This is a genomic window from Paracoccus pantotrophus (assembly GCF_008824185.1).
GTDB lineage: Bacteria > Pseudomonadota > Alphaproteobacteria > Rhodobacterales > Rhodobacteraceae > Paracoccus > Paracoccus pantotrophus.
In genome coordinates, this window is the sequence record NZ_CP044426.1 from 752,501 (window position 1) to 864,017 (window position 111,517).

At 66.0% G+C, this 111,517-nt stretch carries 102 protein-coding genes, 2 tRNA genes, 2 rRNA genes and 6 pseudogenes (2 of these 112 cut by a window edge); 64 read left to right on the top strand and 48 right to left on the bottom strand.

The window, feature by feature from the left end; genetic code table 11:
- From ESD82_RS14135 to ESD82_RS14145, 3 genes are all read left to right on the top strand, one after another.
- Nucleotides 1–1,756: ribosomal RNA gene (locus tag ESD82_RS14135) — 23S ribosomal RNA — on the top strand (it extends 1,081 nt beyond the left edge of the window).
- 99 nt (nt 1,757–1,855) lie between these two features.
- Nucleotides 1,856–1,970, top strand: a 5S ribosomal RNA gene (rrf, locus tag ESD82_RS14140).
- A 59-nt stretch (nt 1,971–2,029) separates the two neighbouring features.
- Nucleotides 2,030–2,106, top strand: a tRNA-Met gene (locus tag ESD82_RS14145).
- A 169-nt stretch (nt 2,107–2,275) separates the two neighbouring features.
- Here the strand turns inward: ESD82_RS14145 and ESD82_RS14150 are convergent.
- Entirely contained in the window at nt 2,276–5,914 is a 3,639-nt protein-coding gene (locus tag ESD82_RS14150) for an AAA family ATPase (protein WP_167521769.1), read from the bottom strand.
- Nucleotides 5,915–6,254: 340 nt separating this feature from the next.
- A complete protein-coding gene (locus tag ESD82_RS14155) occupies nt 6,255–6,932 on the bottom strand; it encodes a LexA family transcriptional regulator (RefSeq protein ID WP_147428081.1) in 678 nt (225 codons plus the stop codon).
- 108 nt (nt 6,933–7,040) lie between these two features.
- On the opposite strand from ESD82_RS14155, the gene ESD82_RS21835 reads away from it, so the two are divergent.
- The 4 genes and pseudogenes from ESD82_RS21835 to ESD82_RS14170 all read left to right on the top strand — a co-directional run bounded on the left by ESD82_RS21835 (nt 7,041) and on the right by ESD82_RS14170 (nt 9,743).
- A complete protein-coding gene (locus tag ESD82_RS21835) occupies nt 7,041–7,724 on the top strand; it encodes a hypothetical protein (protein WP_167521753.1) in 684 nt (227 codons plus the stop codon).
- A 201-nt stretch (nt 7,725–7,925) separates the two neighbouring features.
- The gene (locus tag ESD82_RS14160) at nt 7,926–8,105 is read left to right on the top strand and encodes a helix-turn-helix transcriptional regulator (RefSeq protein WP_147428080.1); all 180 of its coding nucleotides are present in this window, start codon (nt 7,926–7,928) and stop codon (nt 8,103–8,105) included.
- Between the two features lie 201 nt (nt 8,106–8,306).
- Nucleotides 8,307–9,067, top strand: a pseudogene (locus ESD82_RS14165) (IS5 family transposase).
- Between the two features lie 190 nt (nt 9,068–9,257).
- Entirely contained in the window at nt 9,258–9,743 is a 486-nt protein-coding gene (locus ESD82_RS14170) for a fasciclin domain-containing protein (protein ID WP_090617789.1), read from the top strand.
- Nucleotides 9,744–9,818: 75 nt separating this feature from the next.
- Here ESD82_RS14170 and ESD82_RS14175 read toward each other — a convergent pair whose 3' ends face one another.
- From ESD82_RS14175 to ESD82_RS14195, 5 genes are read right to left on the bottom strand one after another with little or no spacing between them, the layout of a single operon-like run.
- Nucleotides 9,819–10,529, bottom strand: a complete 711-nt coding sequence (locus ESD82_RS14175; protein ID WP_147428079.1) for a hypothetical protein — start codon at nt 10,527–10,529, stop codon at nt 9,819–9,821.
- 1 nt (nt 10,530) lies between these two features.
- Entirely contained in the window at nt 10,531–11,964 is a 1,434-nt protein-coding gene (locus ESD82_RS14180) for a cryptochrome/photolyase family protein (RefSeq protein WP_119898626.1), read from the bottom strand.
- Nucleotides 11,965–13,131 (bottom strand): SAM-dependent methyltransferase, encoded by a 1,167-nt coding sequence (locus tag ESD82_RS14185; protein ID WP_062563576.1) that lies wholly within the window; start codon nt 13,129–13,131, stop codon nt 11,965–11,967. It lies immediately after the preceding gene.
- The gene (locus ESD82_RS14190; RefSeq protein ID WP_147428078.1) at nt 13,128–13,913 is read right to left on the bottom strand and encodes a DUF1365 domain-containing protein; all 786 of its coding nucleotides are present in this window, start codon (nt 13,911–13,913) and stop codon (nt 13,128–13,130) included. Before ESD82_RS14190 ends, ESD82_RS14185 begins: the two co-directional genes overlap by 4 nt.
- The gene (locus tag ESD82_RS14195) at nt 13,910–15,193 is read right to left on the bottom strand and encodes an NAD(P)/FAD-dependent oxidoreductase (protein ID WP_147428077.1); all 1,284 of its coding nucleotides are present in this window, start codon (nt 15,191–15,193) and stop codon (nt 13,910–13,912) included. The genes ESD82_RS14190 and ESD82_RS14195 overlap by 4 nt, the downstream gene beginning before the upstream one ends.
- 169 nt (nt 15,194–15,362) lie before the next feature.
- Between ESD82_RS14195 and ESD82_RS14200 the strand changes: the two genes are divergently transcribed.
- Genes ESD82_RS14200 through ESD82_RS14210 form a run of 3 tightly spaced genes read left to right on the top strand, consistent with a single transcriptional unit; the run spans nt 15,363 to nt 17,338 of the window.
- Entirely contained in the window at nt 15,363–15,971 is a 609-nt protein-coding gene (locus ESD82_RS14200; protein WP_240643575.1) for a sigma-70 family RNA polymerase sigma factor, read from the top strand.
- The gene (locus ESD82_RS14205; RefSeq protein ID WP_119898624.1) at nt 15,968–16,600 is read left to right on the top strand and encodes a ChrR family anti-sigma-E factor; all 633 of its coding nucleotides are present in this window, start codon (nt 15,968–15,970) and stop codon (nt 16,598–16,600) included. The genes ESD82_RS14200 and ESD82_RS14205 overlap by 4 nt, the downstream gene beginning before the upstream one ends.
- A 3-nt stretch (nt 16,601–16,603) precedes the next feature.
- Entirely contained in the window at nt 16,604–17,338 is a 735-nt protein-coding gene (locus ESD82_RS14210) for an SDR family NAD(P)-dependent oxidoreductase (protein ID WP_147428076.1), read from the top strand.
- 4 nt (nt 17,339–17,342) lie between these two features.
- On the opposite strand, the gene ESD82_RS14215 is transcribed toward ESD82_RS14210, so the two are convergent.
- Nucleotides 17,343–17,927 carry a DUF2177 family protein gene (locus ESD82_RS14215; protein WP_322789440.1) on the bottom strand — a complete coding sequence of 195 codons (585 nt, stop codon included), beginning with the start codon at nt 17,925–17,927 and terminating at the stop codon, nt 17,343–17,345.
- A gap of 276 nt (nt 17,928–18,203) precedes the next feature.
- On the opposite strand from ESD82_RS14215, the gene ESD82_RS14220 reads away from it, so the two are divergent.
- A complete protein-coding gene (locus ESD82_RS14220) occupies nt 18,204–18,455 on the top strand; it encodes a hypothetical protein (protein ID WP_208852072.1) in 252 nt (83 codons plus the stop codon).
- Nucleotides 18,456–18,845: 390 nt separating this feature from the next.
- Here ESD82_RS14220 and ESD82_RS14225 read toward each other — a convergent pair whose 3' ends face one another.
- Complete coding sequence (locus tag ESD82_RS14225; RefSeq protein WP_147428075.1) at nt 18,846–19,733, bottom strand: LysR family transcriptional regulator; 888 nt, start codon at nt 19,731–19,733, stop codon at nt 18,846–18,848.
- A gap of 111 nt (nt 19,734–19,844) precedes the next feature.
- Here ESD82_RS14225 and ESD82_RS14230 point away from each other — a divergent pair, with 111 nt between their 5' ends.
- The 6 genes from ESD82_RS14230 (at nt 19,845) to ESD82_RS14255 (ending at nt 25,516) form a co-directional block, all read left to right on the top strand.
- A complete protein-coding gene (locus ESD82_RS14230; protein WP_147428074.1) occupies nt 19,845–20,831 on the top strand; it encodes a hydroxyacid dehydrogenase in 987 nt (328 codons plus the stop codon).
- Between the two features lie 12 nt (nt 20,832–20,843).
- Complete coding sequence (locus tag ESD82_RS14235; RefSeq protein ID WP_167521770.1) at nt 20,844–21,527, top strand: RraA family protein; 684 nt, start codon at nt 20,844–20,846, stop codon at nt 21,525–21,527.
- Nucleotides 21,528–21,559: 32 nt separating this feature from the next.
- Nucleotides 21,560–22,516, top strand: coding sequence for a tripartite tricarboxylate transporter substrate binding protein (locus tag ESD82_RS14240; RefSeq protein ID WP_147428072.1), 957 nt, complete (start codon nt 21,560–21,562; stop codon nt 22,514–22,516).
- Between the two features lie 32 nt (nt 22,517–22,548).
- Nucleotides 22,549–22,977, top strand: coding sequence for a tripartite tricarboxylate transporter TctB family protein (locus ESD82_RS14245; RefSeq protein WP_208852073.1), 429 nt, complete (start codon nt 22,549–22,551; stop codon nt 22,975–22,977).
- A 15-nt stretch (nt 22,978–22,992) separates the two neighbouring features.
- Nucleotides 22,993–24,501, top strand: coding sequence for a tripartite tricarboxylate transporter permease (locus ESD82_RS14250; protein ID WP_147428070.1), 1,509 nt, complete (start codon nt 22,993–22,995; stop codon nt 24,499–24,501).
- 61 nt (nt 24,502–24,562) lie between these two features.
- Nucleotides 24,563–25,516 carry an amidohydrolase family protein gene (locus tag ESD82_RS14255; protein ID WP_147428069.1) on the top strand — a complete coding sequence of 318 codons (954 nt, stop codon included), beginning with the start codon at nt 24,563–24,565 and terminating at the stop codon, nt 25,514–25,516.
- A gap of 89 nt (nt 25,517–25,605) precedes the next feature.
- On the opposite strand, the gene ESD82_RS14260 is transcribed toward ESD82_RS14255, so the two are convergent.
- Nucleotides 25,606–26,523, bottom strand: coding sequence for a LysR family transcriptional regulator (locus tag ESD82_RS14260; protein WP_147428068.1), 918 nt, complete (start codon nt 26,521–26,523; stop codon nt 25,606–25,608).
- A gap of 60 nt (nt 26,524–26,583) precedes the next feature.
- Between ESD82_RS14260 and ESD82_RS14265 the strand changes: the two genes are divergently transcribed.
- The gene (locus ESD82_RS14265; RefSeq protein WP_244314581.1) at nt 26,584–29,418 is read left to right on the top strand and encodes an FAD-binding and (Fe-S)-binding domain-containing protein; all 2,835 of its coding nucleotides are present in this window, start codon (nt 26,584–26,586) and stop codon (nt 29,416–29,418) included.
- A 64-nt stretch (nt 29,419–29,482) separates the two neighbouring features.
- Nucleotides 29,483–30,643, top strand: a complete 1,161-nt coding sequence (locus tag ESD82_RS14270; protein ID WP_147428067.1) for a LysR family transcriptional regulator — start codon at nt 29,483–29,485, stop codon at nt 30,641–30,643.
- Here ESD82_RS14270 and ESD82_RS14275 read toward each other — a convergent pair.
- From ESD82_RS14275 to ESD82_RS14290, 4 genes are all read right to left on the bottom strand, one after another.
- Complete coding sequence (locus tag ESD82_RS14275; protein WP_208852074.1) at nt 30,610–31,539, bottom strand: NAD(P)-dependent oxidoreductase; 930 nt, start codon at nt 31,537–31,539, stop codon at nt 30,610–30,612. The two genes, ESD82_RS14270 and ESD82_RS14275, sit on opposite strands and share 34 nt — an antisense overlap.
- Nucleotides 31,540–31,643: 104 nt before the next feature.
- Nucleotides 31,644–32,948, bottom strand: a complete 1,305-nt coding sequence (locus ESD82_RS14280) for a TRAP transporter large permease (RefSeq protein WP_147428319.1) — start codon at nt 32,946–32,948, stop codon at nt 31,644–31,646.
- On the bottom strand, nt 32,948–33,448 hold the full coding sequence (locus tag ESD82_RS14285; protein ID WP_147428066.1) for a TRAP transporter small permease: 501 nt from the start codon (nt 33,446–33,448) through the stop codon (nt 32,948–32,950). Before ESD82_RS14285 ends, ESD82_RS14280 begins: the two co-directional genes overlap by 1 nt.
- 3 nt (nt 33,449–33,451) lie before the next feature.
- A complete protein-coding gene (locus ESD82_RS14290; protein ID WP_147428065.1) occupies nt 33,452–34,423 on the bottom strand; it encodes a TRAP transporter substrate-binding protein in 972 nt (323 codons plus the stop codon).
- Nucleotides 34,424–34,703: 280 nt separating this feature from the next.
- Here ESD82_RS14290 and ESD82_RS14295 point away from each other — a divergent pair, with 280 nt between their 5' ends.
- The 6 genes from ESD82_RS14295 (at nt 34,704) to ESD82_RS14320 (ending at nt 40,240) form a co-directional block, all read left to right on the top strand.
- Nucleotides 34,704–35,432, top strand: coding sequence for a PIG-L deacetylase family protein (locus tag ESD82_RS14295; RefSeq protein WP_147428064.1), 729 nt, complete (start codon nt 34,704–34,706; stop codon nt 35,430–35,432).
- A gap of 47 nt (nt 35,433–35,479) precedes the next feature.
- Nucleotides 35,480–36,442, top strand: a complete 963-nt coding sequence (locus ESD82_RS14300) for a VOC family protein (protein ID WP_147428063.1) — start codon at nt 35,480–35,482, stop codon at nt 36,440–36,442.
- A gap of 3 nt (nt 36,443–36,445) precedes the next feature.
- Entirely contained in the window at nt 36,446–37,117 is a 672-nt protein-coding gene (locus ESD82_RS14305) for a 4-carboxy-4-hydroxy-2-oxoadipate aldolase/oxaloacetate decarboxylase (protein WP_147428062.1), read from the top strand.
- Nucleotides 37,110–38,807 (top strand): tannase/feruloyl esterase family alpha/beta hydrolase, encoded by a 1,698-nt coding sequence (locus tag ESD82_RS14310; RefSeq protein WP_147428061.1) that lies wholly within the window; start codon nt 37,110–37,112, stop codon nt 38,805–38,807. Before ESD82_RS14305 ends, ESD82_RS14310 begins: the two co-directional genes overlap by 8 nt.
- A 2-nt stretch (nt 38,808–38,809) precedes the next feature.
- The gene (locus ESD82_RS14315) at nt 38,810–39,865 is read left to right on the top strand and encodes a 4-oxalomesaconate tautomerase (protein WP_208852075.1); all 1,056 of its coding nucleotides are present in this window, start codon (nt 38,810–38,812) and stop codon (nt 39,863–39,865) included.
- Nucleotides 39,866–40,045: 180 nt separating this feature from the next.
- Entirely contained in the window at nt 40,046–40,240 is a 195-nt protein-coding gene (locus ESD82_RS14320; protein WP_147428060.1) for a hypothetical protein, read from the top strand.
- 232 nt (nt 40,241–40,472) lie between these two features.
- Here the strand turns inward: ESD82_RS14320 and ESD82_RS14325 are convergent, their stop codons facing one another.
- From ESD82_RS14325 to ESD82_RS14345, 5 genes are all read right to left on the bottom strand, one after another.
- Entirely contained in the window at nt 40,473–41,543 is a 1,071-nt protein-coding gene (locus tag ESD82_RS14325; RefSeq protein WP_147428059.1) for an AbrB family transcriptional regulator, read from the bottom strand.
- Nucleotides 41,540–42,010 (bottom strand): tripartite tricarboxylate transporter TctB family protein, encoded by a 471-nt coding sequence (locus ESD82_RS14330; RefSeq protein ID WP_147428058.1) that lies wholly within the window; start codon nt 42,008–42,010, stop codon nt 41,540–41,542. The genes ESD82_RS14325 and ESD82_RS14330 overlap by 4 nt, the downstream gene beginning before the upstream one ends.
- Entirely contained in the window at nt 42,007–43,011 is a 1,005-nt protein-coding gene (locus ESD82_RS14335) for a tripartite tricarboxylate transporter substrate binding protein (protein WP_208852076.1), read from the bottom strand. Before ESD82_RS14335 ends, ESD82_RS14330 begins: the two co-directional genes overlap by 4 nt.
- A 46-nt stretch (nt 43,012–43,057) precedes the next feature.
- A complete protein-coding gene (locus ESD82_RS14340; RefSeq protein ID WP_147428057.1) occupies nt 43,058–44,557 on the bottom strand; it encodes a tripartite tricarboxylate transporter permease in 1,500 nt (499 codons plus the stop codon).
- Between the two features lie 326 nt (nt 44,558–44,883).
- Nucleotides 44,884–45,402: a LabA-like NYN domain-containing protein gene (locus ESD82_RS14345; RefSeq protein ID WP_244314582.1), complete on the bottom strand. Its 519-nt coding sequence runs from the start codon at nt 45,400–45,402 to the stop codon at nt 44,884–44,886.
- Nucleotides 45,403–45,657: 255 nt separating this feature from the next.
- Between ESD82_RS14345 and ESD82_RS22235 the strand changes: the two are divergent.
- Nucleotides 45,658–45,807: pseudogene (locus ESD82_RS22235) on the top strand (IS5-like element IS711 family transposase); the annotation flags it as partial.
- A 36-nt stretch (nt 45,808–45,843) separates the two neighbouring features.
- Here the strand turns inward: ESD82_RS22235 and ESD82_RS14355 are convergent.
- Entirely contained in the window at nt 45,844–46,638 is a 795-nt protein-coding gene (locus ESD82_RS14355; RefSeq protein WP_147428056.1) for an IclR family transcriptional regulator, read from the bottom strand.
- A 147-nt stretch (nt 46,639–46,785) separates the two neighbouring features.
- Here ESD82_RS14355 and ESD82_RS14360 point away from each other — a divergent pair, with 147 nt between their 5' ends.
- From ESD82_RS14360 to ESD82_RS14385, 6 genes are all read left to right on the top strand, one after another.
- The gene (locus ESD82_RS14360) at nt 46,786–47,523 is read left to right on the top strand and encodes an SDR family oxidoreductase (protein WP_147428055.1); all 738 of its coding nucleotides are present in this window, start codon (nt 46,786–46,788) and stop codon (nt 47,521–47,523) included.
- 94 nt (nt 47,524–47,617) lie between these two features.
- On the top strand, nt 47,618–48,460 hold the full coding sequence (locus ESD82_RS14365) for an ureidoglycolate lyase (RefSeq protein ID WP_147428054.1): 843 nt from the start codon (nt 47,618–47,620) through the stop codon (nt 48,458–48,460).
- Nucleotides 48,457–49,731, top strand: coding sequence for an L-fuconate dehydratase (locus tag ESD82_RS14370; RefSeq protein WP_147428053.1), 1,275 nt, complete (start codon nt 48,457–48,459; stop codon nt 49,729–49,731). The genes ESD82_RS14365 and ESD82_RS14370 overlap by 4 nt, the downstream gene beginning before the upstream one ends.
- 21 nt (nt 49,732–49,752) lie before the next feature.
- Nucleotides 49,753–50,730, top strand: a complete 978-nt coding sequence (locus ESD82_RS14375; RefSeq protein WP_147428052.1) for a C4-dicarboxylate TRAP transporter substrate-binding protein — start codon at nt 49,753–49,755, stop codon at nt 50,728–50,730.
- 52 nt (nt 50,731–50,782) lie between these two features.
- Nucleotides 50,783–51,256, top strand: a complete 474-nt coding sequence (locus tag ESD82_RS14380; RefSeq protein WP_167521771.1) for a TRAP transporter small permease — start codon at nt 50,783–50,785, stop codon at nt 51,254–51,256.
- Nucleotides 51,253–52,524, top strand: a complete 1,272-nt coding sequence (locus ESD82_RS14385; protein ID WP_147428050.1) for a TRAP transporter large permease — start codon at nt 51,253–51,255, stop codon at nt 52,522–52,524. Before ESD82_RS14380 ends, ESD82_RS14385 begins: the two co-directional genes overlap by 4 nt.
- A 55-nt stretch (nt 52,525–52,579) precedes the next feature.
- Here ESD82_RS14385 and ESD82_RS14390 read toward each other — a convergent pair whose 3' ends face one another.
- Both ESD82_RS14390 and ESD82_RS14395 read right to left on the bottom strand, forming a co-directional pair.
- Nucleotides 52,580–53,527 (bottom strand): sugar kinase, encoded by a 948-nt coding sequence (locus ESD82_RS14390; protein WP_147428049.1) that lies wholly within the window; start codon nt 53,525–53,527, stop codon nt 52,580–52,582.
- A 23-nt stretch (nt 53,528–53,550) separates the two neighbouring features.
- Complete coding sequence (locus ESD82_RS14395) at nt 53,551–54,453, bottom strand: GntR family transcriptional regulator (RefSeq protein WP_147428048.1); 903 nt, start codon at nt 54,451–54,453, stop codon at nt 53,551–53,553.
- 123 nt (nt 54,454–54,576) lie between these two features.
- Here ESD82_RS14395 and ESD82_RS14400 point away from each other — a divergent pair, with 123 nt between their 5' ends.
- The 12 genes and pseudogenes from ESD82_RS14400 to ESD82_RS14455 all read left to right on the top strand — a co-directional run bounded on the left by ESD82_RS14400 (nt 54,577) and on the right by ESD82_RS14455 (nt 68,733).
- Nucleotides 54,577–55,569, top strand: coding sequence for a zinc-binding alcohol dehydrogenase family protein (locus tag ESD82_RS14400; protein ID WP_147428047.1), 993 nt, complete (start codon nt 54,577–54,579; stop codon nt 55,567–55,569).
- Nucleotides 55,562–56,644, top strand: coding sequence for a mannitol dehydrogenase family protein (locus ESD82_RS14405; RefSeq protein WP_147428046.1), 1,083 nt, complete (start codon nt 55,562–55,564; stop codon nt 56,642–56,644). The genes ESD82_RS14400 and ESD82_RS14405 overlap by 8 nt, the downstream gene beginning before the upstream one ends.
- Entirely contained in the window at nt 56,641–58,143 is a 1,503-nt protein-coding gene (locus tag ESD82_RS14410) for a UxaA family hydrolase (RefSeq protein ID WP_147428045.1), read from the top strand. The genes ESD82_RS14405 and ESD82_RS14410 overlap by 4 nt, the downstream gene beginning before the upstream one ends.
- A 248-nt stretch (nt 58,144–58,391) precedes the next feature.
- A pseudogene (locus tag ESD82_RS14415) lies at nt 58,392–58,894 on the top strand (IS5 family transposase); the annotation flags it as partial.
- Nucleotides 58,895–59,028: 134 nt separating this feature from the next.
- Nucleotides 59,029–59,934: a LysR family transcriptional regulator gene (locus ESD82_RS14420; RefSeq protein WP_147428044.1), complete on the top strand. Its 906-nt coding sequence runs from the start codon at nt 59,029–59,031 to the stop codon at nt 59,932–59,934.
- Between the two features lie 90 nt (nt 59,935–60,024).
- Complete coding sequence (locus tag ESD82_RS14425; RefSeq protein WP_147428043.1) at nt 60,025–62,148, top strand: hydantoinase/oxoprolinase family protein; 2,124 nt, start codon at nt 60,025–60,027, stop codon at nt 62,146–62,148.
- A complete protein-coding gene (locus ESD82_RS14430; RefSeq protein WP_147428042.1) occupies nt 62,141–63,847 on the top strand; it encodes a hydantoinase B/oxoprolinase family protein in 1,707 nt (568 codons plus the stop codon). Before ESD82_RS14425 ends, ESD82_RS14430 begins: the two co-directional genes overlap by 8 nt.
- Nucleotides 63,847–64,617, top strand: a complete 771-nt coding sequence (locus ESD82_RS14435; protein ID WP_322789442.1) for an HpcH/HpaI aldolase family protein — start codon at nt 63,847–63,849, stop codon at nt 64,615–64,617. Before ESD82_RS14430 ends, ESD82_RS14435 begins: the two co-directional genes overlap by 1 nt.
- A 4-nt stretch (nt 64,618–64,621) precedes the next feature.
- Nucleotides 64,622–65,824 (top strand): pyridoxal phosphate-dependent aminotransferase, encoded by a 1,203-nt coding sequence (locus tag ESD82_RS14440; RefSeq protein ID WP_147428041.1) that lies wholly within the window; start codon nt 64,622–64,624, stop codon nt 65,822–65,824.
- 46 nt (nt 65,825–65,870) lie between these two features.
- The gene (locus ESD82_RS14445; protein ID WP_147428040.1) at nt 65,871–66,851 is read left to right on the top strand and encodes a TRAP transporter substrate-binding protein; all 981 of its coding nucleotides are present in this window, start codon (nt 65,871–65,873) and stop codon (nt 66,849–66,851) included.
- Nucleotides 66,852–66,913: 62 nt separating this feature from the next.
- Entirely contained in the window at nt 66,914–67,423 is a 510-nt protein-coding gene (locus ESD82_RS14450; RefSeq protein WP_147428039.1) for a TRAP transporter small permease, read from the top strand.
- A 5-nt stretch (nt 67,424–67,428) separates the two neighbouring features.
- Entirely contained in the window at nt 67,429–68,733 is a 1,305-nt protein-coding gene (locus ESD82_RS14455; RefSeq protein WP_028710931.1) for a TRAP transporter large permease, read from the top strand.
- A gap of 268 nt (nt 68,734–69,001) precedes the next feature.
- Here ESD82_RS14455 and ESD82_RS14460 read toward each other — a convergent pair whose 3' ends face one another.
- The 6 genes from ESD82_RS14460 to ESD82_RS22625 all read right to left on the bottom strand — a co-directional run bounded on the left by ESD82_RS14460 (nt 69,002) and on the right by ESD82_RS22625 (nt 75,751).
- Nucleotides 69,002–70,771: a recombinase family protein gene (locus ESD82_RS14460; RefSeq protein ID WP_244314583.1), complete on the bottom strand. Its 1,770-nt coding sequence runs from the start codon at nt 70,769–70,771 to the stop codon at nt 69,002–69,004.
- Between the two features lie 420 nt (nt 70,772–71,191).
- Complete coding sequence (locus tag ESD82_RS14465; RefSeq protein WP_147428038.1) at nt 71,192–71,653, bottom strand: NAD(P)/FAD-dependent oxidoreductase; 462 nt, start codon at nt 71,651–71,653, stop codon at nt 71,192–71,194.
- Between the two features lie 327 nt (nt 71,654–71,980).
- Nucleotides 71,981–72,055: transfer RNA gene (locus ESD82_RS14470), tRNA-Val, on the bottom strand.
- A gap of 56 nt (nt 72,056–72,111) precedes the next feature.
- Nucleotides 72,112–72,369 carry an HU family DNA-binding protein gene (locus tag ESD82_RS14475; protein WP_231486843.1) on the bottom strand — a complete coding sequence of 86 codons (258 nt, stop codon included), beginning with the start codon at nt 72,367–72,369 and terminating at the stop codon, nt 72,112–72,114.
- Between the two features lie 106 nt (nt 72,370–72,475).
- A complete protein-coding gene (gene lon, locus ESD82_RS14480; protein ID WP_024845058.1) occupies nt 72,476–74,893 on the bottom strand; it encodes an endopeptidase La in 2,418 nt (805 codons plus the stop codon).
- Between the two features lie 216 nt (nt 74,894–75,109).
- Nucleotides 75,110–75,751 (bottom strand): CsbD family protein, encoded by a 642-nt coding sequence (locus tag ESD82_RS22625; RefSeq protein ID WP_407672829.1) that lies wholly within the window; start codon nt 75,749–75,751, stop codon nt 75,110–75,112.
- A 331-nt stretch (nt 75,752–76,082) separates the two neighbouring features.
- Between ESD82_RS22625 and ESD82_RS14490 the strand changes: the two genes are divergently transcribed.
- Nucleotides 76,083–77,270, top strand: a complete 1,188-nt coding sequence (locus ESD82_RS14490) for a hypothetical protein (RefSeq protein WP_147428037.1) — start codon at nt 76,083–76,085, stop codon at nt 77,268–77,270.
- A 64-nt stretch (nt 77,271–77,334) separates the two neighbouring features.
- Here the strand turns inward: ESD82_RS14490 and ileS are convergent, their stop codons facing one another.
- Nucleotides 77,335–80,265 (bottom strand): isoleucine--tRNA ligase, encoded by a 2,931-nt coding sequence (gene ileS / locus ESD82_RS14495; RefSeq protein ID WP_147428036.1) that lies wholly within the window; start codon nt 80,263–80,265, stop codon nt 77,335–77,337.
- A gap of 270 nt (nt 80,266–80,535) precedes the next feature.
- On the opposite strand from ileS, the gene ESD82_RS14500 reads away from it, so the two are divergent.
- Both ESD82_RS14500 and ESD82_RS14505 read left to right on the top strand, forming a co-directional pair.
- Nucleotides 80,536–80,937 carry a group III truncated hemoglobin gene (locus ESD82_RS14500; RefSeq protein ID WP_024845062.1) on the top strand — a complete coding sequence of 134 codons (402 nt, stop codon included), beginning with the start codon at nt 80,536–80,538 and terminating at the stop codon, nt 80,935–80,937.
- Nucleotides 80,938–80,985: 48 nt separating this feature from the next.
- On the top strand, nt 80,986–81,309 hold the full coding sequence (locus ESD82_RS14505; RefSeq protein ID WP_147428035.1) for a VOC family protein: 324 nt from the start codon (nt 80,986–80,988) through the stop codon (nt 81,307–81,309).
- 6 nt (nt 81,310–81,315) lie between these two features.
- On the opposite strand, the gene ESD82_RS14510 is transcribed toward ESD82_RS14505, so the two are convergent.
- The 6 genes from ESD82_RS14510 to ESD82_RS14535 all read right to left on the bottom strand — a co-directional run bounded on the left by ESD82_RS14510 (nt 81,316) and on the right by ESD82_RS14535 (nt 85,241).
- Nucleotides 81,316–81,948: a trimeric intracellular cation channel family protein gene (locus ESD82_RS14510; RefSeq protein ID WP_147428034.1), complete on the bottom strand. Its 633-nt coding sequence runs from the start codon at nt 81,946–81,948 to the stop codon at nt 81,316–81,318.
- The gene (gene rnhA, locus ESD82_RS14515; RefSeq protein ID WP_024845065.1) at nt 81,945–82,412 is read right to left on the bottom strand and encodes a ribonuclease HI; all 468 of its coding nucleotides are present in this window, start codon (nt 82,410–82,412) and stop codon (nt 81,945–81,947) included. Before rnhA ends, ESD82_RS14510 begins: the two co-directional genes overlap by 4 nt.
- Nucleotides 82,409–83,014, bottom strand: coding sequence for a glutathione S-transferase family protein (locus ESD82_RS14520; RefSeq protein ID WP_024845066.1), 606 nt, complete (start codon nt 83,012–83,014; stop codon nt 82,409–82,411). Before ESD82_RS14520 ends, rnhA begins: the two co-directional genes overlap by 4 nt.
- A gap of 77 nt (nt 83,015–83,091) precedes the next feature.
- On the bottom strand, nt 83,092–84,042 hold the full coding sequence (gene ispH, locus ESD82_RS14525) for a 4-hydroxy-3-methylbut-2-enyl diphosphate reductase (protein WP_024845067.1): 951 nt from the start codon (nt 84,040–84,042) through the stop codon (nt 83,092–83,094).
- Between the two features lie 39 nt (nt 84,043–84,081).
- Nucleotides 84,082–84,645, bottom strand: a complete 564-nt coding sequence (locus tag ESD82_RS14530) for an adenine phosphoribosyltransferase (protein ID WP_024845068.1) — start codon at nt 84,643–84,645, stop codon at nt 84,082–84,084.
- On the bottom strand, nt 84,645–85,241 hold the full coding sequence (locus tag ESD82_RS14535; RefSeq protein ID WP_024845069.1) for a flavin reductase family protein: 597 nt from the start codon (nt 85,239–85,241) through the stop codon (nt 84,645–84,647). The genes ESD82_RS14530 and ESD82_RS14535 overlap by 1 nt, the downstream gene beginning before the upstream one ends.
- A 220-nt stretch (nt 85,242–85,461) precedes the next feature.
- Between ESD82_RS14535 and ESD82_RS14540 the strand changes: the two genes are divergently transcribed.
- Nucleotides 85,462–86,022, top strand: a complete 561-nt coding sequence (locus ESD82_RS14540; protein ID WP_147428033.1) for a GNAT family N-acetyltransferase — start codon at nt 85,462–85,464, stop codon at nt 86,020–86,022.
- Here the strand turns inward: ESD82_RS14540 and ESD82_RS14545 are convergent.
- Nucleotides 86,010–86,576: an Ivy family c-type lysozyme inhibitor gene (locus tag ESD82_RS14545; protein ID WP_024845071.1), complete on the bottom strand. Its 567-nt coding sequence runs from the start codon at nt 86,574–86,576 to the stop codon at nt 86,010–86,012. The genes ESD82_RS14540 and ESD82_RS14545 overlap by 13 nt on opposite strands.
- 152 nt (nt 86,577–86,728) lie before the next feature.
- On the opposite strand from ESD82_RS14545, the gene ESD82_RS14550 reads away from it, so the two are divergent.
- Nucleotides 86,729–87,550 carry an EcsC family protein gene (locus ESD82_RS14550; RefSeq protein WP_147428032.1) on the top strand — a complete coding sequence of 274 codons (822 nt, stop codon included), beginning with the start codon at nt 86,729–86,731 and terminating at the stop codon, nt 87,548–87,550.
- 14 nt (nt 87,551–87,564) lie between these two features.
- On the opposite strand, the gene ESD82_RS14555 is transcribed toward ESD82_RS14550, so the two are convergent.
- The 3 genes from ESD82_RS14555 to hemE all read right to left on the bottom strand — a co-directional run bounded on the left by ESD82_RS14555 (nt 87,565) and on the right by hemE (nt 91,209).
- Nucleotides 87,565–89,100 (bottom strand): ATP-dependent DNA helicase, encoded by a 1,536-nt coding sequence (locus tag ESD82_RS14555; protein WP_147428031.1) that lies wholly within the window; start codon nt 89,098–89,100, stop codon nt 87,565–87,567.
- Nucleotides 89,101–89,285: 185 nt separating this feature from the next.
- Nucleotides 89,286–90,164 (bottom strand): EamA family transporter, encoded by an 879-nt coding sequence (locus tag ESD82_RS14560; protein WP_147428030.1) that lies wholly within the window; start codon nt 90,162–90,164, stop codon nt 89,286–89,288.
- Between the two features lie 16 nt (nt 90,165–90,180).
- Entirely contained in the window at nt 90,181–91,209 is a 1,029-nt protein-coding gene (gene hemE, locus ESD82_RS14565) for a uroporphyrinogen decarboxylase (protein WP_147428029.1), read from the bottom strand.
- Between the two features lie 75 nt (nt 91,210–91,284).
- On the opposite strand from hemE, the gene hemC reads away from it, so the two are divergent.
- Complete coding sequence (gene hemC / locus ESD82_RS14570; RefSeq protein WP_024845076.1) at nt 91,285–92,226, top strand: hydroxymethylbilane synthase; 942 nt, start codon at nt 91,285–91,287, stop codon at nt 92,224–92,226.
- Here hemC and cbiB read toward each other — a convergent pair.
- Nucleotides 92,223–93,164: an adenosylcobinamide-phosphate synthase CbiB gene (gene cbiB / locus ESD82_RS14575; RefSeq protein WP_028710550.1), complete on the bottom strand. Its 942-nt coding sequence runs from the start codon at nt 93,162–93,164 to the stop codon at nt 92,223–92,225. The genes hemC and cbiB overlap by 4 nt on opposite strands.
- A complete protein-coding gene (locus ESD82_RS14580) occupies nt 93,161–93,727 on the bottom strand; it encodes a histidine phosphatase family protein (protein WP_147428028.1) in 567 nt (188 codons plus the stop codon). Before ESD82_RS14580 ends, cbiB begins: the two co-directional genes overlap by 4 nt.
- Before the next feature lie 183 nt (nt 93,728–93,910).
- On the opposite strand from ESD82_RS14580, the gene ESD82_RS14585 reads away from it, so the two are divergent.
- From ESD82_RS14585 to ESD82_RS14595, 3 genes are read left to right on the top strand one after another with little or no spacing between them, the layout of a single operon-like run.
- Nucleotides 93,911–95,071, top strand: coding sequence for an isovaleryl-CoA dehydrogenase (locus ESD82_RS14585; RefSeq protein WP_147428027.1), 1,161 nt, complete (start codon nt 93,911–93,913; stop codon nt 95,069–95,071).
- Nucleotides 95,071–95,583 (top strand): lysozyme inhibitor LprI family protein, encoded by a 513-nt coding sequence (locus tag ESD82_RS14590; RefSeq protein ID WP_147428026.1) that lies wholly within the window; start codon nt 95,071–95,073, stop codon nt 95,581–95,583. Before ESD82_RS14585 ends, ESD82_RS14590 begins: the two co-directional genes overlap by 1 nt.
- Nucleotides 95,580–96,065 (top strand): lysozyme inhibitor LprI family protein, encoded by a 486-nt coding sequence (locus ESD82_RS14595; RefSeq protein WP_024845081.1) that lies wholly within the window; start codon nt 95,580–95,582, stop codon nt 96,063–96,065. The genes ESD82_RS14590 and ESD82_RS14595 overlap by 4 nt, the downstream gene beginning before the upstream one ends.
- 77 nt (nt 96,066–96,142) lie before the next feature.
- On the opposite strand, the gene ESD82_RS14600 is transcribed toward ESD82_RS14595, so the two are convergent.
- Nucleotides 96,143–96,751 (bottom strand): OmpW/AlkL family protein, encoded by a 609-nt coding sequence (locus tag ESD82_RS14600; protein ID WP_147428025.1) that lies wholly within the window; start codon nt 96,749–96,751, stop codon nt 96,143–96,145.
- A gap of 143 nt (nt 96,752–96,894) precedes the next feature.
- Here ESD82_RS14600 and ESD82_RS14605 point away from each other — a divergent pair, with 143 nt between their 5' ends.
- From ESD82_RS14605 to ESD82_RS14635, 7 genes are all read left to right on the top strand, one after another.
- On the top strand, nt 96,895–98,499 hold the full coding sequence (locus tag ESD82_RS14605; protein WP_024845083.1) for a carboxyl transferase domain-containing protein: 1,605 nt from the start codon (nt 96,895–96,897) through the stop codon (nt 98,497–98,499).
- Between the two features lie 5 nt (nt 98,500–98,504).
- Nucleotides 98,505–99,014: an O-acetyl-ADP-ribose deacetylase gene (locus ESD82_RS14610; protein WP_024845084.1), complete on the top strand. Its 510-nt coding sequence runs from the start codon at nt 98,505–98,507 to the stop codon at nt 99,012–99,014.
- A 79-nt stretch (nt 99,015–99,093) separates the two neighbouring features.
- Complete coding sequence (locus ESD82_RS14615; RefSeq protein ID WP_147428024.1) at nt 99,094–101,022, top strand: acetyl-CoA carboxylase biotin carboxylase subunit; 1,929 nt, start codon at nt 99,094–99,096, stop codon at nt 101,020–101,022.
- Nucleotides 101,019–101,672 carry a glutathione S-transferase family protein gene (locus ESD82_RS14620; RefSeq protein WP_147428023.1) on the top strand — a complete coding sequence of 218 codons (654 nt, stop codon included), beginning with the start codon at nt 101,019–101,021 and terminating at the stop codon, nt 101,670–101,672. The genes ESD82_RS14615 and ESD82_RS14620 overlap by 4 nt, the downstream gene beginning before the upstream one ends.
- Nucleotides 101,659–102,513 (top strand): hydroxymethylglutaryl-CoA lyase, encoded by an 855-nt coding sequence (locus ESD82_RS14625; protein WP_147428022.1) that lies wholly within the window; start codon nt 101,659–101,661, stop codon nt 102,511–102,513. The genes ESD82_RS14620 and ESD82_RS14625 overlap by 14 nt, the downstream gene beginning before the upstream one ends.
- Complete coding sequence (locus ESD82_RS14630; protein WP_024845088.1) at nt 102,510–103,295, top strand: crotonase/enoyl-CoA hydratase family protein; 786 nt, start codon at nt 102,510–102,512, stop codon at nt 103,293–103,295. The genes ESD82_RS14625 and ESD82_RS14630 overlap by 4 nt, the downstream gene beginning before the upstream one ends.
- 279 nt (nt 103,296–103,574) lie before the next feature.
- Entirely contained in the window at nt 103,575–104,771 is a 1,197-nt protein-coding gene (locus ESD82_RS14635) for an MFS transporter (protein ID WP_147428021.1), read from the top strand.
- On the opposite strand, the gene ESD82_RS14640 is transcribed toward ESD82_RS14635, so the two are convergent.
- Nucleotides 104,682–105,449: a DUF599 domain-containing protein gene (locus tag ESD82_RS14640; protein WP_028710548.1), complete on the bottom strand. Its 768-nt coding sequence runs from the start codon at nt 105,447–105,449 to the stop codon at nt 104,682–104,684. The genes ESD82_RS14635 and ESD82_RS14640 overlap by 90 nt on opposite strands.
- A gap of 93 nt (nt 105,450–105,542) precedes the next feature.
- Here ESD82_RS14640 and ESD82_RS14645 point away from each other — a divergent pair, with 93 nt between their 5' ends.
- Nucleotides 105,543–105,785 (top strand): YdcH family protein, encoded by a 243-nt coding sequence (locus ESD82_RS14645; RefSeq protein WP_024845091.1) that lies wholly within the window; start codon nt 105,543–105,545, stop codon nt 105,783–105,785.
- A 228-nt stretch (nt 105,786–106,013) separates the two neighbouring features.
- A complete protein-coding gene (locus tag ESD82_RS14650; RefSeq protein WP_024845092.1) occupies nt 106,014–106,460 on the top strand; it encodes an Hsp20 family protein in 447 nt (148 codons plus the stop codon).
- Between the two features lie 147 nt (nt 106,461–106,607).
- Here the strand turns inward: ESD82_RS14650 and ESD82_RS14655 are convergent, their stop codons facing one another.
- Nucleotides 106,608–107,081: a phage virion morphogenesis protein gene (locus tag ESD82_RS14655; protein WP_024845093.1), complete on the bottom strand. Its 474-nt coding sequence runs from the start codon at nt 107,079–107,081 to the stop codon at nt 106,608–106,610.
- Between the two features lie 193 nt (nt 107,082–107,274).
- Here ESD82_RS14655 and ESD82_RS22240 point away from each other — a divergent pair.
- Together ESD82_RS22240 and ESD82_RS22245 are read left to right on the top strand one after the other, a co-directional pair.
- Nucleotides 107,275–107,355: pseudogene (locus tag ESD82_RS22240) on the top strand (hypothetical protein); the annotation flags it as partial.
- A gap of 71 nt (nt 107,356–107,426) precedes the next feature.
- Nucleotides 107,427–107,885, top strand: a pseudogene (locus ESD82_RS22245) (ISL3 family transposase); the annotation flags it as partial.
- A gap of 321 nt (nt 107,886–108,206) precedes the next feature.
- Here the strand turns inward: ESD82_RS22245 and ESD82_RS14665 are convergent.
- The 4 genes and pseudogenes from ESD82_RS14665 to ESD82_RS14680 form a co-directional block, all read right to left on the bottom strand.
- A pseudogene (locus tag ESD82_RS14665) lies at nt 108,207–108,949 on the bottom strand (IS5 family transposase); the annotation flags it as partial.
- 189 nt (nt 108,950–109,138) lie between these two features.
- Nucleotides 109,139–109,741, bottom strand: coding sequence for a recombination mediator RecR (gene recR / locus ESD82_RS14670; protein ID WP_024846167.1), 603 nt, complete (start codon nt 109,739–109,741; stop codon nt 109,139–109,141).
- A gap of 3 nt (nt 109,742–109,744) precedes the next feature.
- Nucleotides 109,745–110,089, bottom strand: a complete 345-nt coding sequence (locus ESD82_RS14675) for a YbaB/EbfC family nucleoid-associated protein (RefSeq protein ID WP_147428019.1) — start codon at nt 110,087–110,089, stop codon at nt 109,745–109,747.
- A gap of 3 nt (nt 110,090–110,092) precedes the next feature.
- Nucleotides 110,093–111,517, bottom strand: the 3' portion of a protein-coding gene (locus ESD82_RS14680) for a DNA polymerase III subunit gamma/tau (RefSeq protein ID WP_147428018.1). 360 nt of this gene lie beyond the right edge of the window; 1,425 of the gene's 1,785 nt are visible here — the last part of the coding sequence; its start codon lies off the right edge, out of view; its stop codon occupies nt 110,093–110,095.

Sequence of the window (111,517 nt, forward strand, 5' to 3'; positions counted from 1 at the left end):
TGGCTTAGAAGCAGCCATCCTTTAAAGATAGCGTAACAGCTCACTGGTCTAGTCAAGAGGTCTTGCGGCGAAGATGTAACGGGGCTCAAGCCACGAGCCGAAGCTTTGGGTGTGCATTTATGCACGCGGTAGCGGAGCGTTCCGTGATATAACGCCATCCGACTTCAGCTTTCCCTTGGGAAAGCCTTGGTCGGACAGGCGTTTACTGTGAAGCCGGGCCGTAAGGCATCCGGTGGAGTGATCGGAAGCGAGAATGTTGACATGAGTAGCGACAAACAGGGTGAGAGACCCTGTCGCCGAAAGTCCAAGGGTTCCTGCTTAAAGCTAATCTGAGCAGGGTAAGCCGGCCCCTAAGGCGAGGCCGAAAGGCGTAGTCGATGGGAACCAGGTTAATATTCCTGGGCCAGGAGATGGTGACGGATCGCAGGTGTAGTTCCTCCTTATCGGATTGGAGGGGCTGCTGAGCGGTTCCTGGAAATAGCCCTCCACAAGACCGTACCCTAAACCGACACAGGTGGACTGGTAGAGAATACCAAGGCGCTTGAGAGAACCACATTTAAGGAACTCGGCAAAATACCTCCGTAAGTTCGCGAGAAGGAGGCCCCGTTGGCAGGCAACTGTCGGCGGGGGGCACAAACCAGGGGGTGGCGACTGTTTACTAAAAACACAGGGCTCTGCGAAGCCGTAAGGCGACGTATAGGGTCTGACGCCTGCCCGGTGCCGGAAGGTTAAAAGGAGAGGTGCAAGCCTTGAATTGAAGCCCCGGTAAACGGCGGCCGTAACTATAACGGTCCTAAGGTAGCGAAATTCCTTGTCGGGTAAGTTCCGACCTGCACGAATGGCGTAACGACTTCCCCGCTGTCTCAAATGTGGACTCAGCGAAATTGAATTGTCTGTGAAGATGCAGACTTCCCGCGGTTAGACGGAAAGACCCCATGCACCTTTACTATAGCTTCGCACTGGCATCAGGATTGCGATGTGCAGGATAGGTGGTAGGCATCGAAGCGGGGACGCCAGTTCCCGTGGAGCCATCCTTGAGATACCACCCTTCGCACTCTTGATGTCTAACCGCGGCCCGTTATCCGGGTCCGGGACCCTGCGTGGTGGGTAGTTTGACTGGGGCGGTCGCCTCCCAAAGAGTAACGGAGGCGCGCGAAGGTTGGCTCAGAGCGGTCGGAAATCGCTCGTCGAGTGCAATGGCAGAAGCCAGCCTGACTGCAAGACTGACAAGTCGAGCAGAGACGAAAGTCGGCCATAGTGATCCGGTGGTCCCGAGTGGAAGGGCCATCGCTCAACGGATAAAAGGTACGCTGGGGATAACAGGCTGATGATGCCCAAGAGTCCATATCGACGGCATCGTTTGGCACCTCGATGTCGGCTCATCTCATCCTGGGGCTGGAGCAGGTCCCAAGGGTATGGCTGTTCGCCATTTAAAGAGGTACGTGAGCTGGGTTTAGAACGTCGTGAGACAGTTCGGTCCCTATCTGCCGTGGGTGTAGGATACTTGAGAGGAGTTGCCCCTAGTACGAGAGGACCGGGGTGAACGTTCCACTGGTGGACCAGTTATCGTGCCAACGGTAGTGCTGGGTAGCTATGAACGGACAGGATAAACGCTGAAGGCATCTAAGCGTGAAGCCCCCCTCAAAACAAGGTATCCCTTGAGAGCCGTGGAAGACCACCACGTCGATAGGCCGGAGATGTAAGCGCAGCAATGCGTTCAGTTGACCGGTACTAATCGCTCGATAGGCTTGATTTGATCCGGAAGAAGACAGACCTTCTTCCAAAAGCATCCTTGGACAATGTCTTTCCAGGTTCCCAAAAGAACCGGAAAACGCCGATCTCGCTCCTTTTCCGGTCTGGTGGCCAAAGCACGAGCAAAACACCCGATCCCATCCCGAACTCGGCCGTTAAGTGCCGTCGCGCCAATGGTACTGCGTCAAAAGACGTGGGAGAGTAGGTCACCGCCAGACCTGAAAAGAAGCGAGCATCTCTCAGAACGAGAAGCACCGCAAAACCGCGATGCAAATGGCGCGGGGTAGAGCAGCCCGGTAGCTCGTCAGGCTCATAACCTGAAGGTCACAGGTTCAAATCCTGTCCCCGCAACCAAAAAATAACGCGTTATCAAACGCTTGAGCGCCGCCCTCAGGGGCGGCGTTTGCGTTTGCACCCACCGTGGAAGCACTGTGGAAGCAAGAGGGCGCGAAGTCCCTCATATCGCTTCGAAAAGCGGTTCCGCCGATCAAACGCGGCTCCTGGTGCCCTTGCTTCCCAATATTCACAGATCAAACACCTCGCGCACCTGCTGTCTGATCTTCGCCGAGTCGATCGCGCCGTCGAGGCGGTTCTCTGAAGTCACGAGGCGTTCGCCTTTCTTGTTCTCAGGCCCGTCAGGCTCGAGATCCATGACGTCTTTGTACCATTCGAGCTTCTTCTTCCACCGGTTTGCGTATGTGGGATCAGAGAGCATACCTAGATGCTCCCAGTAGACGGTCACACCAGTTGCTGGGTCTTCAGCCGTGAAGTCGGGATAGCGCTCGACACCGTCCGCCCCGCGAAGCCCTTTTTCGTAATGATAGTCGATGCCCTCAGCATGAAGTGCGTCAGCAACGACGACCTCCGAAATCGAACGGACGAGTTCGCCTCTTGCCGTACGGTGAATGAGTCGACGCTCCAAGAAAGTCCCACTCGGATCGGCAAGCATGTCCGGGGCCGCGAAGAGATTGGTGAAGCGCCGAGCCACCTCCGAATACTTGGACGATGTATAAGCTCTAATGTCCGACGGTTGACCCTGTACGAACAAAACAACACGATCTACCTGGCGCGTCAGAGCTGTGTAGATCAACTCTCTGCCCAGAATGAAGCATGGTTGCGGGATCACAACGAAAACTCGGCCAAACTGGCTCCCTTGGCTCTTGTGCACGGTGAGCGCGTAAGCGAGTTCAAGAACCACCGTACCGTCGTCGCCGAAGTCGCCAGGCCAATAGACGAACGTGTTGCCGGGTTGCGTACGGAACTCAACGTCAAGGCGTTCAGGTGTCTTGCCATCCCATGCTTTGCCGAATTTCGTTTGACCGACGACGACTCCTATCTCGCCATTTGAAACCAGCTCTTTCCTTCCACCTAGCACGCCGCGCTTCTTGTTGGTGGTCGAAATGACCTTGTCGCCATAGATGATGCGTTCTGCGCCGTTCGGACGCGGCGTGCGGGGCCGACGTCCTGCCGCAAATCCGAGCGCCTGTTTCCGAAAGCGTTCGTGCAGGAAGCGATTAAGCTCTTCTACGCCGTGTCCCTTGCTACGAACGGGCGTAAGGAGCTGCCAGTTTTCGCACCGAGAAGCGGAGCCTATCCTGTTCCGTTCCGCCCATGTCGCGTTGAAAAACACGCCCTGATCCGTTCCCTCGCCTCCCAGCGAGATACCAAAGCCCCGCTCATCATTAGGACCCTGGATTTCGGGGACATGCTGGACGAGAACTTCCACAAGCTGGTTTTTGAGTTCCTCATCCGTTTGCCAGCAGCGTACTTCAACGTGGCCATCAGTTTGTCCAAGCGCCATGCGTGCCCAGATTTCGTCGGCTCCCGGATCTGGCGCTTCGTCAGTGAACCAAGAAGCCAAGAGCAGATCGTCGCGCCCAGCCTTTCCCTTGCCAGTCTGTCGGCGATGGACTGTCAGTTCTGTGTAACCCGGCCCGACACGGGGAAAAGGGGGCTCCCGCTGTTCGTCCCAAGGCCTTAGTTCCCGTGCCAGATCCACTAGCGGTCTACCGGCACCGATCGGTGGTAACTGTCGGTGGTCCCCAACAAGGATGATCCGCTTCGGGCCCTTGAGTGCGTCGAAGACAGCAGCAAGCATGTCCTCTGTGACCATCGAGGCTTCGTCGATGATTACGGTTCCAGCGCTCTCGACCTTTGGGGCGCTCGAAAGCTGATACTGCTGCGTCTCGGGATTGAAACGATCGGGAAGCAGGAACTGCGCGATGGTAAGAGCCTTCAGCCCCTCGATGTTCCTTTGCATCTGCACTCGCGCCTTGCCGGTCGGCGCCAAGAGCAGGATGCCGTCACCGCGCACCTCTGGTAGATCACAGAGCATCTGAAGCAGCCGCGTCTTGCCTGTTCCTGCAGGCCCAAGGAGTAGCGAGAAGCGTGCTGAATAAAGCTCGGCCAGCGCAGCTGCCTTTTCTGTCCGCGCCAACTCCTCGACCGCGCGCTCATTGTGGTCCTCGGGCATAGCGCCGAGCGACTGGTCAACAAGCTCACGCCACGCGTAAGTCACCTCATGTCGCCGACCTTGCCTGCGCCGGATCACTTGCTGGCGCAGTAAGTCGTTGATCCTGCGTCTTTGCCCGAATTGCCAAGCTCGCATTCCGTCTGAGAGTGAGGCGTCGACGATCTCGGGCGCCATAGTCGGGTCCAACAGCGGCAATAGATCCTTGCTGGGCCTGCAAGGCGGGTCGAGCTCGAGTTCGCAGATCCCCTGTAGAACTTGATCCACTGGAAGCAGGGTATGGCCACTCGTCTCAGCATTTGCGAGCACGTGAACAGCCAAGGCTCGGATTCTTCTGGGGTCTTGGTCGCCTTCTAGGCGGCTGATCTCCGGCAAGGGGAACGCCTCGCGCACCGAATTGTCGGGAAACATGCCTCGATCGATAGTTCCGATCGTCACCGCTTCAAGGCGATGTCTGTCGGTCTCGAAAAGTCGGTAAGGGTTATGGAGGATTTCCTTATCGGTCAGATTCTCGCGGCTTTGGGTGTTGAAGAAGCGAGATGCCTGTTCGATCGTCAGGTTGAATCGGGACAAGAGCTTCAAAAGCTCCAACCGCTCGCCTGGCAGAGCAGAAAGCCGTTTCCCGTCGAACGGCTGTACTTGGGAGACGACCTGAGGAGACAGAACTCGCGTTGGGTCCTCGAGGGCGCGCGATACGAGCGCCCAAGGATCTTCTTCCCATCGGCCGTCGACGCAGTATCGCTGCGCGAGGTCCATCGCGAGCAGAGTCCCGTAACGGATCTCAAACGCGTGCAGCGCGCTACCGAGCCCCGGAAAAGCGCCACGTAGCTGCCAAAGCTCCGAAAGGCGTTCGGAGATCCATTCAAGGTGACGATCCCATGCGCCCGAGATGTGTTTCGCAATGACGCGCACCTTGTCAGCCAACGATAGAAGGCTCGCAATGGCGAGGTCATGGTTAACGTGCTCAGCAACGTTGCTGAACGCCTCGAACCCTTCGTCGGGCGCGAAGGCAACGAATTCCGACGGGTCGATGGTCCCGTCGCGCTCCGCCAAGGCCAGAAGTTCTTGGTAGGGAAGAATGAAGCCGTTAAAGCCGTCAGGGCGGATCGAATGAGAAACTGCCCGTTCCCACATGAGGCCACGCAGCTTTCCAGCGGCGTCGTCGTTGTAAGCATGCTCTTGAGCGGGCATGACAGAAATGATGCGTCCGACTCCCACCAGAACGCGCCGGGGATCATCGGTCAATGGGGTGCGCTTTGCGTATAGAAAGACGAGAGATTTCTCGGGTGCCAGCGCACTAAAGAACGTGTCCAACATGATCTGTTGATTGACGAAGTCATTGACCCAGACTGTCTCGAACGCCAGCTGCGGTTCGCGCGCAAGATCAAAGGGTAGTGCCAACTCATCAGCGATGGCTTGTGCGTCCTCCTTGCGGGTCCAGCGAAAGGGGATGGTCTGCAAGCTGTATGGAGGCAGGCGGAACTCGTTCTCTGCGAAGTGTCCGTGCGTCTCAGCAGAAGAGTCGGCGAACGGGTGGCGGCTGCGAAGGGAGTAAGCCTTGGCGTTCAGAGCTGCCCCACGCTCTGTCAAACATGCCGGAAGTTCCGTTTCGCCCACTTCAGACCAGGTGCGGCCGGCCATGGCTTCCTCTGCTGCATCTTGCCTTTCCTCGCGAATCCGCTTGAGGACCATGCACCAGCTGTTCTTCGAAGGCGCCTTGCACACCGCTCCTGTCCAGCCGGTGTCATGCCAAGGGAGCCGAACCGAGAGATGTTGAACTGGAAGTTGCCGCGCGCTCCTATGCATTTATCCCTCAATCGCCCATAAGTTCCAATGGCTTGGCCGACTTTGGCCAAATTTCCTAACATTCCCAAGAGGTATAGTTAAAGCAGTCCTGCCTCTGCCTTGCGCAGATATTGACAACTGAGCCTACCTTGACGCAAGTTCAAATCTTCGCAGAGGTGCGCCCGGAGAGAAATCTCGCGGGCGCTTTTTCGTTTCTGGCTCCGGGAGGGAGCGACACCACACATCCTCATATCTCCCGCGCGAACCAGCGGATGCGGCCGATGATGCGGATCTCGTCAGCCGTGCGCTCGTAGGCGGGGTAGAGCGGGTTGTCCGAGATCACCCGTACGGCGGGCGGATCGCTGATGGGGATGTGCTCGAGGCGCTTGGCGACCAGGCCCATGCCGTCGTCGAGGACGAAAATGCCAGGGGGGCTGGGGAACTGGCGGGTCATGTCGACCAGCACAGCATCACCGTCCTGCAGCGTGGGGACCATGCTGTCGCCTTCGACATGCATGATCCGGAGTTGTGACGGGCTGGCCTTCAGCTTGTGGCGGATCCACGACTGGCGGAAGTGGTAGGCGCGTCCCGGCGTGTCGCCATCCTCGGTTACAACTGCGCCGCCACCCATCGCAGGGCGCGGCGTCGCATGCGCGATCGCCACGAAGGTATCTTCGGGGGTCTCGCTGAAAGGGGAGGGGCCCTCGATCTCGCCGATCCCGTGGATCAGCCATTCGCGGTCGACCTTAAGCACGCGGGCGACGTCGGCCAGACGGTCGATACTGGGGCGCGAGGAGCGGCCGCGCAGGATGTCATAGACGAAGGAGCGGTTGACCCCGGCCATCTCCGCGACATGGGCCGGTGCCAGGCCGAGTTGGTCGGAGCGGGCCCGCAGACGGTCGGCTAGGGTGTGAGTTTCGGTCATCTTTTCCCCAAGGGGCTGTGGATATAGTGGGATATGACAGGATTGAATTGGGATCGTCAAGCGGCTAGAACAAAAGCCAAACAGATTGCATGGGAATCGGGGGCCCGGATGGAGATCGAGAAGGCGTATTTTACCCTGCCGGAAGTCCTCGCCCGCTGGTCGATGCCCGAGGTCGATCTGGTCTATCTGGCCGAGAACGACCAGCTGCGTCTGTCCGTCCGCATCCTGAACCTGCCTATCGAGTTCGGCGACTTCGAGGAAACCGACGATGGCCGCTGCTTCTCGATCCCCACCGAGCGGTCCTTATTCAATGGGCTGCTGGACCTGCACGTTCAAGACGTCTTCCAGCTCTTCCGCCTTGGCGAGGTCAGCATCACAAGGTTCCGGACAGCGAAGGCGGACTATGCCTGCTTCTACGGTACGCGCGAAAGCTTGCGAATCTGCAAGCCAGATCTGGTGCTAAGGCGCGAAGAACGCGACCGTTTCGAGGCGGCGACAGGGTTCGGCGGTGCCTCGGGACTGAAGTCCGCTGGCGGGTTTCACGCCTCTGCCGACTATCAGAGCGTCCGCTGCAATGACCGGGAGTTCCGGCTGGGTCCGATCCAGGCGCAGGTCGTGCGGATCCTCCATACGGCGGCCCTGCGGGGCGATCCGTGGCAGAGCGGCAAGGCGGTGCTCTCGCAGGCTGGGTCGCGCAGCCTCAAGATGGCTGACGTCTTCAAGTCCAAGAAGGACTGGCCGCTGCTGATCGAGTCGAACGGTCGCGGGGCGTATCGCCTCTTTGGCCTCTGAGTCGGTCGCTCCGCGGCCGCTACCAGATCCCCCCTGTGGGATGCACCGGGGGATGGAGGGGGATGGCGATCCCACCGACACACGATTCACCCCATGATTGAAACGGTCCGGCTGATCCCCCGCCGTATCCCACTCTGATCCCGACGACATCCCCGCGTCGCGCCGTGCATCTTCCTCCCAACGACACACCGGGAGAGGACGATGCAGACCAGAACCTGCCTGAACCAGACCGAACTTGCCGCACGCTGGAGCATTTCGGCGCGCACCCTTGAACGCTGGCGCTGGACCGGCGAGGGCCCGGCCTTCCTGAAGATCGGCGGCCGCGTGGTCTACCGGCTCGAGGATGTGCTGGCCTATGAGCACGGCGCCATGGTGCCATAGATCGCGATGAATTCAGGTCGAATCGACCTGAATTCATAAGCGCGATCGATTCCAAAGAGATAGAGCAGGATGCGGGCGGAAAACCGCTTCACACTTTTCCTCATCCCGCTCTAGGGCGTGTTGACAAAAGGGATTCACCGGGCGCGGTGATCGTGATTCAAGCTGGTATCTGCAATGGAGACCAGCGTGGCACGAAACCTGATGTCGAACGACGAGTGGGCGTTCTTTGAACGCTTCATCCTGGCTGTCCGTTCTCCGAACGGCCGCAAGCCCACGAACCATCGGCTTGTTCTGGATGGGATTTTCTGGATCGCCCGAACGGGGTCGCCCTGGCGCGACCTGCCGGAAGAGTTCGGCAAATGGTCGTCTGTCTATCGGCAGTTCCGGCGCTGGACGTTGGCGGGGCTGTGGGAACAGATCCTGGAGGCGCTGAACGAGAGCCGGATCGTGCCGGATGCGCTGCAGATGATCGACAGCACCGTGGTTCGCGCTCATCATCAGGCAGCGGGCGCAAAAGGGGGACTCCGCGCCAAGGTTTCGGCCGCTCGCGAGGTGGCTTCACGACCAAGATCCATCTGCGGGTCAATGCGGCAGGCCTGCCCATGAGAACCGAGATCACGGCCGGGCAGACATCGGACTACCTCGGCTTCGATCTGGTCATGGCTGACAACCTGCCCGAGCCAAGCGTTCTGCTCGCAGACCGCGGCTACGACTCCGACAACATCCGCAAGACCATGGAGGTGCGCGACGTGGTGCCGGTCATCCCCATGCGCAAAACCCGGAAGCTACGGGTCGCCGTTGACCGCAGGCTCTACCGCCTGCGCAATCTCGTTGAGCGGTGCTTCAACAAGCTCAAGAATGCCCGTCGCGTCGCCACCCGCTACGACAAGACCGCCGAAAGCTTCCTGGGCTTCATCGACATCACGTCGATCCGCCTCTGGCTCCGCCATTTGTCAACATGACCTAGTGCCAGGGAATGTCTGACACACCTGCTGCTTCCGGCATGATCTGGTCGATTTGGACATCCGCGCACGCAAATCGAATTTTTCCTGTCCGCAAGTTTGATCCGTCCGGGGGCGACCTGCGTAATGACGATGGAGGGTACGGATATTGTCCTCTGCGAAACACTACTTGACACAATGGAGAAACGGAATGCTACGCAAGTTTCTGATGGGGGCTGCGGCAACGACCATGCTGGCAGGTGCCGCCATGGCGCAAGATGCGACCTCGGACATTGTTGATACGGCAGTTGCCGCGGGCGATTTCACGACGCTGGTTGCTGCGGTTCAGGCGGCCGGGCTGGTGGACACGCTGAAAGGTGAAGGTCCCTTCACTGTCTTCGCGCCGACGGACGCGGCCTTTGCGGCCCTTCCCGAAGGGACCGTGGACACGCTGCTGAAGCCGGAAAACAAGGATCAACTGGTCTCGATCCTGACCTATCACGTGGTTCCGGGTGCGGTCATGTCTTCGGATCTGACCGAGGGGATGTCGGCAGCCACGGTTCAGGGCGGCGAGGTGACCTTCACGCTTGATGGCGGCGCGAAAGTCAATGACGCCAACATCACCACGGCCGATATCGCGGCCTCGAACGGAGTGATTCATGTCATCGACGCGGTGATCATGCCTCCTGCCAACTGAGGCGAATGGCACAGTTGATCATATGTAAACCAGATAGACCCCGGCTGTATCAGCCGGGGTAGCGTTTTATAGCGATCAGCCGCGGCTGGATTTGGGGATGAACCGGTCGAACATTGCGAGCATGATGATTCCCGCGCCGCAGATCATGGCGATCAGCCAGTCGCCGGCGCCCGCATTGGCCACAATGACGCCGAACAATGCCCAGATGACACCGGCGCGATAGGACCAGACGTGCGGACGGACGAAGGCGACCGCAACAGCCGCAATCAGGACGCAAATGATCAGCGCAATGGCGGCTGTTCGCGGCGGCAATATGCCATATCCCGTCGCCACCACCGACAGGGCGACCCCTGATGCAGCCGTCAGCCAGCCGGTGTATAGCCCGATGGGTGCCCATTCGCGCCAGCCGGGCCCGACCCGCAGCATCGCCATGATCGCAGCCGCCGCCATCACCAGGATCATCGCCGTGGCGATCGATGGGGAACGGAGGGCAGCCTCGATCCAGAACACGCCGATGAACAGGCTGATGCCAAGGGGCCAGGCAGCGCGCCCCCAGCCCGGCATGGTTTCAGGGCGCCAAAGAGCCCATACCGAGGCAAGAATCAGCCCCAAATAGATCAGCCCCCAGATTGAAAAGGCCCATCCAACGGGTTGGGCGGGCCAGCGGTCCACCTGCACGGGAAAGCTTTCCGTGTAAAAGCCGCCAAAGCCATTCGACAGGACGGGCGAAACGGCGAAACCCACAGCCAACAGCAGTATGATGATCCTTGCGTTGCGGTCATTCATTTCAGGTCTCCGATATGGTGGCGCGAAACTGTGCCAAGGCCGCCAGCGCGGCATTGCGCCCCTTGGCCAGCATGGATGGGGGACCGGGGAGCCAAGGTCCGCGGTTCCACGCCGGTGGAATGCTTTGCAGCCAGACCTCAGCCTCTGGGCAAGAGGCACCGTCAAATCCAGCAAGCCAGCGCCGGCGATAATCGCCCTGAGGGTCGTATTGTTCCGCCTGCCTCTCGGGGTTGAAGATGCGGAAATAGGGCGCCGCATCGGGGCCGCAGCCCGCCACCCATTGCCAGTTCATCGCATTGGCGGCCGGGTCCCAATCGGTCAGGCAATCGGCGAAATGCGCCAGCCCCGCGCGCCAGTCGATCAGCAGATGCTTGGTCAGCCAGCTTGCAACCACCATGCGCACGCGGTTGTGCATCCGGCCCGTCAACCACATCTGGCGCAATCCGGCATCGACCAGCGCCACCCCGGTTTCCGCCCGCTGCCAGCCGATCAGCTCGGGGGCGTCTTTGCGCCAGGGAAAGCCCTCCCATTCGGGACGGCAGCAGGCAACCGGCATCTGCGGGAACTCGATCAGCAGATGCCAGGAAAAGTCGCGCCAGATCACTTCGGACAGGAACTTGCCGATGCCGGCTGCGTGTTCGGGCGACACCTCGGCCCTCAGCATGGCTCTGGCCCAGACCACGCGTGGACTGATTTCTCCCACCGCAAGATGATCGGAGAGGCCGGAAGTCGCGTCGAGATCGGGGCGATCACGCCCGCCGGGATAGGCAGAGGCTCGGTCGAGAAAGTCGTCCAGCCGGGCAAGCGCGGCGCCTTCGCCCGCAGGCGGGGCAAACTGCTCCAAGGCGGCGCGGCCACGGTGCAGGTCCGGAGCGAGATCCAGTTTCAGTGGATCAAGCCCCTGAAGCGGCTCGGTGCAAGCTGTGATCCGCCGCGGCGCGTCAGCGGCGGGCCGATCGGGGCCGAGCTGCCGCACTGCCCGCGCAAAGGGGGAATAGACCCGATAGGCGCCCCCATTGCCTGTTCGGATCGCCCGGGGGTGCACCAGAAGATGGCCCGGATGCAGGACCAGCTCGGCACCCGCAGGCCGCAGGGCCGCCCGCATGCGGCCTTGCAGCGTCCGCATTTCGGATGTGGGCCAGTCGGACTGGTGCAGCCTGCGCACTCCCAGCCGCTTCATCAACGGTGGCAGGATCTCATCCGCCTCGCCGCGCAGGATCGTGATGCCCTTGCCGCCGGTGCGTTGCCGAAGGGTGGCATCCAGCGATTGCAGCGCGCGCATCAGCCGCCAGCGGCTGGCCGCGCCCTGCGTCATGGTCAGCCGGTCGATGATGAAAACCGGCAGCAGTGGACCATCGGCAATGGCGGCCTGAAGCGCGGGGTTGTCATGCAGACGAAAATCACGGGTCAGCCAGAGGATGCCGGGCGCCGCCATTCAAGCCGCCGCATCCGCGTGGTCAAGCGTCACCTGCACCACATCGCAGCGCCCTGTGGCAAAGGCAGCGGCGCAGCCCTCCAGATAGAACTGCCAGCCGCGCAGGAACGCGTCACCATAGCCAAGCCGCTCGATGCGCGGGCGCTGTTGCATCATCCTCTCGCACCAGATCCGGCAGGTGCGGGCATAATCCGGGCCGAAAGCGTGGCTGTCTTGGACGCGCAGCCCGGCCTTTGCGGCCTCATGGATGATGATCGCAGAACAGGGCAGCATGCCGCCGGGAAAGACATGCTGACGGATGAAATCCGAGCGGCGGCGATATACCGAAAACTCGGCATCAGGCACGGTGATCGCCTGCAAGACCGCCCGCCCACCCGGTGCCAGCCGCGCCTTGAGGGTGGCGAAATAGGTCGGCCAATAGCGTTCTCCCACCGCCTCGATCATCTCGATCGACACGATGTTGTCAAAGCTGCCCGTCACCTGACGGTAATCCTGAAGCCGCACCTCGGCGCGGCCATCCAGCCGGGCATCGGCATAGCCCTTTTGCGAGGGCGACAGCGTGATCGCGGTCACGTCATGGCCGTGATCCGCAGCAGCTTCGGCGAACCCGCCCCAGCCGCAGCCGATTTCCAGCAGGCTTTCGCCCGGTGTCAGTTGCGCCAGGATGCGCGCGTTCTTGCGGGCCTGCGCGCGCGGCAGATCATCGCCTTCACCAAACAGTGCCGAGGAATAGGTCATGCCGGGATCAAGCCACAACTGGTAGAACTCGTTCCCCACATCGTAATGCGCGCGGATATTGCGCCGCGATCCACGCAGACTGTTTGGCCGCATCAGTCGGTCGACCAGCCGCATTCGCATGGCCTGAAGCCGCCCCGGCTCTCCCCAACCGGCCCGAAGGCCAAGGTTGCGCAGGGCCAGCGACAGCGTCGCCTCCAGCGTCTCGCTGTGCCACTCGCCGGCGATCCAGCCTTCGCCCAAGCCCACATCGCCGCGCAGCGCCAGACGCGGAAGCAGCCGCCAGTCGCGGATCTGCAAGTCCGCCTCGGGGCCGGCGCTGCCAAAGCGGTGGCGAGTGCCCTCGGGCGTGGTAAGGGTCAGGATTCCATCGCCGATCCCTTCAAGGGCGGAAAGAAAGCGGGACTTGAGGGAGCGTGTCGCAAGGCTCATCGACTGATTTCCTGATCGGGTGGGGTGGGAACGCGGCGATAGGCAGCGCCTTTGAGTTTCAGGCGCAGCGCGTGCCAATAGATCTGGGCAATCACCCGCAGCGCACCGCCCGGCCGGCGAAAACTTGTTGCAAGAACCCCGAGGGTGGTCAGCGGCACCAGGCGCCCTGTCATGGCGGTGTCGATGCCGCCCGCGCCGTCCTGTTGTGCGATGCGGATGGCGATGCGGTCGGGGTGCAGGGCAAAGCGGAAATGATACTCCCCCGCCACGTCCTGAAAGGGCGAGACGTGAAACACCTTGCGCGCGGTCAGTTCCGTTTCAGCGGTAATCGGCGCAAGGTCGGGGCGGGCCAGCAGATAACTGTGGCGTTGGCCGAAGGTGTTGTTGACCTCGGCAATCGCGGCGATCAGCGCGTCGCCCTGGATCAGCATCCAGAAGCTGACTGGGTTGAACCAGTAGCCCAAGAAACGTGGCTGCGTCACCAGCACCAGCACCAGCACCAGCCCCGGACGGCGGGCGATCCCGGCCGCGCCGAACTGCGCCCAGGCCCAGTGGGCGCCGGTGCCCGCGCCACGCGGGCCGCCGTGGTCGGAGTCGTAAAAGGCGATCAGGCCAAACCTGTTATGCCCCATCAGCCGGGGCGGGTGAAAATGTTCAGGCGCCAGCAGCAGATGATCGGCATGGGTACGGAATGTGTGGCGCAGGGCACCGCGCCGGGCATGGGTCACCAGCGCGGGCATCGCCAGCACCTCACCCGCCTCAAGCCGCGCGGCGAGGGTCATGGCAGCACCGCCACAGGCAGCAACCGCCGCGCGATGCGCATGGCGCTGGCAAAGCCGTCTTCGTGAAAGCCGTTGCGCAGCCATGCTCCAGCAAACCAGGTGTTGCGATTGCCCTGCATCGCGGCAATCCGCGCCTGTGCGTCCAACGCCGTAAGATCAAAGACCGGATGACGGAAGGTTACCTGATCGTAGATCAAACGCGGGTCGATCCCGTCACCCGCGTTCAGCGTGACAAACAGCGGATCGTCGTCCGGGATATTCTGCAGCCTGTTCATCCAATAGGTGACGGCCACACCCGCTCGCCCGGTATCGCCCCGGCTGACCCATGAACTCCAACATCTGCGGCGGCGCGGCATCACGGATGGGTCTGCGTGAAGGACAGCCTGGTTGGGCTGGAACCGGATTGCCGAAAGGGCGGCCTGTTCGGTCCCGTCAGCATCACTCAGCATCGCGAGCGCCTGATCGGCATGGGTTGCAAGGATGACATGATCGAAACTTTCGGCCTCTGCCCCTTTGGCGCGCAGGGTTACGGTTTCGCCGCTGCGCGTGACCGCCCCCACGGAAGTGCCGGGGCGCAGATCGACTCCGGCCTGCACCAGCGCCGCCAACAGGCGCTCGACATAGGAGATCGAGCCGCCGTCCACCGTCCACCACCGGTGATGCTGGCCGCGGGACAATAGCCCGTGGTTGCGCATGAACCGCACCATCGCACGGGCCGGGAAGGCCCCGATGTCGTGATCGGGCGTGGACCAGATCGCCCCGCAGAACGGATAAAGGTAATGGTCGCGAAATCGTGCACCCAGACGCATCCGCGCGATCAGGGCGGCGATGGTCATCTCGGGCGCTGCCGCCACTTCGGCCTCGGCCCCGGCATTGAAGCGCAGGATGTCGCGGATCATCAGGTGAAAGCGCGGGTCCACGATGTTGCGGCGCTGGCCGAACAGCGCATTGCCGGACCGCAGCGCATATTCCACCCCGCCAGCGTCCAGCGAGACGCCAAAGCTCATGTCGCTTTTGACGATTGGCACGTCAAGGTCGCGAAACATCGCCGTCAGATGCGGGTAATTGACATGGTTGAACACGATGAACCCGGTATCGACCGGCTGATCGCCCCGCTTGCCGGCAAGAACCGTGCGCGCATGGCCGCCAAGCCGGATCGCTTCTTCGTATAACGTAACATGATGGTGGCGCGACAGAACCCATGCGCAAGCCAGGCCCGATATGCCCCCGCCGACGATGGCAATTCGCTGCGGCGCGCCGTTGGTGATGTCAAAAGGCATCTGGACTCCACTAACTCTTTGACAAGCTTACGCGTGGAACCTGGCCTTGGATCAATCAAACCGAAAAATTGCCGTAAGAATGATCTGCTACGCCTTGTCACCCGTATTGCATGGCATGAACACTGCATTTGCACCTGTCGAGCCTTGCACTTATAGAACGCTCAGTCCGATGGCACCGCCACTGGTCGATAGCGGTGCCGTGGGTGCCACAGTGGTGAGTCAGCAGCCGATGAGTGATCTTTCCGAGTTGAGTCGAGATTTGATCGCTGTCCGCGACAGCCGTGACCGCGCGGCGTTCGGACGGCTCTTTGACCATTTTGCCCCAAGGATCAAGGCGATGATGCTGCGCGGCGGGCTGCGCGACGGCACTGCCGAGGATGTGGTGCAGGATGTGATGCTTGCGGTCTGGCACAAGGCAGGGCAGTTTGACCCGCATCGCGCCGACGCGGCCGGTTGGATCTATGGCATTGCCCGGAACCGGCGCATCGACATGGCGCGCCGCCGCCCGCTGGCACAACCCGACGAGATGCCCGAGCTTGAGAGCCTGGAACCCGACGCAGACCAGATCATCGCTCTGCAGCAGGAGGCGCGCCACCTGGCCGAGGCACTTGCGCGACTCGCTCCCGAACAGGTCGAGGCGCTGCGCGCCGCCTATTTCGATGACGTTCCCCATAGCGGTATCAGTGAAATGACGGGCTTGCCGCTTGGCACCATCAAGTCCCGCATCCGCCTTGGCCTTGAACGCCTCCGGCACGAGCTGAAGAAGATAGCACCATGACCGCCATCCGCCACCACATCCCCGACGACATGCTTGACGCGTATCGCGCTGGAACCTTGCCACATGCCTTCGGCGTGGTCGTGGCTGCGCATCTGTCACTTTGCGACCAATGCCGCGCCCGCCACGAGGCGGCAGACATGATCGGCGGCGCGTTTTTGCTGGGTGCAGAGGGTGCAAACCTGCGCGCCGATGCACGCGACCGTATGATGGCGGCACTGGACGCACCGGCGCCGAAACCGCCCCCGCGCGCCTCTGGCCCGTTTCCCTCGGCTGTGATGCACGAATTGGGCGGAAGGCCGCCGCACTGGCGCATGTTGGGCGGTGGCATCCGCCAGCAGATCCTGACCACCGATCGTGAAGGCTCGCTGCGGTTGTTGTATATCCCGCCGGGCAAGGCCGTGCCCGAACACGGGCATAGCGGGCAGGAATTGACGCTGGTGCTGCAGGGCAGCTTTTCCGACAGTGCGGGCGCATTTCATCGCGGCGACGTAGAAGTGGCGCATGACGAGATCGACCACCAACCCGTGGCCGGCCCAGGCGAGCCTTGCATCTGCCTGGCGGCAACAGATGCGCCCCTGCGCTTTCGCGCGCTGATCCCGCGGCTGTTGCAGCCGATCTTCCGGATTTGAAGGATGGGCCATGCAGGCCGCCGCATCTGGATCATTGGTGCCAGCGCCGGGATCGGCGCTGCACTTGCCCGGGCGCTGGCCGGGCAAGGTGCGCAGCTGATCCTTTCCGCCCGCGATGATGACGCGCTGGAGGTGCTGGCCACGGAATGCGGCGGTGCGCAGGCCCTGCCGCTGGATCTGGGACAACCCGAAACGCTGGCAGCGGTGGTGAAGCGGCTTGCGCTTGAGGCGCCGCTCGATGCGATCATCTGCACCGCCGCGCTTTATGATCCCGGTCGCGTCGCCGACATCGACCCCGCCCAAGCCGAGGCGATGGTGCGGGTCAACATCCTGGGCATGATCGAGGTCGCCCGCCAATGCCCCCCGCTGCTGCGCGACGGTGGACAGTTGGTGCTGTTCGGCTCGGTTGCGGGCTATATCGGTCTGCCGGGGGGGCAGCCTTATTCAGCGACCAAGGCTGCGGTGAACAACCTGGCCGAAACGCTTGCGGTCGAACTGGCACCGCGCGTGGACGTGCGGCTGGTCTGTCCTGGCTTCGTCCAGACCAGATTGACAGCAAGAAACGACTTTGCCATGCCCGCAATCATCACTCCCGAGCAGGCGGCAGAGGCGGTGCTGCGCGGGATGCAGCGGCGGGGATTCGAGATCCATTTCCCGCGCCGCTTCACCTGGGTGATGAAGCTGGTGCGGGCCTTGCCTTATGCGCTCTCGCTGCGCCTGTTGCGACGCTTGGGCTGATCGTTCAGTTAAATCGCCCCGAAAGTGCCAGAACGCCAATCCAGGCTGAAAATCCGGTCAGCAGCATGCCCCACAATCCATCGATGATGACCTGCTCCCACGACCAGTCGGCGAGCGTGGCGTAATTAGTCATCTCATAGGTACCATAACACATCAGCCCGATGACCATGCCTCCGATCAACGCCTGCAGGGGATCGTTGCCCTTCAGCGCGGGCCAGGAAACCAGCCACACAAGCCCGGCGATATATCCCAGATAGAACAGCGCTGCCGGACCAAGCCGCAGCGGATCGGCAAGAAGATGGCCGACATTGCGCTCGAACACCGGCCGGATGAGAAACCGGATCCCTATCGCATCCAGAGCGAGAAACACCGCGGCGGTTGCAGTATAGAGAAGCGCGACTTGAAGCATGGGGAGTCCCTCGAAATTCTTGAGCTGCCAGTTGTCGTCCAGCCGCCGCAGATAGGGCGAACCTTCTGCTATTCGGGCCATTTTCTTTGCTTTACGCACATAACCTCGCAGCAGATCAATTTTTGCGTGCAGAACGGCAGACTGATCGTCCCTCATTATAGACGACAGCGCCGAGCGCATTCGGGCCCCAGGGACGGTGTGGACGTCAACCTCCGCTGACACCTGACTGTTGAGTTATCGTCTCGCCAACAGCACTGCCCGAAAGCAGCAACAAAAGTCCTGAAATCAGATGGTGCTGTTTTGGCCCAAGGGGCCAATGCGCCATGGCACGCGCCAGCTATCTGGTAAGCGCGCGCGCCATGGCGCCGGTCACCGCCGCGTGGCCGGATTTTACTCCGCCGCGTGGCCGGATATTGCACCGCCGTTGACAGCGTTCTGCTCGGTGCCGGCACGGCGATGGTCTATCCGAGCCTGATCGCTGCCGTCTCGGACGCCTCGCATCCGACATGGCGTGCCCGGTCGCTCAGCGTCTACCGCTTCTGGAGGGATCTCGGCTATGCCATCGGGGCACTGTCTGCCGGGCTGATTGCGGACCGCTTCGGCTTCGGCGCGGCCATCACGGCCATCGCCGCCGTGAGCTTGCTGTCGGGCACGATCGTTGCGCTCGTCATGCGTGAACAGAAGGGCGCCTTGCCTGACCGGACCTGACTGCCCGGCGTCGAGCGATGTAAAACAGGAACTTGCGGGAGGAGCGACATCGGGATCCACGACGTTTCCCTCGATCATTTCTGTAATCCTCTGTCTGAAGCTTCGACCCTTGCACCAACCACCTATCGGGGTGGTGACGAAGGCCTTGCAGGGTTTGGCCGCACCGGCGCGCACGCGACGCTCGGTCTGGTCGATGCACCGGACGTGCACGGCTTTCCGCCGTACTGCCGCGTCGGTCGGCAGGAAGGAGGCCATCCAGTCCGCGCGATTAGGACAAAGGCCGATTGCGCTGGCGGAACGGGCAGCGAGCGCCTTCATGATCGCCGTTTCAAGATAGACCGCCGAGAAATCCAACGCGCGATGCAAGCGATCGGTGGCCTGGCAAGCGGATCAGACAAGCCTTCGCACCCCATACTCGCCGCTGACCAGTGCCAGTTGCTCGTGCAATTCGGCGATCAGCCCGGCCCGAGGCCCTTTCGGGCGTTGTAGCAGCCCGATCTGGCGAAAGACCGGCGGATCGCCGAAGGGCAGCATGACCAGGTCCACCCCGCGCTCGATCGCGGCGATCCGCGGCACGATCGACACCCCGAGCCCGTTTTCGACACAGGCGGTCACCGCCGAAATCGTGTCCATCTCGGCGATGTCGTTCAGCGGCAGGTTCATCCGGCCCAGCTCGGTTTCGATCAGCCGCGCCAGGGGCACGTTGCTGCGGAACCGCACGTAGGGAAGCGCCGACAACGCCTGCCGGACATCAACGACCGGGGTTCCCGGAGGCGCGATCAGAAACAGCGGCTCGCGGATAAAGGGCGACCAGTCGAGATCGCGCGAGGACAGGCTGTTCTCGGCGATGATCGCGGCGTCCAGCCTGCCGGCATAGACATCCTGGACCAGATTTTCCGAGTTCCCGACCAGAAGCCGGATCTTGAGGCCGGGATGATTCGCCACGACGCGCGATACCGCTTGCGGCAGCAACCCTATCGCGCTGGTGCGGACCGAGCCGATGACGAATTTTCCCACGATCCGGCGGCCTGAAATCGCATCGATGGCGTTTTCCGCCGCCCTGACAAGCTCTGCCGCCGCCTCGACCATCTGCTGTCCCGCCGCGGTCAGCGTCGGCGGGCGGTTCTCGCGGTTGAAAAGCGAAACTCCGACTTCGTTTTCAAGGGCCTGGATCTGCTGGCTGACCGCCGAGGGCGTCAGCGCAACGCGGTTCGCGGCACGGGCGAAGCTGCCGGTTTCCACAATGGCGAGAAGTGTCTTTAGCTGGCGCGTATCCATTTGATGCAGTTTTTCTGAATATATCAAACAGTTTTATCCGCTTTCATTCAGATATCCAACTGATAAATTCCAGGCCGAGGAGCTGCCACGGGGTGTGGCACACGGAGGATCATGTCACAGAATATCCTGATCACGGGGCCAAGCCTGGCACCTGCCGCCGCAGATGTGCTGACGCGAGCGGGTTATGTTCCGGTCTACGTTCCGCCCTATACCAACGGCGAGGGTCTGATCGAGGTCGTGCGCATGGCCGATCCGGTCGGCATCCTGGCGCGCATGGGTCGGATCGATGAAACCGTGTTCGCGGCGGCGCCCCGGCTTCGCGTGATTTCGAAGCACGGTGCGGGCGTGGACAATATCGACGTCGAGGCCGCCACGGCCCGGGGAATCCCGGTGCTGAACGCGGCGGGCGCCAATGCGGTCTCGGTGGCGGAGCAGGCCATGGCGCTGCTCTTTGCCGTGGCAAAGCGGATCATCCCGCTCGATCGCGGCATCCGCGAGGGCCGCTGGGAGAAGCCGGGCTTCCAGGGCCGCGAACTGGCGGGCTCGGTCATGGGGCTGGTGGCATTCGGCGCCATCTCTCGCCAAACCGCGCGCTTTGCCAAGGGGCTCGGCATCAGCGTCCGCGCCCACGATCCGTTCTCGCCCACGGAGGCCTTTGCGGCCGAGGGGGTCGAGCGGGTCGAGGATCTGGACGAACTGTTCGCCAGTTGCGACATCATCAGCCTGCATTGCCCGCTGACGCCCGCGACGAAGAACATGGTCAACGCCCAGCGCCTGTCGCGGATGAAACCGGGCGCCATCATCATCAACACCGCGCGGGGCGGGCTGATCGACGAGCCCGCGCTGGCCGAAGCACTGGCAAGCGGCCGGATCTCCGGCGCCGGGCTTGATACCTTCGCACAAGAGCCACCCCCCGCCGAACATCCGTTCTGGACAGAGCCGCGCCTTGTCCTCAGCCCGCATATCGGCGGCGTCACCAAGGCCGCAAACATCCGCGTCGGGGTCGAGGCCGCGCAGGGCATCGTGGATATGCTGGAGGGCCGTCCCGTGCCCGAAGCGCGCATCGTCAACCGCGCAGAACTGAAGATCAGCGTCTAAGGAGACATTTTCATGGCAACCGGATTTCGTGTCCTGAAACGCGAACGCGCCGTTTCCGCCGACGTGGTGCGGCGTTTTCTGAAACTGCCCGTCGCCAATGTCAGCGACAGCATGCACCGCATGACCGCCGCCGGGCCGCGTCTGGCCAAGATGCACCGCGACGGCCAGCTTGCCGGCCCGGCCATCACCGTCAAGGCCCGCCCGGGAGACAACCTGATGCTGCACAAGGCCATCGACATGGCCCAGCCCGGCGACGTCATCGTCGTCGATGCGGGCGGCGACCTGACCAACTCGCTGATGGGCGAGCTGATGCTGGCCCATGCGGTCAAGCGCGGCGTGGCGGGCTTCGTGCTGAACGGCGCGATCCGCGATGCGGACGCGTTCCTTTCCACCAACCTGCCGGTCTTTGCCGCAGGCGTGACCCATCGCGGTCCCTACAAGGACGGCCCGGGCGAGATCAACGTGCCCATCGCCATCGACGGCATGGTGATCGAGCCGGGCGACCTGGTCCTGGGCGACAGCGACGGCGTGCTGGCGGTCCCCTTCGACATCGTGGAAGAGGTCTATGCCAGGACCAGTGCCAAGCAGGACGCCGAAACCAAGCAGATGGCGGCGATCGAGGCCGGGACGAACGACCGTTCCTGGGTTGATGCCGCACTGAAGAAACTGGGCTGCGAGATCCCTGAAGGGATCTAAGTCCAACAGCCAGGACCAAAGGGAGGAAACCTATGTCCGCTAAAACGAGTCTGCCGCTTGCTGCGGCGCTGTTCGCATCGGCCGCGACCATGGCCCATGCCGACTGGCCGACCGATCGACCAATCGAGATGATCGTCGCCTTCGCTCCCGGGGGCGGCACCGACATCATGCTGCGCACCCTTGCTCCCTATCTTGAGGCGGAACTGGGCACGCAGTTTCCGGTGCTGAACCGTCCCGGGGCGGCAGGCGAGATCACCTATACCGCGCTGGCGCAGGCGCGGCCGGATGGCTACACCGTCTCGTCGCTGAATACGCCCGGCTTCCTGACCATGCAGATCGACCGCAAGCCGCGCTTCGACCCCGAGGAGATCTGCCCGATCGCGCGCATCGTCGAGGACCCCGGCACCTTCATCGTTCCCGCGGGCTCGGACTTCCAGACGCTGGAGGATCTCGTCGCCCATGCCAGGGAAAACCCGGGTGCCGTGTCCATCGGCACCACCGGCGTCGGCACCGACGAGCATCTGGCGATGCTGCAACTGGAGCGTTCGGCGGGCGTGGACCTGACGGCAGTTCCCTTTGCCGGCGCCAACGAGGCCAAGACCGCGCTTCTGGGCGGCCACATCACCGCCATCGGACTGAATGTCGGCGAATACGCCACCGCCGACAAGGGCGCGATGCGCGCGCTGGCCCAGTTCGCCGAGGAACGCTCGGTCCTAGCCGAGGATCTGCCGACCGCCAAGGAACAGGGCTTCGACGTCATCATGTCCTCCGAGCGTGGCCTTGCCGCGCGCTGCGAAGTGCCCGAGGAAATCCGCGCCCGCCTGGCCGAGGCCGTCGACGCGGCCTTGGCCAACCCCGAATTCCAGGCCCAGGCCAAGCAACAATCCCTGCCCCTGGCGTTCCAGTCGGGTGCCGAGTGGAAGGAAGCCATGCCTGCACGGCTCGAGCGCTACCGCGATATCTTCGCGCTGATCAAAGAGGGACAGTGATGACCGGGCCGGGCACGACGAAAAGAGGGGACATGCCCGATCTTCTGACGGCGGCGCTATTCATCGGATTCGGCGTGCTCGGCCTGTGGCTTTCGCGGCCGCTGGATCAGGGAACGCTGGCGCAGATGGGGCCGGGCTTTCTGCCCCGCGTTGTCTGCGGGGGGCTGATCGTCCTGGGCGCCGTCATCGGCTTTTCGGCCCTGCATCGCCAGGGTGAGCCCTTGGAGGCGATGAAGCTGCGGCCGCTGGCGGTGATCGTGCTGTCGATCGTCGGCTTTGCCTATCTTGCCGAACATGCCGGTTTCGTCGTCGCGTCGCTGTGGCTGATCATCGCCGGATCGCTGGCCGATCCCGGTGGGCGGTGGCGCACGACATTGCTGCTGGCAGGCGGCCTGACCCTGTTTGGCGCATTGGTCTTCATCTACGGCCTTGGCGTCCAGATGAAGATCTGGCCGTTCTGAGCCGAGGAAAACATCATGGAAATCTTTGATCTTCTGTTGCTGGGGTTTTCCGAGGCGATGAGCCCCGCAAACCTCGGGTTCTGCCTGATCGGTGCGCTTCTTGGCACGCTGATCGGGGTGCTGCCGGGGATCGGCCCGACCGCAACCATCGCGGTCCTGTTGCCGATCACCTTCTTCCTGCCGCCGCTTGCCGGGATCATCATGCTGGCGGGCATCTATTACGGCGCGCAATACGGCGGCTCGACCACGGCCATCCTGGTGAACCTACCGGGCGAGGCCTCGGCCGTGGTCACGACGCTGGACGGCTACCAGATGGCGCGACAGGGCCGGGCGGGGTCGGCGCTGGCGGTCGCGGCGCTGGGATCGTTCTTTGCCGGCACGGTCGCGACCTTCGGCATCGCCATCGCCGGTCCCATGCTGGCGGGCTTTGCGCTGAATTTCGGGCCGGCCGAGTATGTCTCGCTGATGATCTTCGGCCTGCTGGCCGCGACGATCCTGGCCAGCGGCCCGGTGCTGAAGGCCATCGGCATGATCCTGATCGGCCTGCTGTTCGGCATGGTCGGCACCGATCAGGCCACCGGGGCCGAGCGCCTGACCTTCGGATCGCTGGAGTTGTTCGACGGGGTCGAGTTCACCGTCATCGCCATCGGCCTGTTCGGCTTTTCCGAGATCATCGCGAACCTGGAACGCAGCGGCTCGGCCGGCGTGACGGTTGCCCGCCTGACCCGGCTGTGGCCGACGCGCGAGGATTTCCGCCGCGCCTGGCCCGCGGTGCTGCGCGGCACCGGCATCGGCACCTTCCTCGGCATCCTGCCGGGCGGCGGCGCCACGCTGGCGTCCTTCAGCGCCTATTCGCTGGAAAAGAAGGTGTCGAGAACGCCGGAAAAGTTCGGCACCGGCGTGGTCGAGGGCGTCGCCTCGCCCGAGGCTGCCAACAACGCAGCCGCGCAATCGTCCTTCATCCCGCTGCTGACGCTGGGCATCCCGTCCAACAACATGATGGCGATGATGCTGTCGGCCTTCATGATCCACGGCATCACGCCGGGACCCAGCGTGCTGACCAACCAGCCCGAAATCTTCTGGGGCCTGGTCGCCAGCATGTGGATCGGCAACGCGCTGCTGGTCATCATCAACATGCCGCTGATCGGACTGTGGGTAAAGCTGCTGACCGTGCCTTACCGCCTGCTTTATCCGGCAATCCTGCTGTTCTGCTGCGTCGGCGTCTATTCGATGAACAATCGCATCTTCGACGTGCTGCTGGCTGCCGGCTTCGGGTTGCTGGGCTATGCCTTCCGCAAGGCGAAATGCGAGCCGGGTCCGCTGCTGCTGGGCTTCGTGCTTGGTCCATTGCTGGAATCGAACCTGCGCCGCACCATGCTGATCACCCAGGGCGATGCGAGCATCTTCGTCGAGCGTCCGATCAGCCTGGTGATGCTGATCGCGACCGTGATCCTGCTGGCGCTGATGATCCTGCCCAGCTTCCGCAAGAAGCGCGAGGAGGCCTTCCAGGAGGAAGAGGCGTGAAATCGCAACGGCCGGAGACGCCTCCGGCCGTTTTCATTCCAATCGCTCGGAAGGAACTTACATGACCATGAATGCAATAAGCCGTCGGGCGATGCTTCAGGCCGCCGGCGCGGCCGCGGCCCTTCTTGCACTGGGTAACAGGGCAAGCGCACAGGCGGCGCCATTTTCCTCGGGTGACGCAGCACCGCGGCTGCGTGTTCCGCAAAATGCATGCGACTCTCATATCCATATTTTCGACACCCGGTTTCCTGCCTCGCCGCATTGGAAGGGGCAGCCGGTCGAGGACGCGACGGTAGCCGCATATCGCAAGCTTCAGGCCAGGATTGGCACCGGCCGCACGGTGATCGTGAACCCCTCGACCTATGGCACGGATAACCGCTGCACGCTTGAGGCGGTGCAAGAGATGGGCACAGATGCGCGGGCCGTCGTTGTCATCGATCTCGACATTGCCGAAAACGAGTTGCGCGAGATGGCGGATCGGGGCGCTGTCGGCGCACGCGTCAACTTCGTTTCGGCGCAGTCTTGGGGTGAAACCACCGTCGAGCGTCTGCAGGAAACCTGCCGTCTGATCGCGCCGCTGGGCTGGCATGTCCAGATCTATGCGACAGGCGACCAGATCGTCGCAATGGGCGCGATCTTGGCCAGTCTTCCGGTCCCGCTGGTCATCGACCATCTGGGGCGCCTGCCAGCCGAACTAGGCACGGATCATCCAGGCTTCGATACCATCAAACGACTTCTGGACGGCGGCAACACCTGGCTCAAGCTGTCTGGCGCCTATCTGAACACGGAAACGGGCGCGCCTGCCTATGCCGATGCGACGCGGGTCGCCAAGGCCTTTGCCGCTGTCGCGCCCGAGCGCATGGTCTGGGGCAGCGACTGGCCACATCGCGGTCAGGCAGCCTATCCCGACGATGCCACCCTGATCGACCTCCTGTCCGAATGGGTGCCGGATGAAACCCTGCGTGAACGCATCCTGGTCGAGAACCCGGCGACGCTTTACCGCTTCGACACCTGATCCGGATTGCCGCGCTGATGCCGTGGCTATCCAGATCATCAAGGACGGGTTCGTCCGGCCGGCCGGATGCCCACTGCCCCGGCCACGCCTCATTCCGGATGCCGCGACGCGATATGCGCCCGGAACAGGCGGATGAACGCGGCGGCGATTGGCGACAGCGGGCGGCGTGCCGGTTCGATCAGGTAAAGCACGCGCTGCAACTCGAAATCCTCGATGCGAAGGAAGCCGATCTGCGGATCGCGAAACAGGTGCACTGCATTGCGCGGCAGCAGCGCCACCCCCATTCCGGCTCGGATCATGCAAAGCTGCGCGACCGTGGAATGGGCGATGAGGCGAGTATCCAGCAGGGCCTGGGGCAAGCCGCTTTGCGCCAGCAGCCGATGGGTGCCGGTCTGGGTCGAAAGCCCGATCAGCACGCGATCGCGCAGATCGCGCAATCGCACCGGCCCCCCGGCCAGGTCGTCGTCGCGGCGGCAGGCCAGGCCGAATTCGTCGCGAAGAACCTCGCTTTGGCGCAGGTCCGGGGAATACAGCGCGCGCCCGGCGATGGCCATGTCCAGCTGGCCGTCGGCCACCATTCCGGCCAGGTTCTCGGCGATGTCGTCATGCAGCAGGCATCGCACCTGCGGCTTGTCGGCCAGGAAGTCCGCCAGCAGCGGCGCCAGCAATTCTGAAATGGCAGAGGGTGAAGCACCGATGGCAAGCGATCCGGTCTCCAGCCCGGCATTTTGCCGCAGTCGCGTGACCGCGCGATCCATGCCTTCGAGCAGCGGCGCCGTGTCATCGAGAAAGGCGTGCGCCAAGGGCGTCATCGCCGCGGGCCGGATGCTGCGGTCGAAAAGCGCCGCGCCGATGCTCTCCTCGAGATGGCGGATCAGGGCCGAGAGGGCGGACGGCACGATGCCCAGCCGCGCTGCCGCCGCGCTGAAGCTGCCCTCCTGCGCAATGGCGTGAAGGGCGCGCAGATGGCGCAGGTTTATGTTCAGATTATCTGCATTCAGTTTCATTTATTTGCATTTTTATGAATTTATGATCCGTGGTCAACTGTCCGGGACACGGATTTGGGGATGGCCATGCTGGACGGCGCAATCGCATCGGGAACTTTCGACCAACTCGCTTCCGCGCTGCGGCGGGCCGGCTTTGCCGGCGAGATCGAGGTCGACAGCGCATTGCGCGCCGCCATGTCCACCGACAATTCGGTCTACCAGATTTTCCCGGACCTGATCGTCGCGCCTCGCGATGCCGACGATCTGGTGCGACTGCTTCGGGTCGTTGAGCAGCCCGCATTCGCCGGCATCGCCGTCACGGCGCGGGGCGGCGGCACCGGGACCAACGGGCAAAGCCTGAACCGGGGTGTGATCGTCGATATGCGCCGCCACATGAACCGGCTGATCGCCATCGACGAAAAGGCGGGTTGGGCCGATGTTCAGCCGGGCATGGTGCTGGACGACCTGAACGAGCAGATCCGTGAAACCGGCTGGTTCTTTGCGCCCGAGACCTCGACTGCCAGCCGCTGCACCATCGGCGGGATGGTTGGCACCGATGCCTCGGGCAAGGGATCGCGCATCTATGGCAAGACCTCGGACAATATCCTGGGATTGCAGATCGCCCGGCCGCAGGGGCTGCTGGATAGCCTGGCCGCCCCGCCGGACTGGGCGCGCGGCATGCTGGCCCGCGCCGAGGCCGCTGCAAGGGCCGGCCGCGCGGCCTTCGTCGCCAATACGCCCCGCCTGAACCGCCGTTTCACCGGCTATGACCTGGAACGCGCCTGCCCTGACCAGGGCGGCTTTCAGTGGTGGCGGCTGTTTCTTGGGGCCGAGGGCACATTGGGCCTGCTGAGCCGCATCCGCGTCCGGCTACGCCGGATCCCGCGCGAAAAGCGCCTGATCGTCGTCGGCTTCGACAGTTTTCGCGGGGCGCTGGCCGCGGCCTCGCCATTGCTGGCGGCCGATCCGACGGCCATCGAGGTGATGGACGAGACCGTGCAGGCCATCGCCGAACAGGCCGGCATCCTGCGGCGGTTGCCGTCCGGCCTGCGGGCCGGAAGGGAACGTCGCGTCGCCTATCTCTTCATCGAGCTGAATGGCGATGATGCCGCGCTGCTTGACCGAAAACTAGACCATTGCCGCCGGATCCTGCGGGGATTGCCCGATGCCGGCGCCCTGCATGTGGCCGCCGACCCGGCCGAGATCCGCGAACTCTGGGCGATCCGCTCGGCGGGTGTCGGGCTGCTGGGCAAGGTGGACGGTGCCGCGCGGCCCATCGCCTTCGTCGAGGATGCGGTAGTGCCGCCCGAGAACCTGCCCGCCTTCATCGACGGTTTCCTGGACATCCTGTCGCGCAACGGGTTGGGGTTCGGCATCCATGGCCATGTCGATGTGGGCTGCCTGCATATCCGCCCGGCGCTGAACATCGACAGCCCGCGGGACCGGGCGCGGCTGGTCGCCGTATCGGACGCGGTATTCGCCCTGACGCGGCAGCATGGCGGCATCTTCTGGGGCGAACATGGCAAGGGGCTGCGCGGCGCCTATCTGCGCGAATGGATCGGGCCCGAAGCCTATGCGGCGCTGCAAGGCGTCAAGGCCGCCTTCGACCCGTCGGGACGCTTTAACCCCGGCAAGCTGGTCAGCAATGGCGGTGCGATCATGGGGATCGCCACGACGCCCTTTCGCGATTTCAACGCGCCCGAGGGCGACCCGCTGGAGCGCGCCTTTCGCTGCAATGGCAATGCGCAATGCCTGAGCTATGCGGCCGCGACGCCGATGTGTCCCAGTTTCAAGGCCACCGCCGACCTGCGCCACAGCCCCAAGGGGCGTGCCGATGCGCTGCGCGCCTGGCACAAGGCCCGGCAAGAGGAAGGCCCCGACCTGCCGCGCCGCGAGGCCGACCTGCGCGCCGTTCTCGACACCTGCCTGGGCTGCAAGGCCTGTGCCTCCGCCTGTCCGGTCCAGGTGGACATCCCGACCATGCGCGCGGCCTTCCTGGCGGATTATTTCGCCCGTCATGCCCGGCCGATGGCCGACCGGCTGATCCTGGCGGCCGAGCGGTTCAGCCCGCTGGCCCTGCGCTTTGCCCCAGTGCTGGCGCCCCTCTGGCCCCTGGCCGCGCGGCTTGCCGAATGGCTGACCGGCAGCCGCGACCTGCCCCGGCGGATCGCGCGCCTGCCGCGGGATCTCTGGCTGGACGAGGCCGATCTGGCGGACGCCTTGCCCGAGGGCAGCGTGATTCTGGTCCAGGACTGGTTCACCGCGCTTTTCGACGGCCGGGTTCAGCACCAGGTGATCGCCGGGCTGCGGGTGCTGGGCTATCGGCCCAGGCTGCTGCGGATGCGCCCGGCCGGCAAGGCGGCGCAGGGGGCGGGCGACCGGGCCGGGTTCGAGGCGATGGCGCGTACCCTGGTCCGGCGGCTTGACCGCGCGGCAGCGACCGGCGCGCCGCTGGTCGCCTTCGAGCCCGCCTTTGCGATGATGCTGCGCCAGGATTATCCTAGGGCGGGCTTTGCCCCGCCGCCGGTCCTGCTGCCGCAGGAATTCCTGTCTGCCGAGGCCAGGCGCCGCCGCTTTCCGCAGGCCCGCGCCGGGCAGACGGCGCGGCTTCTGTCCCATTGCACCGAGGCGACCGGACTGCCCGAGGCAGGGGCGCTTTGGGCGCGCGTCTTTCAGGCCCTGGGCATGCAGGTCCAGACCCCGGCGACCGGATGCTGCGGCATGGCCGGGCTGTTCGGCCACCAGAACCGGCACCAGGCCATGTCGCGCAAGCTGTTCGACCTGTCATGGCGCGAGCACCTGGAATCGGGCGAGACGGTGCTTGCCGCCGGGTTCTCCTGCCGGTGCCAGGCCGAACGGCTGGCGGGGCGGGTTCCGGCGCATCCGCTGGGCCTGATCGCCGAGGCCCTGAGATAAGCAAGGGCCGGCGACTTGCCGGCCGCGCCCACCGCCCATAACCTGAGCGGGAAGGAGAACGACCATGGCCGCCAGTATCCGCCATCTCAGGATGTTCCTGGTTCTGGGGCGCACGAATTCCGTCACCCGCGCGGCCGAGTCGAACCATGTCTCGCAACCGGCGGTCACGCAGGCCATGGCCAAGCTGGCGCGGGACAGCGGCCATGCGCTGTTCCAGCGCAGCCCGCAGGGCCTGTTCCTGACCGAGGCCGGCGAGATCCTGCACCATCGCGCCGACCGGGCGCTGCGGATGCTGGACAGGGCCATGGCCGACATGGACCGCGCCATCCGCATCCAGGCGACCTGGCAGCAGTTGGTCGCCCTGATCGCCGTGACCGAGACCGAGAACTTTACCCTGGCCGCGCGCCGGCTGGGTCTGGCGCAGCCGACCGTCCACCGCTCGACCACCATGCTGGAGGACGCGGCCGGGACGGTCTTTTTCCAGCGCACCGCGCATGGCCTGATCGCGACCCGCGCGGCATTGCAACTGGCGCAGGCCGCAAGGCTGGCCCTGGCCGAACTGGAACAGGCGGAATCCGACCTCGCCGCGCTCGACGGCCGCGAGGTCGGGCGCATCGTGATCGGGGCATTGCCATTGTCGCGCTCAGGCTGGCTGCCACGGGCGATCCTGGCCTTTCGCAAGGCCCGGCCGAGCTTTCCCTTTCAGGTCATCGACGGGCGCTACGACGAATTGCTTCTGGGGCTGCGCCGGGGCGAGATCGACATGATGCTGGGTGCGCTGCGCCTGCCCAGCCCGATCGAGGATATCGAGCAGAGGCGGCTTTTCGACGATGAGGTGGTGGTCGTGGCGCGGCGGGACCATCCCCTGATCTGGAAGGCTGATCCGGGCATCCAGGACCTTGCGGCCTATCCCTGGGTAATGCCGCGCCGCTCGACGCCGCTCCGGCGGATCCTCGACACCTATTTCGCGGCACGCGCGCCGGTGGACATCGTCGAGACCTCCTCCGTCATCATGATGCGCGAGATCCTGCGCGAGAGCGATCATCTGGGCGGGGTGTCGCGGATGCAGGCCGAGGTGGAATCCGAGGCGCTGTCGATCCTGCCGGTGCGGCTGCCCAACGCCATGCGGCCAATCGGCATCACCACCCGCGCCGGCTGGGAGCCGACGCGGACGCAGCGGGATTTCATGGATCAGCTTTGCCGCACGGCCGCGCTGCTGTCCTGATCCCGGTCCTGCCCGGCGAACCGGCCCAGGATGGCATCGGCGCGCTCGGGATAGCTGTCGGTGCCCGCCGGCAGGCCCAGGTCGCCGATGCGCTGCTGCCAATCGGCGGTGGCGTTGGCCAACCCGTTCGGCAGGCCAAGCTCGGACAGCGTGGCGGCGACCTCGCGCATCTCGGCGGCGCGACGGCGGCCATGGACCATCATTCGCTCAAGGTTGTAGGCGGCCTGGCGTGGCCAGTCGATATCGGGATTCGATGCCTGGAGTGAGCCCAGTACCCGGTCCTCGATCCCGGCCCGGCGCGCGGCCAGGAGGCATTCGGCGGTCAGCGCCTCCATCCCCTTGATCATCACCGAGCGGATCATCTTGATCGCCGAGGCCTGCCCCACCTCGGCCCCCGAGACCTGCGCCGTCATGCCAAGCGCCTCCAGCATCGCCAGCGCCTGCCCGGCATGGGGGCCGGCGATCAGCAGCGGCGTGCGGTGCAGCCGGGGATAGACCGGCGCCATGATCGCGACATCGACATAGCGCCCGCCGGCCGTCTCGACGATGCCGGCGGCGCGGCGCTTTGCGCCGGGCGAGCAACTGTTGCCGTCCAGCCAGAGCGCCCCCGGCGCCAAGTGCGGCGCCGCCTGTTCGGCTGCCAGCACTGCGCGATCCGCCGTCACCAGGCAGAAGACGGCGCCGGCATCCCGCAAGGCCCCGGCGCGGTCGGCGGCAAGGGTGACGCCCGTCGCCTCGGCCCGCCCGGCGGGCAGGGCCCGCGCCTGGGCATCGTCGCATTTCTCGTCATAGGCGTGCAGCCCGGCGGACAGGTCGCGGCCCCAGCCCTTTGCAAAGGCTTCGGCCGCCTCGCCGAAACCGATGAAGGCGATCCTTGGCAATCGCTCGTCGCTCATGGTCTTCTCCTCGCATTTCAGTTGAATTCCGGAAGGTGCGACGCGGCCAAGGGCAGACCGGAAATAGCCTGCGCTTATGCCGCGCCCATGTGCCTTGGGCCGCCTCAGCCGAACATCGTATTCGGGATCAGCAAGGCAATCTGCGGCATCAGGATGATCAGCACCAGGCCCAGGATCATCGCCAGCAGAAAGGGCATCACGCCGCGGAACACCGTGGTCAGCGGCACGTCCTGCGCCACGCCACGGACGACGAAGACGTTCAGGCCGACCGGCGGGGTGATCATCCCCATCTCGATCACGATCACGGCGATCACGCCGAACCAGATCGGATCGAAACCCAGCGAGGTGACGACCGGAAAGACGATCGGGATCGAGATCACCAACATGGACAACCCGTCCATGAACATGCCCATCACGACATAGACCAGGATGATGACGACCAGCGTGCCATAGGGGCCAAGGCCCGACCCCTGCAATCCCTCGCCCAGCAGCGCCGGGATCTGGGTGACGGCGAAGAACGGGTTCAGCACATTGGCGCCGATGACGATCATGTAGAGCATGGCCGAGGTCTTGAGCGTATCCATGACCGCATCGGCGAAGCCCGCCCAGCTGAGCCGGCGCGATGCGAGCGCCAGCAGGATCACCAGCGCCGCGCCGATGCCCGAGGCCTCGACCGGGGTGAAGGCGCCGACATAGATGCCGCCGATGGTCAGCACCATCACCGCGAGCAGCGGCCCGGCCTGCCCGAGGCTGCGCAGTCGCCCGGAGATGGGGACGTTCGGCCCAGCCGGTGCCTGGGCAGGGTCGCGCAGGGCCACCAGCCAGACCGTCGCCATGAACAGCACCATCAGCAGGAGGCCCGGCAGGATGCCCGCCATGAACAACCGGCCGATGGATTGCTCGGTCAGGATCGCGTAAAGCACGAAGCCGGTCGAGGGCGGGATCAGGAAGCCCAGCGTGCCGCCCGCCGCGACCGAGCCTGTGGCCAGCCCGTCGGCATAGCCCAGCCGCTTCATCTCGGGCAGGGCGACCTTGCCGATGGTCACCGCCGTCGCGACCGACGAGCCCGACACGGCCGAGAAGGCCGCGCAGCCCAGGACCGAGGCCGAGGCGAGCCCGCCCCGGAAATGCCCGACCCAGGCGAAGGCCGCGTCGTAAAGCCCGCGCGAGAAGCCGGCGGCCGAGGCGATGTTGCCCAGAAGCACGAACATCGGGACCACGATCAGGGTTTCGCTGGCGACGGCGGAATAGCTTTCGGTCAGGATCAGCGCGCCTGCCGTACGTAACCCCTCCAGCGCCCACATGCCGAAAAAGCCCGACAGCAGCATCGCGAAGGCGACCGGCGTGCGAAAGATCATCAGGAAGAACAGCAGGAGGATGCCGAGCAGGCCGACAGTGGTCGGTTCCATCATTCACCCCCGCTGCGCAGGATCGCGACGAATTGCGCCAGAAGGACCAGGACGCACAGCGCCATGCCAAGGGCCAGGATGCCGTAGAAGGGCCAGATCGGCAGGGCCAGCATGTTGGTGGTGTCGCCGAATTCACGGGCGTCCAGCGCCTTCAGCACGGCGCGCTGGACCAGCACCGACAGCACGAAGCCCGAAAGCAGGCGCGAGCCCAGGTCGCCCGCCAGCCGGCCCCAACGGCCGAGGGCGTTGTCGAAGACGTCGACGCCGACATGGCCGCGCTGTTCCGTGCAATAGGGTAGCGCGGCCATGACCAATGCCACGGCGGTCATCTGGTTGATTTCGTTCAGGCCAAGGACGGGCGTGCCGAAGGCATAGCGCAGCACGACCCCGGCCGAGATCACGACCACCAGAAAGATCAGGGCGACGGCCGCGATCACGGCCAGCCATCTCGTCGCCCGGTCGAGCCAGCCCAGGCCGGGCAGGGGGCGTTGCGCCTGCATAGCCTATTGCGCCTTCAATGCATCGGCGACGGCCTGGCCGCCCTCGGTTGCGGCGATCGCATCCGCCGTCACCTTTTCGGCTGCCGCGTCGAAGGGCGCGGCCTCGGTCTCGGTCAGGGTGATGACCTCCTTGCCGGCGGCGGCGGCGAAATCGGCAAAGCCCTTTTCGGCCACGGTCAGCTGGACCTTCTGGCCGTCCAGCGAGACCTGCTTGCCGGCCTCGTCGATGACCTGTTGCTGTTCCGGCGACAGATCGGCATAGGCATCGCGGTTCATCAGGATGAAAAAGGGCGAATTCGTCGTTTTCATCCCTTTGGTGATGTAATTGGCGACCTCGCCCAGCTTGAAGGCGTTGACCGCGGTGCCGTCGATCATGGCGCCGTCGATGACGCCGGTCTGCAAGGCGTTGTAGATCTCCGATACCGGCATCGAGACCGGGGTCGCGCCCCAGGCCTCGACCAGCAGGCCGGTATTGCGCGAGGGCACGCGGATCTTCATGCCCTTGACGTCGTCGAGGCTGCGCACCGGCTTGGCACGGGTAAAGAGCACGTTTTCGGCGCTGGACCACAGGCCCACCAACTTGACCCTACGGTAGTCCGGGGCAAGCACGTCCAGGTGCTGCCACAGAGTCCGGGTGCCGTCGGCCTCGTCCAGGAGGCCGGGCAGTTCGGCGGTCAGGGTCAGCGGGAATTGCGAGGCGGTATAACCGGGCAGCGAAACCGCCAGTTCGGCCACGCCGTCCACGACCCGGGAATATTGCTCGACCGGACCGGCACCCAGCTCGCCGCCATTATAAAGCTTGACGGTCAGCGCGCCCTCGGTGCCCTGCTGGACGGCCTGGGCGAAGGGTTCGAAGGCGCCCTCTACATAGGGATGTGTTGACGCCATGTAATTGGCGAATTTGAGCGTTTCGGCCATCGCTGCCGGAGGCAGCAGCGACAGCGACAGCGTTGCAAGTGTCAGCATATGCTTCATGTGATCCTCCCGGATTGCGGGGCATGTCTGCCCATCTGACCCGGGGATAAGGCCGAAAGGTGGCGAGGCGCCAATTCAAAGGCCGGGCTCTGGCATAAATTTATGCTATAGAGACGAGGCGCTGACTCAGCCGCACCGTCCTTGCGGCCGGCGGGGGTTGTGGCGGTCGCGGCCGGAGCAAGGACCGCAATAGCAAAAACTTATCAAGCCGGCCGTGCTTCCAATTTGAACCGGGGGCCGCGGGGACCGAAACTGGCGGCAACCGGAACGGAGGAACATCATGCCCAAGACTGCCCTTGTCATATCCGCCCATGCTGCCGATTTCGTCTGGCGCTGCGGTGGGGCCATCGCGCTGCATGCGGCCAAGGGTTATGAGGTCACCGTGCTGTGCCTGTCCTTCGGCGAACGCGGCGAAAGCGCCAAGCTGTGGAAAGAGCCGGGCATGACGCTGGACCGCGTCAAGGACGCCCGCCGGGCCGAGGCCGAAAAGGCAGCCGAGGCCCTTGGCGTGCATGACCTGGTCTGTCTCGACCTGGGCGACTACCCGCTGGAACTGACCCGCGCCGACAAGGACCGCGTGGTGGATGTGATCCGCAACGTCCAGCCTTCCTTCATGCTGAGCCACAGCCAGTTTGACCCCTACAATACCGACCACATGTATACGACGCAGGTGGCGCTGGAATGCCGGATGATCGCGCAGGCCTGGGGCCACAATCCGGGCCAGAAGGTGCTGGGTGCGCCGCAGCTCTACCTGTTCGAGCCGCACCAGACCGAGCAGATGGGCTGGAAGCCCGACACCTTCCTCGACATCACCCCGGTCTGGGACAAGAAGCGCGCCGCCATCGAATGCATGGCGGGGCAGGAACACCTGTGGGACTATTACACCCGCGTCGCCCAGAACCGCGCCAATCACTTCAAGCGCAACTCGGGCGGCCAGTCCGGCGGGCGCGACTGCAAATATGCCGAGGGATTCCAGTCGATCTTCCCGCGCACGGTTGACGAACTCTGACCCTGCAGGGGCGGCCGGATAGCCCGCATGGGCAAGGAGGAGACGAGATGACCCCCACCAATCCCAGCCAGGACATCGCCCATCTGGCGCATGTCGAGATGCTGACCGACAGGTTCGAGGACAGCCTGGATTTCTTTACCCGCGTCTACGGGCTGAAACTGTCGGGGCAGGACGAGAACAGCGCCTATCTGCGGGCCTGGGACGATTACGAATATGCCTCGCTCAAGCTGACCCGCGCCGGGACCACCGGCGTCGGCCATATCGCCTATCGCGCCGCGAGCCCTGAGGCGCTGGAGCGCCGCGTGGCCGCCATCGAGGCCTCGGGCTACAAGACCCACGGCTGGATTGATGGCGACCAGAGCCACGGCCGCGCCTTCCGCTTCGAGGATCCCTTCGGCCATGTCTTCGAGATCTATCACGATACCGTCTGGTACCAGCCGCAGGCCGAGGCCGAGCGCGCGGCGCTGAAGAACACCGCCAGCGCCTTCACCGGCGCGGCGCCGCGCCGGCTCGATCACCTGAACCTGCTGGCCGAGGACGTGACCGAATTCCGCCGTTTCATGGAAACCTGCCTGGGCAGCCGGGTCACGGAACTGATCCAGCTCGACAACGGCCGCATCGGCGGCTGCTGGTTCACCGTCAACAACAAGACCTATGACCTGGCCTGCACCGAGGAACATGGCGGCGGCCAAGGACGGCTGCACCACGTCACCTATGCCACCGACCAGCGCGAGGACATCCTGCGCGCCGCCGACATCTTCCTGCAGAACGGCGTCCATATCGAGACCGGGCCGCACAAGCACGCCATCCAGGGCACCTTCTTCCTCTATGTCTGGGAGCCCGCCGGCAACCGGGTCGAACTGGCCAATGCCGGGGCGCGGCTGATCTTGGCGCCCGACTGGCAGCCGGTGATCTGGACCGAGGCCGACCGCCGGAAGGGCCAGGCCTGGGGGCTGAAGACCATCGAGACATTCCACACCCACGGCACCCCTCCGGTGCGGAAAGGCTGAGCCATGGCAAAAGTCGTCCAGAACATCCAGCGCACCGATGCCGCGACCATCGCCGGCCTGGCCGAGGCGGGCGTCGCCACCGTGCACGAGGCGCAGGGCCGCATCGGCTGCCTTGCCAGCCACATGCGGCCGATCTGGGCCGGTGCGCGAATCGCCGGATCGGCGGTGACGATCAGCGCGCCGCCCGGCGACAACTGGATGCTGCATGTTGCCATCGAGCAGCTGCGCGCGGGCGACGTGCTGGTCCTCGCTCCGACCAGCCCTTGCGACAACGGCTATTTCGGCGACCTGCTGGCGACCAGCGCCATGGCGCGGGGCTGCCGCGGGCTGGTGATCGACGCCGGCGTGCGCGATGTGCGCGACCTGACGGCGATGGGTTTCCCGGTCTGGTCCAGGGCCGTCAGCGCCCAGGGCACGGTCAAGGAGACGCTCGGCTCGGTCAACGTGCCCATCGTCTGCGCCGGCCAGAGAATCGAGGCGGGCGACGTGATCGTCGCAGATGACGACGGCGTCTGCGTGGTGCGCCGCGCCGATGCCGAGGCGGTGCTGGCCGCCGCCCGCAAGCGCATGGCAGCCGAGGAGGCCAAGCGCCAGCGGTTGGCTGCGGGCGAGCTCGGCCTCGACATCTACGACATGCGGCCCAGGCTGGAGGCAAAGGGGCTGAAATATGTCTAGGCCCAAGATCCGGTCTGCCTCGCTTCTAGTCGCGGCGCTGCTGGCGTCGCTGCCGGTGGGCGGCCGGGCGGCGCCTGCCGATCTGGCGGTTGTCGCCCCTGTCGCCTCATGCGCCAGTCTGGCCGGAACGGACATGACCGGCATCGGCGGACCGGGCAGCGCCGTGACCGAAGCCGTCGAAACCACCAGCGACGGCGTTCCTGTCTGCTCGATCATCGGCACGCTGGCGCCCAAGGTGAATTTCCAGATCCTGCTGCCGCTGGAGAGCTGGACGCAGCGTTACCTCCAGGTCGGCTGTGGCGGGCTTTGCGGGCGGATCACGCTGCAATCGGGCGCCTCGGCGGGCTGCAAGGTGCTGAGCGATGGCGGCTTCGTCATGGCCGCGACCGACATGGGCCATACCGGCCAAGACGGCAAATGGGGGCTGGATGATCAGCAGCGCCGGGACTTCGCCTATCGCGCTCAGCATGTCACGGCACAGGCCGCAAAGACGCTGATCCGCGCCTTCTATGGCCAGGACGCGCGCTACAGCTATTTCAACGGTTGCTCGGACGGTGGACGCGAGGGGCTGATGGAGGCCATGCGCTTCCCCGAGGATTTCGACGGCATCATTGCAGGCGCCCCCGCCATGCTGTTCCAGGTCCAGAATACGCTGCATCACGGCTGGCTGGCGCGCGCCAATACCGGCGCGGATGGCAAGCCCATCCTGCTGTCGGACAAGCTGCCCCTGCTGCATCGCGCCGTCGTCGCCGCTTGCGACACGGCTGACGGGGTCCGGGACGGGCTGATCAGTCAGCCTGCGGCCTGCAGCTTCGATCCGGCGGTGCTGGTCTGCAAGGACGGGCCGGCAGGCGATTGCCTGACCGCTGCCGAGGCCGAGGTCGCGGCCAAGGTCTATGACGGTCCCCGCGACGCGGTCACCAGCGCCCCCCTGACGCCGGGCCAGCAGCTGCCGGGGTCCGAGCTGAACTGGCAGGGCGTCTTCGTGCCCGACAGCCATGACCAGCAGCCCTTCAGCGCGATGATCGTGGACCCGGTGCTGCGCTATCTGGCCTTCGAGCCAGCCCGGCCGCAGATGACCCTGGACGATCTGCACTTCACCATCGCCACGCTGGACGCCCTGCGCCCGCGCCATCCGCTTTTCGACGCGACCAATCCCGACCTGTCGGCCTTTCAGCAGGCCGGCGGCAAGCTGATCCTATGGCACGGGCTGGCCGATCCCCATATCGCCCCCGCCAACACGCTGGCCCTGCACAAGGCGATGCTGGAGGTGATGGGCGCGGACACCCTTGCCGGGTTCGAGCGGCTGTACCTGCTGCCCGGCGTCAGCCATTGCAGCGGCGGCGAGGGGCCGTCGAACCTGGACCTGCTGACGCCGATGATGGCTTGGGTCGAGGGCGACGAGGCCCCGGAAGCCATCCTGACCTCCAGCACCGCCGCGGTGTCGAGCTTCGGCCAGCCTGAAGGGGATGAAGGGCGCGGCGGCGGGATGGCGATCAAGGATCTGGGGATCCCGCCGTTGCCGGCGATGACGCGCCCGGTCTGGCCCTGGCCCGCGACCGCCGCGCTGAGGCCCGGCGCCGACTACACCAAGGCGGACAGCTGGACCCGTGGCCCGGATGCCGCCATCGTCAGCACGCGCGATTGGCCCGGTTCCGACCTGTTCGCACCCTATACCTCTACGGAGTGATCATGAGCGACGGCATTCCCTGCCTGTGGATGCGGGGCGGAACCTCGAAGGGGGCCTATTTCCTGGCCCGCGACCTGCCCGCCGATCCCGCCAGCCGTGACGCGCTGCTGCTGCGCATAATGGGCAGCCCCGATCCGCGCCAGATCGACGGGATCGGCGGCGCGGATCCCCTTACCTCGAAGGTGGCGATCCTGTCGCCATCCTCGCGGGCGGATGCCGATGTGGATTATCTGTTCCTGCAGGTCTTTGTCGATCAGGCCCTGGTGTCGGATGCCCAGGGCTGCGGCAATATCCTGGCCGGGGTCGGCCCCGCCGCCATCGAGCGCGGCCTGCTGCCCGCCATCGGCGACGAGACTCCGGTCCGTATCCACATGCTGAACACCGGCGAGGTGGCGCTGGCCCGGATCCGCACCCCGCAGGGCCGCGTCAGCTACAAGGGGACTGCGATGATCGACGGCGTGCCCTTTGCCTCGGCACCAATCCCGCTGATGTTCCAGGACATCGCCGGGTCGATGTGCGGGGCGCTGCTGCCTTCGGGGCGTGCGGTGGACGTCATCGACGGGTTCGAATGCACGCTGATCGACAACGGCATGCCTTGCGTCATCCTGCGCGCCGGCGATTTCGGCTTGAGCGGGCAGGAAAGCCGCGAGGCGCTGGACGGCGACGCCGCGCTCAAGGCGCGGATCGAGGCGATCCGCCTGAAGGCGGGGCCGCTGATGAAGCTGGGCGATGTGGCGGAAAAATCCGTGCCCAAGATGACGCTGGTCTCGGCCCCCACCCAGGGCGGCACCATCGGCACGCGCAGCTTCATCCCGCATCGCTGCCATGCTTCGATCGGGGTTTTTGCCGCGGTCAGCGTCGCCACCGCCTGCACGCTCGAGGGAACGCCGGCCGCCGCGCTGGCCAGCCTGCCCGCGGATGGCCGATTTCTGATCGAGCATCCGACCGGCGCGGCCGAGGTGCTGATCGAGCGGGACGGGCAGGGCCGGGTCACCGCCGCCGGCACCTTGCGCACCGCCCGCAAGCTGATGGATGGTCTGGTCTGGCCGCGGGATTGATCCTGCCACGGCAAGAGGCTGGATGGCCGGGGATCGGGACAATACCTGAAAATCTCGGGGAACCGCGACCGCGCGGCAAGCGGTCTGCTGGCCTGTGCAGTGGTCTGCCGAGGCGGTTAATCTGGGCGGCCGCCCCGCTATCCCGACCTCGGTATCCCCGGGTCGGATTCCGATCCGCATATGATCGACCGGTTCGGGCGAGCCTACCCGGCGCCGGGTGGCGTGCTGGCGGTCCGGATGTCCGGCGATCTGGATCAGCCCGTGCATCGGATGCTGGAGCGGCTGGATCGCGATCCATCTTTGATCGACCGGTTGGCTGGCGCGCGGGCTGTGCGTTCGATGCTGACGGTGCCAGGGCGGATGCATGTCTGCTGAGGCGCTTGTGCCGGGCGGACCATCTTGCGCACCGCGTATTACCACGAACTGCCCGGCGCGGGTGTCGTCGAATGGTTTCACGGCTCGGCCCTGTGGCCCGGACTCGCGGCCTTCATCACGCCCGGGCTGCAGGTCTTCCCGGGCGAATACCACCATCGCCCGCTTCCATCCCGAGGCGAAGGGCCGAGGCGCTGCCGCGCTTTTCGCGCCTGTTCCTGGTGGTGCTGAGATCCTAGCCGAGGCGTTCGGTCAGGCGGATCAGCGGCCGCGCCAGCGGCATCAGCAGGAAGATCCGCACCAAATGCGCGGCGGTGACGAGCGAGACGTCCTGATTCAGGAACTGGGCGGTCAGCGCCATCTCGGTCACGCCGCCCGGCGCGATTCCCAGGACGACGCTGCGCCAGTCCAGTGGCGTGAAACGCGCCAGCGCCGCCGCAGAGCCGCAGGTGAGGGCCAGCAGGCCCAATGTTCCCAGCATCGAGATGGCAAGCTCGCGCCGGGCGGCCCGCAGCATTTGCGCCTGAAAAGTCGAGCCCAGCCAGGCCCCAAGGACCAGCTGCGCTGCGGCCAGCACCACATGCGGATATTGCGGCAGCGTCACGCCGGCCGCGGTCAGCGCCGCTGCAAGGCCGAGGGGGCCGAGGAAATAGGGATTGGCCCAGCCCAGCCGGCGGAACAGCGCGCCGCCCGCCAGGCCGATCAGCGGCAGCACCAGCAGGCGCGGATCGTCGAACGCCTCGGCCCCCGCAACGGTGGCGGTGTCGGGCCGGACAAAGCCGTCGAAGGCATAGAGCAGCGCAGGCACCAGCACCACGATGGCGGCGATCCGCAGCGACTGGGCTACGACGACGGGGGCGGGCGGCAGGCCGCAGCTTTCGGCGATGACCGCGGCCTCGACCGGCGCAAGGGGAAAGGTCGCCAGCACCATGCGCGACAGCCTGACGCCGGCCAGCCGTGCCTGCACGACCGAGACGGCCAGTGCCAATACCGTCGTCATCGCCGCCATGCCGGCCAGCAGCGGCAGCATCTTCAGGACGACGGCCAGGGCTTCGTCCGTGAAGGCCAGTCCGACCGTGGTGGCCACCACCGCCTGTCCGAATGGCCGGCTGCGCACCGGCAGCGGGCGATCGACTAGCCCCGACAGGGACAGGGCCGCCGTCGTCAGCAGTGGACCGATCATCCAGGGCAGCGGCAGGTGCAGCCGCGCGGATATCCAGCCGGCCAGCATGGCCAGAGAATAGGCGAGCGCCAGCCGCAAGGGGCGGTTCCCTTCGGCGGGGCGGCGGGCGTCGGCCGGGATCATGGCATGGGCAATCCCAGCAGTTTCCCGAACAGCAGGACCGCGATCAGCCAGATCCCTGCCCCGGTGGCCGCAGCCCGGATCAGCGGGCGCTCGCCCGCGAAAAGCAGCGTGACCAGAGCCGAGGCCAAGGCGAGCGCAAGGGGCAATCCGATCCAGCCCGCGCCCGACATGCAGACGAGGAAGATCGCATATGCCGCCAGCGCCCGCCCGCTTGCCGAGAAATCCGGTCGCTCGTGGGCAAAGGCCCGGCGCAGGGCCAGTACCAGATAGGCGGCGGAACAAACCGTGCCGAAGACCGCCACCTGCTCGGGCAGGGCGCCCGGCCCGGTGTCGCCGGTCGAATGCCCGGCGGGCAGGGCCAGCGCCATGAACAGGAAGGTGATGCAGCCCGCAAGGCAGATCACGCCGGCGATGACGTCGCCGACGGGAAAGCCCTGGCCTGCCCCGAGGACGCTGCGGCCGGTCATTGCACGAAGCCCGCCGATTTCAGGAACTCTGCCTGCTGCTCGAGATCCTTCTGCACCCGCTGGGTGAACTCGGCCTCGGCCCAGTCGGGGCTGTCCTGGAACTGCTCTTCCTGGAACGTCCGCCATTCCGCCGAGGCGGTCACCTTGTCGATCGCAACCTGGATGGCATCGACCACGTCATCGGGGGTGCCAGCCTTGACGGCGATGCCGCGCCAGATCGCGCCTTCCAGTTCATAGCCCTGTTCCCTGAAGGTCGGTGCGTCGGGCAGGAAGGCGGAGCGTTCGGCGGTGGTGACGCCCAGCAGGCGGATCTCGCCGTTCTTGACCTGCGCGAGCCCGGTGGATGGCGTCATCATCGCGGCGTCGATATGCTTGCCCAGCAGGCCCAGCGTGACCTTGCCCGAGGCGTCATGCGGGATCCAGCCGCTTTCGAAGCCGCCCTGCTTCATCAGCTGATAAAGCATGTATTGGTGGAAGCCGCCTGACGAGTGACCGCCGACCTTCAACTCGTTCGGATGCTCCTTCTTGTAAGCCACGAAGTCCTCGACGGTCTTGAAGGGACTGTCGGCCCGCACCGCCAGCGACGAGGGCTCGGATTGCATGGCGCGCAGCAGGCGCAGATCGTCCAGCTTGAAGGGGATCAGCCCCTGGGCGATGCCGAAGGTCAGTGTACCGGTCAGCACCAGGATATTGTAGCCGTCGGCGGGCTGGGTCGCGATCTGCGACAGGCCGACCGCGCCGCTGCCGCCGGGACGGTTGTCGACCTTGACGGTCCAGCCGGCCTCTTTCTCCAGCAGCTCGGCCAGCTTGCGGCCATAGGTGTCCAGCGCGCCGCCGGCCCCGGACCAGACGACCAGCGTCACCGGCTTGTCGGGGAAATCGGCGGCCGCGCTCTGCGGCAGGGCCAGCACCGTGCCGGCGGCCATGCAGAGTGCGGTGACGGTCCCGCGGACCAGCCGCGCGAAACGACCCGGCCGGGCGGTGAAGGTGGTGTGTCGCATCGATTCTCTCTCCCTGGATTGATGGCTTGCGGTCGTGGCGGGCGGTCTAGACCGCCGCGCCCCGGTGTGGGCACCGCCGCGCGCGCCAGACGCGGCGCAGGGGCACCAGGATGCTGATCAGGCTGAGGATCAGGAACAGCACGCTGATCGGATCGGTCAGAAACACCATGTAGCTGCCCTGCGACGACACCATCGCTGTGCGGTAGTTCGATTCGATCAGGTAGCCCAGAACCATGGCGAGGATGACGGGCGCGACCGGGAAGCTGAGCTTCTTCATCAGGTATCCGACCAGGCCAAAGGCCAGCGTCATCCAGACGTCGAACATCAGGTTGCGGATGGCGAAGGCGCCGAGGACAGCGAAGGCCAGGATTCCCGCAGCGATGACCCCGTCGGGCAGCAGCACGGTCCGCGCCATGAGCGGCAGGAACAGCGAGCCGACCAGATATTGCACCAGCGACGCGATGATGACGCCAAACAGGATCGCATAGACCAGCGTCGGCTGCTCGTCGAAAAGCTGCGGGCCGGGATGCAGGCCGTGCATGATCAGCGCCCCCATCATGATCGCCGTGGTGGGCGAGCCGGGAACGCCCAGCGACAGCAGCGGTACCAGCGCCCCGCCGACCGTGGCGTTGTTCGAGGCTTCGGGTGCGGCGATACCGTTGGCCGCGCCCTTGCCGTATTCCTCGGGATGCTTGTCGCGAGCGCGGGCATAATCGCGTGCCACCCAGCAGGCGATATTCCCGCCGACGCCCGGCAGGATGCCCAGGAGCGTGCCGATGACCGAGCCCGACAGCATCGAGCGCCAGGTTTCCTTCAGCAGGGCACGGGACATGAACACATGGCCCACGCGGTCCTTGCCCGGCTTGGGGCCGCGGGCGTGCTTCTCGGCCAGGGCGATTGCCTCGGATACGGCGAAGAGGCCGATCAGCGCGGCTAGGAACGGCACGCCCTCGTACAGCTCGAAATGGCCGAAGGTGAAGCGCGGCGTCCCCGAGATCGGGTCGATTCCCACCGTCGCCAGCGCCAGCCCCAGCACCGCGCCCAGCAGGCCCTTGACCAGCGATCCGCCCGACAGGGCCGCGACCGAGGTCAGGCCGAACAGACCGACCGCGAAATAGCCCGCCGGCCCGAATTGCAGCGCCAGCTTGGCCAGCGGCATCGCCAGCAGCAACAGGGCGAGCCCGCCGATCACACCGCCCACCGTCGACGCGGTCAGCGAGATCGAGATCGCTTCATTGGCCCGGCCTTTCTGCGCCATGGCATAGCCGTCGATGGCCGTTGCCGCCGCCGCCGCTGTGCCCGGTGTCGACAGCAGGATCGCGCTGATCGAGCCGCCATATTCGGCCGAGGTGTATAACGAGATCATCAGCAGCATGCTGAGTTCGGGCGACATCGTATAGGTGAAGGGGATCAGCAGGCTCAGCCCGATTGACGGCCCGAGTCCGGGCAGCGCCCCGATCACGACCCCCAGCAGCGCGCCGACCAGCAGCACCGCTAGGCCAGAAAGGCTGAAGATGACCCCCAAAGACTGGATGATCCCGTCCATCGTTTCCTCCCTTTGGACATCGGGCGGGGCGCCGCTCTTCCGCCGCGGCCCGGCCGTCTTGCCCGTTGTGTCCTCCAGGGCCGCGCGGGACAATTCAGAAGAAGCGGCCTCGCGATAAGCAGATGCTATAGGGAATCGCCTTGACCGGAGGTTTCCCGAGTTGGTCGGAGCCCTGCAACAATGTGTCTGGATCGCCGTGTCGCTCGAACAGTCGAGTGACTGCGCGGTGAAGTGCATGCGCTTTTGGGACGACTGGACGGTCCGCTCGACCCGCTTCCCATTCGTCGACCAACGGCATCACGCAGGAGTGCGGTCATGCGCTGACATCAACATTCATGATTGCCTTCTTCCCGATCCCGCTGGAGCCGGCCTATCATCCCCCGTAATCCGTCCAGCTCGATGAAGTTGTCGGCCTGGCGGTGCAATTCGTCGGCAATCATTGGCGGTCGCGAACGTATAGTCGAGACCATTGAGACCCGCACGCCTTGGCGCTGCAGCGCCTCGACCAATGGACAAAAGTCGCCGTCGCCGGAAAACAGCACCTCATGGTCCAGCCGCGGCGCCAGTTCCATGGCGTTGATCACCAGCTCGACATCCATGTTGCCCTTGACCTTGCGGCGCCCCAGCGCGTCGGTATATTCGCGGGCGGGCTTCGTTACCATGGAATAGCCATTGTAATGCAGCCAGTCGACCAGCGGGCGGATCGGCGAATAATCCTCGTTTTCCAGCAGCGCCGTATAGTAATAGGCGCGGATCAGCTTGCCGCGCCGCTCGAATTCCAGACAAGATAAATGTCGCGGATCCGCCGCAGTGCTTCTTCGGCGATCCGGAGGACTGGAATACATCGTAGAACTTGCGCCGCGTATGTGCCCAGCAGGCGGCGAGCCTGATGTTTCCCGCCATCGTCAAGGTCTCGAAGCCGGTATAACCGTCGACATGAAGAATGCCGACGTAGCGGTTGCAAGAAGATTAAGGCCTGGGGCCGTCTTCCGGGGATTTGCCAGGAGGATCTCGGTGCGGCGCTTGGCGTAACCTTCCAGCAGGTGCAGAAATACGAGAAGGAATTGTCCGCGGGCAGCCGCGCCGGAAGTAGTCCTCTGGATCGGACGCTCTATCAGGAACACCATCTCGTCAAGTGTTTCTTTAACAAGATAAAACGCTTCCGTCGCATCGCGCTCCGATGCGAAAAGACCCCCGCTGCGTTCAAGGCGTTGATCGACCTCGCCTGCGCTATGGCTTGGATCGCCTAGATGAAGACGCCCTCTAGCTGCTGATCTGGCGCTGATCTACCGGCCGGGCGCGATCGGCAGGGAAAGCGCGTCCGTGAGGCGTTTCAGCCTCTCCAGGATTTCGCCGTGCAGATCCTGCCTGGGGGCATCCGGGTGTTCCAGATGCGCGCATGTCACGACCGCCACGGCATCCTGATCCGGTCCTCGGACGGGCACGCTGATATCGGTAACGCCAACAATCTGCATTGAGGGTGCCATGCGATAGCCGGCGGCGCGGATCGCGCGAAGTTCGGGGGCGACCTGCCTTAACCTGTCCTCGGCGCTGGCGATCCCCCACTGACCCAAGGTCTCGACGCTGCGGTCGGGATGCTGGCATGCCAGCAGGGTCAGCCCCGAGCCGGTCGAAAACAGATCCATCTGTGCGCCCACCCGCGCACGGTATTCCCAATGCGAAACCGGGCTGGCCTGCGCGATGATCAGGCCCGTCCCGTGATCGGGCACGACCAGATGGCAGGACTGGTTCATTTCGGCGGCGAATTCGTCCAGCATCGGCTGTGCCTGCGCCGTCAGCCGCCGGAAGGGCGGGTGGCGTGTGGCAAGCACGAACATCTTCATCGATAGGGTATAGCGGTCGCCGCCTCCGACCCGCGCGACATAGCCGCGCGCGACCAGCCGTTCCAGCATCCGGTAAAGCTGCGAGGCGCTGAGGCCCAGTTCGCGGCCGATCTCGGCCCGCGTCAGCCCGCCGACATGGCTGGCCAGGACCTCGAGGATATCAAGCCCCTTGTCCAGCGCCGGCGCGCGATAGCGATCCGCTGCCGATATATCCGCCCCTGCATCCCCGCCGCTCATCCGATCACCATCTTGCCCCGCGCATCGGGGATTTAGCCGCGCGACCGCCCCCAGGCAAGAACGGTCGCGAATCGGCTTGATTCAATCATTCAGATATGAATAATAATTTTATATACAAACTTCACTTCAGGTGAGGAGGGGGATTTGATGAGGTTGAGGGGGAAGACCGTCCTGATAACCGCGGCGGGCCAGGGCATTGGTCGAGCCAGCGCCATTGCCTGCGCGGCCGAGGGCGCGCGGGTTATCGCCACCGACCGCGACGCGGCGTTGCTGGAGGGGCTGGAGGGGATCGAGACGCGGGTGCTGGACGTCACCGACGCCGCGGCCATCCAGGCCATCGCCGCCGAGACCGGGCCGCTGGACGGGTTGTTCAACTGCGCCGGCATCGTCCATGACGGGACCGTGCTGGACGTGACCGATGCGGACTGGGCTTTTGCGCTGGACCTGAACGTGACGGGGATGATGCGGATGACCCGTGCCTTCCTGCCCGGAATGCTGGACCGCGCGGCCGAGACCGGCAGCGCCTCGATCCTGAACATGGCCTCGATGGCGTCCTCGATCAAAGGCTTCGCGAACCGCACCGCCTATGGCACGACCAAGGCTGCGGTGATCGGTCTGACCAAGGCGGTCGCCGCCGATTTCGTCAAGCAGGGCATCCGCTGCAACGCGATCTGCCCCGGCACGGTGGACACGCCCTCGCTGCGTGGGCGCATCGCCTCGGCGGTGGACCCGGTGCAAGCGGAAAAGAACTTCATCGCCCGTCAGCCGATGGGCCGACTTGCCACCGTGGACGACATCACCCCGATGATTGTCTATCTGCTTTCGGATGAAAGCCGCTTCGTCAGCGGGCAGGCCCTACTGGTCGATGGCGGCGTGACGATATGAACCGAACCCCCTGACACCGGCAATCGAACCTGGACGGGCGCGCGGCGAAACCTGCGCGTGCCGCCGGTCTAGCCGAACCCATGACGAGGTCAACATGAAACTGCTACGCTACGGCCCCTCGGGGCAGGAACGTCCGGCCGTCCTGGACGCAGCCGGCGCCATCCGCGACCTGTCGGCCCATGTCGACGACATCGCCGGAGAGGCGCTGACCCCCGAGGGGCTGGCCCGCCTTGCGACCATCGATCCCGCCAGCCTGCCGCTGGTCCAGGGCAGCCCCCGCATCGGCCCCTGCGTGGGCCGCGTGGGCAAGTTCATCTGCATCGGCCTGAACTATGCCGACCACGCCGCCGAGACCGGGGCCGATATCCCGTCCGAGCCGGTGGTCTTCAACAAATGGACCAGTGCCATCTGCGGTCCCGACGACGATATCGAGATCCCGCGCGGCTCGGTCAAGACCGACTGGGAGGTGGAACTGGGCGTTGTGATCGGCAAGGGCGGCAAATATATCGAGGAAGCCGACGCCCTGTCCCATGTCGCGGGCTATTGCGTCGTCAACGACGTGTCCGAGCGCGAATGGCAGATTGAGCGTGGCGGCACTTGGGACAAGGGCAAGGGTTGCGACACCTTCGGTCCCATCGGTCCCTGGCTGGTTACCCCGGATGAGGCGGGCGACATCGGCGACCTGAAGATGTGGCTGGAGGTGGACGGGCACCGCTATCAGGACGGCTCGACCTCGACCATGATCTTCGGCGTGGCGCAGATCATTTCCTATCTCAGCCGCTTCCTGTCGCTGCAACCGGGCGACGTGATCTCGACCGGGACGCCTCCGGGCGTGGGGCTGGGGCAGAAGCCGCCGGTCTATCTGAGGGGCGGCGAAGTGATGCGCCTCGGCATCGAAGGGCTGGGCGAGCAGACCCAGAAGGTCGTGAAGGCATGAAGATCACCGGCCTGCGCACTGTTGATGTGCGCTTCCCCACCAGCAAGGGGCTGGACGGTTCGGATGCGATGAACCCGGACCCGGACTATTCCGCCGCCTATGTGGTTCTGGAAACCGACGGCCCCCATGAGGGCCACGGCTTGACCTTCACCATCGGGCGCGGCAACGAGATCTGCACCGCCGCCATCGAGGCGCTGCGCCCCTTGGTCGTGGGGCTGGAACTGGACTGGATCGCCGCCGACATGGGCCGCTTCTGGCGCCATGTCACCAGCGACAGCCAGTTGCGCTGGATCGGCCCGGACAAGGGCGCGATCCATCTGGCCACCGGCGCGGTGGTCAATGCGGCATGGGACCTGTGGGCCAAGGCCGAGGGCAAGCCGGTTTGGAAGCTGGTCGCCGACATGACGCCCGAGGAGCTGGTGCGCTGTGTCGATTTCCGCTACCTGACCGACTGCATCACCCCGGAATGGGCGCTGGACTTCCTGACGAAGCAGGCCGAGACCAAACCCGGACGGGTGGAAACCCTGCTGCGCGAGGGCTATCCTTGCTATACCACCAGCGCGGGCTGGCTGGGCTATGACGACGCCAAGCTGCGCCGCCTCTGTCGCGAGGCCGTGGATGCGGGTTTCAGATATGTCAAGATGAAGGTCGGCCGCGATCTGGAGGACGACATCCGCCGCCTGACCATCGCCCGCGACGAGGTCGGCCCGGACGTCAGGCTGATGATCGACGCCAACCAGGTCTGGGAAGTCGATCAGGCCATCGAATGGGTGAAGAAGCTGGCCTTCGTGAACCCTTGGTTTATCGAGGAGCCGACCAGCCCCGACGACGTGGCCGGCCACCGCAAGATCCGCGCGGGCGTCGCCCCGGTGCAGGTCGCCACCGGCGAGATGTGCCAGAACCGCATCATGTTCAAGCAGTTCATCATGGAAGGCGCCATCGACGTCGTCCAGATCGACAGCTGCCGCATGGGCGGGCTGAACGAGGTGCTGGCGGTGATGCTGATGGCCGCGAAATATGGGCTGAAGGTCTGCCCCCATGCCGGGGGCGTCGGCCTGTGCGAATATGTCCAGCACATGTCGATGATCGATTACCTCTGCATCGCGGGCACCCGCGAAGGCCGGGTGATCGAATATGTGGACCATTTGCACGAGCATTTCCTTGACCCCGTGCGGATCCAGAACGCGGCTTACATGCCGCCGGAAATGCCTGGATTTTCCATCGAAATGAAGCCGCAAAGCTTGGAGGAATACCGCTTTCGCGGCGCCTGACACCCAACGGGAGGAGACCCAATGTCGCTTATGAAGAAACTCGGGCTGGGGGCCGCGATGGCCGTCGCCCTTGCGCTGCCCGGCCTGGCGGCGGATGTCACCGTCAAGGTGGCCTATGAGAACAACCCCGGCGAGCCGGTGGACGTGCTGATGAACAAATGGGCCGAACTGGTCGCCGAACGCTCGGAAGGGGCGGTTGCGCTTGAGCTTTATCCGTCCTCGCAGCTCGGCTCGAAAGAGGACATCATCGAGCAGGCGAAGATGGGGGTGAACGTCATCACCATCGCCGATGCGGGCTTCCTGATCGATTACGACGCCGATCTGGGTATCCTCTACGGCCCCTATCTGACCGAGGACGCCCAGGACCTGTTCCGCCTCTATGAAGGCGATTGGTTCCAGGAAAAGCACGAGGTGCTGAAGTCGCACGGCATCCGCATCGTGATCCCGAACTACATGTACGGGACGCGCCACATTCTCGCCAAAAAGAAGATCGAGACTCCCGCCGACATGGCGGGCCTGAAGATCCGCACGCCCAACAACAACATGCAGATCAAGGCGATCGAGCTGATGGGCGGCACGCCGACGCCGATGCCCCTGGGCGACGTCTATCCGGCGCTGACCCAAGGCGTGATCGACGGGGTGGAAAACCCGCTGACCGTGCTGCACGGCCAGAAGCTGGACGAGCAGGCCAAGCAGCTTTCGCTGGTGGGCTACCTGACCAATACCGCCTTCTGGCTGGGCGGCGAAGCCTACCTGTCCTCGCTGGATCCCGAGGTTCTGACGGTGCTTGAGGAAACCGGCTACGAGATCGGGCTGGAAAGCCAGAAGGCCGCCGCCGCCGACGAGGCCAGGGCGCTTGAGGGCATGAAGGCGCAGGGCGTCGAGGTCATCAGCCCCGATGTCGAGGCATTCCGCGAGATTACCAAGCCTTTCTACACCCAGTTTCCGGAATGGAGCGAGGGGCTCTACGACCGCATCCAGGCCGAGATCGCAGGCTGAACGGGGACAAGGCCGGCGCATCACGCGCCGGCCGTTTCAATCGGGGGGAAACATGCGTTGGATTGAAAGGGCCGCCACGCTTGTCGGCGGCGCTTGTCTCGCGATACTGGTCGCCATCGTGGCGGGCTCGGTCTTCGCGCGCTACGCGATGGGGCAGCCCATCGCCTGGACCGAGGAGGCCGCGGGCCTTCTGATGGTCTGGATCGTCATGATTGCGGCCATCGCCTGCGAGGCGCGGGACGGGCATCTGACCATCGACATCATCGAACACTATCTCCCGCCCGCCATGCGGCGGGTGCTGGCCGCCGTGGTCGGGCTGGCCTCGATCGGGCTTTTGCTGGTGATCGGCTGGTATGGCTGGGTGCTGGCGGATGCCTCGGCGATGCGGCGGACCAGTATCCTGAAGGTCTCGTGGTTCTGGATCTATCTGCCAGTGGCATTGGGCGGGCTGCTGATCGCGGTCGTGACCCTGATGAGGATCTTCAACGCCGGTGTCGGGGACGCGGAACAGGAGTCCAGGCAATGAGCTGGCTTGTCGCAATCCTTTTGATGTTCGTGCTGTTCGCGCTGAACATGCGGATCTACCTGGCGATGTTCGCCGGCATCCTGACCTATTTCCTGTTCTTCTCGGACCTGCCGCTGGCCATCGCGGTGCAGCGCATCGTGGCGCCAACGCAGAACGTCTCGCTGCTGGCGATCCCGTTCTTCATCCTGCTTGGCACGCTTCTGGGCGCGACCGCCGTGGCCAAGAGGCTGCTGGCGCTGGCCGATCTGCTGGTCGGGCGGCTGACCGGGGGGCTGGGCCATACCAACGTGATGCTGTCCACGCTGATGGGCGGGATCTCGGCCTCGAATCTGGCCGACGCGGCGATGGCGACGCGGATGATCGTGCCGCAGATGATCCGGCAGGGCTATTCGCGTGGATCGGCGACGGCCATCACCGCCTGCGCCTCGCTGATCACGCCGATCATTCCGCCGGGGATCGCGCTGATCATCTACGGGCTGGTCGCCGATGTCTCGATCGGGTCGATGTTCATGGCCGGGATCATTCCGGGGTTGCTCTGCTGCGCGCTGCTGCTGGTCGCGGTCTATATCTACGCCAGGCGCCGGGGCATCCCGCCGTCGCGCACCACCTGGCCCACCGCCTCGGAAACCAGAAGCGTGCTCTTCGAGGCATGGCCGGCGCTGGCACTGGTCGTGGTGATCGTGGGCGGTATCCGCATGGGCGTGTTCACGCCCACTGAGGCGGGCGCGGTCGCGATCGTTCTTACGCTGCTGATCGGCTTCTTCCTCTATCGCGACATGAAGATCGGCGACGTGGGCCGCGCCTTGGGCGAGACCGCGCGCCAGACCGCCTCGATCATGCTGGTGATCATGACCAGCACCGGCCTTGCCTGGATATTCTCGAATGAGAGGGCAGGAATCGCGATGGCGGAATGGATCACCGGGCTGACCTCGAACAAATACATCTTCCTGCTGGCGGTGAACCTGCTGCTTCTAGGCTTGGGCATGTTCGTCGAGGGGACCGCGCTGATGATCGTGCTGGTGCCTTTGCTGAAGCCCGTTCTGGCGCAATTCGGCATCGACCCGGTGCATTTCGGCATCGTCATCATCGTGAACCTGTCCATCGGCACGCTGACGCCGCCGGTCGGCACGGTGCTGCTGCTGGTCTGCAACCTGACACGGGCCTCGATCGGCGAGTTTTTCCGCGAGGGCTGGTTGTTCGTCGCCGCGCTGGTGATCGCACTGCTGCTGGTGACATATGTGCCGATCCTGTCGCTGGCGCTGATCTAGGGCAGGGGGTCTGGACGATGCCGCGCGCCCTTCACCGGGGTGCGCGGCTTTTTCCTTAACGCAGCGTGTCCAACCGGTCATGCGGCATCAGCGCGCCGAAATGGCGCACGACGCGGGCGGCCAGTGCGTGCCCCCGCAGCATCGCCTGATGCGGATCGCAGCCGGTCAGCCGGGCGGCCAGGTAGCCCGCATTGAAGCTGTCGCCCGCCCCGGTCGTGTCGAGCGGCGTCACCATGCCGGGGGCGGGCAGAATCACGGGCGCGGCACCTGCCAGCGACAGAGCCATCGCCCCGCCGCCATTCTTGACCAGCACCTCGCCCGCGCCGAGGGCGGCATAGCGGCGCGCGGTTTCCCCTAGGGAGGCATCCCCGAAATGGGCGGCCTCGTCGTCATGGCTGGGCAGGACGATATCGGCGCGGGCAGCGGCTTCCTCGATCACGCGGCACATGCTGGCCGCGTCTTTCCACAGCTTTGGCCGCAGGTTCGGGTCGAAGGCCACCCGCGTCCCTTCGGCGCGGGATTTCGCCATCCGATCCAGCAGGGTCGTGCGTCCGTCGTCGTTCAGAATCGCCATCGTGATGCCGCTGACATAGAGCAGGTCTGCGCCTTCGACTGCCGCTTGCAGCTGCGTCGTGTCGTCGGCCAGCGTCCGCGCGGCCGAGCGATCACGCCAATAGGTGAAGGATCGCTCACCATCCTTCAGGCTGATCATGTAGAGCCCCGCCACGCGGTCGGGATGGCGGGGGATGCAGCCGGTGCCGATGCCCGCGTCCCGCATGAAGCGGACCATCGCCTCGGACAGCGGATCGGTGCCCAGCACGGTGAAGTAATCCACCGCCCAATCCTCGGGCAGAAGCGCGCGCAGATACCAGGCGGTATTCAGCGTGTCACCCGCGAAGCCCTGCCGCCAGAGCCCGTCGCCCGCATGGGACATTTCGACCATGCATTCGCCGACTGACAGGATGCGCTTCGGGGGCCGGGCCGCGCCGGGGGGCTGGGGCATTCTTTCTTCCTCAAAGGGGGGCATCATGCATCGGCCCAGATGACGGAATCCATCAATGTCTGGCGGGCGGTCGCCAGATGCGCGTCCAGCGCGGCGGCGGCGCGGGTGGCGTCGCCCGCCAGCGCGGCGTCGATGATCACCAGATGCTCGGCCACGGCGGCGCGGTTGCGGCGCAGTTCGTCGCGCTTGTTCCAGCTGTAGTGGAAATGCACGATGATCGAGATCATCCGGCTGAAGTCCAGGATGAAGCGGTTCCTTGCCGCCGCGCAGAGCAGCCGGTGAAACCGCGCGTCCAGTGCCGGAAATTCGGCCAGCGCCGCCTCGGGGGCTTCCATCAGGGCGCGATGCTCGACCTCCAACGCTTGAAGTTCGGTCCGGATCGGGCCGCCGGCGACGCAGGTGGCGACCAGCCCGGTCAAGGCATGGCGTTCGAACATCTCGCGGATGGCGAACATTTCCTGCGCGAATTCGCGGGTAAAGCCTTTCATCACCCAATGCCGGTTGGGGCTTTTCTCGATTAGGCCCAGGGGTTCGAACCGGATCAGGAATTCGCGCACCGTGGCCAACGGCACGTCGAAACGGCGGGCAAGCTCGGCCTCGCTGAAGGTGGTGCCGGGGGGCAGGTCGCCATGCAGCACCCATTCCAGGAACGGTCCCTCGACCAGTTCCTGTCGGGGGCGGGTTTCTTCCTCGTCGAAGCGGTCCGAGCGGCGCGGGGCGCGCAACAGCGTCTTGCGGCGCCCGTCCCATGACAGCACTCCGGCCTCGGTCAGATGCGCCAGCACCGCGCGAATCGTCGTGCGGCTGGCGCCCAGTTCCGCGGCCAGCTCGCCCTCCGAGCCCAGCTCGCGGCCGGTCTCCATGCCGTCAAGACGGTCCAGAAGCCGGTTCACCAGCATCTTGAACAGGTTCTTGTCGCGGGCCATTCACGCCCCCCCCTGCAAAAAAATCGCGCCCGCCAGATTTCATTTGACGAGTGTAGCTTTTATTAAATAAAAAACCGTCTTAAGATACAAGCCCAATCCGACATTCTCAGCGAAAGCCCCGCCATGAGCCTGATGAAAGCCCTTGTCTGTGTTGAGCCCGGCCGCCTCGAGCGCACCGAGCGGCCTCGCCCGGACGCGAAACCCGGCCATATCCGCATCCGCATCGGGCATATCGGCATCTGCGGCACGGATTATCACATCTATGGCGGCCAGCAGCCTTTCCTGAACTATCCCCGCGTGATGGGGCACGAGCTTTCGGGCCGCGCGGTCGAGGCTTCGTCCGACGGGCGGATCGCAGCGGGCGACCTGGTGGTGGTGAACCCCTACATGACCTGTGGCGCCTGTCATGCCTGCGCCATAGGCAAACCCAATTGCTGCGAGAACATCGCCGTGCTGGGCGTCCATGCCGATGGCGGCATGTGCGAGGAAATCGTCGTCCCCGAGGCGAATGCCTATCCCGCCGAGGGGCTGAGCGAGAAGGCCGCCGCCATGGTCGAGTTCCTTGCCATCGGCGCGCATGGCGTGCGGCGCGGGCGGGTGCGGGCGGGTTCGCGCGTGCTGGTCGTGGGGGCGGGGCCGATCGGCCTTGGCGCCGCGATCTTCGCCGCCATCGAGGGGGCCGAGGTCACGCTGCGCGACACCTCCGCCCCGCGGCTGGAACTGGCGGCGACGGCGCTGCCGCAGGCGCGTTACGAACTGGTCGGGCAAGAGGCCGCGGGCGCCTATGACACGGTTTTCGACGCGACCGGCAATATCAAGGCGATGAATGCGGGCCTGCAATGGGTCGCGCATGGCGGGGCTTATGTGCTGCTGTCGGTGGTCAAGGGCGACCTGACCTTCGCCGATCCCGAATTCCACAAGCGCGAGACGACGCTGCTGGCCAGCCGCAACGCGCTGAAAGAGGATTTCGAGCATGTCATGGCGAGTATCCGCAATGGCAATGTGCCGATCGATGTCCTGGCCACGCATGAAACCGGCATCGACGAGGCGGTGACGAACCTGCCCTTGTGGGCCGAGGATCGCGGCACCCTGATCAAGGCGATCATCCGTGTCTGAGATCCGCACGCCCATCCTGCAATTCGGCACTTCGCGCTTTCTGCAAGCCCATGCCGACCTGTTCTTTTCCGAAGCCGCGCAGCCGCGCGCGGTGACGGTGGTGCAAAGCTCGGGCGATTCGGTGCGGGCCGGGCGGCTGGCGGCTCTGGCCGCGCCCCAGGGCTATCCGGTGGTGATCCGGGGCCTTGTGGACGGCAAGCCCCATGAGGCCGAGACCCGCGTCACCTCGATCCGCCGCACGCTGTCCACCGCGACGGACTGGGCCGAACTGGTGCGGGTCTTCTGCGACGAGGCCGAGGTGGTGATCTCGAACACGGGCGATGCCGGCTATCAGCCGCAGCCCGCCGATCTGGACCCGCAGCCCTCGCAGGCGATGAGCTTTCCCGCCAAGCTGGCGCATCTGCTGGCGGCGCGTTTCCATGCGGGGGCGCGGGCTTTGCAGGTGATGCCGATGGAACTGCTGCCCGAGAATGGCCGGGTGCTGAAGGCGCGCGTGCTGGAAATCCTGCGCGATAGCCCGGAGGTGGCGCGTTGGGTCGAGGGCCTTCCCTTCGCCAATAGCCTGGTGGACCGGATCGTGTCCGAGCCGCTGGAACCCGCGGGCGCGGTGGCCGAGCCCTATGCGCTGTGGGCCGTCGAGATGGCCGAGGGGGTCGGCGCCCCCTGCATCCACTCGGCGGTGCGGATGGTGCCCGATCTCGAGGAAATCGAGCGGCTGAAGCTGCATATCCTGAATCTCGGTCATACCGCGCTGGCGGATTTCTGGCGCGAAGGCGGCGCGCGCGAGGGCGCGCTGGTGCGGGAATTGATGGATGGTCCCGAAGGCGCCGCGCTGCTGGCACTCTATGAGGCCGAGGTGATACCCGGCTTCGCCCGCAAGGGCCGCGAGGCCGAGGCGCGCGCCTATCTGGCTGCCACCCTGGACCGTTTCCGCAACCCATTCCTGGACCACTGCATCGCCGATATCGCCCAGAACCACGCGCAAAAGGCCGATCGCCGCATCAGGGCCTTCCTGGACTGGGCCGGCGGCCCCGCCCCGCAACTGCAAGCCATCGTCGAAAGAGCAAGCGCATGACTGCCAGCCGGCCTTCCTTCCTGCATCTCAACCCCGCCGACAATGTGGGTGTCGCCCTGCGCGCGCTGACCGCCGGAGAGGAGGGGCTTGGCGTCACCCTGCGTGCCGATATTCCGCTGGGACACAAATTCGCGCTGAAGCCTGTGGCGAAAGGGCGGCCGGTGGTGAAATACGGGCAGGTCATGGCAACAGCGATGCAGGACATCGCGCCGGGCGATCACGTCCACAGTCACAATGCAGCCATGTCGGACAGCCATTCCGACCGTGCCACCAATACCGGTGTGATGCACACGCCGCCCGCGCGGCGCAGCTTCATGGGCTATGCGCGGCCCGACGGCCGTGCCGGGACGCGGAACTTTATCGGCATCCTCGCCTCGGTCAACTGCTCCTCGACCGTGTGCCATGCCATCGCGGCGGCGGCGAATCGCGACCTGCTGCCGCGCTTTCCGGGCATCGACGGCTTCGCGCCCATCGTCCACGACCAGGGCTGCGGCATGGCTAATGCGGGCGAGGGCTTCGATGCACTGATCCGCGTGCTGAAGGGCTATCGCGACCACCCGAATTTCGGCGGCGTGCTGATCGTGGGCCTGGGCTGCGAGGTCAACCAGTTGACGCTTTACAAGCGCGATGACTGGACGACGGAACGCTTCGGCACCTTCAATATTCAGGAGGTCGGCGGCTCGGCCTCGGCCGTGCGCAGGGCACTGGAACTGCTGGAACCGATCTGCGCGGCGGCCAGCCGCGACAGCCGCAGCGAGCAGCCGGTCTCGAAGCTGGTGCTAGGGATGCAATGCGGCGGCTCGGACGGGTTTTCGGGCATCACCGCCAACCCGGCGCTTGGGGTGGCCTCGGACATGCTGGTGGCGGCGGGCGGCACCTCGATCCTGTCGGAAACGCCCGAGATCTATGGCGCCGAGCATCTGCTGATCGCCCGCGCCGATCCCGAAACGGGCGCGAAGATCCGCGCCATGATCGACTGGTGGCGCAACTATGCCGCGAAGAATGGCGCCAGCCTCGACAACAATCCCAGTCCTGGCAACAAGAAGGGTGGGCTGACGACGATCCTGGAAAAGTCGCTCGGCGCGGTCGCCAAGGGCGGGTTGTCGCCGCTGGCCGGGGCCTTCGCCTATGCCGAGCCGATCCGCATCCCCGGCTTTGTCTTCATGGACAGCCCCGGCTACGACCCGGTGGCGGCGACGGGGCAGGTGGCGGCGGGGGCGAACCTGATCGCCTTCACCACCGGGCGGGGGTCGTGCTTCGGGGCGAAGCCCACGCCCTCGATCAAGCTGGCTTCGAACAGCGAGCTGTTTCGCCGGATGCCCGAGGATATGGATATCGACTGCGGCGTAGTGGTGACCGAAGGCGTCGGGCTGGAGCGGATGGGCCAGCGCATCTACGAGCTGCTGCTGGACACGGCCTCGGGCAAGCGCAGCAAGTCCGAGGAGTTCGGCTATGGCGACAATGAATTCGTGCCATGGAAGATCGGAGCCACGCTGTAGCGCCCTGCCCTATGATGCGGGGGACCGCCCCATTGGCAAGGATGGACATTGCTGAATAGCGCGGCCCAGCCCTGCGGCGGAGGTGAACGCGCCGCGGATCTGACATGTAAGAGGGTTTCGGTGAAGAATAACAGGTAAATCAAGCTGCGAGCTTTGGGATCTGCCCTTCGACCAATCGCAAGGGCGTTGCTGAAAAGCTTCGTTCCATCCGGATTCCGATCAGGAATCCACGCGGTTAGTCTTCTGTCATGACGAAGCCTGATCCTGCCCGCTACCGCACGACGAACAGGAAGAGCTACAACGCTGCGCTGAGGCGACGAGGCTCTTTTCTGGCCTGGCTGGACAAGGACAGGACGTGGCTTGCCCCGAAGGCTGGTCGCAATGGCCGTCCTCCGGTGTTCAGCGATGCTGCTATCCAGTTTTGCCTGACGATGAAGGTTCTGTTCGGGCTGCTGCTTCGGAAAACGACAGGATGGTGGAGAGCATCCTGTCGATGGCGGGGCTGGATTGGCCCGCGCCTGACTCCTCTACCCTGAGCCGTCGGCAGCAGACCATGGAGGTGCAGATCACGACCCGCCGTGTGTCAGGGCCGCTGAACCTGTTGGTGGACAGCACGGGGATCAAGTTTCTCGGCGATGGAGAATGGCTGGCACGCAAGCATGGTACACACCGTCGGCGCCAGTATTGCAAGGCGCATCTGGCGATGGACACGGCCAGCGGTGACATCTGCGCGGTGGAGTTCACCTCGAGCGACAAGGTAGCATAGATGACCCGGGGCGAAGCTACCGACAGAGAAAATCTTTGATTTCTTTTGACGACTGCCACAATTTGTCTCAGTCGTGACGATCAGCTGCACGGATAGCGTGGTATATCGGAGAACAGAATATGTCCCGCTACAGGTTCAATCTGAAACACATCGAAGCTTTCCTGGAGGTTGCCGATCAGGGCACATTTCGCCGTGCCGCTGAACGTCTGGCGACGACGCAGCCAAACATTTCAAACAGGATCGCGCAGCTTGAGGACCAGATTGGTCATCGACTGATGGAGCGTGATGCCGGATCGGTGCAGCTGACGCCCCGCGGGCAGGCGCTTCTGGAACCGGCGCGGGCGCTCATCGCGGCCGCAGATACCTTCGTGGTTGCGACTGGTGACGAGACGAAGTTTCAGGGTATTCTGCGGCTTGGCATCAGTGAGATGGTTGCGCATTCTTGGCTGCGGCAGTTCCTGCGTGAGATGAAGGTACGTTTCCCGCAGATCGATGTGGACCTGACCATCGACATGAGCGCGAATCTCAGCCGGGCGCTGTTCGATCGCGATCTGGACCTGACCTTGCAGAACGCGCCGTTCGATCGTGTGGCACGCCAGTCCGTGGAACTGGGACAGACCACGCATTATTGGGTGGCCTCGCCGGATCTTGGGTTTCGAAAAGGTACCGTCGGGGCAAAGGAACTTGCCAGCCACGCGATTCTCACACATTCGCGAAATTCGCGCGCCTATCAGCAGATCGCGGCACATTTTCAAAGCATCAACCAGCCGGTGCGGCTGGTTTCTTCCTCCTATATGGGCAGTTGCCTGCAAATGGCGCTGGACGGTCTTGGTGTCGCTTGTCTGCCCGCCGCCATGCTGGACGAGGCGCTTTCCGAACAGCGGCTGATCTGCGTCGATTACGCTTGGCGTCCTGAAAATCTTGCGTTTTTCGCGCGCTATCTCGTAGATCCCGCGCCGCCCTATCTGAGCGAGGCGGTGGCCATCGCGCATCGGCTGTTTCCACCCAGGGCGAGCATAGAATAAGAAAATTGCATACTATAAATAAAAACAAACAATTTTTTAATATCCTGCGCCGCCCCTAGCCTCGGTTCAAAGCTGACATGCGAGGAAGCGATGGCGAACAGCAAGACACGACTCGGCGTCGATATCGGCGGGACCTTCACCGATGTGGTGCTGGAAACGGGCGGCGCGCGACACTCCACCAAGGTCTTGACGACCTATGCTGCACCCGAGGATGCGATCATCGAAGGGATGCACCGGGTCTGTGCCAAGGCCAGCATCGCGCCGCAAGAGATTAGACAGATTATCCACGGCACGACCCTGGCCACCAATGCCCTGATCGAGCGGCGCGGGGCCAAAACGGCGCTGATCACGACCCAAGGCTTTCGCGATGTCATCGAGATGCGTACCGAAAGCCGGTTCGAACAATATGACCTGAACCTTGTCCTGCCCGAGCCGCTGCTGCCGCGAAACCGCCGCTATACCGTAGCCGAGCGCATGGATGCCGATGGCAATGTGCTGATCCCTCTGGACGAGGCTGAGGTCGAGGCGCTGGCGGCGACGCTCGCCGAAGGCGACTATGACAGCGTGGCCATCGGCCTGCTGCATGCCTATGTCAACGACGCGCATGAACGCCGGATCGCCGGGATCCTGTCGCGGAAACTGCCCGATGTGATGATCTCGCTGTCCTGCGAGGTCTCGCCGCAGATGCGCGAATACGAGCGTTTCAACACCACCATTGCCAACGCCTATATCAAGCCGCTGATGAAATCCTATCTAGGTCGGCTGGCGCAGCGCCTGCGCGACGAGGGCGCCGATTGCCCGGTCTTTCTGATGCACTCCGGCGGCGGCGTCATCGACATCGACACGGCCGCTGAATTCCCGGTGCGGCTGGTCGAATCTGGCCCGGCGGGCGGCGCCGTCTTTGCCGCCGACATCGCTGCGCGGCACGGTTTGGACAAGGTGCTGAGCTTTGACATGGGCGGGACCACAGCCAAGATCTGCTTGATCAAAAATAGCATGCCCAAGACCGCCCGTGTCTTCGAAGTGGCGCGCAGTTATCGCTTCAAGAAAGGGTCGGGAATGCCGATCTCGATTCCGGTCATCGACATGGTCGAGATCGGTGCCGGCGGCGGCAGTCTGGCGCATGTCGACTCGATGAACCAGATCCGGGTCGGACCGGAAAGCGCCGGCTCCGAGCCGGGGCCCGCCTGTTACGGGCGCGGCGGCCAGCGCCCGGCGGTGACCGATGCCGATCTGGTGCTGGGCAAGCTGGACCCCGAGAATTTCGCCGCCGGTACGATCAAGCTGTATCCCGCGAATTCCGAGGCCGCGCTGGACCGCGATCTGGGTCAGCGGCTGTCAATGCCGGTGATCGAAGCCGCCTGGGGTCTGGCCGAGGTGGTTGACGAAAACATGGCGAATGCCGCCCGCGTCCATGCCGTCGAGAATGGTGAGGACCTCAGCGAATACACGATGATCGCTTTTGGCGGTGCGGCGCCCCTGCATGCCGGTCGCCTGTGCGAAAAGCTGGGGATCGCGCGCTGCCTGATCCCGCAAGGCGCGGGCGTCGGCTCGGCCATCGGATTTCTGCGCGCGCCCTTCAGCTTTGAGGCGACGCGCTCATCCTTCATGAAGATCGATGATTTCGATGTGGCTGCGGTCAAGGCACTGTTTGCGGACATGGAGCAAGAGGCGATCAGTTTCGTCCGGGGCTGCGATGGCTCGGCCGATATCCTGACCGAATACAAGGCCTATATGCGCTATTCCGGGCAGGGTTGGGAAATTCCTGTCGTCCTGACACCCGAACAGGCTGCCGCGCCCGACGCGCAGACCCTTCTTGGTCTGTTCGAGGCGGAATATGGCAAGCTGTTCGGCCGCCCGGTCGAGGGGCTGCAAGTCGAGATCGTCGTCTGGTCGGTCAATGCCTTCACGCCCCCAGCCCCGGTTCATCCGGTCGTGCCCCCCGCGCCGGCCGGCCCGGCCAAGGTCAGCGGTCGCCGCCAGCTTTTTGACGCAGCGCTTGGGCGGATGACAGATGCCGCCGCGGTCCTGCGCGACGCGCTTGCAGATGGCCAGCGCGTCGATGGCCCGGCCGTCGTCATCGAAGAGGAAACGACGCTGGTCCTGCCCGCCAGCCGCAGCCTGATCGCGCAGTCTGACGGCTGTCTGGATATCACCATCAACGCCAGCGCCGCCGCTGCGCCAGCCGCCCGAAAGGAAACCGCCAATGTCTGAGATCGGAAAAGTCGCCTATCAAGTGATGTGGAACCGCCTGATCTCGGTTGTCGAGGAGCAAGCGCAGGCACTGGTGCGCACCGCCTTCTCGACCAGCGTCCGCGAGGCAGGTGATCTGTCGGCCGGCGTCTATAACGAGACGGGCGAGATGCTGGCGCAGGCCGTTACCGGTACGCCGGGCCATGTGAACGCCATGGCCGATGCGGTGCCGCATTTCATCCGCCGGATCGGCCGCGAGAACATCTTGGAAGGCGATGTCTACATCACCAACGACCCATGGGAGGGCACCGGCCACCTGCATGACATCACCGTGGTATCGCCGTCGTTTCATCAGGGTCGTCTGGTTGGCTTCTTTGCCTGCACCGCCCATATCGTGGACATCGGCGGGCGCGGCTTTGGCGCGGATGGCAACTCGGTCTATGAAGAGGGGTTGTATCTGCCGATCATGAAGCTGGCCGAACGCGGGGCGATCGACCACACTCTGATCCGCATCATTCGCAGCAATGTCCGCGAACCCGATCAACTGGTCGGCGACATCTATGCCCTGGCGACCTGCAACGAAGTCGGCCATCGCCGCCTGATCGGCATGATCGAGGAGTTCGGCCTGTCCGATCTGGCCGGGATCTCTCGCTTCATCCTTGAAAACTCGCGCCGCGCGACGCTCGAGCGGATCAACGCCCTGCCCATGGGCAGCGCCAGCGGCGAAATGCAGATCGACGGCTATGATCAGCCCATCGACCTGCGGGTTAAGATCTTGATCGAAAAGGACCGGATCGTCGCGGATTGGGCAGGAACCTCGGGGATCGACCGCAAGGGCATCAACGTGCCGCTGGTCTATACCAAGGCCTATACCTGCTACGCGTTGAAATGCGCCATCGCGCCTGAAATCCCCAATAACGCGGCCTCGCTGGCTCCGTTCGAGATCATCGCGCCGGAAAACAGCATCGTCAACGCGCTGCATCCCGCGCCGGTCAGCTTGCGCCATGTGATCGGCCATATGCTGCCCGACACCATCTATGGTGCGCTGGACCAGCTTTTGCCCGACACCGTCCACGCCGAGGGCGCGGGCTGCCTGTGCAATTTTCAGGTCTCGGTCAGGCCGCGCAGCGATGTGCCGGCACCTGCAGGGACCCGCCGCGCCGAGGTGCTGGCCTTCAACTCGGGTGGTTCGGGCGCGCGCCCCCGCCTTGACGGGATGAATGCGACGGCTTTTCCCTCGGGCGTGATGACCATGCCGGTCGAGGCCACTGAGCAAGTCGGACCGGTGATCTTCTGGCGCAAGGAACTGCGGCCCGATTCCGGCGGCGCCGGGCGCTTCCGCGGCGGCCTTGGCCAGTTGATGGAGGTCGGCGCCCGCGACGGGCACGAGTTCGACTTTCAGGCCATGTTCGACCGGGTGGACCATCCCGCCCGCGGGCGGCGCGGCGGCGGCAACGGTGCGCCGATGACCATTGGGCGCGACGATGGCCAAGCCATGAAGTGCAAGGGCAAGCAGTTCATGCCCCACGGCCGCAAGGTGATGCTGGGACTGCCCGGTGGCGCCGGATATGGCCCGCCCGCCGAACGCCCGCAGGAGCTGGTGCGCCGTGACCTTGCGCTTGGCTATATCAGCCCAGCCTTCGCGCGGGATCACTACGGGCTTGCCGATGACGAGATTGCCGTGATCACCGCAAGCGCACGTCTGGGAGAAGTGTTCTGATGACCGTAATGCGCAAGAATCCGTTTCTGGCAGCGATTCGTAGTGGTCAACCGCAGATCGGCCTGTGGATTACGCTTTGCTCGGGGCTGGCGGCCGAGATCGTCGCGGGGGCGGATTTCGACTGGGTGCTGCTGGATACCGAGCATTCCCCAAGCGAGATCGGCACCGTGCTGAGTCAGCTTCAGGCCTTTTCGGGGCGCCGGACGGTGCCAATCGTGCGGCCGGACTGGAACGATGCGGTCAAGGTCAAGCGGCTGATGGATATCGGCCCGCCGGGACTGCTGTTTCCCATGGTCCAGTCCCCGGCCGAAGCCGAGGCGGCGGTTCGCGCAACGCGTTATCCGCCGCACGGCATCCGCGGATTCAGCAGCACCACAAGGGCCAATGATTTCGGTCGCATCCCCGACTATCTGGCCCATGTCGAAGAGGAGACCGCCGTTCTGGTGCAGGTCGAGACCCGCGCCGCGATCCTGCAGGTCGACGCCATCGGCCGGACCGATGGCGTCGATGGCGTCTTCTTTGGGCCGGCCGATATCGCCGCCGATCTTGGCCGGCTTGGTCAGCCGATGCATGCCGATGTCTGGGACACTGTGCTGCCGGCCGCGCGACGCCTGATCGCCGCAAGCGTGCCGGTCGGCACGCTGGTGTCGGATGTCGACTTCGCCCGCCGCCTGATCGCCGAGGAAGGTTTCAGTTTCGTCGCCTGCGGCGTCGATACCGGCATTCTGGCGCGCGGCGCCGATGCACTGGCGCGCAAGATGAGGGAATGATCCAGTGAAATTCACCACCGAATATCTGAAATCCGTCTGCCCCTCGGCCTCGGCCACGATCAGCCTGCGCGCCAAGAAGTTACGCGCCTCGGGCAAGGACGTGATCGACCTGGGGCTGGGCGAGCCGGATTTCGACACGCCGCCCCATATCATCGAAGCGGCCATGCAAGCGGCCCGTGACGGCCAGACGCGCTATCCGCCGACCAGCGGGACGGCTGCATTAAAATCCGCAATCCGCGCGAAATTCGCCCGCGACAACGCGCTGGAGTTCAGCGACGAGCAGATCATCGTGTCGAATGGTGCCAAGCAGGTCATCTTCGACGCGCTGATGGCCACGCTGACACCGGGCGACGAGGTGATCCTCTGCGCGCCTTATTTCGACGCCTATCGCAACATCATCGCGCTGCTAGGCGGGCGCCGAAAGGTCGTCGCGTGCCGCGCCAAGGACGGCTTCCGCTTGCGGCCCGAGGATCTTGAGGCGGCGATCGGTCCGCGCACGCGCTGGCTGATCCTGAATGCGCCATCGAACCCGACCGGCACGGTCTATGACGCCGACGAATTGCGGGCCTTGGGGAGCGTTCTCGCGCGTCATCCGCATGTCGCGATCTTGTCGGACGAAATTTACGAACACATCCATTTCGGCCGCCATCCGCATGTCGCCTTTGCCGCGACCTGCCCCGATCTGGCCGACCGCATCCTGACCGTGAACGGCGTCAGCAAGGCCTATGCGATGACGGGCTGGCGCATCGGTTACGGGGCCGGGCCGGCGGCGCTGATCCGGTCAATGACCACGGTGCAATCGCAGATCTCGTCGGGGGCCTGCAGCGTCGCGCAGGCGGCGGCGGCGGCGGCACTGCACGGCCCTCAGGACAGCGTGGCGCAGTTTGTGGCGACCTTCCGGGAACGGCGCGATCTGGTGGTGTCGGCGGTTGCCGGCATTGCCGATCTGACGCTGGTGCGGCCGGATGGCGCTTTTTACGCGCTAATCGATTGTTCGGCCCTGACCGGCGATGACGAGGCCTTCGTGCGCCATTTGCTGGACAATGCCGGCGTTGCGGCCGTGCCCGGCAGCGTCTACGAAATGCCGGGGCATTTCAGGATTTCGACCGCATGCGCGACCGGGGTTCTGGACGACGCCATGCGCCGGATCGCGCAGGCCGCCGCGACGTTTCGCGCCGCCAGCGCCGCGCCGCACGCACCCGCCTGATGTCGTCATGAAATAAATATAACCACCCGACAGAGGAGTATCCGATATGAATGCGATCACCAGACTGGGCGCAGCCCTCGCCCTGACCTGCCTTGCCTCGGCCGCTCAGGCCGAGACCAAATGGGTGATGGCCTCGGGCTATCCCGAAGACAGCTTCTTTACTAAGACGATCCGCCAGTTCATCGCCGATGTCGAGGCGGGCACCAATGGCGAGGTCAAGATAGACCTGCGCCCGAACGGTGAACTGATCAAACTGGATGCCATCCGCCGCGCCGTGCAGTCGGGGCAGATTCAACTGGGTGAAATCCGCTTCGGCGTCTATGGCAATGAAAGCCCGATGTATATCCTGGACAGCGTGCCGAACCTTGCCAATGACTATCAGGCCGAGAAGCGTCTGACCGACGTGCAGAAACCGTGGTTCGACAAGGAATTCGGCGCCTCGGGCATGACAATTCTCAGCTATCTGCCCTGGCCGGGACAGGGGTTCTACACCAAGTTCCCCGTGACGGACGGGTCCGAGTTCAAGGACGTCAAGCTGCGCATCTATTCCCCCGCGACGCAGCGCATGGGGGAACTTTTAGGCTTTGAAACCACGATCCTGCCCTTTGCCGAGATTCCGCAGGCTTTCTCGACCGGGCTGATCGAGGCGATGTTCACCTCGGCCCAGACCGGGGTGGATATCCAGGCATGGGACTATGCCTCGCATTTCACCTATACCGGCACGATGTTCAACAAGAACGCCATTATCGTCAACAATCGCGCCCTGTCCCGCCTTCCCGAAGAGATGCAGCAGGTAGTGATTGCCGCCGGTGAAAAAGCCACTGAAACCGCCTGGGCCTTGAGCGAGCAGGCCGGCGAAGCTCAGGTCAAGGCGTTGTCGAAGCGCGGGATCACCGTCACCCCGGCCTCGCCCGAGCTGCAGGAAAAGCTGTCGAAGATCGGTGAACAGATGGCCGAGGAATGGAGGGCCGAGGCCTCGTCCGACGAGGTGGAGGTGCTCGACGCTTATCTGGCATCGGGGAACTGAAGCTTTCACCGACGCGGCCGGGCTGTCGCCCGGTTGCATTTCCATCCTGAGGGGGAGCACAGATGGTCCGCGCAATTCTTCACAGACTGTATCTTTTCTGCGGCTATGCTGCCGCGACATTTCTGGCCGGGATCGCCGTCGCCACATTATGCCAGGTCGTCGGCCGCCAGTTGGGAATGCCGATCGAGACCACCGAGCTGTCGGGCTTTTTCCTGGCGGCGTCGACGTTTCTGGGGCTGGCCTATACTTTCGTGAATGGCGGCCATGTCCGCGTCGAGATCATCGCCCAGCTTTGCTCCCCCTCGGTCTATCGCTGGTTTCAGCTATGGTGCTGCGCGATCGCGGCCCTGATCACCGCCTACGCGGCGCTGCACACCTTCCTGTTCGCGCTCGAGACCTGGCGCTTTGGCGAGCTCAGCCCCGGGATGCTGGCCATGCCGCTATGGCTTCCACAGGCCGCGATCAGCTTTGGGCTTGCTGTGATGTGCCTTGGCATCATCGAGCAGGCGACGCTGGTCTGGGCCGGCAGGACGCCGGGCTATGAAGCCAATATCGACAGCACCGGGGAGTAAGCGACATGGAAACGGTTGGTCTTTCTGTCCTGGTGCTGGTGCTGAGCCTGGCGCTGTTTCTGGGCAGCGGCGTGTGGATCGCCTTGTCGCTTCTGGCCGTGTCGGTGGTGATGTTTGCGTTCTTTACCCCGGTGGATGCCGGGTCGATCCTGTCCTCGACCCTGTGGGACGCAAGTTGGAACTGGGCGCTGACGGCGCTGCCGCTGTTCATCTGGATGGGCGAGATCCTGATGCGCGCGGGTCTGTCGGCAAGCCTGTTCCGGGGCCTCGCGCCATGGTTCGGTCGCCTGCCGGGCGGGCTTCTGCACGTCAACATCGCCGGATGCGGGGTGATGGCGGCGGTCGCGGGGTCCTCCGCAGTGACCTGTGCCACGGTCGGACGCATGACCATCCCCGAACTGCGCGAACGCGGCTATGATCCGGGGATGATGGTCGGCTCACTGGCCGGGGCCGGCACCTTTGGTCTGCTAATCCCGCCCTCGATCATCATGATCGTCTACGGCGTCGTCGCCCAGCAATCGGTCGCCCGGCTGTTCGTCGCCGGGATCGTGCCGGGACTGGTGCTGATCTTGCTGTTCTCGAGCTATATCGCGCTGTGGGCGATGCTGAACCCCGACAGGCGTGGCCGGGCGCTGCCGCCGATGACGCTGGCGCAAAAGCTTCGCGAGGCGCGCGGCCTAATCCCGGTCGTGCTGCTGATCGTGGCCATCATTGGCTCGATCTATCGCGGCTTTGCAACCCCGACCGAGGCCGCCACCATCGGCATTGCCGGCGCCTTCATCTTGTCGGTGATCAACCGAACGATGAGCCGCCGGATGTTCGTCGACAGCCTTCGGGCTGCGACGCGGATATCGTGCATGATCTCATTCATTATCGCCTGCGCCGCATGCCTGTCCATCGCGGTCGGCTTTGCCGATATCCCGCGGGTGACCGCTGCATGGGTCGACAGCCTGCAATTGTCGCCGGCAATGCTGATCCTTGTGCTGACGCTGTTCTTTCTGGTGCTTGGCTGCTTTCTGGAGGGGATTTCGATCCTCGTTCTGTCAGCGTCAGTAGTATTGCCGATGGTTCAGGCGGCGGGGATCGACCTGATCTGGTTCGGGATATTTTCGGTCATCGTGATCGAATGTGCCCAGATCACGCCGCCGGTCGGGTTCAACCTGATCGTGCTGAAGTCGATGACAGGCAAGGGGATCGGCGAGATCGCGCGCGATACCTTACCGTTCCTGCTGCTGCTGCTTGCGGCGATCGTGCTGTTCTGGCTGTTTCCGGCGCTGGTGACCTTTCTGCCTGATCTGATGTATTCCTAACCGTTCCAGGCCCAATCGATCTTGCCCCGACGTGCTTCAGATGCGCCAGAGAGGCTGGCTAGTGGTTCTTGGCAACCGGAGAAGGCTGACACTCCTGACGGCCACGCTGGGCGGTGGAACTCTTGCTTCTTTGCCGTGGGGGATATTTGCTGTGGTTTCTGCTCCCCACGCGCGAGGAATGATTTTGCAGACGGCGTTTCCCGCCTTTGTCTGTGGCATGCTGGGTAGCGCTGATTTTTTTGTGCTAGGGTCAAGCGATGGGGGCCAGTCACGGCTCTTCCCATGTTCGAGTTTGGTTCTTGCGCTTACGAAGAGTGGCCGAAAGGCTATTATCTCTTTCTATACAATGACTTCGAGTGAGTGTTGGTCTCGGTAGTTGCGCGCCCCCCGCAACCAGAAATCCTGCACTTTCTACAACCTCCTGTTCGCAGGAGGTTTTTTTCTGTCCGGTCAGCCGATCCGCGTTCAGGCTCAGCGCCAGAATGCCCGCCAGATCGCCGTGCAGCACCAGTTCGAGGCGCATCCGCTTGCCCTTGGTTGGGACCGGCGTCGCCACGATCTTCTCGATCAGAGCCCGGATCGCCTCGCGGGCTTCAGATTCGTGATCCGGCACGGAAAGGGCGGCGATCATCGCGCGGATGCGGTCGTGATAGGTTTCGGCCATCTTCGGGTGGATCCGCAGGGTCGCGTTCGCGGCAGGGGCGGTGGCGAGGTCTTTCTCGATCTGCTTCTGGCGGGTCTCGAGCTGTTCCATCTTGGCCTTGATGCGCTCGGGCGGCAGGCCGGAGAGCAGCGCGTTCACCAACGCATCCTGTTCCTTGATCACCTTCGCCAGTTCCTTCTCCTTGACCGCGCGGTCATCGACATGGGCGGCGGCCAGGCGATTGCGTTCGGCGATGTACTCCTCGGCGAAGACCTTCACCAGTTCCGGGTCCATCAGCCGCTCGGAGAGGATGGTCAGGATCCGGCCCTCCAGATCCTGGCGGGTGATACCGGTGCGGTTCGTGCAGACCGACTTGCCCTTGTTGCGCGAGTTCGAGCAGCCGAAGCGGTCCTTGCCGATGGTCGAGAAGCCGCCACCACAGCAGCCGCATTTGACCAGGCCGGTGAGCAGGAAGCGCGGCTTGCGCCGTTCCCAGGCCTCTCGGTCGGTCTGTTCGATCTTGCGGCCCTCTTGGCGGTTCTTGACCCGGTCCCAGAGGGACTGGTCGATGATCCTCAGTTCCGGAACCTCGGTGACGATCCATTCGGCTTCCGGATTCGGGCGGGCCTGGCGCTTGCCGGTGGCGGGGTCCTTCACGAAGGACTGCCGGTTCCAGACCAAACACCCAACGTAGATCTCATTGTTCAGAATGCCGGTCCCGCGCTTGGGATTGCCGTGGATGGTGGATTTGTCCCAGGCCCGGCCGCGGGGGCCGGGGATGCCTTCGCGATTCAACTGGTCGGCAATCCGGTTCGGCGACATCCCTTCGGCGTAGGCATGGAAGATGCGCCGCACGATGGCGGCCTCGTCCTCATTGATCTGGCGGTCACCGCGCCTGATCTCGCCGTCCTCGGTCAGGCTGCGCAGCACCGTATAGCCGAAGGCATTGCCGCCGCCGGATTTGCCTTTCTCGACGCGGCCGCGCAGACCGCGGCGGGTCTTGGCGGCGAGATCCTTCAGGAACAGGGCGTTCATCGTGCCTTTCAGGCCGATATGCATCTCGTCGATGCGGCCCTCGGCCAGGGTCTCGATGGTCACGCCGGCAAAGGTGAGGTTCTGGTAGAGCGCCGCGATATCGGTCTGGTTGCGCGACAGCCGGTCGAGAACTTCCGAGATCACGACGTCGAAGCGCCGCTCGCGGGCATCCTGTTGCAGGCGCTGGATGCCGGGACGCATCAGCGAGGCGCCGGAGGTGGCGGCATCCTCGTAGCTGCCCACGATCTGCCAGCCGGCGCGGGCGGTGCGCTCGCGGCAGAGCCGGGACTGGTCCTCGATCGACGAGGCCGATTGCAGGTCGGAGGAGTAGCGGGCGTAGATGACGGCGCGCAGGGTCATGGGCGGATCTCCGTGCGGAGGGGCAGGTCAATCGTCAGGGGCGCCGCGTTCTACAGCGTGATCGGCTTGTGCGGCATCGCGGGCCAGCGCCCGGACGAGGGCAAGCAGCTGGTCGTGATGCTGCGCGGGTTGCCGGTTCCCGGCAAGGGTTTGTCGGCCGGAGGTGCCGAAACGGAGTCCGCCGTCCGCGCGGCGCCCTCCCTGTCGGCAATATCTCTCCGGTCTCGCGCCATGGGCCAAGCTGCTCCCTGCGCCGGAGGGCAGGGCCCACCGGCGTTTGCTGATGATGATCCTGGGCGGGGCTGCGCCCGCTGCTGCTCAGATGATCATAGGGCATGGGATAGGCTCTCTAAGCGGGAAACACGGTTCTCGGGTCGCATGAATGTGGATAACCACCGGGAAATACGGAAATCTCACTCTTCAGGGGGGTGAGCCGGAGATGGCAGGAGCCCGCCATGGCGAGGACGGCGTCGCCGCCCAGTCCCTGAGCCCGCCGAGGCGGTTCGGCGAGAAAGACTCGGTCATCGAGGCATAGGTATAGACATGCATGAGCCGGCCGCGGAAGAAGCCGAAGCGCTCGGCATAGCCGTTATTGGCCAGGACGATCCGCCCCGCCGCGACCGACCCGCCGGGCGTCTCGACCCGCCAGCCATTGCCCTTGGGCTCGAAGGACATCGCCGGCGACTGCTCGTAAAGCGTCACCTTGCCGGCAAGCGCATCGGCCAGCCCGCGGATATAGGCGGCGGGTTGGACGATGGCCGTGCCCGGCATGAAGATCGCCGAGCTGAACGCCTGCGAGCCGGTCACTTCCGCGATCTCGGCGTGGTCCAGCAGCCGGTAGGCTTCGCCCAGTTGGTCGAGCTGTTTGGCGTAGTCGAGGATGTGGTGATCGCCCTCAGGCGCCCGGCTTTCTTCAGACGCGCGTGGCCCGGGAACTGACCACCGCCATGACCTATGCCCAGATGCTGCCCACTATTGCGGTGATCACCTGCGCTTCGGGCCTCGGCAAGAGCATGGCGGCTCGTGGCGCGCCTTCTCGGACCATGACATTGACCACGCCACCCCGACCACAGCAGCAGAGAGGATGGCTGTGGTGGGGCGTGGAGAATCGCGCGCTGAATTGCGCGAGTTCTGTGATTGCGTCCGCAGGGAAGGGTTCAATCGACTTAGGCGCGCTTCGTATGCGCTGGCCTAAGTCGTTGAAAATAATGGTGGGCGATAACGGATTTGAACCGCTGACATCTTCGATGTGAACGAAGCGCTCTACCGCTGAGCTAATCGCCCGATGCGCGCTAGATAGCCGCAGCCGCGGCGGGCCGCAAGAGGCTTTGGCGGAAAAATCACGCCTCGCCCGTCGTGCGGCGGCGCAGGCGCAGGGTGATGACCTCGCCGCCCGAACTGTCGTTGCGCCGGCTGATCCGTGCCCGGCCCAGCGGCGGCAGCGCCAGCGTCATGCCGGCGGCGATGGCCTCGTCCAGCTCGGCCAGGGTGGCCTCGACGACGGCCTTGACCTCGCTGTTGCGCAGCCCGGTCCGGCGCGCGACCTGGGCCAGAAGCTGCCGCTTTTGCAGAACCCTTGCCGGCTCCGGCTCGGCCATGCTTTCCCTTCTCGGCTTTCCCTCCGATCTTGCCATGAGCGAACTCCTTTCTGCTGGAGCCTCGGTCAAGAAAAAAACCGCGCGGGATGGCCCGCGCGGTCAAATGTCAATGGGCGACCGCCGCGCCGCCGCTGCCCTGGTCGCGGGTCGCGGCCAACCGGCTGGCCTCGGCCGCCTCCTCGGCGGCCTCGTCCCATTCGATGGGCTCGGGCATCCGCACCAGCGCCTGCTGCAGCACCTCGCGCACATGGCTGACCGGGATGATCTTCAGCCCTTCCTTGACGTTGGCCGGGATCTCGGCCAGATCCTTTTCGTTATCGGCCGGGATCAGCACGGTCTTGATGCCGCCGCGCAGCGCCGCCAGCAGCTTTTCCTTGAGCCCGCCGATGGCCAGCACGTTGCCGCGCAGCGTGACCTCGCCGGTCATGGCCACGTCCTTGCGGACCGGGATCTGCGTCAGCACCGAGACGATCGAGGTCACCATGGCGATGCCCGCCGAAGGACCGTCCTTGGGCGTCGCGCCTTCGGGGACGTGGACATGGATGTCCACCTTCTCGAATTTCGGCGGCTTCACCCCCAGTTCGGGGCTGATCGAGCGGACGAAGGAGGATGCGGCGTCGATCGATTCCTTCATCACCTCGCCCAGCTTGCCGGTCGTCTTCATGCGGCCTTTGCCGGGCAGCTTCAGCGCCTCGATCTGCAGCAGATCGCCGCCGACCTGGGTCCAGGCCAGGCCCGTCACCACGCCGACCTGGTCGTCCTGTTCGGCCAGGCCATAGCGATAGCGGCGCACGCCCAGGTACTCCTCGGCCTTCTCGGGCGTGACCTCGACCGACTTGACCTTGCCCTTGAGGATCTCGGTTACGGCCTTGCGGGCCAGCTTGGCGATCTCGCGCTCCAGCGACCGCACGCCCGCCTCGCGGGTGTAGTAGCGGATCACATGGGTCAGGGCCTCGTCGCTGACCGCGAACTCGCCCTTGCGCAGCCCGTTCGCCTTGATCTGCTTGGGCAGCAGGTGCTGGCGCGCGATCTCGCGCTTCTCGTCCTCGGTATAGCCTGCCAGCGGGATGATCTCCATCCGGTCGAGCAGGGGGCCCGGCATGTTGTAGCTGTTGGCCGTGGTCACGAACATCACGTTCGACAGGTCGTATTCCACCTCAAGATAGTGGTCCACGAAACTCGCGTTCTGTTCGGGATCCAGCACCTCGAGCATGGCCGAGGCCGGGTCGCCGCGGAAATCCTGGCCCATCTTGTCGATCTCGTCGAGCAGGATCAGCGGATTCGTGGTCTTGGCCTTTTTCAGCGCCTGGATGATCTTGCCGGGCATCGAGCCGATATAGGTCCGGCGGTGGCCGCGGATTTCACTTTCATCACGCACCCCGCCAAGGCTGATGCGGATGAACTCGCGCCCCGTGGCCCGCGCCACCGAACGGCCCAGAGAGGTCTTGCCGACGCCCGGAGGCCCGACGAGGCACAGGATCGGCCCCTTGAGCTTGGTCGAGCGGTTCTGCACCGCCAGGTATTCGACGATCCGCTCCTTGACCTTTTCCAGGCCGTAGTGATCGGCGTCCAGCACCTCCTCGGCCTTGCCCAGATCCTTGCGGATGCGCGACTTGACGCCCCAGGGCAGCGACAGCAGCCAGTCCAGATAGTTGCGGCTGACCGTGGCCTCGGCCGACATCGGCGACATCGACTTCAGCTTCTTCAGCTCGGCCTCGGCCTTTTCGCGGGCCTCCTTGCTGAACTTGGTCGCGGCGATCTTTTCCTCCAGCTCGGTGATCTCGTTCGAGCCGTCCTCGCCGTCGCCCAGCTCCTTCTGAATGGCCTTCATCTGCTCATTCAGATAGTATTCGCGCTGGGTCTTCTCCATCTGCGTCTTGACGCGGGACTTGATCTTCTTCTCGACCTGCAGCACCGACATCTCGCCCTGCATCAGGCCATAGACCTTTTCCAGCCGCTCGGCCGTCACCAGGGTTTCCAGCAGTTCCTGCTTCTTGTCCAGCGCGATGCCAAGATGGCCGCTGACCAGATCGGCCAGGCGGGTGGAATCGCGCGCCTCGGCCACGGCCGAGACGACCTCCTCGGGGATGTTCTTGCGCACCTTGACGTAACGCTCGAACTCCTCGGCCACAGCACGGGTCAAGGCGGCCAGCGTCTCCTCGTCGCCCGGCTCTTCGGGCAGCAACTCGCAGCGGGCTTCGAAATAGGCGTCATTGGGGACGAAATCCGTGATGCTGACGCGCTCGCGCCCCTCGACCAGAACCTTGACGGTCCCGTCGGGCAGTTTCAGGAGTTGCAGCACATTGGCCAGAACGCCGGTGCGGAAAATCCCCTCGGCGGCGGGCTCGTCGACCGCGGCATCCTTCTGGGCAGCGAGAAGGATCGGGCGGTCCTGCTCCATCACGGCCTCGAGCGCCCGCACCGATTTCTCGCGCCCGACGAACAGCGGCACGATCATGTGCGGAAACACCACGATGTCCCGCAAGGGCAGGACCGGATGGGTGGTTTGGGCGAATTCGTTCATGGAATCAGTCCTTTCTCGCCAAGAGGCGCAACCCCTAAAGACAGGCAGTCTGCGCCCCCTGCTGGCAGACAAGATAGGAAGCCGGCGCAAGAGGTTCAATGGGGGATTGGTTCGCATTTTGTTCCCGCGCGCGGCCGGGTTTGCGGCAAGAAAAGGGGCCCCCGGCGCGAACCGGAGGCCCTGGCGGTCGTCCGACCTGGAAAGGCGAGGGGAAGGTCAGGTCTTGTCGCGGAAGAAATGGTCGATCTGCTCGTCGGCCTTTTCCTTGGTCCAGCCGTATTTCTCCTGCAACTTGCCGGCAAGCTTGTCCTTCTTGCCCGCGACTTCGGTCAACTCGTCATCGGTCAGGTCGCCCCATTTCTCGCGGATGCTGCCCTTGAGCTGGTTCCATTTGCCTTCGATGATATCCCAGTTCATCGCTACTCCTTTCGAGCGGTTTGTGTCCGCATGTGGGAATTGAACGACCGTTCCATGGCAGAGGTTCCCGCACCGGGCCGGAGATCCCCCGTGATTCCCGTCGTGGATGTCGAAGCGCGGCCGTTTTCCGGCAAGGCGGATCGATATGGGAATGGCCGGGCAGGGCGACAGGCGGCAGCCTGCCTTGGCCTGGACAACGAGCACGGCGACGCCTCCGGCCGCTGGGACAATCATGCGCGGGCCACGGCGCGGTGCTTCAACCATCGGGATATGCACGACTCTTATGGCCTGCTGGCGGATCGCGGGGGGCGGCGTCGCGTCGGTGCGCGGAACGATCCCGACACGTCCGGTGACGCATCCGGTTGTGCAGCGCGGGATCGGATAAACCTGCACCAGCATATCGGCGGAAAAGCGCCGTGGATTTACCGAAAAGATCGACAAGTCCTAAGCTTGATGCCAAATTCGGGAAAGAGCGACCGGATGAGCACGGTGCCCACGTCTCACCCGGTCTTGCCGTACCTGTAAAAGCGGAAATCGTTCAACGGCTGAAGTAACCCTGCAATGAAAGCCGTTGAGCGGGAACCTGCCTTTTTGGTGAGGTTTTCCGATGAATTTCCGTATTTGATGCAATTCAGGCGTGTTTCCGTTTCCGGTTTATTCCATCGTGTCGCATGGCGGTTGAATATGGAAAATACAATTCGCCTCTGGAATGAAACCCTGTCCTGTTGCTAAACCCTTTGCGGTAAAGATTCGCAATCAGGGTGTGTGCAACGTGGCCAAGGACAAGGGAAAAGACGAGGATCGCGCGGACCCGGCCAGGATCAGCAAGCAGGCCGCGCGGCAGGCGGCCAACCGCGCCGAGCGCGAAGCGCGGCGCCAGTTGCGTCAGGCCGAGCGCGCCGCAAAGCGCGGAAAGACGGCAGCCAAGGCCAAGCCAGAAGCCAAGCCCAAGGCCGCTCCACCCGCGCCGGTGCAGGCTGTCCCCTTCAACATCCTGCTGGTCGGCCAGGACATCCGCCTGGGCATGGAGGCGGCGCTGTTTGCCGCCAGCCTGCGCCGGAACGCGCCCGGCTGGCACGGCAGGCTGATCGTCGCGGAGCCCAGCCCCGAGGGCGCCTGGGCCGGCGCGCGGACCCGGATACCGGCCCCGATCCGCCTGGCGCTTCTGGGTTTCGGGGCCGAGATCCTGCCCTTTGCCGCCCGGCATTTCGGCGCCAGCTATCCCTTCGGCAACAAGATCGAGGCGCTGTCGGTGCTGCCGCCCGGCGAACCCTTCATCTTCTTCGACAGCGACACGCTTGTCACCGGGCCGCTGGACCGGCTGCCCTTCGACTTCTCGCGCCCCTCGGCCTCGATGCGCCGCACGGCGACCTGGCCCGAGCCGCCGCTCTACGGTCCGGGCTATGGCGCGATCTGGAAATCGCTCTATGACCGTTTCGGGCTGGATTACGAAAGCTCGCTGGACACCAGCCAGCCCGACGAGCATTGGGAGCGTTACCTGTATTTCAACGCCGGCTGGTTCTTCGGTGCCGACCCGCAGGAATTCGGCCGGCGCTTCCTGGATTGGGCGCTGGCCATCCGCGACGACCCAGGCGAGGCGCTGGCCAGCCAGAAGCTGGACGTGCTGCTGGACCAGGTGGCGCTGCCGCTGGTGATCCATGCGCTTGGCGGCGGGCGTCCCGGCCCCGGCCTGGCGGGGCTCGACGGTGATGTGACCTGCCATTATCGCGACCTGCCGCTGCTTTACGCGCGGGAAAGCGACCTTGCCGTCGAGACGGCCGAGACGGTGCTGCGCGATCCGCGGCTGGCCCCGCTGGCCGAGGCATGGGCACCCGCCCGCCAGATCGTGCTGGAAGGCATCGGCCGGGACCGCATCCGCCCCATGTTCGACCGTCGCCTGCCGCTGAACGAAGGCCGCACGCGGCAGATCCTGAAGAAGGCCGGCCTCTGGCTGCGCTAGCAGCCAGACCCGCGCCGCGCCGCGGCGGTTCCCGGTGGGCAGGGCGCTGCCGGGACCGCAGCCCTCATCCCTTGGACAGCACCGCATCGCAGCGGGCGCAGGTGCCCGGATGGCGGTGGCTGCCGACATCGGGCAGGATCTTCCAGCAGCGCTGGCATTTCTCGCCCTCCGCCGGCTCGAAGACGACGCCGATGCCGGGCACGTCCGACAGCCGGAACGCCTCGCCCGGCGCCGGATCGCCGGTCAGGCTCAGGTCCGAAGTGATGCAGATATCGGCGAAATCCACCGATTTCAGCGCCTTCAGATCCTCGGGCTCCTCGACATGCACGACCGGTGCGGCCTCCAGGCTGGCGCCGATCACCTTGTCCGTGCGCTTGATCTCCAGCGCGGCGGTCACGGTGCGGCGGATGCGGCGGATGGTGTCCCATTTCGCCGCCAGCGGTTCGTTCAGCCATTCCGCCGGGGTGACGGGGAAGTCCCGCAGATGCACGCTGTCCTCCTCCGAGGGGAAGCGGCTCAGCCAGACATCCTCCATGGTGAAGGGCAGGATCGGTGCCAGCCAGGTGACGAGCCGGTGGAACAGCAGGTCCAGCACCGTGCGCGCCGCCCGCCGCCGCGGCGCATCGGGCGCGTCGCAGTAAAGCGCATCCTTGCGGATGTCGAAATAAAAGGCCGACAGGTCCACCGTCGCGAACTGGAATACCGCCTGGAACACGCCCTGGAAGTCGAAGCCGTCATAGCCATGGCGCAATTGCCGGTCGATCTGTGCAAGGCGATGCAGCACCCATTGCTCCAGTTCCGGCATCTCGGCCGGATCGATGCGCTCGGCCTCGGTAAAGCCGGCCAGGTTGCCCAGGATGAAGCGCAGCGTGTTGCGCAGCCGGCGATAGCTGTCGGCGGTGCCCTTGAGGATCTCGGGCCCGATGCGCTGGTCGGCGGTATAGTCGGTCTGCGCCACCCAGAGCCGCAGGATGTCGGCGCCGTATTGCTGGATGACCTCGGCCGGCACGATGGTATTACCGAGCGACTTGGACATCTTCATGCCCTTCTCGTCCAGGGTGAAGCCATGCGTGACCACGTTGCGATAGGGCGCCCGCCCCTTGGTCGCGCAGGCCTGCAGCAGCGAGGATTGGAACCAGCCGCGATGCTGGTCGGTGCCTTCCAGATAGACATCGGCGATGCCGTCCGGCGCCCCGTCGGCGCGGTCGCGCAGCACGAAGGCATGGGTCGAGCCAGAATCGAACCACACGTCCAGCACGTCCATGACCTGCTCGTAATCGGCCGGATCGGCCACGCCCGCCAGCACCTCGGCGGCAAAGCCGGGGCGATACCAGGCATCGGCGCCGTCCCGTTCGAAGGCTTCGATGATGCGGTCGTTCACCCGCTGGTCGCGCAGCAGGAACTCCGGGTCGCCGGGCTTGGCGCCCTTCTTCACGAAACAGGTCAGCGGCACGCCCCAGGCGCGCTGGCGCGACAGCACCCAGTCGGGCCGGTTCTCGACCATGGAATGGATGCGGTTGCGGCCCGATTGCGGCCACCATTTCACCAGCCTGTCGATGCTGGTCAGCGCCCGCGTGCGGATGGTGTCGCCATATTCGCCCATGCCATCGGCCAGCGCATGGTCGATGGCCGCGAACCATTGCGGCGTGTTGCGATAGATCAGCGGCGCCTTGGACCGCCAGCTATGCGGATAGGAATGCTTGATCTTGCCCTTGGCCAGCAGTGCGCCGGCCCAGGCCAGCTGCTTGATGACGCTGACATTGGCCGGGCCTTCCTTGCCGTCGGGCGCGATGATCGCCTGGCCGCCGAACAGCGGCAGGTCGGCGCGATAGGAGCCGTCCGGCTCGACATTATAGGTCATCGGCAGCTTGAAGCGCAGCCCAAGCTGATAATCGTCGTCGCCATGGCTGGGCGCGGTATGGACGAAGCCCGTGCCCGCGTCCTCGGTGACGTGATCGCCCGGCAGCATGGGCACGTCATAATCCCATTCGCCCGCGCCGCCCTCGACGCTGCGCAACGGATGCGCGAGCAGCAGCCCCTCCAGATCCGAGGCCGCCACGTCGCGGACCCGCTGCCAGTCCTCGATCTTGCCGGCCTGCTTCACGCTCTCGGCCAGCGCATCGGCCAGCACCAGAAGCTCGCCCGGGCGCGCCGTGGCCCCCTCGGCCACCCCGCCCACGCGGTAAAGCCCATAGGCGATGGCCGGATTATAGGCCACGGCCCGGTTCTGCGGGATGGTCCAGGGCGTCGTGGTCCAGATCACCACGCTGGCCGGGCTTTCCGTTTCCCAAATACCCTGCGACGATTCCACCCGGAACCGCACCCAGATGGTGTGGCTGGTATGGTCGTGATACTCGACCTCGGCCTCGGCCAGGGCGGTCTTCTCGACCGGCGACCACATCACTGGCTTCGAGCCCTGGTAGAGCGCGCCGTTCATCAACAGCTTCATGAACTCGGCCGCGATCACCGCCTCGGCGTGATGGTCCATGGTCAGATAGGGATCGTCCCACTTGCCGGTGATGCCCAGCCGCTTGAACTCCTCGCGCTGGACATCGACCCAATGCTCGGCAAAGCGGCGGCATTCCTGGCGGAACTCCACCACGTCGACCGCGTCCTTGTCCTGGCCGGCCTTGCGGTATTTCTCCTCGATCTTCCATTCGATCGGCAGGCCGTGGCAGTCCCAGCCCGGCACATAGCGCGCATCGCGGCCCATCATCTGGTGGCTGCGCACGATGATGTCCTTGATCGTCTTGTTCAGCGCGTGGCCGATATGCAGGTTGCCGTTCGCATAGGGTGGGCCGTCATGCAGGATGAAGGGCGCGCGTCCCGCTGCCTTCTCGCGCAGCCGGTCGTAGATGCCGATGCGCTCCCAGCGGGCCAGCCATTCGGGCTCGCGTTGCGGCAGGCCGGCGCGCATCGGGAAATCGGTCTGGGGCAGGAAGACGGTGTCGCGGTAATCGGTCGCGGCCTGGGTCTCGGTGGTCGTGTCGCTCATCTGGCGGGAATCCTTCGCTGGCAGGGCAGGCATGCATGACCCGGCGGCGAGGGCTCCCTACGCCGCCGGGCGAATAATTCGGAAAATCCGCGCCCTGCTGAACATGCGCGGGTTATAGGAAACCGCCCCGGACCCTGCAAGCGCCGCTTGCACCGCCCCGCCAGCAGGCAGGGCCCGTGCCTTTGCCGCATCGCGCCTGCGCTGCCATGCCGCGCCGAGCGGGGCCGCCTCGGGCTTGCGGGCCCGGTCGTTCCGGCCCATATCCGCCGCATGATCCCGCCGCGCTTTGACGTCACCCCCGAACAGATCGACCGCGTCGTCGCCACCTTCTACGCCGCGATTCGCCGGCATGAGGTGCTGGGCCCGGTCTTTGCCGCCCATGTCGCCGACTGGCCCGAGCACGAGGCCAGGATCGCCCGCTTCTGGCGCAATGCCATTCTCTACGAACGCGGCTATGACGGCAATCCGATGCAGGTCCACATGCGCGCGGGCGACGTGCAACCGCAGCATTTCTCGCCCTGGTTGATGCTTTTCGACGAAACCCTGCGCCGCACCCTGCCGCCCGAGACGGCCAGGGCCTGGTCGGCGCTGGCGCATCGCATCGGCGCCGGCCTGCGCATGGGGGTCGAGGATCTGCGCGAGCGCCGTCCCGGCCCGCCGGCCTTGCGCTAGGCGGCGCGCGAGGGTAAACAAAACGGGAACATTTGAAAGGACTTCCCGATGAAGATCGACTATCTCGAATTTTCCTCGCCCGACCTGCCGGCCACGAAAGCCTTCTTCAGGGAAGCCTTCGGCTGGGGTTTCAACGATTACGGCCCCGAATACCAGGAACTCGCCGATGCCGGAATCGCGGGCGGTATTGCTGCCGCTGCCCTGGCGCCGCCGCTGGTGATCCTCAAGGCCGACGACTTGGAAGCCGCGCTGGCCCGCGTGACCGAGGCGGGGGCGACGATCACCCGGCCGATCTTCGACTTTCCCGGCGGCCGCCGTTTCCAGTTCCGCGAGCCGGGCGGCACCGAAATGGCGGTCTGGTCCGAACGCTGACGCCGGTCACTGCCGCGGCGGCCGCGCCTTGTAGACCGGCAGCCGCCAGCCGAAGCCCAGGCCCCCGGCGCGCAGCATCAGCACCATGGCCGCGCAGCCGATCAGCGCCCAGCCGCGCCCGGTGCCCAGGCCCAGCAGCAGCAGCGCCGCCACCGCCCCGCCAAAGGCGGCGGTGACGTAAAGCTCGCCCTGCTTCAGCACCAGCGGCACCTCGTTGCCGACCACGTCGCGCATCAGCCCGCCGAAGGTGCCGGTCATCACCCCCATCAGCACGGTCACCACCGGGCTTACTCCCGCCTCCAGCGCCACGCCCACGCCCGCGGGCACCGCCACGGCCAGGGCAAAGGCATCCAGCCACAGGATGGCACGATAGCGGCTTTCCAGCCGATGCGCGGTAAAGAACACCACGATCGCCGCCCCGGCGGTCAGCAGCAAAAGCTCCGGCCGGCCGACCCAGAACACCGGCGCCCGGCCCAGCACCAGGTCGCGCAGGGTGCCGCCGCCGATCCCGGTCAGCGTGGCGAAGAAGATGAAGCCGACCACATCCAGCTGCCCGCGGCTGGCGACCAGCGCGCCCGTCAGGGCAAAGACCAGCACGCTGGCATAATCCAGCAGCGGGATCAGCGCCTCGACGCTCACCCCGAGACCTTCGCCGGCTTGAAGGGCGCCATCCCCGCCCGCGCCAGCGCGTCGGCGCGCTCGTTCTCGGGATGGCCGGCATGGCCCTTGATCCATTCCCAGCGCACCTGGTGGCGGGCCTGCGCCGCGTCCAGCCGCTGCCACAGCTCGGCATTCTTCACCGGCTTGCGGTCGGCGGTGCGCCAGCCGTTCTTCTTCCAGCCATGGATCCATTGCGTGACGCCGTTCTTCACATAGGCGCTGTCGGTGGTCACGGTGATCTCGCTCGGCCGGGTCAGCGCCTCGAGCGCCGAGATCGCGGCCATCAGTTCCATGCGGTTATTGGTGGTCATGGCCTCGCCGCCCGACAGTTCGCGCTCCTTCAGCACCCTCTCGCCCTCCATGGCCCGCATCAGCACCCCCCAGCCGCCGGGGCCGGGATTGCCGCTGCAGGCGCCGTCAGTCCAGGCATGAAGCACGCTCATGCCTCCAGCCCCTCGTAGCCGGGCAGGGCGGCGATGCGGTCGAGCCAGCGCCCGATGCCGGGGAAACGCGCCATGTCGAAGCCGCCCAGGCTGCCCGCCGTATGGGTATAGCCGTAAAGGCAGATATCGGCGAGGCTCGGGGCATCGCCCACCAGCCAGTCATGCCCGGCCAGCCGGTCCTCCATCACCTGCAGCAGGACATGGCCGCGTTCCAGCAGCTCCGCCATGCGCTCGGGCGTCGCCTGCGCACGACGGTGCGGATAGGTCCGCAGGGCGGCGCGCACGGCGACGACGCCCTCGTGCTGGTTCTGCTCCCAGAACATCCAGCCCAGCATGGCGGCGTGCCCGAAGGCATCCTTCGGCACGAAGCGTGTGCCCTCGCCCAGCCAGCACAGGATCGCGTTCGATTCCGGCAACAGCCGCCCGTCATCCAGCTCCAGCACCGGCGCCTTGCCAAAGGGCAGCCGCCCTTCGGCCTTGGCGCGTTCCAGCGCCTCGGTCTGGTATTCCACGTCCAGGATCTCGCAATCCCGCCCCAGCAGCGCCAAGAGCAGCCGTACCTTGTAGCTGTTGCCGGATGACGGCATCGACCACAGTTTCATCCCGCAATCCTTCTTTCTTGTCCAAATATCCTGGGGGAGCCCCGCAGGGGCGGGGGCAAGGCCCCCACGGGCGAGGCTCAGGCCTCGCGCAAGACCCGCGGCACCTTGAACTCGACATTCTCGCGCGCCGTCTCGACCATCTCGACGGTCAGGTCGTAGCGTTCGGCAAAGGCTGCGACCACCTCGTCGACCAGCACCTCGGGGGCCGAGGCGCCGGCGGTCACGCCAACCGCCCGCGCGCCCGCGATGGCGCGCCAGTCGATCTGGTCGGCCCGCATCACCAGCTGCGAATAGGCGCAGCCGGCGGCGCTGCCGACCTCGACCAGCCGGCGCGAGTTCGAGCTGTTCGGCGCCCCGATCACCAGCAGCGCGTCGATCCGCCCGGCGATGGCCTTGACCGAGGCCTGGCGGTTGGTCGTGGCATAGCAGATGTCCTCCTTGGCCGGGCCGACGATGCCCGGAAACCGCGCCTGCAGCGCCGCGACGATGGCGGCGGTGTCATCGACCGACAGCGTGGTCTGGGTGATGAAGGCCAGCCGCGAGGGATCGCGCGGCGCGATCATGGCCACGTCCTCGACCGTCTCGACCAGCAGCACCTCGCCCTCGGGCAATTGCCCCATGGTGCCCAGCACCTCCGGGTGGCCGGCATGGCCGATCATCACCATCTGCAGGCCCTCGGCATGATGGCGCTCGGCCTCGACATGGACCTTGCTGACCAAGGGGCAGGTGGCGTCCACGAAGACCATCTCGCGCCGCCGCGCCTCGGCCGGCACGGATTTCGGCACGCCATGGGCCGAGAAGATCACCGGCCGGTCGGAGGGCACATCGTCCAGCTCCTCGACAAAGACCGCGCCCTTGTCGCGCAAGCTGTCCACGACGAACTTGTTGTGCACGATCTCGTGGCGGACATAGACCGGCGCGCCCCATTTCTGCAGCGCCATCTCGACGATCTTGATGGCGCGGTCCACGCCGGCGCAAAAACCGCGCGGCGCGGCCAGGTAAAGGGTCAGGGGCGGTTTCTTGTCCATGGGCCTCACCTAACCCCGGCAAGGGCCTGCCGCAAGGGATCAGGCGCCCTCGAAACTGGTCAGGGCATGGACCTCGTGGCCCAGCCCCTCCAGCAATGCCCGCCCGCCCAGCTCGGGCAGCTCGATCACGAAGGCGCTGCCCACCACCTCGGCCCCCAGCCGCTGGCAAAGCGAGATGCCGGCCGCGGCGGTGCCGCCGGTGGCCAGAAGATCGTCGACGATCAGCACCCGCTCGCCGGGTTTCAGCGCGTCGTCATGGATCTCCATCACCGCCTCGCCATATTCCAGCGCATAGGCCTGGCTGATGACCGCGCCGGGCAGCTTGCCCTTCTTGCGGATCGGCACGAAGCCCACGGAAAGCTGATGCGCCACCGCGCCGCCCAGGATGAAACCGCGCGCCTCCAGCCCCACCACCTTGTCGATATCCTCGCCGGCATAGGCGGCCAGCAGCTGGTCCACCGCCATGCGAAAGCCGCGCGCATCGGCGAAAAGCGTGGTCACGTCGCGAAACAGGATGCCCTCATGCGGGAAATCCACGATGGTGCGGATATAGTCGCGCACCGTGCGGCTGTCGCGGCGGCGTCTTTCGGGCCGGTTCTCCATCAGGGGCGCTCCATCTCGAAGGTCTGGGTGGTGATGGTGTAATCCTTGTAGCCCATGCGCGACAGCCAGCCGGTGCCGTGCAGGTCGAAGCGGCCGTCCTTCAGGCAATCCTCGCGCAGGTGGATGCCGGTGACGACGCCCAGCACCATGTAATTTGCTTCGCCCGCCAGCCGCAGGATGCGGGTCGCGCGGCATTCCAGCGCCGCGGCGGCGCCGGCCACGCGCGGGCAGTCGATGGTCTGGCATTCGGCGGGCTCGATCCCGGCCGCCTCGAATTCGTTCACCCCGGCGGGGAAGGCGGCGGAACTGGCATTGACCTGGTCCTTCAGCGGCCCGTCGGCGATATTGACGCAGAAGACGCGCGACTCGGCGATCTGGGCCACGCTGTCCTTGGTGCCCTGCCGGTCCGGCTTGGCCGAGGTCGAGGCGAACATGACCTGCGGCGGCACATAGGCGGTCAGGTTGAAGAAGGAATAGGGCGCCAGGTTGTCGCCCTGCCGGCCGCGGGTCGAGATCCAGCCGATCGGGCGGGGCGCAACGATGGCGTTCAGCGGGTTGTGCGGCAGCCCGTGGCCGTCCTGGGGTCGGTAGAACATGGCGTGCCTCGCTGGTCCCTGCGTGATGCGGGGCCCAGAAGTGACCCCATGCGCCGGGCGCGTCAAGCGTTCTTGCCGCCCACCCGTCTACCTTTGCGACAGGCCGGCGAATTTTGCCGCCGGGGTTCCGCAGGCGGTTTTCCCGGCCGCGGCCGCATGTTACGCGGTCCCTGCGCCGCGCCAAGACCACCCGAATCCCGACCCCAGCACCGGAGGCAGGATGTACGAACTTTGCCCCGAAACCCCCGCCGACACGCCCGAGGTCGAGGCGCTTCTGGACCTGTGCTTCGCGCCGGGGCGCACGGCGCTGTCCTCTTACAGGCTGCGCGACGGGGTCGCCCCCGTCGGACCGCTCTGCCTGATGCTGCGCGGCGATTTCGGCGCATTGATGGGGGCGATCCGCTATTGGCCGGTGCGCGTGGCCGGGCGGCCGGTGCTGCTCTTGGGCCCCGTCGCGGTGCATCCGACCACGCAGGGCGAGGGGCTGGGGGCGCTGCTGATGCGCGAAAGCCTGACACGGGCGGCCGAGATGGGGTGGCAGCGGGTGATGCTGGTGGGCGATCTTCCTTATTATCAACGCTTTGGCTTTTGGAATCTCGAAGGCGTCGAGATGCCGCCGCCCACCAACCCCGACCGCGTCCTGGGGCTGGAACTGGTGCCCGGCGCCTGGGCCGGCATCACCGGAACGGTCGAGCGCGAGACCGGCGAATCCGCACCCGGCCAGCGCGAGATGCGCCGCGAGGGCGGCGCCGGTCTCGCGCCGCCCGATCACTCGGCATAGATGAAATCCTGCGGATGATTGGCCAGGCTGCCGGTCAGCGCCGCATAAAGGATGGTGCGCCCGTCGATCGTCTCGGGCCCGCCGGCCATGCCGAGCCAGGTCAGCAGTTCCGCCCCCTCGCCGTCGCGCACCGAAAGCACGCCATGGGCCGTCCCGCTGCCCGGCGCATAAAGCACCGCGAACTGGTTCGCCGCGCAATCGTGCTGCTTGCAGGCGGTCATGGCCAGATAGTCCTGGCCGCCGAAGGCGACCCTCTGGCTGGGCGAGATCACCGCGCCCTCGCTCAGCCATTCGGGCATCTGGTGGCCCTCGGCCATCTTCTCGACCGCGGCGGTCAGGCCCTGGTCCTTGCCCAGATCGGCCAGCGTCAGGCCCATATCGGCGGCGGCTGCCTGTCCGGCCGATTGCCCGGCCGTCGCCTGCGCCCCCGTCTCTTGCGTTGCCGTGTCTTGCATCCCGGTGTCCTGTGCCCCGCTCTCCTGCGCCAGGGCGGCCGGCCCCAGCGCCAGCGCGGCGGTCAATGTCAGGGCGGGGATCGTGCGGCGGATGTTCATTGCGATCTTCCTCGTCTTCCGTGTCTTTGCTGTTCTGCCCGTCTTCCGGCGCCGGGCTGCCCATTCGCCAGCGGAACCCGCGCGACGGGTTGCGGGTTCCCTTGCCAATGCCCAGTTCTAGCACAGCCAAGACATTGCAGGGTATCCGCAGGATGACCGAACAAAGCCAAATCCCCGTCCGCCAGGCCGTCCTGCCGCCGATCGACGACCCGACCGTGCATGCGGCGATCGACCGGCTGGCCCGGCGCTATCTCCAGGCGGGCGGCGTGGCGATGGAATTGCTGACGGCCATCGGCGGCAAGGCCGAGGGGCTGATCGAGCGCCTGCCGCCCTCGGTGCGCGGGCGGGTGGACCGGATCACGCTCGCGGCGCTGAACCGCGCCTTCGACGCCGCCTCGCGGTCGCGCGGGGTGCTGCGGGAACGGGGCGATCTGTTCAACCGCCTGCTCTCGACCACATCGGGCGCGGTGGGCGGGCTGGCCGGGGTCGGCGGCGCGGCGCTGGAACTGCCGGTGACGGTGACGTTGCTTTTGCGCGCCATCATGGACATCGCCGCCGAACACGGCTTCGACCCGGTCTCGGACGAGGCCCGGCGCGAGGCGCTGCATGTCTTTGCCTCGGCGGGGCCGCTTTCGGATGACGACGGCACCGACCTGGGGCTGCTGGCGGCGCGCATGACCATCACCGGACAGACCGTGCAGGCGCTGATCGCGCGGGTGGCGCCGCGGCTCTCGGCCTCGCTGGCGCAGAAGCTGGCGGCGCAGGCGGTGCCGGTGCTGGGCGCGCTGGCCGGGGCCTCGATCAATTACAGCTTCACCCGCTACTATCAGGAACTCGCCCGCGTGCATTTCGGCCTGCTGCGGCTGTCGCGGGAAACCGGCATCCCGCGCGAGGCGCTGGCCGAGGCGCTGGAGCTGCGCATGATCCAGCTGCGCCCGAACACGGCGGCGCGCAAGCTGTCGCGGCGCGGCTAGCTAGGCGCCTGCGGTTATTCCTGGGCCTCGGCGGCCAGTTCCAGCACCGCGGCCGGGGCCTCCAGGTGATCGGTCCGCAGCGGTGCCGAGGGCCGGGCCAGCCGCGATTTCACCACCCAATGCAGCCGCTCCTGCGCGCGGGTGATGGCGACATAGGCCAGCCGCTTCCACAGCGCGATGCCGGCCTCGGACCGGCCGGACCAGGCGGCGGCGGCGATATCGGGGGCAAAGACTTGCACGTCGGGCCATTGGCTGCCCTGCGCCTTGTGGATCGTCACCGCGGCACCATGCAGGAAGGCCGCGCCCATGCGGGCGGCATAGGGGATGAAGGGCTCCTCGACATCCGGCATCTCGATCTTGACGATCGAGGCGGCGGAAAGCCGCGGCTCCTCGGCGCCCACGACATGCAGGCGCGAGAAGCCGGGCTTGCGGCCGGGGCCCAGATAGATCACCTGCGCGCCCTTGATCAGCCCGCGCGCCTCCAGGTCGATGCGCTTCTTGCGGTGCTTCAGCGGCAGTTCTAGCCCGTCGCAGATCAAGGGTTCGCCCGGCAGCAGCGCATCGCCCGGCGCGCCATAGGCCGAGCGGAAGGCCTGGATCAGCTTGATGCGGGTGATGTTGCGCCAGACCAGCACCGGGCTTTGCGCCATCAGGTCGGATTCCACCCGTTCGGCCCAGGTCACGCGCGGATCGCGGCTGGCGGCGTCGCGGATCATGCGCTCGAAGCCGTCGAACTCCAGCGCCGGATCGGCCAGCGCATGCGCGAGGTCCAGGATCGGGCTGTCGCCCTCCTGGCGGTGGATGCGGCTCAGCATCAGCCGCTGCGGGGCGGCCAGCCGGTCGAAGACCATCTGGCCCGATTGACCGACCGGGGCCAGCTGCGCCGGATCGCCGAACAGGATCAGCAGCGGAAAGATCTCGCGCAGGTCGTCGAACTGGCGCTCGTCCAGCATCGAGGCTTCGTCGACCAGCCCGATGTCCAGCCCGTCCTCGCGCCGCTTCCAGCCGCGGATGAAGTCCGAGCCGCGCAGGCCGGCGGCGGCCAGGGCGCCGGGGATCGAGGCATGCTGGTCGTAAAAGGCCTTTGCCCGGTCCAGCGCCGCCTCGGTCAGCCCTTCCATCAGCCCCTCGACCGAGGGGCGCTCGCCCGCGCCGGTCAGCCAGTCGGCGATGCGTTCGTATTCCGGGTCGTAGACCGGGGTATAGAGGATGCGGTGGATCGTGGTCGCCGGCACGCCGCGCATGCGCAGCACGAAGGCCGCCTTGTTGGTGGGGGCCAGGATGGCGACGGTGCGGCGGTCCTTGCGCTTCTTGCCCTCGTAATCGCCCGAGACGATATCGACCCCGGCCGCCTTCAGCGCCTTGGTCAGTTCGGCAAGCAGCAGGGTCTTGCCCGAGCCGGCCTTGCCGATCACCGCCATGACCCGGCCCTTGCCGGGCTGCGGCGGCGCGATCTCCTCCGAGACCAGGTCGATGCCGGACTCCTCAAGCGCGGCGGCAAGCGCATCCCAGGCTTCGGCCTGATCGGGGGAAAGGGCGGGCAGGGTCATGTGCCCTTGTTAGCCCGCGGCGCGAGGGGCGGAAAGGCCGATCCGGTGGCGCCGCCGCGATTTGGGTATTTGTGCAACGAAGAAGAATCCGGGTGCGGCCCCGATCTTCTCTGCTCTCCAAATACCCATGCGGCGCGCGCGCGTTCGTCATGGGCAGGGTTTTTTCGGGGCGCAGGCGGGCGGCCTTATCCGTGGCTTGCCGCGATCAGCGCGGCGACGCCCAGCACGATCAGCGCCATGCCCGCCACCTGCCGCCCAGAGATGCCTTCGCGGAACACCCGGCCCGAGACGAGCTGCGCCATCACCACCTCGACCAGGGCCAGCGTGCGGACATTGGCCGCCGCTGTCAGCGCGAAGCCCAGGAACCAGAACAGCGAGGCCAGCGCTCCCAGCGCGCCCGCGCCCAGCGAACCGCGCCAGTGCCGGGCGATACCCCTCAGCGCCGCGCGGTCGAGCGCGCCCAGCCAGGCCAGCATGATCGCGCTTTGCAGGGCCAGGCTGAGCAGCAGGACGGTGGCGGCCCGCACTGGCTCGGCGCCGAAGGGCAGGGCAAGGATCGCGCCGCGAAAGCCGATGGCCGAAAGCCCGAACAGCGCCCCGGCCGCGATGCCGAGGCCCGCCGCGCGCCAGGTGCCGCGCCGCCAGTCGGCCCCCGACATCAGCACCACGCCCAGCGTCGCCGTGACGATCGCCGCCATGCGGACGGGGCCCAGCGGCTCGGCCAGGATCAGGGCGCCGATCAGCGCCAGCGTCACCGGTTCCGTCTTGATCAGCGCGGTGGTGACGCCGAAGCCGCGGCTTTCCATCGTCACCAGCATCAGCGCGGTGGCGGCGATCTGCGAGGCGGCCCCCAGCGCCGCCCAGAGCAGCACCGCCGCATCGGGCAGGGGCACAGGCACCAGCGCCGCCATCCCCGCCAGCACCAGCGCCGCGAAGGGCAGGCCGAAGAGGAAGCGCACGGCGGTCGCGCCCATGGTGCCGAGTTCCGCGGTCAGCCGGCGCTGCGCCGCATTGCGCCCGGTCTGGGCCGCGGCGGCGATCAGCGTGGCGAGGATCCAGCTCAAGCCCCGACCCCGCCCATCAACCGCGGATCGCCTCCAGCATCCGCGCGACGTTCTCGGGGTCGGCCTCGGGGGTGATGCCATGGCCGAGGTTGAAGATATGCGGCCCCTGCGAGAAGGCCCTCACGATCCGCCGCGTCTCGGAGACGAGTTCCTCGCCGCCCGTGACCAGCAGGCGCGGGTCCAGGTTGCCCTGCACGCAGCTGTCCTTCTGCACCTGTGCCGCCGCCCAGTCGGCGCCGACCGAATTGTCCAGCGCCACGCAATCGGCCCCCGTGGCACGGGCAAAGCCCGCATAGCGCGGCCCGGCCTCGCGCGGGAAGGCGATCACCGGCACGCCGGGGTGGCGGGCCTTGAGCGCGGCGATGATCCGGCGCGCGGGCTCGACTGCGAAATCGTCGAAGTCCCGGCCCTTGAGCGAGCCGGCCCAGCTGTCGAACAGCTTCACCACCTCGGCCCCGGCATCGATCTGGGCCGAGAGATAGTCGATGGTCGCCTCGGTGATGCGGTCGATCAGCGCGGCGAAGGCGGCGCGATCCTCGGCCTTGAAGCCGTGGGCCGGGGCCTGGTCGGGGGTGCCGCGGCCGGCGACCATATAGGTCGCGACGGTCCAGGGTGCGCCGGCAAAGCCGATCAGCGTGGTTTCCCGCGGCAGTTCGCGCGCCAGGATGCGGACGGTTTCATAGACCGGCGCCAGCGTGTCGTGGATCGCCTCGGCCGGCTTCAGGGCCGCCACCCCGGCGGCGCTGGTGATGGTGGAAAGCCGCGGCCCCTCGCCGGTCACGAACCACAGGTCGAGCCCCAGCGCCTGCGGCAGCAGCAGGATGTCGGCAAAGAGAATCGCCGCGTCGAAACCATAGCGGCGGATCGGTTGCAGCGTGACCTCGGCCGCCAGGTCGGGGGTGTAGCACAGCGACAAAAAGTCGCCGGCCTGGGCGCGGGTGGCGCGGTATTCCGGCAGGTAGCGGCCGGCCTGGCGCATCATCCAGACGGGCGGAACGGGCAAACGCTCGCCCTTCAGCGCGCGCAGGATGGTTTTTTCGGACATAATTCACCTCTCGCCCCCTTCATGGCGCGCGCGTCCCCGTTGTCAAGGCCGAGGGGGGGCGCTAAGCCCTGTGCCATGACCCAGATGCCCGACCCCCAGAACCCCATCCGCATCGGCACCCGCGGCTCGGCGCTTGCGCTGGCGCAGGCGCATGAAACCCGCGACCGGTTGATGGCCGCGCATGGCCTTGCCGCCAAGTCCTTCGAGATCGTGGTGATCAAGACCACCGGCGACCGCGTTCTGGACCGCCCGCTGAAGGAGATCGGCGGCAAGGGCCTGTTCACCCGCGAGATCGAGGATGCGCTGCTGGCGGGCGAGATCGACATCGCCGTGCATTCCATGAAGGACATGCCGACGATCCAGCCCGAGGGGCTGGTGATCGACTGCTACCTGCCGCGCGAGGATGTGCGCGACGCCTTTGTCAGCGCCCGGTTCGCGGCGATTTCCGAGCTTCCCCAGGGTGCTGTCGTCGGTTCATCGAGCCTGCGGCGGCGGGCGCAGCTGGCGGCGCGGCGGCCCGACCTGAACCTGGTCGAGTTTCGAGGAAACGTGCAGACCAGGTTGAAAAAGCTGGAGGAAGGCGTGGCCGTGGCGACCTTCCTGGCCATGGCGGGGCTGACGCGGCTGGGCATGCTGCATGTCGCGCGCGGCGCGGTCGATCCCGACGAGATGCTGCCCGCGGTGGCGCAGGGCTGCATCGGGGTCGAGCGGCGCGCCGATGACGCGCGCATTGCCGCGCTGCTGGCGGCGATCTCGGACCGGGACAGCGCGCTGCGGGTGACGGCCGAGCGCGCCTTCCTCGCCCGGCTCGACGGCTCCTGCCAGACGCCCATCGCCGGGCTGGCGGAACTGGATGGCGACCGGCTGCGGCTGCGCGGCGAGATCCTGCGCCCCGACGGCAGCGAGGTCATCGCGGGCGAGCGCATCGGTCCGGCCTCGGAGGGCGCAGCCATGGGCACCGACCTGGCCGAGGAATTGCGCGGCCGGGCGCCTGCCGATTTCTTCGACTGGTCCTAGAGCGGAATCGCCAGCGCCAGACCCAAACCCAGCAGCGCCATCGCCCGGCGATAAAGCGCCAGCCCGCGCAGCAGGTCCGTTGCGCCGGGGTCGCGAGCGGCCCCGTTCAGCCATGGCTCGGGGCTTTCCACGCCGTGATAGCGGCGCGGGCCGGACAGGCGCACGTCCAGCGCGCCGGCCATGGCGGCCTCGGGCCAGCCGGCATTGGGCGAGCGGTGGCGGCGCGCGTCGCGCCGGATCACCCCTGCCGCGCGTCCTCCGGCAGGCGGCGCGGCCAGCAGGAACAGCAGCGCCGTCAGCCGCGAGGCCGGCAGGTTCACCAGATCGTCCAGCCGTGCCGCCGCCCGCCCGAACAGCGCATGGCGCGGGCTCATGTGGCCGATCATCGAATCGAGCGTGTTGATCGCCTTGTAGGCGGCGATTCCCGGCAGACCGGCCACCGCTGCCCAGAACAGGGGCGCGACCACGCCGTCCGAGGCGTTCTCGGCCAGGCTTTCCAGCGCCGCGCGGGCGATGGGCTCGGGCCGGTCGTCCAGGTCGCGGCCGACGATCATCGCCACCGCCGCTTTCGCCGCCGGTACATCCCCCTCGGCCAAGGGTCGCGCCACCGCGGCGACATGGTCGTGCAGCGAGCGGGTGGCGACCAGCGGCCAGGCCAGCACGCCCAGCAAGACGGGGCCCAAGGGCAGCGGCGCGAGCGCCCAGGTCAGCAGCAGCGCCGGAAGCAGCGCCGTGCCGACCGTCACCCCCACCGCCAGCGCGCCGCGGGCGATGCGATGCCCACCCCTGTTCCAGCGGGCGTCCAGCGCCGAGATCAGCCGCCCGAGCCAGACCACCGGATGCGAGATGCGGCGATAGAGCGCCTCGGGCCAGCCGATCAGCGCATCGACCAGCAGCGCCACCAGCGCAATGGTCAGCGTGTCCTGCGACAGGATCATGGCGCGGCCTGGGGCGCGACCCGGTTGACGGCCTCGACGGCCCAGCCGGCAGGGCTGCGCGACAGGATGGTCAGCGACAGCGGCGCCACGGAAAAGGACAGTGCCGCCGGGCCGACCGCCAGGGCCAGGGCGGCGCGCACCGTGCCGGCATGGGCGACCACCGCCACCGTGCCCTGCGCGCGCGCCAGCAGCGGCTGCACCCGCGCCGCCATGTCGAGGAAGCTTTCGCCCCCCGGGGGGCGCTGGCGGGCAAGTTCCTCGGGCGGCAGCGGGCCAAGGTCCGGGATGGCGGCGCCGGGCTGCTCCCAGGTGCCGAAATCCTGCTCCCACAGGGCGGGGTGCCATTCGGGGTCCAGCTCCAGAGCCGCGCAGGTCTGCCGGCAGCGCAGGGCGGGGCTGGACCAATGCGTTCCCGCCACAGCCAGCGCCGTGCGCGCCCAGGCGAGTGTTGCCCGGTCGCTGCAATCCGCCGCCACGTCGCGCCGCCCTGCCAGTCCAGGTTGGGCCAGTGGCGCGTGGCGCAGGATCAGCAGCCGCGCGGCGGCATCGGGAAGCGGGCTCATCGGGCATCCTTGCGGCTTTCCGCGGCAGGAATGGCGCGAGGGGACAGGCTTGTCAACGAAGCCTCGGCCGGCGCAGGATCGACCGCAAGAGGAGATGCCGCACAGAAGGCTTGACGCGGGCCCCGCCCCGGCGGCATAAACCAGTTAAATGAACACTCGTTCAATAAATGGAGGAGATGGCCGATGTTCACCGCGGGAATGCAGTTCGACCTGGGCGAGGACGTGAACGCCCTGCGCGACACCGTCCATCGCTGGGCGCAGGAGCGGGTGAAGCCCATCGCGGCCGAGGTCGACCGCAGCAACGCCTTTCCGAACGAGCTGTGGCGCGAGATGGGCGAGCTGGGCCTTCTGGGCATCACCGTGTCCGAAGATCTTGGCGGCAGCGGCATGGGCTATCTGGCGCATGTGATCGCCACCGAGGAGATCGCCCGCGCTTCGGCCTCGGTCAGCCTGTCCTATGGCGCGCATTCCAATCTTTGCGTGAACCAGATCAAGCTGAACGGCACCGACGAGCAGCGGGCGAAATACCTGCCAGACCTGTGCAGCGGCAAGGCGGTCGGCGCGCTGGCCATGTCCGAGGAAGGCGCGGGCAGTGACGTGGTCGGCATGAAGCTGCGGGCCGAGAAGAAGAACGACCGCTATGTGCTGAACGGCAACAAATACTGGATCACCAACGCGCCCGACGCCCATACGCTGGTGGTCTATGCCAAGACCGACCCCGAGGCCGGCAGCAAGGGCATCACCGCCTTCATCGTCGAACGCGGCATGAAGGGCTTCTCGACCAGCCCGCATTTCGACAAGCTGGGCATGCGCGGCTCGAACACCGGCGAGCTGATCTTCCAGGATTGCGAGGTGCCCTTCGAGAACGTGCTGGGCGAGGAAGGCAAGGGCGTGCGGGTGCTGATGTCCGGCCTCGATTACGAGCGGCTGGTGCTGTCGGGCATCGGCACCGGCATCATGGCTGCCTGCCTCGACGAGGTGATGCCCTATGTCAAGGAACGCAAGCAGTTCGGCCAGCCGATCGGTTCGTTCCAGCTGATGCAGGGCAAGATCGCCGACATGTATGTCGCGCTGAACACGGCGCGGGCCTATGTCTACGAGGTGGCGAAAGCCTGCGATGCCGGCAAGGTGACGCGACAGGACGCGGCGGGCGCGGTGCTTTACGCCAGCGAACAAGCCATGGTGCAGGCGCATCAGGCGGTGCAGGCGCTGGGGGGCGCGGGCTTCCTGAACGATTCGGTGGTCAGCCGGCTGTTCCGCGACGCCAAGCTGATGGAGATCGGCGCCGGCACCTCGGAAATCCGCCGCATGCTGATCGGTCGCCAGCTGATGGAGATCGCCTGATGCGCCTGCTTGTCCTGTCCCTGCTGCTGGCCGCCGGCCCGGCGCTGGCCCAGGACGGCCCGCGATACGATGCCGATGGTTTCGCGAAATGCATTGCGGATGCGGAAGCCGATGCCAGCGCCGCGCCGGGGCTGCGAAGCTGCATTGGCCAGGCCTCGACGCAATGCATGGCGACAGCGGGCGGCGAGACCACCGTGGGCATGGTGGAATGCCTGGGCCATGAGGCGAAGGATTGGGACACGCTGCTGAACGGCTATTACGAGCGGGCGCTGAAGGCCGCCAAGGCGGCGGATGCGGAACTGGCCGATCTCGGCTCGGCCGCCGAACCGGCGGCCCCGGCCCTGCAGCAGGCGCAGCGCCACTGGATCGCCTTCCGCGATGCCTCTTGCCGCTATGAGAGCCTGCGCTATCAGGGCGGCACGCTGGGCGGTCCGGCAGCCCAGGATTGCGTGCTGCGCCTGACGGCCGAACAGGCGCTGCGCCTGCGCGACATCGCGGAGGGGATGGAATGAACCGCCTGGCCGGATGCGCGCTGGCCCTGCTGCTGGCGGCGCCGTGCTTGGCCGGCGATGCCTCGGGCTTCGATCCCGCCGCCATCGACCGTTGCCTTGCCGATGCCTCGACCCAGGGCACCCGCGCCGATTGCGCCGCGACCGGCATGGAAGCCTGCCTCGACTACGCACGCGGCAAATATACCGGCGACGACCCGGATTTTCCGATGGCGAACTGCCTCGACGCCTCGCATCAGGCCTGGGAGGCGAAGCTGACCGGGGTCTACGAGGCGGCGCTGAAGGCCCAGGGAAAGAAGGACAACGGGGCGCAGGAGATGCTGCGCCAGGCCGAGCGCAGTTGGCTGCAGTTCCGCGAGGATCTGTGCAACCAGGTCCGGGACGCGGCGGCCGAGGGCAAGGGCGACCTGGCCCGTGCCCGCTGCATCCGGGACGAGACGGCGCGGCAGGTGGCGCTGCTCATGGCGCTGGTAGACCCGCGATGAACAGGACGGCGATGAGCAGAGACACGCAAAAGGGGCGCCGCCGATGGCAGCGCCCCCCGCAAGGCCGTGACGGCGGCCTAGAACTTGATCACATAGCTGATGCCGGCAACCACCGGATCGACATCGACCGAGCCGATATTGGCGCCGTCCAGCTCGACATCGGCATTGATGTCGATCCAGCGCAGGTCGGCGCGCAGGGCCGAGCGGTCGTTGATCCAGTGATCCACGCCCAGATGCGCGGCCAGGCCCCAGCTGTTCTTGACCCGCAATTCGCTGCCGGCCAGCGGCCCCTTGGCCTCGCCGTCCCAGAAACCGGTGAAGTTCACGCCCAGGCCGACAAAGGGCTTCCAGCGCGGATGCATGTCAAAGTGATATTGCAGCGAGACGACCGGCGGCAGGTGCTTGACCGTGCCGATCTCGGTCCCGTTCGACTTGATCGAATGCTTGAAGGGCAGGGCGCCCAGCACCTCGATGCCGATATTGTCGCGGATGAAATATTCGAAGGTGATGCTGGGGCGGGCGCTGTCGTCGATGCTGATCGGCGTCGGCCCTGCCAGCACGCCATTGTCCGATTTCGGATTCACATGCGCGATCCCGAAGCCGAGCGTCCATTCGCCTTGCGATTGCGCAAGTGCAGGCGAAGCAAGCGCGGCAAGTGCCGCGGCAATGGCAAGCTTGTGTCTCATGGCGATCCTCTCTTCTTGTCGCATGTCCGCTCATCGCGCCTTGCTTCGGGCTTCGACGTTGATCTGGATCAAGATTTCCGCTTTTGGCCGACCTGCGACAAACTGGCGCAGATCTCCGGCACCCTGCCCGAAAGGATGATGCGATGAAGCTTGGCACCTCGGTCCTGCCTTCCTCGGAAACCTTCCGCGCCAATCGCGCGGCGCATCTGGCCATGCTGGAAACCGTGCGCGAGGCGGCGCTGGCCGCGGCGTCGGGCGGCGGCGCGAAGGCGCTGGAGCGCCATGTCGCCCGCGGCAAGATGCCGCCGCGCGAGCGGGTGGCGAATCTGCTCGATCCCGGCTCGCCCTTCCTGGAGATCGGCGCCACGGCCGCGCATGGCATGTATGACGGCGCCGCGCCCTGCGCGGGCGTGATCGCCGGCATCGGCCGGGTGCATGGGCAAGAGGTGATGGTGGTGGCCAACGATGCCACGGTCAAGGGCGGCACCTATTACCCGATGACGGTGAAAAAGCACCTGCGCGCGCAGGAGATCGCCGAGGAATGCCAGCTGCCCTGCGTCTACCTGGTCGATTCCGGCGGCGCCAACCTGCCCAACCAGGACGAGGTCTTTCCCGACCGCGACCATTTCGGCCGCATCTTCTACAACCAGGCGCGGATGTCGGCCAAGGGCATCGCGCAGATCGCCGTGGTCATGGGCAGCTGCACGGCGGGCGGCGCCTATGTCCCGGCCATGTCCGACGTGACGATCATCGTCAAGGGCCAGGGCACGATCTTCCTCGCCGGCCCGCCCTTGGTCCGGGCCGCGACCGGCGAGGTGGTCTCGGCCGAGGATCTGGGCGGCGGCGACGTGCACACCCGGCTTTCGGGCGTGGCCGACTACCTGGCCGAGGACGACGCCCATGCCCTCGCCCTCGCCCGCCGTGCCATCGGGAACCTCAACCGCAGCCTGCCCGCGACCGTGCAATGGCAACCTCCCGAGCCCCCGGCCCATGACCCCGAGGAGATCCTGGGCGTCGTCCCCGCCGACCTGAAGATCCCCTATGACATCCGCGAGGTGATCGCGCGCGTCGTGGACGGCTCGCGCTTCGACGAGTTCAAGGCCCGCTTCGGCGAGACGCTGGTGACGGGTTTCGCCCATCTGGAAGGCTGCCCCATCGGCATCGTCGCCAATAACGGCGTGATCTTCTCGGAGGCCGCGCAGAAGGGCGCGCATTTCATCGAACTCTGCTCGATGCGCGGCATCCCGCTGGTCTTCCTGCAGAATGTCACCGGCTTCATGGTCGGCCGCAAATACGAGAACGAGGGCATTGCCCGGCACGGCGCCAAGATGGTGACGGCGGTGGCGACGACCAGCGTGCCCAAGATCACCATGCTGGTCGGCGGCAGCTTCGGGGCGGGCAATTACGGCATGGCCGGCCGCGCCTATGGGCCGCGCTTCCTCTGGACCTGGCCCAATTCGCGCATCTCGGTGATGGGCGGCGAGCAGGCGGCGGGCGTGCTCGCCACCGTGCGCCGCGAGGGGATCGAGCGCCAGGGCGGCAGCTGGTCGCCCGAGGAAGAGGCCGAGTTCAAGCGCCCCACCATCGAGATGTTCGAGCGCCAGTCCCACCCGCTCTATGCCTCGGCCCGGCTCTGGGACGACGGCATCATCGACCCGCGCAAGACCCGCGACGTGCTGGCGCTGAGCCTGCGCGCCAGCCTCAACGCGCCGATCGAGCCGACCCGCTTCGGCATCTTCCGGATGTGACGGCCATGGACCGGCCCCGCCTCACCACCCTGCAAGGCGACATCACCCGGCTCGCCATGGACGCCATCGTCAACGCCGCCAATCGCAGCCTGCTGGGCGGCGGCGGGGTGGACGGCGCCATCCACCGCGCCGCCGGGCCCGAACTGCTCGACGAATGCCGCAGCATCGGCGGCTGCCCGACCGGCGAGGCCCGCATCACCCGCGGCTACGCCCTGCCGGCCCGCTACGTGATCCATGCCGTCGGCCCGGTCTGGCGGGGCGGCGGGGCGGAGGAGGACGCGCTGCTCGCCAGCGCCTATCGCCACAGCCTGCTCCTCGCCCAGGCCCATGACCTCGCCCGCATCGCCTTCCCGGCGATCTCGACCGGCATCTACGGCTTCCCGGCCGAGCGTGCCGCCCGCATCGCCGTGGCCACCATCCTCGGCCACGGCGCCGGCCTCGAGGTAACTCTGGTCGGCTTCGACGCCGCCAGCCACGCCACGCTTCGCCGTGCGGTGGACGAGGCCCGCCGATGATTTCTCCGTTTCCCCAATACCCCACGGGGGTCCGGGGGTGTGAAACCCCCGGCGCCGCCCGCGCCACGAGGAGCTGCCCATGTTCCAGAAGATCCTGATCGCCAACCGCGGCGAGATCGCCTGCCGGGTCATCGACACCGCCCGCAAGCTGGGCGTGCGCACCGTCGCAGTCTATTCCGAGGCCGATCGCGGCGCCCGCCACGTCGCCATGGCCGACGAGGCCGTGCCGATCGGCGGTCCGGCGCCCAGGGACAGCTACCTGCGCGGCGACGCCATCATCCAGGCCGCGCGCGAGACCGGCGCGCAGGCCATCCATCCAGGCTACGGCTTCCTCAGCGAGAACCCGGATTTCGTCGATGCGGTGACGGCGGCGGGGCTGGCCTTCATCGGCCCCTCGGCACAGGCGATCCGCAAGATGGGCCTCAAGGACGCCGCCAAGGCGCTGATGGCCGAGGCGGGCGTGCCGGTCGTGCCCGGCTATCACGGCGAGAACCAGGACGCCGCCCATCTGGCGGACCAGGCCGACAGAATCGGCTATCCGGTGCTGATCAAGGCGGTGGCCGGCGGCGGCGGCAAGGGCATGCGCCTGGTTGAGCATGCGCGGGACTTCCCGGCCGCGCTGCAATCGGCGCAGGGCGAGGCCGCCACCGCCTTCGGCAACCCGGCGGTGCTGATCGAGAAATACATCCAGCAGCCCCGCCATATCGAGGTGCAGGTCTTTGGCGACGGCAGCCGCGCGCTGCACCTGTTCGAACGCGACTGCTCGCTGCAACGCCGTCACCAGAAGGTGATCGAGGAAGCCCCGGCCCCCGGCATGACGCCCGAGATGCGCGCGGCCATGGGCGCGGCCGCCGCCCGCGCCGCCGAGGCCATCGGCTATGCCGGCGCCGGCACGGTCGAATTCATCGTCGATGCCAGCCAGGGCCTGCGCCCCGACGGTTTCTGGTTCATGGAGATGAACACCCGCCTGCAGGTCGAGCATCCGGTGACCGAACTGATCACCGGCGTCGATCTGGTGGAATGGCAGCTGCGCGTCGCCAGCGGCGAGCCCCTGCCGGCCCGGCAGGAGGATCTGACCATCACCGGCCATGCCTTCGAGGCCCGGCTCTATGCCGAGGACGTGCCGGCGGGCTTCCTGCCCGCCACCGGAACCCTTGCGCATCTGCGCTTTCCCAACCATGCCCGGATCGAGACCGGGGTGCGGCCCGGCGACGCGATCTCGCCCTGGTATGATCCGATGATCGCCAAGATCGTCACCCATGGCGCGACCCGCGCCATCGCGCTGCGGGCACTGGAATCGGCGCTGGTCGATACCGAGGTGGCGGGCTCGGTCACCAATGTCGATTTCCTGATCGCGCTGACCCGGCACGAGGGTTTCGGCAAGGGCGAAGTCGATACCGGCCTGATCGCCCGCGACCTTCAGGCGCTGGTCGCCGCCGCCGAGCCCGATCCGCGGGCCAAGGCCCTGGCGGTCCTCGGCCTTGCCGGATTGGACGATCCGATGCTGCGCGGTGGCATCACCCTTTGGCAGCCCCTGCGCCGCACCATCGCCTGGGAGGGCGGCGAGGCGGTGCTGGAGGTGCTGGGCCCCGGTGCCGCCCGCGTCACGCTGGACGGCAGCACGCATGAGATCGGCTATGAGGGCGGGCGCTGGTGGGTCGACGGCAGCCCGCGCCGCTCGCGCATCGTCAACCACGCCGCGGGAACCAGCGTCTTCGGCGGCCGCTCGCTGACGCTCGCCCCCCTCGACCCGCTGGCCCGCGGCGGCGAGGAGGCGGGCGGCGGCATGACGCTTTCGCCCATGCCGGGCCTCGTCAAGGCGATCTTCGTCGAGCCGGGGCAGCAGGTGGCGGCGGGCGAGCCTCTGGCGATCCTCGAGGCGATGAAGATGGAACACACGCTGACTGCCGCCCGCGACGGTCGCGTGGCCGAGGTCTTCGCCCAGGCCGGCGACCAGGTCGAGGCCGGCGCCGCCCTGATCCGGCTGGAGGAGGAAGAACACGCATGATCCTGCATCACGTCCCCGGCTCGCGCTCGATGCGCGTGCTCTGGCTGATCGAGGAACTGGGGCTCGATTGCGAATTGCGGCTCTGGTCGCTGACCGACGGCAGCCTGCGCAGCGCCGCGTTCCGCGCGCTGTCCCCCGCAGGCCGCATCCCGGCGCTGGAAATCGACGGCCGCGCCATCTTCGAATCCGGCGCCATCCTGCAATACCTGACCGAGCGCGAGGGCAGGCTGGCCCCGAAACCGGGCGCGCCCGAGCGCGGCGATTTCCTGGAGTGGGTGCATTTCGCCGAGACCCAGGCGAATATCCTGCAGGCCCTGAACATCCACCATATCTTCCTGCGGCCCGAAAGCGCGCGCTCGATCCCGCTGATGCGCCTCGACACGAAACGGCTGGCCGTCACCGCCCGGGCGCTGGACGACCATCTGGCGGGGCGCGAAACGCTTCTGTCCGGGTTTTCCGCTGCCGATTGCATGCTGGGCTTCAATATCGAGGCGCTGTTTCGCTTCCTGCCCGCCGCCGACCATCCGGCGCTGGCGGCCTATCGCGACCGCATGACGGCGCGTCCCGCCTATCGCCGCGCCCTGGCCCGTGCCGGGGGCGACGCGATCTATGACCGCGATTTCTACGAGGTGCCCGATGTCCAGGGTTGAGATCTTCGAAGTCGGCCCCCGCGACGGCCTGCAGAACGAAAAGCGCCCGATCCCGGCGGCGGAAAAGATCGCGCTGGTCGACCTGCTGTCGCAGGCCGGCTTCCGGCGCATCGAGGTCACCAGCTTCGTGCCGCCGAAATGGGTGCCGCAGATGGCCGACGCGGCCGAGGTCATGGCCGGCATCGCCCGGCGGCCCGGCATCCGCTACGCGGTGCTGACCCCCAACCTGCGCGGCTACGAGGCGGCGCGGGCGGCCGGCGCGGACGAGGTGGCGATCTTCGCCTCGGCCTCGGAAGGCTTCTCGCGCGCCAACCTGAACGCCAGCATCGCCGAAAGCCTGGAACGCTTCGCGCCCGTGGCCGAGGCGGCGCGGGCCGACGGCATTCCGCTGCGCGGCTATGTTTCGGTGGTGACGGATTGCCCCTTCGATGGGCCGGTGCCGCCCGCGAATGTCGCCCGCGTCGCGGCCGCCTTGCGCGACATGGGCTGCTACGAGGTCAGCCTGGGCGACACCATCGGCCAGGGCCGGCCCGAGACCATCGATGCCATGCTCTCCGCCGTGCTGCAGGAACTGCCGCCCGACAGGCTGGCTGGCCATTACCACGACACCGCCGGCCGGGCGCTGGAGAATATCGACGCGAGCCTTGCGCGTGGGTTGCGGGTCTTCGACGCCGCGGTCGGAGGCCTGGGCGGCTGCCCCTATGCGCCCGGTGCGGCGGGCAATGTCGCGACCGAAGCCGTCGCCGCCCATCTGGCTGCGCAAGGCCATGACACCGGGCTCGACATGGCGGTGATCGAACGGGCCGCCGCCATGGCGCGCGCGATGAGAGGAGGAGCATGATGGAGGCGATCCGCATCGACACCGACGCCCGCGGCGTGGCGCATCTGTGGCTGGCGCGCGCGGACAAGCACAATGCGCTGTCGGCGCAGATGATCCGCGAATTGACCGAAGCCGCCCGAGCGCTCGGCGCCGATCCGGCGGTGCGCGTCGTGGTGCTGGCGGCCGAGGGCAAGAGCTTCTGCGCCGGCGGCGATCTGGGCTGGATGCAGGAGCAGATGCGCGCCGATGCCGAGACCCGCCGGGCCGGCGCCCGCGAACTCGCCATGATGCTGAACGCGCTGAATACCCTGCCCAAGCCGCTGATCGGCCGGGTCCAGGGCAATGCTTTCGGCGGCGGGGTCGGCCTGATCTCGGTCTGCGATGTCGCCGTGGCCGTGCCCGAGGCGCGCTTCGGCCTGACCGAGACCCGGCTCGGCCTGATCCCCGCCACCATCGGCCCCTATGTCCTGGCCCGCATGGGCGAGGACAGGGCGCGCCGCGTCTTCATGTCCGCGCGCCTCTTCGACGCGGGCGAGGCGATGCGGCTGAACCTGCTGGCGAGCCTTGCCGATGCCGCGGTGCTGGACGCGGCCGTCGAGGCCGAAATCGCGCCCTATCTCTCCTGCGCCCCCGGCGCGGTGGCGGCAGCCAAGCGCCTGGCCCGCCGCCTCGGCCCGCCCATCGGCGAGGCCGAGATCGAGGCCAGCATCCAGGCCCTGGTCGATGTCTGGGAAGGCGACGAGGCGCAGGAAGGCATCGCCGCCTTCTTCGACAAGCGCAAGCCACGCTGGCAGCCGGGCTGAGGCGCTGGCCCGGTATCTTCTTCGTTCCGAAAATACTCATCGGAAGATTTTCTGCAGGGCCGAGATTGCAGGTTCAGTCGCCGCATCGACGCTGCGCCTGCCCGCGCTGCGGGATTTGGGTATTTGGGGAACGAAGAAGACAACCGGCGGCATGCCGTCGCAGCCTTGCGCCTATTGCATGTCAGGACTTCGCGGCAGGCGGCTTGGCGGCATATGGTCGCATCTGTTAACGCTAGCGGGCCTGATTTTCCCAGATCCGCCAGCCCTGAAGGTGCCGCCATGCCGCCGCAGCCCAATCTCAAGCTTGCCATCCTTGCCCTGGGCCTTGGCGCCTTCGCCATCGGCACATCGGAATTCGCCGCCATGGGGCTCTTGCCCTGGTATGCCAGCGACCTCGGCATCAGCGAGCCGCAGGCCGGCCATGTGGTGTCGGCCTATGCGCTGGGCGTGGTGGTGGGCGCGCCGATCACCTCGATCCTGGGCGCGCGGCTGCCGCGGCGGCGCTATCTGGCGGCCCTGATCGCGGCCTATGGGGTGATGAACCTGCTGGCGGCGGTGCTGCCGGGCTATGGCACCCTGGTCGGTACCCGCTTCCTGGCCGGGCTGCCGCATGGCGGCTTCCTGGGCGTGGCCATGCTGTTTGCCGCCGATGCCTTGCCGCGGGACCAGCGCGCCAAGGGGGTGACGCAGGTGCTGCTGGGCCTGACCATCGCCAATATCGCCGGGGTGCCGCTGGCCGGGGTGCTGGGGCAGGGGCTTGGCTGGCGCTGGGGCTTTGCGCTGCCCGGCGTGCTGGCGCTGCTGGCGGGCTGGCTGATCCTGCGGCTGGCGCCGCGGGTCGGTGCGCCCAGGGATGCGCAGCCGCTGGCCGAGCTGAAGGCGCTGCGCAATCCGGCCGTCATGCTGATCCTGCTGGTCGGCGCCATCGGCTTCGGCGGGCTTTTTGCGGTCTATTCCTATCTTTCGGCCGCAATCCTGGCGACGACACAGGCGCCGGGCTGGGCGATCCCGGCCGCGCTTTCGGCCTTCGGCATCGGCGGCACTCTGGGCAGCATCCTGGCCGCACGGCTGACCATGCGCCACGGCACCTGGGGCGCGGCCTTGCGGCTGATGCTGTTCATGGCCGCGACCCAGGCCTTCGCCGCCTGGGCGGTGGGCAATTGGGGGCTGATGCTGGCCTCGTCCTTCCTGCTGGGCCTGGGCTCGGGCATGGTGGTGCCCTTGCAGACCCGGCTGATGGAGGTCGCCGGCGAAGCGCAGAGCATGGCCGCGGCGATGAACCACGCCGCCTTCAACGCCGCCAATGCGCTGGGGCCCTGGCTCGCGGGGCTGGCGCTGGCGGCGGGCTGGGGCTGGCGTTCCTCGGGGCTGGTGGCGGTGGTGCTGTCAGGGGCCGGGCTGCTCGCCCTCGGGCTTGCCTGGTGGCAGGCCCGTCTCGCCGGGGACCAGCTTCATGATCGCCCGGCGCGAGTGTGAGGCAAATTCGCGCCGCCACGAGATGAAGAGCACATAGCTGGTGGCCAGGAACAGGCCCAGCGGTCCAGCCAGCCAGCCAAGCGCCCCCAGCGCGAAATAGACGCAGCGCAGCCCCGAGTTGAAGCTTTTCGCCGCGGTGATGTTGATATCGGCCGCCTGCATGGCCAGCGGCAGGGCGCGCGGGTCGTCGGGCTCGTTCGGGACCGAGGCCATGATGATCGCGCAATAGCCGAAGAGCCGGTGCGACCAGACGAAGCGCAACAGCGCATTGGCCACGAAAAACAGCACCACGACGATCTTGATTTCCCATTTCAGCGTCGGCACATGGCCCAGGTCGAACTGGCGCGCCACGCCGGCAAGCTGGTCGGTATTGCCGATCAGGGCCAGCCCGCCCCCCACCGCGATCAGGCAGGCCGAGGCGAAGAAGGCCGTGCCCTCGCGCAGGGTGGTCAGGATGGCGCTGTCGAAGATGCGCGGGTCGCGTGTGATGAATTGTCGCATCCATTCGCGGCGATGCGCCTTCATCAGCACCGTGACCGAAGGATGGGCCTTGGGCGGGTATTCGGTGATCCAGCCTATGCCCAGCCAGGCCAGGAACAGCCAGAGCAGGGCAGCAAGGTCGGCCGGGGTGAGCGGGCCGAAGGCGGTCAGGCCGGGCAGGGCGGTGTTCGGGTCCATGGCGCGGTTCTATCCTCGTGGTCTTGTTGTTGCCAGCCGGCGGCGCGGCGTCTATCCAGCGGTCTGGTTGTCTTTGTACCGGAGTAGATGAAAATGGCAGCACCTCACGCCATCCACGAGGAATTTCCGAACGATGCGGCGCGCATTCACGAGCTGAAGGTCTCGGATGCGCATTTCGCGCGCCTGCTTGAGGAATATGACGCGGTGAACGACGAGGTTGCGGGGGCGGAAAGCCGCCATACGCCGATGTCGGAGGAGGCCGAGAACGCGTTGCGCAAGAAGCGCGCCGGGCTGAAGGACGAAATCGCCCGCATGCTGGCTGCTGCCCGCGCCTGATCGGCCGGTCGCGCGCCGGCCGTACGGCGGCGGCTCGGGAGAGGCAGGAGGCGCGCGCGGCCCCGCCGCGCGCCCTTTTTGCCGGGCGATCCGCGCCTTGGCCCGGACTTGAAAGCCGCGGGCCGCATTCCTACTTCAACGCTGTCGGAGGGCCCTTGCGGCGCCGACGGACCTGCCCGCCCGGACCGGGGGGCAAGCCTTTGTATCGCTTGAAGAAGGATGCGAAACATGCGCAATTTCGACCTGACTCCGCTTTACCGTGCCTCGGTCGGCTTCGACCGCATGGCCGATGTCATGGACCGGGCGCTCTCGGCCGATATCGCCAGCTACCCGCCCTATAACATCGAGAAGACCGGCGAGAATGCCTATCGCATCTCGATCGCCGTCGCCGGCTTTTCCGCCGACGAGCTGAATGTCGAGGTCAAGGACGGGGCCGTCATCGTCTCGGGCCGGAAGGCCGCCGAGGACGAGGGCCGCAGCTACCTGCACCGCGGCATCGCCACCCGCGCCTTCGAGCGCCGCTTCACCCTGGCCGACCATGTCCGGGTCGAAGGGGCGAGCCACGAGGACGGCATGCTGAACATTGACCTGGTGCGCGAGATTCCCGAGGCGCTGAAGCCGCGCCGCATCGAGATCGCCAAGCCGGCGAAGCCGGTGGAAAAGCTGGACGCCTGAGCTTCGGCTGAAGGACGCGGGGGCTGTCATGTGTCAAAACCTCTGATCTACGGTGTCAAAAGGTTTGAGCCTGTTATTCGGGGGATCAGGTGGGAATAACCGATTACAGGCGATAGTCCGGGGGGTGTGGCGAATTTGGCTGCCACACTACCCGGGCGAACCAGCGGCCCGTTGCAACCATTCGTCGATGATTTCCAGCACGTCGCCACGATCTTCATCAGAAAAGCCGATGAAGGGCCGGGCTGGAATGTCGCCCCAGAGGTTTGGATATTCGGCCTTGCGACCACCGGACTGCATCATTGCCGCCTGAATGGCGTTTGACCCAATCGTGGCGGCGTCCTTCTTGGCCTGCATATGGATCTTGCAGTAAAGGTCACCGCTCCGCCACAGAGGCTTCTTTCCGTAGCGATCGCCTGCCTTGCCGTAGCGCCCAGGCGTCACTGGCGAACGCGGCACGAAGGGTGTTCCTTCCGGCGTCATGCCGGCCTTGAAACGCTTCGTGGTTGAGGCAAGCAAAGAATCCCCGAGGTCGTTCATCAGCCCGGAGGTATCCGTCAATGCTTGCTCTATGCCCTGGAATGCTCGGCAAATAGCTGTGTCGTTGATCTCGATTTTAAGCACGGCTGTGTTTCGGCGCGCAAAACTGGCTCTGACGCAGATTGTGTGATGTCCGTATGCGTCCGCTCTACATTCGGTGTGTTTGTTCAAGGAGGTGGACATCATGCCGGCACGCTGCGATGCCAAGCTCTTGCCTGAGGGTGTGCGCGCAACCGGATACAGGGTGGACGGCGCGGTGATTTCGGTTGATGCGGAGATGATCCGGTCCGAAGCGTTCTGTCCCGGGTGCGGCTTGCGGTCGGCGCGCCGACATGGGCGCTATGTCCGCAGTCTCGCAGATCTGCCCGTCCACGGCCGAACTGTTCAGCTGCGCCTTTCGGTTCGGCGGTTCCGATGTCTGATTGCGCAATGCCCGGTCAAGACGTTTGGCGAGGCAGTCCCAGTTTCTCTCGCGCAGCCGCATGGTCGGCGAACGGGCCGCTTCCAGGATATCGTTGCATATCTTGGTCGGGCCATGGGGGCCGACCTGCCCAGGCACTTGGGCGTCGCATTCTGCTGCGCGTCAGCAAAGACACCTTCCTGCGAGGCGCGGTGCGACCGGCGAATGCGCCGTTTCCGCGACCGCGTGTCGTCGGCCTTGACGACTGGGCGTGGCGCAAGGGGCGGCGCTACGGCACCCCGGTCTGTGATCCCAAGCGCCGCGCTGTCATCGGCCTCCTGCCGGATCGCGAGCCCGCGACCGTGGCCGCCTGGCTGCGACGTCATCCGCAGATCGAGATTGTCGCGCGAGATCGGAATGGCGGGTATGGCCGGGCAATCTCACAAGCTCTTCCGGACGCCATACAGGTCGCCGACCGCTGGCACCTTCTCCAGAACGCAAGCGATGCGTTCCTGTCCGCAGTCCGCCGCGCGATGTCGCAAATCCGCAAGGTGGCCTATCATGCCGACCTCGACCCTGGCATCCTGACCGCTGCAGAGCGGCTGCAATATCAAGGGTTTCAGAGGCGCCAGCCGACCAACGCGCTGATCCAGCGCATGGGACGGGAAGGCGTGCCCATCAAGCGGATCCTCCGTATCACCGGCCTCAGCCGTGGGCTCGTCCGTCGCGTGCTTCGCGGCGAGGGTGAAGACGTTTTCCGCCTTCGGCAGAACAGCCTGACACCCTGGTTCCGACACATATCTCCGCAACCATATGCGGATGGAGGCGAGTTGTACGGATGCGAGGAAGTTGTCGTCTCGCTTGTCGTATCGCGTTGCGATGGACCGGAAATGTTTGAGTTTGCCGAAGAACCGTTCGATCTGATTGCGGGCGCGGCAGAGAACCGGATCGAAGGGAGGAAAGCGTTTCCGGGTCGGTATGGGACGGATATTGGCCCGGGCACCGCGTTCGGCGAGCCTATCGCGCAGCCGGTCGCGGTCGTAGCCCCGGCCGGCGAGCAGGATCCGGCCCGCGCCGATGGACCCGACCATATCGTCCCCCGAGCGTCCGTCATGCGCCTGGCCTTCGGTCAGGTTCAGGCGGATCGGGCGGCCGCGGGCATCGACCACAGCGTGGATCTTCGCGGTCAGCCCACCGCGCGCGCGCCCCATGCAACGGGATCGCCCCCCTTTTTCGGGCGGTTCGCCCCATGCTGGTGAACCCGGATCGAGGACGGGTCGATCATCTGGACTTTCCCGTCATAAGCCTCTGACACGGCTTACAGAATGCGCGCCCAATGGCCCGCCTTGCGCCAGCGGCTGAAGCGGTTCACGCAAGCCGTATAGGGGCCGTAGCGCGCTGGAATGTCCGCCCAGGGCGCCCCCGTCCGCAGCCGCCAGAAGATGCCGTTCAACGCCCGCCGGTCATCCACCCGCTTCACGCCGCGCACCTTCGTTGGCAACAAAGGCCGGATCACCTCCCGCTCGAGATCCGTCAGATCGAAGCCTGCCATCCCACCTCCTCATGCATGTGCAGAAGTGAAGCACAACTCAGCCCGGAGTATTTGGAGAACAAAGAATGCCAAGGGGCGCCGGTTTCGGAGCCCCTTTTGTCATGCGCAGCCTGGGTTCGCTTCCCGCGTCTTTCTCCGTTTCAAAAATACCCCGGGGTCCGGGGCAGAGCCCCGGCTCTGCGGGCGCCGCTAGAACTGGCGGCGGGCGCGCAGCGCGGCGGTGATGGTGCCGTCGTCGAGATAGTCCAGTTCCCCGCCGATCGGCACCCCCTGGGCCAGGCCGGTCACGGCGACGCCGGCCGGGGCCAGGGCCTCGGCGATGTAATGCGCGGTGGTCTGGCCCTCGACCGTGGCCGAGAGGGCGAGGATGATCTCGGTGACGTTTTCCTCGGCGATGCGGGCGATAAGCTGGGGGATGCGCAGGTCTTCCGGGCCGATTTCGTCCAGCGCCGAAAGGCTTCCGCCCAGCACGTGGTAACGGCCGTGGAAAGCGCGGCCGCGTTCCAGCGCCCAGAGGTCGGCCACCTCGGTCACCACGCAGATCTCGCCGGTGGCGCGGGCCGGGTCCGCGCAGATCGGGCAGATGTCGGCCTGGGTGATATTGCCGCAGACCAGGCATTCGCGGGCGTTTTCCGCCACGCTGGCCATCAGCGCCGCCAGCTGCGCCATCTGCCCGGCGCGGCGGCGGATCAGGTGCAGAACGATGCGCCGCGCCGAGCGCGGCCCGAGCCCCGGCAGCCGCGCCATGGTGGCGATCAGCGTCTCGATCTCGTCGCCGGAGGCGGTCGACATCGGTCAGAAGGGCATTTTCATGCCGGCGGGCAGGCCCAGTTCGCGGGTCAGGCGGGCCATTTCCTCGGCCGCCTTGTCCTGCGCCCGGCGCTGCGCGTCCTTGATCGCGGCCAGGATCAGATCCTCGACCACTTCCTTGTCCTCGGCCTTGAAGATCGAGGGGTCGATGTCGAGCGCCGTCAGCTCGCCCTTGGCCGTCGCCGTGGCCTTGACCAGGCCGGCCCCGGCCTCGCCGGTGACGGTCAGGCGGTTCAGCCCCTCCTGCATCTCGGCCATCTTGCTTTGCATCTGCTGGGCGGCCTCCATCATCTTTGACAGATCGCCCATGTCGCCAAGGCCCTTGAACATCGCCTAATCCTCGTCCTCGAAGGGATCCCATTCCTCGACCTCGGCCACCGGGCCTTCGGTCAGCTCATGCGGGGATGTATCCTCGCCCGCCGGTTTTTCAACCGCAACCGGCACCGGGATGGGCCGGATCCGGGTGATCTTCGCGCCGGGGAAGGCGGCGAAGATCGCCTGCACGGTCGGGTTCTGCATGGCGCGGGCGCGGGCCTCGGCCTCGCGTTCGGCGCGCCGTTCGCTGATCGTGGGCCGGCCGGGGTCCGAGGTCACGGTCACCGCCCAGCGTTGGCCGCCGGTCCAGCCGCGCAGCCGTTCTGCCAGCCGCTGCGCCAGGTCGCGCGGCGCGTGTTCGGTGGGCTGGAACTCGATCCGGCCGGGCGAATAGCGAACCAGCCGCAGATGGTCCTCGACATCGAGCAAGAGCTTCATGTCGCGCATGCGCCGGATCAGGTCGATCACCGATTCGAAATCCGGGAATCCCGCCAGCGCATCGGGCGAGACGGCGAGCGCCGCGGCGCTGCCATCGGGCCGTGCGGCGACGGGCGCGCGGGGCGCGGCAGCCTGCGGTGCATCTTGCCGCGCCTCGCTGCGCTGTATCGGGGGCGCGGCGCTGCGGCTGAACGCACCCGCTGCGGCGCTGGCCTGCACCTTGCGGATCAGCGCCTCGGGGTCGGGCAGGTCGGCGACATGGGTCAGGCGGATGATCGCCATCTCGGCCGCCATCATCGCATTCGGGGCCTGGCCGACCTCGTCGAGCGCCTTGAGCAGCATCTGCCACAGCCGGGTCAGCGCCCGCATCGGCACCTTTTCCGCGATCTGCTGGCCGCGGGCGCGTTCGTCGGGGCCGATGGTGGGGTCGTCCAGCGCCTCGGGGGTGATCTTCACGATCGAGACCCAATGCGTGATCTCGGCCAGGTCGCGCAAGACCGCCATCGGGTCGGCGCCATCGGCATATTGCGCCTGCAGCTCGGCCAGCGCCTCGGCCGCCGCGCCGCGCAGGATCATGTCGAAGAGATCGAGCACCCGGCCGCGATCCGCGAGCCCCAGCATGGCCCGGACCTGCGCCGCCGTCGTCTCGCCCGCGCCGTGGCTGATGGCCTGGTCCAGAAGGCTGGTCGCGTCGCGGGCCGAGCCCTCGGCGGCGCGGGTGATCAGCGCCAGCGCGTCGTCGGTGATCTGCGCGCCTTCGGCCGAGGCGATGCGGCGCAGCAGCGCGATCATCACCTCGGGCTCGATGCGGCGCAGGTCGAAGCGCTGGCAGCGCGACAGCACCGTGACCGGTACCTTGCGGATTTCCGTGGTGGCGAAGATGAACTTCACATGCGGCGGTGGTTCCTCCAGCGTCTTCAGAAGCGCGTTGAAGGCGCTGGTGGACAGCATGTGGACTTCGTCGATGATATAGATCTTGTAGCGCGCCGAAGCCGCGCGATAGTG

Bases quoted from the DNA above. Each gene is read 5' to 3' on its own strand.
- ESD82_RS14190 (WP_147428078.1), bottom strand. From the start codon at position 13,913: ATGACCCTCGCCGCGCGGCTTGAGGCGGGTGAGGTGCTGGCGATGCCC.
- ESD82_RS14260 (WP_147428068.1), bottom strand. From the start codon at position 26,523: ATGAAACTGAATGCAGATAATCTGAACATAAACCTGCGCCATCTGCGC.
- ESD82_RS14270 (WP_147428067.1), top strand. From the start codon at position 29,483: ATGGCCGCCAGTATCCGCCATCTCAGGATGTTCCTGGTTCTGGGGCGC.
- ESD82_RS14225 (WP_147428075.1), bottom strand. From the start codon at position 19,733: ATGGATACGCGCCAGCTAAAGACACTTCTCGCCATTGTGGAAACCGGC.
- ESD82_RS14275 (WP_208852074.1), bottom strand. From the start codon at position 31,539: ATGAGCGACGAGCGATTGCCAAGGATCGCCTTCATCGGTTTCGGCGAG.
- ESD82_RS14635 (WP_147428021.1), top strand. From the start codon at position 103,575: ATGCCGCCGCAGCCCAATCTCAAGCTTGCCATCCTTGCCCTGGGCCTT.
- ESD82_RS14360 (WP_147428055.1), top strand. From the start codon at position 46,786: ATGAGGTTGAGGGGGAAGACCGTCCTGATAACCGCGGCGGGCCAGGGC.
- ESD82_RS14420 (WP_147428044.1), top strand. From the start codon at position 59,029: ATGTCCCGCTACAGGTTCAATCTGAAACACATCGAAGCTTTCCTGGAG.
- ESD82_RS14375 (WP_147428052.1), top strand. From the start codon at position 49,753: ATGTCGCTTATGAAGAAACTCGGGCTGGGGGCCGCGATGGCCGTCGCC.
- ESD82_RS14425 (WP_147428043.1), top strand. From the start codon at position 60,025: ATGGCGAACAGCAAGACACGACTCGGCGTCGATATCGGCGGGACCTTC.
- ESD82_RS14205 (WP_119898624.1), top strand. From the start codon at position 15,968: ATGACCGCCATCCGCCACCACATCCCCGACGACATGCTTGACGCGTAT.
- ESD82_RS14530 (WP_024845068.1), bottom strand. From the start codon at position 84,645: ATGGAGAACCGGCCCGAAAGACGCCGCCGCGACAGCCGCACGGTGCGC.
- ESD82_RS14295 (WP_147428064.1), top strand. From the start codon at position 34,704: ATGCCCAAGACTGCCCTTGTCATATCCGCCCATGCTGCCGATTTCGTC.
- ESD82_RS14540 (WP_147428033.1), top strand. From the start codon at position 85,462: ATGTACGAACTTTGCCCCGAAACCCCCGCCGACACGCCCGAGGTCGAG.
- ispH (WP_024845067.1), bottom strand. From the start codon at position 84,042: ATGGACAAGAAACCGCCCCTGACCCTTTACCTGGCCGCGCCGCGCGGT.
- ESD82_RS14400 (WP_147428047.1), top strand. From the start codon at position 54,577: ATGAGCCTGATGAAAGCCCTTGTCTGTGTTGAGCCCGGCCGCCTCGAG.
- ESD82_RS14450 (WP_147428039.1), top strand. From the start codon at position 66,914: ATGGTCCGCGCAATTCTTCACAGACTGTATCTTTTCTGCGGCTATGCT.
- ESD82_RS14385 (WP_147428050.1), top strand. From the start codon at position 51,253: ATGAGCTGGCTTGTCGCAATCCTTTTGATGTTCGTGCTGTTCGCGCTG.
- ESD82_RS14230 (WP_147428074.1), top strand. From the start codon at position 19,845: ATGTCACAGAATATCCTGATCACGGGGCCAAGCCTGGCACCTGCCGCC.
- ESD82_RS14255 (WP_147428069.1), top strand. From the start codon at position 24,563: ATGACCATGAATGCAATAAGCCGTCGGGCGATGCTTCAGGCCGCCGGC.
- ESD82_RS14155 (WP_147428081.1), bottom strand. From the start codon at position 6,932: ATGACCGAAACTCACACCCTAGCCGACCGTCTGCGGGCCCGCTCCGAC.
- ESD82_RS14610 (WP_024845084.1), top strand. From the start codon at position 98,505: ATGGACCGGCCCCGCCTCACCACCCTGCAAGGCGACATCACCCGGCTC.
- ESD82_RS14640 (WP_028710548.1), bottom strand. From the start codon at position 105,449: ATGGACCCGAACACCGCCCTGCCCGGCCTGACCGCCTTCGGCCCGCTC.
- ESD82_RS14505 (WP_147428035.1), top strand. From the start codon at position 80,986: ATGAAGATCGACTATCTCGAATTTTCCTCGCCCGACCTGCCGGCCACG.
- ESD82_RS14305 (WP_147428062.1), top strand. From the start codon at position 36,446: ATGGCAAAAGTCGTCCAGAACATCCAGCGCACCGATGCCGCGACCATC.
- ESD82_RS14455 (WP_028710931.1), top strand. From the start codon at position 67,429: ATGGAAACGGTTGGTCTTTCTGTCCTGGTGCTGGTGCTGAGCCTGGCG.
- ESD82_RS14620 (WP_147428023.1), top strand. From the start codon at position 101,019: ATGATCCTGCATCACGTCCCCGGCTCGCGCTCGATGCGCGTGCTCTGG.
- ESD82_RS14250 (WP_147428070.1), top strand. From the start codon at position 22,993: ATGGAAATCTTTGATCTTCTGTTGCTGGGGTTTTCCGAGGCGATGAGC.
- ESD82_RS14430 (WP_147428042.1), top strand. From the start codon at position 62,141: ATGTCTGAGATCGGAAAAGTCGCCTATCAAGTGATGTGGAACCGCCTG.
- ESD82_RS14390 (WP_147428049.1), bottom strand. From the start codon at position 53,527: ATGCCCCAGCCCCCCGGCGCGGCCCGGCCCCCGAAGCGCATCCTGTCA.
- ESD82_RS14180 (WP_119898626.1), bottom strand. From the start codon at position 11,964: ATGGCGGCGCCCGGCATCCTCTGGCTGACCCGTGATTTTCGTCTGCAT.
- ESD82_RS14285 (WP_147428066.1), bottom strand. From the start codon at position 33,448: ATGCAGGCGCAACGCCCCCTGCCCGGCCTGGGCTGGCTCGACCGGGCG.
- ESD82_RS14335 (WP_208852076.1), bottom strand. From the start codon at position 43,011: ATGCGACACACCACCTTCACCGCCCGGCCGGGTCGTTTCGCGCGGCTG.
- ESD82_RS21835 (WP_167521753.1), top strand. From the start codon at position 7,041: ATGGAGATCGAGAAGGCGTATTTTACCCTGCCGGAAGTCCTCGCCCGC.
- ESD82_RS14235 (WP_167521770.1), top strand. From the start codon at position 20,844: ATGGCAACCGGATTTCGTGTCCTGAAACGCGAACGCGCCGTTTCCGCC.
- ESD82_RS14395 (WP_147428048.1), bottom strand. From the start codon at position 54,453: ATGGCCCGCGACAAGAACCTGTTCAAGATGCTGGTGAACCGGCTTCTG.
- ESD82_RS14545 (WP_024845071.1), bottom strand. From the start codon at position 86,576: ATGAACATCCGCCGCACGATCCCCGCCCTGACATTGACCGCCGCGCTG.
- ESD82_RS14605 (WP_024845083.1), top strand. From the start codon at position 96,895: ATGAAGCTTGGCACCTCGGTCCTGCCTTCCTCGGAAACCTTCCGCGCC.
- ESD82_RS14265 (WP_244314581.1), top strand. From the start codon at position 26,584: ATGGCCATGCTGGACGGCGCAATCGCATCGGGAACTTTCGACCAACTC.
- ESD82_RS14370 (WP_147428053.1), top strand. From the start codon at position 48,457: ATGAAGATCACCGGCCTGCGCACTGTTGATGTGCGCTTCCCCACCAGC.
- ESD82_RS14520 (WP_024845066.1), bottom strand. From the start codon at position 83,014: ATGAAACTGTGGTCGATGCCGTCATCCGGCAACAGCTACAAGGTACGG.
- ESD82_RS14325 (WP_147428059.1), bottom strand. From the start codon at position 41,543: ATGATCCCGGCCGACGCCCGCCGCCCCGCCGAAGGGAACCGCCCCTTG.
- ESD82_RS14240 (WP_147428072.1), top strand. From the start codon at position 21,560: ATGTCCGCTAAAACGAGTCTGCCGCTTGCTGCGGCGCTGTTCGCATCG.
- ESD82_RS14185 (WP_062563576.1), bottom strand. From the start codon at position 13,131: ATGAGCCTTGCGACACGCTCCCTCAAGTCCCGCTTTCTTTCCGCCCTT.
- ESD82_RS14445 (WP_147428040.1), top strand. From the start codon at position 65,871: ATGAATGCGATCACCAGACTGGGCGCAGCCCTCGCCCTGACCTGCCTT.
- ESD82_RS14310 (WP_147428061.1), top strand. From the start codon at position 37,110: ATGTCTAGGCCCAAGATCCGGTCTGCCTCGCTTCTAGTCGCGGCGCTG.
- rnhA (WP_024845065.1), bottom strand. From the start codon at position 82,412: ATGAGCGTGCTTCATGCCTGGACTGACGGCGCCTGCAGCGGCAATCCC.
- ESD82_RS14175 (WP_147428079.1), bottom strand. From the start codon at position 10,529: ATGAATGACCGCAACGCAAGGATCATCATACTGCTGTTGGCTGTGGGT.
- recR (WP_024846167.1), bottom strand. From the start codon at position 109,741: ATGTCGACCGCCTCCGGCGACGAGATCGAGACGCTGATCGCCACCATG.
- ESD82_RS14200 (WP_240643575.1), top strand. From the start codon at position 15,363: ATGGCACCGCCACTGGTCGATAGCGGTGCCGTGGGTGCCACAGTGGTG.
- ESD82_RS14315 (WP_208852075.1), top strand. From the start codon at position 38,810: ATGAGCGACGGCATTCCCTGCCTGTGGATGCGGGGCGGAACCTCGAAG.
- hemE (WP_147428029.1), bottom strand. From the start codon at position 91,209: ATGTCCGAAAAAACCATCCTGCGCGCGCTGAAGGGCGAGCGTTTGCCC.
- ESD82_RS14170 (WP_090617789.1), top strand. From the start codon at position 9,258: ATGCTACGCAAGTTTCTGATGGGGGCTGCGGCAACGACCATGCTGGCA.
- ESD82_RS14160 (WP_147428080.1), top strand. From the start codon at position 7,926: ATGCAGACCAGAACCTGCCTGAACCAGACCGAACTTGCCGCACGCTGG.
- ESD82_RS14625 (WP_147428022.1), top strand. From the start codon at position 101,659: ATGTCCAGGGTTGAGATCTTCGAAGTCGGCCCCCGCGACGGCCTGCAG.
- ESD82_RS14380 (WP_167521771.1), top strand. From the start codon at position 50,783: ATGCGTTGGATTGAAAGGGCCGCCACGCTTGTCGGCGGCGCTTGTCTC.
- ESD82_RS14435 (WP_322789442.1), top strand. From the start codon at position 63,847: ATGACCGTAATGCGCAAGAATCCGTTTCTGGCAGCGATTCGTAGTGGT.
- ESD82_RS14330 (WP_147428058.1), bottom strand. From the start codon at position 42,010: ATGACCGGCCGCAGCGTCCTCGGGGCAGGCCAGGGCTTTCCCGTCGGC.
- ESD82_RS14150 (WP_167521769.1), bottom strand. From the start codon at position 5,914: ATGGTCCTCAAGCGGATTCGCGAGGAAAGGCAAGATGCAGCAGAGGAA.
- ESD82_RS14650 (WP_024845092.1), top strand. From the start codon at position 106,014: ATGCGCAATTTCGACCTGACTCCGCTTTACCGTGCCTCGGTCGGCTTC.
- ESD82_RS14535 (WP_024845069.1), bottom strand. From the start codon at position 85,241: ATGTTCTACCGACCCCAGGACGGCCACGGGCTGCCGCACAACCCGCTG.
- ESD82_RS14600 (WP_147428025.1), bottom strand. From the start codon at position 96,751: ATGAGACACAAGCTTGCCATTGCCGCGGCACTTGCCGCGCTTGCTTCG.
- hemC (WP_024845076.1), top strand. From the start codon at position 91,285: ATGACCCAGATGCCCGACCCCCAGAACCCCATCCGCATCGGCACCCGC.
- ESD82_RS14460 (WP_244314583.1), bottom strand. From the start codon at position 70,771: ATGACCCTGCGCGCCGTCATCTACGCCCGCTACTCCTCCGACCTGCAA.
- ESD82_RS14300 (WP_147428063.1), top strand. From the start codon at position 35,480: ATGACCCCCACCAATCCCAGCCAGGACATCGCCCATCTGGCGCATGTC.
- ESD82_RS14210 (WP_147428076.1), top strand. From the start codon at position 16,604: ATGGGCCATGCAGGCCGCCGCATCTGGATCATTGGTGCCAGCGCCGGG.
- ESD82_RS14615 (WP_147428024.1), top strand. From the start codon at position 99,094: ATGTTCCAGAAGATCCTGATCGCCAACCGCGGCGAGATCGCCTGCCGG.
- ESD82_RS14595 (WP_024845081.1), top strand. From the start codon at position 95,580: ATGAACCGCCTGGCCGGATGCGCGCTGGCCCTGCTGCTGGCGGCGCCG.
- ESD82_RS14220 (WP_208852072.1), top strand. From the start codon at position 18,204: ATGGTCTATCCGAGCCTGATCGCTGCCGTCTCGGACGCCTCGCATCCG.
- ileS (WP_147428036.1), bottom strand. From the start codon at position 80,265: ATGAGCGACACGACCACCGAGACCCAGGCCGCGACCGATTACCGCGAC.
- ESD82_RS14365 (WP_147428054.1), top strand. From the start codon at position 47,618: ATGAAACTGCTACGCTACGGCCCCTCGGGGCAGGAACGTCCGGCCGTC.
- ESD82_RS14630 (WP_024845088.1), top strand. From the start codon at position 102,510: ATGATGGAGGCGATCCGCATCGACACCGACGCCCGCGGCGTGGCGCAT.
- ESD82_RS14410 (WP_147428045.1), top strand. From the start codon at position 56,641: ATGACTGCCAGCCGGCCTTCCTTCCTGCATCTCAACCCCGCCGACAAT.
- ESD82_RS14280 (WP_147428319.1), bottom strand. From the start codon at position 32,948: ATGGAACCGACCACTGTCGGCCTGCTCGGCATCCTCCTGCTGTTCTTC.
- cbiB (WP_028710550.1), bottom strand. From the start codon at position 93,164: ATGATCCTGTCGCAGGACACGCTGACCATTGCGCTGGTGGCGCTGCTG.
- ESD82_RS14475 (WP_231486843.1), bottom strand. From the start codon at position 72,369: ATGGCCGAGCCGGAGCCGGCAAGGGTTCTGCAAAAGCGGCAGCTTCTG.
- lon (WP_024845058.1), bottom strand. From the start codon at position 74,893: ATGAACGAATTCGCCCAAACCACCCATCCGGTCCTGCCCTTGCGGGAC.
- ESD82_RS14345 (WP_244314582.1), bottom strand. From the start codon at position 45,402: ATGTATTCCAGTCCTCCGGATCGCCGAAGAAGCACTGCGGCGGATCCG.
- ESD82_RS14320 (WP_147428060.1), top strand. From the start codon at position 40,046: ATGATCGACCGGTTCGGGCGAGCCTACCCGGCGCCGGGTGGCGTGCTG.
- ESD82_RS14550 (WP_147428032.1), top strand. From the start codon at position 86,729: ATGACCGAACAAAGCCAAATCCCCGTCCGCCAGGCCGTCCTGCCGCCG.
- ESD82_RS14645 (WP_024845091.1), top strand. From the start codon at position 105,543: ATGGCAGCACCTCACGCCATCCACGAGGAATTTCCGAACGATGCGGCG.
- ESD82_RS14195 (WP_147428077.1), bottom strand. From the start codon at position 15,193: ATGCCTTTTGACATCACCAACGGCGCGCCGCAGCGAATTGCCATCGTC.
- ESD82_RS14555 (WP_147428031.1), bottom strand. From the start codon at position 89,100: ATGACCCTGCCCGCCCTTTCCCCCGATCAGGCCGAAGCCTGGGATGCG.
- ESD82_RS14355 (WP_147428056.1), bottom strand. From the start codon at position 46,638: ATGAGCGGCGGGGATGCAGGGGCGGATATATCGGCAGCGGATCGCTAT.
- ESD82_RS14585 (WP_147428027.1), top strand. From the start codon at position 93,911: ATGTTCACCGCGGGAATGCAGTTCGACCTGGGCGAGGACGTGAACGCC.
- ESD82_RS14340 (WP_147428057.1), bottom strand. From the start codon at position 44,557: ATGGACGGGATCATCCAGTCTTTGGGGGTCATCTTCAGCCTTTCTGGC.
- ESD82_RS14245 (WP_208852073.1), top strand. From the start codon at position 22,549: ATGCCCGATCTTCTGACGGCGGCGCTATTCATCGGATTCGGCGTGCTC.
- ESD82_RS14580 (WP_147428028.1), bottom strand. From the start codon at position 93,727: ATGAGCCCGCTTCCCGATGCCGCCGCGCGGCTGCTGATCCTGCGCCAC.
- ESD82_RS14290 (WP_147428065.1), bottom strand. From the start codon at position 34,423: ATGAAGCATATGCTGACACTTGCAACGCTGTCGCTGTCGCTGCTGCCT.
- ESD82_RS14590 (WP_147428026.1), top strand. From the start codon at position 95,071: ATGCGCCTGCTTGTCCTGTCCCTGCTGCTGGCCGCCGGCCCGGCGCTG.
- ESD82_RS14500 (WP_024845062.1), top strand. From the start codon at position 80,536: ATGATCCCGCCGCGCTTTGACGTCACCCCCGAACAGATCGACCGCGTC.
- ESD82_RS14675 (WP_147428019.1), bottom strand. From the start codon at position 110,089: ATGTTCAAGGGCCTTGGCGACATGGGCGATCTGTCAAAGATGATGGAG.
- ESD82_RS14215 (WP_322789440.1), bottom strand. From the start codon at position 17,927: ATGCGCTCGGCGCTGTCGTCTATAATGAGGGACGATCAGTCTGCCGTT.